Annotated in this window: 81 protein-coding genes and 1 pseudogene; 41 read left to right on the top strand and 41 right to left on the bottom strand. The window is 66.3% G+C overall.

Translation table 11 applies throughout. The features are described from left to right. The 4 genes from ABY44_RS05620 to ABY44_RS05605 form a co-directional block, all read left to right on the top strand. Nucleotides 1-357 (top strand): hypothetical protein (locus ABY44_RS05620; RefSeq protein ID WP_431640937.1); only part of this gene is annotated, 357 nt, incomplete at its 5' end. Beyond that, complete coding sequence (locus ABY44_RS05615) at nt 354-1,505, top strand: porin (protein ID WP_060174203.1); 1,152 nt, start codon at nt 354-356, stop codon at nt 1,503-1,505. The genes ABY44_RS05620 and ABY44_RS05615, both read left to right, overlap by 4 nt. A gap of 325 nt (nt 1,506-1,830) precedes the next feature. Further along, nucleotides 1,831-2,640, top strand: coding sequence for an OXA-1043 family class D beta-lactamase (gene blaOXA / locus ABY44_RS05610; RefSeq protein WP_060174202.1), 810 nt, complete (start codon nt 1,831-1,833; stop codon nt 2,638-2,640). Next, on the top strand, nt 2,637-3,776 hold the full coding sequence (locus tag ABY44_RS05605) for an acyltransferase family protein (protein ID WP_060174201.1): 1,140 nt from the start codon (nt 2,637-2,639) through the stop codon (nt 3,774-3,776). The genes blaOXA and ABY44_RS05605 overlap by 4 nt, the downstream gene beginning before the upstream one ends. 172 nt (nt 3,777-3,948) lie before the next feature. On the opposite strand, the gene ABY44_RS05600 is transcribed toward ABY44_RS05605, so the two are convergent. The 6 genes from ABY44_RS05600 to ABY44_RS05575 all read right to left on the bottom strand — a co-directional run bounded on the left by ABY44_RS05600 (nt 3,949) and on the right by ABY44_RS05575 (nt 11,067). Then, on the bottom strand, nt 3,949-4,692 hold the full coding sequence (locus ABY44_RS05600) for a hypothetical protein (protein ID WP_060174200.1): 744 nt from the start codon (nt 4,690-4,692) through the stop codon (nt 3,949-3,951). Between the two features lie 16 nt (nt 4,693-4,708). Then, nucleotides 4,709-6,100, bottom strand: a complete 1,392-nt coding sequence (locus tag ABY44_RS05595; RefSeq protein ID WP_060174199.1) for an alkaline phosphatase — start codon at nt 6,098-6,100, stop codon at nt 4,709-4,711. Nucleotides 6,101-6,132: 32 nt separating this feature from the next. Further along, nucleotides 6,133-7,572 carry an alkaline phosphatase gene (locus ABY44_RS05590; protein ID WP_060174198.1) on the bottom strand — a complete coding sequence of 480 codons (1,440 nt, stop codon included), beginning with the start codon at nt 7,570-7,572 and terminating at the stop codon, nt 6,133-6,135. Between the two features lie 154 nt (nt 7,573-7,726). Beyond that, nucleotides 7,727-8,317 (bottom strand): class I SAM-dependent methyltransferase, encoded by a 591-nt coding sequence (locus ABY44_RS05585; RefSeq protein WP_059696093.1) that lies wholly within the window; start codon nt 8,315-8,317, stop codon nt 7,727-7,729. Between the two features lie 243 nt (nt 8,318-8,560). After that, entirely contained in the window at nt 8,561-10,282 is a 1,722-nt protein-coding gene (gene poxB / locus ABY44_RS05580; RefSeq protein WP_060174226.1) for a ubiquinone-dependent pyruvate dehydrogenase, read from the bottom strand. Between the two features lie 257 nt (nt 10,283-10,539). After that, nucleotides 10,540-11,067: an Lrp/AsnC family transcriptional regulator gene (locus ABY44_RS05575; protein ID WP_027789923.1), complete on the bottom strand. Its 528-nt coding sequence runs from the start codon at nt 11,065-11,067 to the stop codon at nt 10,540-10,542. A 163-nt stretch (nt 11,068-11,230) separates the two neighbouring features. Between ABY44_RS05575 and mdeB the strand changes: the two genes are divergently transcribed. Next, a complete protein-coding gene (mdeB, locus tag ABY44_RS05570) occupies nt 11,231-13,957 on the top strand; it encodes an alpha-ketoglutarate dehydrogenase (protein ID WP_060174197.1) in 2,727 nt (908 codons plus the stop codon). Between the two features lie 299 nt (nt 13,958-14,256). Here mdeB and ABY44_RS05565 read toward each other — a convergent pair whose 3' ends face one another. Further along, a complete protein-coding gene (locus tag ABY44_RS05565; RefSeq protein ID WP_027789925.1) occupies nt 14,257-14,757 on the bottom strand; it encodes an Lrp/AsnC family transcriptional regulator in 501 nt (166 codons plus the stop codon). A 191-nt stretch (nt 14,758-14,948) separates the two neighbouring features. Here ABY44_RS05565 and ABY44_RS05560 point away from each other — a divergent pair, with 191 nt between their 5' ends. After that, nucleotides 14,949-15,965: a 1-aminocyclopropane-1-carboxylate deaminase gene (locus tag ABY44_RS05560; RefSeq protein WP_060174196.1), complete on the top strand. Its 1,017-nt coding sequence runs from the start codon at nt 14,949-14,951 to the stop codon at nt 15,963-15,965. Nucleotides 15,966-16,332: 367 nt separating this feature from the next. Here the strand turns inward: ABY44_RS05560 and ABY44_RS05555 are convergent, their stop codons facing one another. From ABY44_RS05555 to ABY44_RS05525, 7 genes are all read right to left on the bottom strand, one after another. Next, nucleotides 16,333-19,338, bottom strand: a complete 3,006-nt coding sequence (locus ABY44_RS05555; protein WP_060174195.1) for a hybrid sensor histidine kinase/response regulator — start codon at nt 19,336-19,338, stop codon at nt 16,333-16,335. An 80-nt stretch (nt 19,339-19,418) separates the two neighbouring features. Next, nucleotides 19,419-20,078: a response regulator gene (locus ABY44_RS05550; protein ID WP_059696104.1), complete on the bottom strand. Its 660-nt coding sequence runs from the start codon at nt 20,076-20,078 to the stop codon at nt 19,419-19,421. A gap of 338 nt (nt 20,079-20,416) precedes the next feature. Further along, nucleotides 20,417-20,605: a hypothetical protein gene (locus tag ABY44_RS05545; protein WP_081066157.1), complete on the bottom strand. Its 189-nt coding sequence runs from the start codon at nt 20,603-20,605 to the stop codon at nt 20,417-20,419. Between the two features lie 119 nt (nt 20,606-20,724). After that, nucleotides 20,725-23,802: an ATP-binding protein gene (locus ABY44_RS05540; protein WP_060174194.1), complete on the bottom strand. Its 3,078-nt coding sequence runs from the start codon at nt 23,800-23,802 to the stop codon at nt 20,725-20,727. A gap of 398 nt (nt 23,803-24,200) precedes the next feature. Beyond that, a complete protein-coding gene (locus ABY44_RS05535) occupies nt 24,201-25,235 on the bottom strand; it encodes a hypothetical protein (RefSeq protein ID WP_060174193.1) in 1,035 nt (344 codons plus the stop codon). A gap of 116 nt (nt 25,236-25,351) precedes the next feature. Further along, nucleotides 25,352-26,179, bottom strand: a complete 828-nt coding sequence (locus tag ABY44_RS05530) for a hypothetical protein (RefSeq protein WP_027789930.1) — start codon at nt 26,177-26,179, stop codon at nt 25,352-25,354. Between the two features lie 120 nt (nt 26,180-26,299). After that, on the bottom strand, nt 26,300-26,887 hold the full coding sequence (locus ABY44_RS05525) for a tetratricopeptide repeat protein (RefSeq protein WP_027789931.1): 588 nt from the start codon (nt 26,885-26,887) through the stop codon (nt 26,300-26,302). Nucleotides 26,888-27,245: 358 nt separating this feature from the next. Between ABY44_RS05525 and ABY44_RS05520 the strand changes: the two genes are divergently transcribed. Genes ABY44_RS05520 through atsR form a run of 3 tightly spaced genes read left to right on the top strand, consistent with a single transcriptional unit; the run spans nt 27,246 to nt 30,488 of the window. Continuing rightward, complete coding sequence (locus ABY44_RS05520) at nt 27,246-28,118, top strand: response regulator (protein ID WP_027789932.1); 873 nt, start codon at nt 27,246-27,248, stop codon at nt 28,116-28,118. Nucleotides 28,119-28,167: 49 nt separating this feature from the next. Beyond that, a complete protein-coding gene (locus ABY44_RS05515) occupies nt 28,168-28,671 on the top strand; it encodes a molybdopterin-dependent oxidoreductase (protein WP_027789933.1) in 504 nt (167 codons plus the stop codon). After that, nucleotides 28,668-30,488 (top strand): hybrid sensor histidine kinase/response regulator AtsR, encoded by a 1,821-nt coding sequence (gene atsR / locus ABY44_RS05510; RefSeq protein ID WP_060174192.1) that lies wholly within the window; start codon nt 28,668-28,670, stop codon nt 30,486-30,488. The genes ABY44_RS05515 and atsR overlap by 4 nt, the downstream gene beginning before the upstream one ends. 65 nt (nt 30,489-30,553) lie before the next feature. Here atsR and ABY44_RS05505 read toward each other — a convergent pair whose 3' ends face one another. Together ABY44_RS05505 and ABY44_RS05500 are read right to left on the bottom strand one after the other, a co-directional pair. Further along, complete coding sequence (locus ABY44_RS05505) at nt 30,554-30,973, bottom strand: secondary thiamine-phosphate synthase enzyme YjbQ (protein ID WP_431640934.1); 420 nt, start codon at nt 30,971-30,973, stop codon at nt 30,554-30,556. Between the two features lie 10 nt (nt 30,974-30,983). Further along, nucleotides 30,984-31,310, bottom strand: a complete 327-nt coding sequence (locus ABY44_RS05500) for a thioredoxin family protein (RefSeq protein ID WP_006485487.1) — start codon at nt 31,308-31,310, stop codon at nt 30,984-30,986. Between the two features lie 226 nt (nt 31,311-31,536). Between ABY44_RS05500 and ABY44_RS05495 the strand changes: the two genes are divergently transcribed. Further along, nucleotides 31,537-32,238, top strand: a complete 702-nt coding sequence (locus ABY44_RS05495) for a flavin reductase family protein (protein WP_060174191.1) — start codon at nt 31,537-31,539, stop codon at nt 32,236-32,238. Nucleotides 32,239-32,383: 145 nt separating this feature from the next. On the opposite strand, the gene gcvA is transcribed toward ABY44_RS05495, so the two are convergent. Next, nucleotides 32,384-33,316, bottom strand: coding sequence for a transcriptional regulator GcvA (gcvA, locus tag ABY44_RS05490; RefSeq protein WP_060174190.1), 933 nt, complete (start codon nt 33,314-33,316; stop codon nt 32,384-32,386). A gap of 138 nt (nt 33,317-33,454) precedes the next feature. Between gcvA and ABY44_RS05485 the strand changes: the two genes are divergently transcribed. Together ABY44_RS05485 and ABY44_RS05480 are read left to right on the top strand one after the other, a co-directional pair. Further along, nucleotides 33,455-34,657, top strand: a complete 1,203-nt coding sequence (locus ABY44_RS05485) for an MFS transporter (protein WP_060174225.1) — start codon at nt 33,455-33,457, stop codon at nt 34,655-34,657. Between the two features lie 14 nt (nt 34,658-34,671). Next, nucleotides 34,672-35,568, top strand: a complete 897-nt coding sequence (locus ABY44_RS05480; protein WP_060174189.1) for an oxidoreductase — start codon at nt 34,672-34,674, stop codon at nt 35,566-35,568. 185 nt (nt 35,569-35,753) lie between these two features. On the opposite strand, the gene ABY44_RS05475 is transcribed toward ABY44_RS05480, so the two are convergent. Next, on the bottom strand, nt 35,754-36,326 hold the full coding sequence (locus ABY44_RS05475) for a YbhB/YbcL family Raf kinase inhibitor-like protein (protein WP_059696124.1): 573 nt from the start codon (nt 36,324-36,326) through the stop codon (nt 35,754-35,756). Between the two features lie 472 nt (nt 36,327-36,798). Between ABY44_RS05475 and ABY44_RS05470 the strand changes: the two genes are divergently transcribed. The 8 genes from ABY44_RS05470 to ABY44_RS05435 all read left to right on the top strand — a co-directional run bounded on the left by ABY44_RS05470 (nt 36,799) and on the right by ABY44_RS05435 (nt 45,807). Next, a complete protein-coding gene (locus tag ABY44_RS05470; RefSeq protein WP_059696126.1) occupies nt 36,799-37,131 on the top strand; it encodes a DUF2322 family protein in 333 nt (110 codons plus the stop codon). A 1,358-nt stretch (nt 37,132-38,489) separates the two neighbouring features. Next, nucleotides 38,490-39,089, top strand: a complete 600-nt coding sequence (locus tag ABY44_RS05465; protein WP_059696129.1) for a fimbrial protein — start codon at nt 38,490-38,492, stop codon at nt 39,087-39,089. A gap of 63 nt (nt 39,090-39,152) precedes the next feature. Further along, a complete protein-coding gene (locus ABY44_RS05460; RefSeq protein ID WP_059696131.1) occupies nt 39,153-39,869 on the top strand; it encodes a fimbrial biogenesis chaperone in 717 nt (238 codons plus the stop codon). A 121-nt stretch (nt 39,870-39,990) separates the two neighbouring features. Next, entirely contained in the window at nt 39,991-42,486 is a 2,496-nt protein-coding gene (locus ABY44_RS05455) for a fimbria/pilus outer membrane usher protein (protein WP_059696133.1), read from the top strand. Between the two features lie 83 nt (nt 42,487-42,569). Beyond that, a complete protein-coding gene (locus ABY44_RS05450) occupies nt 42,570-43,577 on the top strand; it encodes a fimbrial protein (RefSeq protein WP_226182801.1) in 1,008 nt (335 codons plus the stop codon). Nucleotides 43,578-43,826: 249 nt separating this feature from the next. After that, complete coding sequence (locus ABY44_RS05445) at nt 43,827-43,988, top strand: hypothetical protein (protein WP_155637989.1); 162 nt, start codon at nt 43,827-43,829, stop codon at nt 43,986-43,988. A gap of 117 nt (nt 43,989-44,105) precedes the next feature. Further along, on the top strand, nt 44,106-44,966 hold the full coding sequence (locus tag ABY44_RS05440) for a PASTA domain-containing protein (protein ID WP_060174187.1): 861 nt from the start codon (nt 44,106-44,108) through the stop codon (nt 44,964-44,966). A gap of 208 nt (nt 44,967-45,174) precedes the next feature. Continuing rightward, on the top strand, nt 45,175-45,807 hold the full coding sequence (locus ABY44_RS05435) for a LysE family translocator (RefSeq protein WP_060174186.1): 633 nt from the start codon (nt 45,175-45,177) through the stop codon (nt 45,805-45,807). Between the two features lie 18 nt (nt 45,808-45,825). Here ABY44_RS05435 and ABY44_RS05430 read toward each other — a convergent pair whose 3' ends face one another. From ABY44_RS05430 to ABY44_RS05420, 3 genes are all read right to left on the bottom strand, one after another. Beyond that, nucleotides 45,826-46,527 (bottom strand): YebB family permuted papain-like enzyme, encoded by a 702-nt coding sequence (locus tag ABY44_RS05430; protein ID WP_060174185.1) that lies wholly within the window; start codon nt 46,525-46,527, stop codon nt 45,826-45,828. Nucleotides 46,528-46,671: 144 nt separating this feature from the next. Further along, a complete protein-coding gene (locus ABY44_RS05425; RefSeq protein WP_060086065.1) occupies nt 46,672-47,241 on the bottom strand; it encodes a hypothetical protein in 570 nt (189 codons plus the stop codon). 228 nt (nt 47,242-47,469) lie between these two features. Continuing rightward, entirely contained in the window at nt 47,470-47,928 is a 459-nt protein-coding gene (locus ABY44_RS05420; protein ID WP_006749370.1) for an Lrp/AsnC family transcriptional regulator, read from the bottom strand. A 125-nt stretch (nt 47,929-48,053) separates the two neighbouring features. Here ABY44_RS05420 and ABY44_RS05415 point away from each other — a divergent pair, with 125 nt between their 5' ends. The 3 genes from ABY44_RS05415 (at nt 48,054) to surE (ending at nt 50,075) form a co-directional block, all read left to right on the top strand. Further along, complete coding sequence (locus ABY44_RS05415; RefSeq protein WP_059696142.1) at nt 48,054-48,788, top strand: AzlC family ABC transporter permease; 735 nt, start codon at nt 48,054-48,056, stop codon at nt 48,786-48,788. Beyond that, nucleotides 48,781-49,089 (top strand): AzlD family protein, encoded by a 309-nt coding sequence (locus tag ABY44_RS05410; protein WP_059523777.1) that lies wholly within the window; start codon nt 48,781-48,783, stop codon nt 49,087-49,089. The genes ABY44_RS05415 and ABY44_RS05410 overlap by 8 nt, the downstream gene beginning before the upstream one ends. A 206-nt stretch (nt 49,090-49,295) precedes the next feature. Beyond that, complete coding sequence (gene surE, locus ABY44_RS05405; RefSeq protein ID WP_060174184.1) at nt 49,296-50,075, top strand: 5'/3'-nucleotidase SurE; 780 nt, start codon at nt 49,296-49,298, stop codon at nt 50,073-50,075. Between the two features lie 169 nt (nt 50,076-50,244). On the opposite strand, the gene ABY44_RS05400 is transcribed toward surE, so the two are convergent. The 8 genes and pseudogenes from ABY44_RS05400 to ABY44_RS05365 all read right to left on the bottom strand — a co-directional run bounded on the left by ABY44_RS05400 (nt 50,245) and on the right by ABY44_RS05365 (nt 60,590). After that, nucleotides 50,245-51,066, bottom strand: coding sequence for an SDR family NAD(P)-dependent oxidoreductase (locus ABY44_RS05400; protein ID WP_060086062.1), 822 nt, complete (start codon nt 51,064-51,066; stop codon nt 50,245-50,247). A gap of 14 nt (nt 51,067-51,080) precedes the next feature. Then, nucleotides 51,081-51,573 (bottom strand): annotated as a pseudogene (locus ABY44_RS05395) (MFS transporter); the annotation flags it as partial. A 55-nt stretch (nt 51,574-51,628) separates the two neighbouring features. Continuing rightward, complete coding sequence (locus ABY44_RS05390) at nt 51,629-54,274, bottom strand: GH92 family glycosyl hydrolase (RefSeq protein WP_060174183.1); 2,646 nt, start codon at nt 54,272-54,274, stop codon at nt 51,629-51,631. Nucleotides 54,275-54,345: 71 nt separating this feature from the next. Continuing rightward, nucleotides 54,346-56,814 carry a GH92 family glycosyl hydrolase gene (locus ABY44_RS05385; protein ID WP_060174182.1) on the bottom strand — a complete coding sequence of 823 codons (2,469 nt, stop codon included), beginning with the start codon at nt 56,812-56,814 and terminating at the stop codon, nt 54,346-54,348. Between the two features lie 328 nt (nt 56,815-57,142). After that, nucleotides 57,143-57,610 (bottom strand): cupin domain-containing protein, encoded by a 468-nt coding sequence (locus ABY44_RS05380; RefSeq protein ID WP_027789984.1) that lies wholly within the window; start codon nt 57,608-57,610, stop codon nt 57,143-57,145. 240 nt (nt 57,611-57,850) lie between these two features. Further along, nucleotides 57,851-59,203, bottom strand: coding sequence for a pyridoxal phosphate-dependent decarboxylase family protein (locus tag ABY44_RS05375; RefSeq protein WP_060174181.1), 1,353 nt, complete (start codon nt 59,201-59,203; stop codon nt 57,851-57,853). Nucleotides 59,204-59,228: 25 nt separating this feature from the next. Beyond that, entirely contained in the window at nt 59,229-59,528 is a 300-nt protein-coding gene (locus ABY44_RS05370; RefSeq protein ID WP_021160594.1) for an ArsR/SmtB family transcription factor, read from the bottom strand. A gap of 174 nt (nt 59,529-59,702) precedes the next feature. Then, a complete protein-coding gene (locus tag ABY44_RS05365) occupies nt 59,703-60,590 on the bottom strand; it encodes a LysR family transcriptional regulator (RefSeq protein ID WP_027789986.1) in 888 nt (295 codons plus the stop codon). 132 nt (nt 60,591-60,722) lie between these two features. Here ABY44_RS05365 and ABY44_RS05360 point away from each other — a divergent pair, with 132 nt between their 5' ends. Further along, a complete protein-coding gene (locus ABY44_RS05360) occupies nt 60,723-61,760 on the top strand; it encodes an aldo/keto reductase (protein ID WP_027789987.1) in 1,038 nt (345 codons plus the stop codon). A 34-nt stretch (nt 61,761-61,794) separates the two neighbouring features. Here ABY44_RS05360 and ABY44_RS05355 read toward each other — a convergent pair whose 3' ends face one another. Beyond that, nucleotides 61,795-63,459 carry an ABC transporter ATP-binding protein gene (locus ABY44_RS05355; protein ID WP_060174180.1) on the bottom strand — a complete coding sequence of 555 codons (1,665 nt, stop codon included), beginning with the start codon at nt 63,457-63,459 and terminating at the stop codon, nt 61,795-61,797. Nucleotides 63,460-63,657: 198 nt separating this feature from the next. On the opposite strand from ABY44_RS05355, the gene ABY44_RS05350 reads away from it, so the two are divergent. From ABY44_RS05350 to ABY44_RS05340, 3 genes are all read left to right on the top strand, one after another. Then, on the top strand, nt 63,658-63,960 hold the full coding sequence (locus ABY44_RS05350; RefSeq protein WP_048021417.1) for an ArsR/SmtB family transcription factor: 303 nt from the start codon (nt 63,658-63,660) through the stop codon (nt 63,958-63,960). A 61-nt stretch (nt 63,961-64,021) separates the two neighbouring features. Continuing rightward, nucleotides 64,022-65,017: a zinc-dependent alcohol dehydrogenase family protein gene (locus ABY44_RS05345; RefSeq protein WP_060174179.1), complete on the top strand. Its 996-nt coding sequence runs from the start codon at nt 64,022-64,024 to the stop codon at nt 65,015-65,017. A 154-nt stretch (nt 65,018-65,171) separates the two neighbouring features. After that, complete coding sequence (locus ABY44_RS05340; protein WP_060174178.1) at nt 65,172-65,648, top strand: GNAT family N-acetyltransferase; 477 nt, start codon at nt 65,172-65,174, stop codon at nt 65,646-65,648. A 186-nt stretch (nt 65,649-65,834) separates the two neighbouring features. Here the strand turns inward: ABY44_RS05340 and ABY44_RS05335 are convergent, their stop codons facing one another. Continuing rightward, a complete protein-coding gene (locus ABY44_RS05335) occupies nt 65,835-66,560 on the bottom strand; it encodes a class I SAM-dependent methyltransferase (RefSeq protein WP_059696165.1) in 726 nt (241 codons plus the stop codon). A gap of 193 nt (nt 66,561-66,753) precedes the next feature. On the opposite strand from ABY44_RS05335, the gene ABY44_RS05330 reads away from it, so the two are divergent. From ABY44_RS05330 to ABY44_RS05310, 5 genes are all read left to right on the top strand, one after another. Beyond that, a complete protein-coding gene (locus ABY44_RS05330) occupies nt 66,754-67,761 on the top strand; it encodes a hypothetical protein (RefSeq protein ID WP_060174177.1) in 1,008 nt (335 codons plus the stop codon). 257 nt (nt 67,762-68,018) lie between these two features. Next, the gene (locus tag ABY44_RS05325) at nt 68,019-68,606 is read left to right on the top strand and encodes a DUF4410 domain-containing protein (RefSeq protein WP_060174176.1); all 588 of its coding nucleotides are present in this window, start codon (nt 68,019-68,021) and stop codon (nt 68,604-68,606) included. A 747-nt stretch (nt 68,607-69,353) separates the two neighbouring features. Continuing rightward, nucleotides 69,354-70,163: a TlpA family protein disulfide reductase gene (locus ABY44_RS05320; RefSeq protein WP_060174223.1), complete on the top strand. Its 810-nt coding sequence runs from the start codon at nt 69,354-69,356 to the stop codon at nt 70,161-70,163. Between the two features lie 526 nt (nt 70,164-70,689). Continuing rightward, a complete protein-coding gene (locus ABY44_RS05315) occupies nt 70,690-71,019 on the top strand; it encodes a SymE family type I addiction module toxin (protein ID WP_027789996.1) in 330 nt (109 codons plus the stop codon). Continuing rightward, nucleotides 71,016-71,336, top strand: a complete 321-nt coding sequence (locus ABY44_RS05310) for a helix-turn-helix domain-containing protein (protein ID WP_027789997.1) — start codon at nt 71,016-71,018, stop codon at nt 71,334-71,336. Before ABY44_RS05315 ends, ABY44_RS05310 begins: the two co-directional genes overlap by 4 nt. Before the next feature lie 80 nt (nt 71,337-71,416). Here the strand turns inward: ABY44_RS05310 and ABY44_RS05305 are convergent, their stop codons facing one another. From ABY44_RS05305 to ABY44_RS05290, 4 genes are all read right to left on the bottom strand, one after another. Further along, nucleotides 71,417-71,821 carry a hypothetical protein gene (locus ABY44_RS05305; RefSeq protein WP_021160608.1) on the bottom strand — a complete coding sequence of 135 codons (405 nt, stop codon included), beginning with the start codon at nt 71,819-71,821 and terminating at the stop codon, nt 71,417-71,419. 260 nt (nt 71,822-72,081) lie between these two features. Then, nucleotides 72,082-73,674 carry a DHA2 family efflux MFS transporter permease subunit gene (locus ABY44_RS05300; protein WP_060174175.1) on the bottom strand — a complete coding sequence of 531 codons (1,593 nt, stop codon included), beginning with the start codon at nt 73,672-73,674 and terminating at the stop codon, nt 72,082-72,084. Next, a complete protein-coding gene (locus ABY44_RS05295; RefSeq protein WP_060174174.1) occupies nt 73,671-74,789 on the bottom strand; it encodes an HlyD family secretion protein in 1,119 nt (372 codons plus the stop codon). Before ABY44_RS05295 ends, ABY44_RS05300 begins: the two co-directional genes overlap by 4 nt. 47 nt (nt 74,790-74,836) lie before the next feature. Next, a complete protein-coding gene (locus ABY44_RS05290; protein ID WP_060174222.1) occupies nt 74,837-76,357 on the bottom strand; it encodes an efflux transporter outer membrane subunit in 1,521 nt (506 codons plus the stop codon). Nucleotides 76,358-76,455: 98 nt separating this feature from the next. Between ABY44_RS05290 and ABY44_RS05285 the strand changes: the two genes are divergently transcribed. Both ABY44_RS05285 and ABY44_RS05280 read left to right on the top strand, forming a co-directional pair. Then, nucleotides 76,456-77,229, top strand: a complete 774-nt coding sequence (locus tag ABY44_RS05285) for an AraC family transcriptional regulator (RefSeq protein WP_027790000.1) — start codon at nt 76,456-76,458, stop codon at nt 77,227-77,229. A gap of 102 nt (nt 77,230-77,331) precedes the next feature. Beyond that, nucleotides 77,332-78,399: a LysR family transcriptional regulator gene (locus ABY44_RS05280; RefSeq protein ID WP_060174173.1), complete on the top strand. Its 1,068-nt coding sequence runs from the start codon at nt 77,332-77,334 to the stop codon at nt 78,397-78,399. Here ABY44_RS05280 and leuA read toward each other — a convergent pair. Then, nucleotides 78,317-80,026, bottom strand: a complete 1,710-nt coding sequence (gene leuA, locus ABY44_RS05275; RefSeq protein ID WP_059696227.1) for a 2-isopropylmalate synthase — start codon at nt 80,024-80,026, stop codon at nt 78,317-78,319. The two genes, ABY44_RS05280 and leuA, sit on opposite strands and share 83 nt — an antisense overlap. A 945-nt stretch (nt 80,027-80,971) precedes the next feature. On the opposite strand from leuA, the gene ABY44_RS05270 reads away from it, so the two are divergent. The 3 genes from ABY44_RS05270 (at nt 80,972) to ABY44_RS05260 (ending at nt 83,306) form a co-directional block, all read left to right on the top strand. Continuing rightward, nucleotides 80,972-81,361 (top strand): fucose-binding lectin II, encoded by a 390-nt coding sequence (locus tag ABY44_RS05270; protein WP_027790003.1) that lies wholly within the window; start codon nt 80,972-80,974, stop codon nt 81,359-81,361. 124 nt (nt 81,362-81,485) lie between these two features. Beyond that, complete coding sequence (locus tag ABY44_RS05265; RefSeq protein ID WP_060174172.1) at nt 81,486-82,307, top strand: fucose-binding lectin II; 822 nt, start codon at nt 81,486-81,488, stop codon at nt 82,305-82,307. A 153-nt stretch (nt 82,308-82,460) separates the two neighbouring features. Beyond that, on the top strand, nt 82,461-83,306 hold the full coding sequence (locus ABY44_RS05260; protein WP_431640932.1) for an AraC family transcriptional regulator: 846 nt from the start codon (nt 82,461-82,463) through the stop codon (nt 83,304-83,306). A gap of 186 nt (nt 83,307-83,492) precedes the next feature. Here the strand turns inward: ABY44_RS05260 and ABY44_RS05255 are convergent, their stop codons facing one another. From ABY44_RS05255 to ABY44_RS05245, 3 genes are all read right to left on the bottom strand, one after another. Then, nucleotides 83,493-83,825 carry a helix-turn-helix domain-containing protein gene (locus ABY44_RS05255; RefSeq protein ID WP_060174140.1) on the bottom strand — a complete coding sequence of 111 codons (333 nt, stop codon included), beginning with the start codon at nt 83,823-83,825 and terminating at the stop codon, nt 83,493-83,495. Further along, on the bottom strand, nt 83,818-84,150 hold the full coding sequence (locus tag ABY44_RS05250) for a type II toxin-antitoxin system RelE/ParE family toxin (protein WP_060174141.1): 333 nt from the start codon (nt 84,148-84,150) through the stop codon (nt 83,818-83,820). The genes ABY44_RS05255 and ABY44_RS05250 overlap by 8 nt, the downstream gene beginning before the upstream one ends. Before the next feature lie 289 nt (nt 84,151-84,439). Further along, nucleotides 84,440-85,813 (bottom strand): M23 family metallopeptidase, encoded by a 1,374-nt coding sequence (locus ABY44_RS05245; protein ID WP_060174139.1) that lies wholly within the window; start codon nt 85,811-85,813, stop codon nt 84,440-84,442. A gap of 340 nt (nt 85,814-86,153) precedes the next feature. On the opposite strand from ABY44_RS05245, the gene ABY44_RS05240 reads away from it, so the two are divergent. Next, nucleotides 86,154-87,023 (top strand): mechanosensitive ion channel family protein, encoded by an 870-nt coding sequence (locus ABY44_RS05240; RefSeq protein WP_059696193.1) that lies wholly within the window; start codon nt 86,154-86,156, stop codon nt 87,021-87,023. 80 nt (nt 87,024-87,103) lie between these two features. Here ABY44_RS05240 and ABY44_RS05235 read toward each other — a convergent pair whose 3' ends face one another. Then, on the bottom strand, nt 87,104-88,246 hold the full coding sequence (locus tag ABY44_RS05235; RefSeq protein WP_060086045.1) for a branched-chain amino acid ABC transporter substrate-binding protein: 1,143 nt from the start codon (nt 88,244-88,246) through the stop codon (nt 87,104-87,106). A gap of 69 nt (nt 88,247-88,315) precedes the next feature. Continuing rightward, nucleotides 88,316-89,353 (bottom strand): histone deacetylase family protein, encoded by a 1,038-nt coding sequence (locus ABY44_RS05230; protein ID WP_060174138.1) that lies wholly within the window; start codon nt 89,351-89,353, stop codon nt 88,316-88,318. 115 nt (nt 89,354-89,468) lie between these two features. On the opposite strand from ABY44_RS05230, the gene ABY44_RS05225 reads away from it, so the two are divergent. The 3 genes from ABY44_RS05225 to mqo all read left to right on the top strand — a co-directional run bounded on the left by ABY44_RS05225 (nt 89,469) and on the right by mqo (nt 92,495). Then, on the top strand, nt 89,469-89,957 hold the full coding sequence (locus tag ABY44_RS05225; protein WP_027790012.1) for an Lrp/AsnC family transcriptional regulator: 489 nt from the start codon (nt 89,469-89,471) through the stop codon (nt 89,955-89,957). A gap of 65 nt (nt 89,958-90,022) precedes the next feature. Beyond that, complete coding sequence (locus ABY44_RS05220) at nt 90,023-90,310, top strand: hypothetical protein (protein ID WP_060174137.1); 288 nt, start codon at nt 90,023-90,025, stop codon at nt 90,308-90,310. Nucleotides 90,311-90,833: 523 nt separating this feature from the next. After that, nucleotides 90,834-92,495, top strand: a complete 1,662-nt coding sequence (mqo, locus tag ABY44_RS05215; protein WP_172535130.1) for a malate dehydrogenase (quinone) — start codon at nt 90,834-90,836, stop codon at nt 92,493-92,495. Nucleotides 92,496-92,643: the final 148 nt, after the last annotated feature.

The following is a 92,643-nucleotide window of genomic DNA, read 5'->3' as shown; positions in this document are numbered from 1 at the left end:
CACGGCCCCGGCCAGGCTGCGTCGCGCCCCCGTCCGGCGAGGGCGCGACCGGCGTTGGCGCGCGGCGCCGCGCACACGGTTTCGACTGTCGAAACGGCCGGCCGCGACCCCATCGGCGAACCCGATCCCATCCATCGAAATTACTCGCTTCCGGTTCCTCTTCGGCTTGGGAAGAATGCGCGGTGTCATCGGAGGAGACACGACCCGGCACAGCCGGTCGCCGCGCCGCCGCGCATCGCGCGTTTCCGGCGCCGCGCGCGCTGCGCCGGAAACGCCCCGGATGACGGGGCGCGCCTCGCCGGTCGCGCCCACGACAACCCATACAAGAAGCTGGATATCCCGGAGATCTCTCAATGAAAAAGACCCTGACGGCGCTCGCCGTAACGGCAACCTTCGCCGCCCCCGTGTTCGCGCAGAGCAGCGTCACGCTGTACGGCGTGATCGACGAAGGCCTGAACTACACGAACAACGTCGGCACCGGCCACGTCTACGAGATGGCAAGCGGCTACGCGCAGGGCAGCCGCTGGGGCCTGAAGGGCAGCGAGGATCTGGGCGGCGGCATGAAGGCGATCTTCCAGCTCGAAAACGGCTTCGACGTGAACTCCGGCCGGCTCAACCAGGGCGGCCGCATGTTCGGCCGCCAGGCGTACGTCGGCCTGAGCCAGACGCAGTACGGCACGCTGACGTTCGGCCGCCAGTACGACTCCGTCGTCGACTATCTCGCGCCGACCACGGCCAACGGCAACTGGGGCGGCTACCTGCTCGCGCACCCGTTCGACAACGACAACACCGACAACTCGTTCCGCCTCGACAACACCGTGAAGTACGCGAGCCCGAACTTCGGCGGCTTCCAGTTCGGCGGCGCATACAGCTTCAGCAACAGCACGAACTTCTCGGACAACCGCGCGTACAGCTTCGGCGCGCAATACCAGAACAACGGCCTGCTGATCGGCGCCGCCTACCTGCAGGCGAACCGCCCGGGCAACGGCTCGGCCGGCGCGATCACCGCGAACGACGCGAGCTACATCGCGGAGCGCATGCGCGTGTTCGGCGCGGGCATCAACTACACGTTCGGGCCCGCGACGCTCGGCTTCGCGTACACGAACTCGAACTACAAGAACCCGACCGGCAACGGCTACCTCGGCACGCCGGGCGCGATCATCGCACCGGGCGCGACGGTCAGCGCGATCAAGTACCAGAACTTCGAGGTCAACGGTTCGTACCAGATCACGCCGGCGTTCATGGTCGGCGCGCAGTACGTGCTGTCGCTCGAGAAGTACGACGCGTCGACCGGCGACGCGAAACCGACGATCCACTCGGTCGGGCTGATGGCCGACTACAACCTGTCGAAACGCACCGACGTGTACGTGCAGGCCGCGTACCAGCACATCGCCGGCGACAAGACGAACTCGATCCTCGACAACGCGTTCATCCCCGGCACCGACGCGCCGTCGTCGACGTCGAACCAGGTGGCCGTGCGTCTCGCGCTGCGCCACAAGTTCTGACGCAACCCGGTTCTCCGTTCTTCACGCGACACCCGCGCCGGTCGGCCCGAGGTGTCTTCGCCCGCCCGCACGCGCCAGCCTGCCGGCGGTTTTTTTCATGCGCGCTGCAACGCGCGTGACCGGCCGATGACGCCGGAACGGGCAACGGGCGCGCAATCGTCCCGTCAACCGTGACAGGTCAACGGACGACGATCCGTCGATACACTATGGGCCTGCGCGACGGCCGCCATCCCCGCCTTCCTCGATGCCGGCCGTCGCCTTCATTACGCACGGCCCGCCGCCTTTCGCCCGCGCCGTGCGCCTGCCGCCCCCCAAGGAGTGTCACTTGAAGCACTGTCGCCGCGCGCTGTTCACCCTCGCCGCCGGCCTTCTGGCCAGCGCGACTTCCGATGCCCGCCCCGTCTGCACCGTCGTCGCCGACGCCGCCACCGGCCAGATGCTCGTGCAGCAAGGCGACTGCGCGACCCGCGTCACGCCCGCGTCGACGTTCAAGATCGCCATCAGCCTGATGGGCTTCGATGCGGGCGTCCTGAAGGACGCGCACACACCGACGCTCGAGTTCCACACCGGCTATCCCGACTGGGGCGGCGCGCCGTGGCGCGAGCCGACCGATCCGGCGCGCTGGATGAAGCTGTCGGTGTTCTGGTACTCGCAGCAGGTCACCCAGGCGCTCGGGCAGGCGCGCTTCCAGCAGTACACGACCGCGTTCGGCTACGGCAACGCGGACGCCACCAGTCAGGTGGGTGAACTGAACGGTGTGATGGGCGCATGGGTCAACGCGTCGCTGCGCATCTCGCCGCTCGAACAGGTCGGCTTCATGCGCAAGATCGCGAACCGGACGCTGCCCGTCAGCGCGCACGCGTACGACATGACCGAGCGCATCACGCTGATCGACACGCAGCCCGGCGGCTGGATCGTGCACGGCAAGACGGGCACCGGGTCGCCGGGGCGCAAGTACGACGCGTCGCATGCGTACGGCTGGTTTGTCGGCTGGGCGGCCAAAGGGCCGCGCACGCTCGCGTTCGCGTACCTGATACAGGACGACGAGCGGCAGACGCCGAACGCCGGCCTGCGCGCACGCGACACGTTCCTGGCGACGCTGCCCGCCCTCGCCGAACCGGGCAGGCCCCAATGAGCGCCGGCCCGCGCAACGCGCGGATCGACCTGCTGCGCGGCGTGTCGATCGTGCTCGTCCTGCTGCATCACTTCAACATCCCCTACTCGCTGCGTGAGACGACGCTCGCGCGCGTATTCGGCTGGGAAACGGTGCATGCGGTGGTGCGCAACGGCAACTACGGCGTGACGATGTTCTTCGCGATCTCGGGCTACCTGATCACGTCGAATGCGCGGCACCGCTGGGGCAACCTCGGCGCGGTCGACGTGCGCGCGTTCTACGTGTCGCGCGTCGCGCGCATCGTCCCGTGCCTGCTCCTGCTGCTCGCGCTCGTCAACGGACTCGCGGCGGCCGGCGTGCCGATCTTCCGGAACCACGCGCCGGAGGGCGTCGCCGTGTCGTTCTGGCTCGTGAATCTCGCGTCGCTGACGTTCTGGATGAACGTGCTGATCGGCGCATACGGGTGGGTCAACTACGCGCTCGGCGTGCTGTGGTCGCTGTCGGTCGAAGAGGTGTTCTACCTGTCGTTTCCGCTGCTGTGCATCGCGCTGCGCCGCGATGCGCGGCTGGTCGCGTTCTGGGTGGCCGTCGCCGCGATCGGGCCCGTGTACCGCTTCACGCACGCCGGCGACGAAGGCGGGTTCCTCTACGCGTACTTCGCGTCGTTCGACGGGATCGCGATCGGCTGCTGCACCGCGTTGCTGGCCGAGCGCAAAAGCTGGCAGCGGCTCGCCGCGCCGCTCGTGCAGGGGCTCGTCGCAGCGGCGATGGCCGCGCTGTATCTGGCCTGGCCGATCGCGGAAAGCCACGTCGCCGGCGTCACCGCGATGGCGCTCGGCACGGCCGTGCTGCTGATCGGCGCGCACGTCAACGGCACGCGCGCGCAGGGCCGCCTGCTCGCGCCGTTGCGCCGGGCCGGCACGCTGAGCTACGAGCTGTACCTGTTTCACCTGATCGTGCTCGGCGGGCTGCGCACGCTCTGGCCGCCGTCGGCCACGCATGGCGACACCCGGCTGCTGTTGCTGATCGCGTATCTGGCGTTGTCGGCGGTGCTGAGCGCGGCGATCGCGCGCGGCTATGCGACACCGCTCGACCGCTTCATCAAGCGGGTCGCGTCGCGGCCGTCAACGCGCGTGCCGGACGGCGCGCGGTTCTAGCGGATCGTCGGCCGCCCCTGCCGGGTGACACGACTTCGGAAAGAGAAGAAAGCGGCCAGCGCCCGGCCGTATCGCGATGGCGATACCGGCCGGCCTGACCGCAAGCCCCGCGTACGCATCGCACGATCGACCGAAGCCGTCGGGTGATCGGTAGCGTGTCGCCGCCCGCCGGTCAATCCAGATAGTCGGCGTATTCCTTGCGCGCGTAGCGGGCGAGCGTCGTCCACGGCGGCGGCTCGCGCCGCGCGGCCGGCGCCGGTGTCAACGTCAGCTTGCGCACGACGCGGCCGTCGGCACTCCGGTATTCGACCGACAGCGGCGCCTGCAGCGTCTCGCTCCACAGGATCCGGTTCACGCCGCGTGCGCCGGGCGTGTCGACCGCCTGCTCGTACCAGAGGGTGCCGGGCGCGTCGCCGCGCTTCGCGACCGCGAGCCGCTTCAGCTGCGACGGCGGCGTGACGTAGTACGCGTTGTCCCATGAGCCGTCGAAGCCCGTGGTTTCGTACTCGGCCGGCGGCACGCTGACGACCGTCCGGTTCGCCGCATCGACGTACTCGATGCGGGCCGTCTTGCCGTCGTAAGTCACATGCCGTGCAGCCGCCTGGAAGTTGAAATGCCTGTGGCCCGCGTGGGCGGCCGCCGGCTGCACGCCGGCGCGGCGGCCCGGGCCTGCATCGTGGTCATGATCGTGATCGTCGCCCTGCCCGCCGCCGGCCGCGGCGGCGGGCAGCACGCGTTCGACCCACACGTGCCCGTCGCGCCGCACCATCCGTTCGCGATACAGCGTCGTGCGCGTCACGCCGTCGGCCGTCACCGTGCGGCTCTCGTGCAGCAGCACGGCGTCGAGATCGGCCGCGGCACACGCCGGCAGTGCAATCATCCCGCAGGCGAGCGCACAGAGGATCCGGCGTTTCATCGTGCCATCACCCGCCTCAGAAACCGAACGCCGAGCGCACGAGACCGAACACCTTCGTGTTGTCGATCGTGCCCTTGAACGCCTTCGCATCGGCGCCGTCGGCGAACAGCATCACGTCGCCGCCGCCGTGCGTTTCCGAACCGGCGCTGCCCATCCGCACGCCGACTTCCTGCAGATACGCATCGTTCGTCGCAGTGGCCGAATCGACCGACGCGCGCACGTTCGGCCGGTTCGCGCCGTTGCCGAACACCAGCGTCGTGTAGGTATTGCCGTCGGCGTCCTTGCTCGGCTGGCCGTCGCGATAGTTGCGGCTGATGTCGAGAATCGGGTTGCCGCGCTTCGAGTAGCCGTTGATCGTCATCGTGTGGTCGTGGTCGGCCGTCACGACGATCAGCGTGTTCGACAGGTCGACCTTCGACAGCGCGACGCGGATCGCTTCGTCGAATGCCGCCGTGTCCTCGAGCGCGCGCTTTGCGTTGGTGCCGTGCAGCGCGTGATCGATCCGGCCGCCTTCGACCATCAGGAAATAGCCGTTCGAATTCTTCGACAGCACGTCGATCGCCTTCGACGTCATCTCGGCAAGGCTCGGCTGCGACGGCCCTTCGCCCTTGCCCGCGACGCGGTCCAGTTCGTACTCGAGATGGCTCGTCGAACTGAACAGGCCGACCAGCTTGCCGTTGCCGGCCTGCGCGAGCTGATCCTTCGTCGCGACGACCGTGTAGCCCTTCGCCTTCATCTCGTTGAGCAGGTTGCGCCCGTCCGCGCGGCCGCGCTTGTTGGCCACCGGATCGAACGGCGTCCAGTGGTTGCGGCCGCCGCCCATCAGCACGTCGACGCCGTCACCGAGCGCCGCGTTGTAGCCCGCGCCGCCCGGCGCCGCCTGCGCGGCGATATCGTATTGCGCGTCGCGATGGCAGATGTGCGAATAGGTCGCGGCAGGCGTCGCGTGCGTGAGTTCGGTCGTCGTGATCGCGCCGACCGCCTTGCCGCGCGCCTTCGCCAGCTCCAGCAGCGTCGCGACCGGCTGGCCGTTGCCCGGCGCGCAGTTGTTGATCGTCTTGTTGCCGTTCGCGTCGCTGCCCGGCGCAACCGCGCGCGTGTCGGACGACATCGACAGCACTTCGTTGTTCATCTTCACGCCGGTCATGTACGCGGCCATCGACGGCGCGCTGTCGGTCGTCTGCGCGTCGTTCGAGAAGGTCTTGATGCGCGCGGTGCGCGCCAGCTTCTCCATCGTAAGTTGTCCCGACTCGCCGACCTTGTAGATCCGGCTCGCCGTCACGGTCGTCGGCCCCATGCCGTCGCCGAGAAAGAAAATCACGTTCTTCGCCTGGCCGGCGGCCTGCGCCGCGCCGCATGCGAAACCCGCGACGGCCAGCGCCGCCGCGATGCACTTGATGGTCGACATCCTGTATTCCCCTGTACCCGTATGGTCGGCGCTCACAGCTGCACCGCGTTGCGCACCAGCTCGAAGACCTTGTTGTTCTCGATCACGCCGTGGAACGCATCCGCGCCGCGGCCGATCGCACCGAGGAACACATCGGTGCCGCCGTGCGTCTCGTTGCCCTTGTCCATTCGCACGACCGCCTCCTGGCGATAGTCGTCGGCGCCCGTCACCGCGTCGGTGAGCGCGGTGCCCGCGCGGCTGCCCTGCACGCGGTTCTCGCCGTTGCCGAAGCCGATGATCGTGTACGGCGCGCCGTCCGCGTCCTTCGCGACCGCGCCCGTCTGGTAGTTGCGCAGCACGCCCAGCACGCCGGCCTTGCCCGCCTCGGTCTTGCCGGTGCGCGCCGCATAACCGTTCAGCACCAGCGTGTGGTCGTGGTCGGCCGTGACGACGATCAGCGTGTTCTTCAGGTCGGGATCGGTCTTGCGCACCTTGTCGAGCGTGGCCTTGATCGCGTTGTCGAACGCGACCGTGTCCTGCAGCGCGCGCTTCGCATTGGTGTCGTGCAGCGCGTGGTCGATCCGGCCGCCTTCGACCATCAGGAAATAACCGTTCGGATTCTTCTGCAGCACGTCGAGCGCACGCGTCGCCATGTCGGTGAGGCTCGGCTCCTTCGTCGCGCCGCGATCGAGGTCGTAGCTCATGTGGCTCGACGAGAACAGGCCGACCAGCTTGCCGCTCTTCGTCGCATCGGCGGCCAGCAGGTCGTCGCGGTTCTGCGCGAACGCATAACCCTTCGCCTTCAGCTCGTTGACGAGGTTGCGGCCGTCGGTGCGCTTGCCGCCGCCGTCCTTCGGCACGAAGAATTGCGTGCCGCCGCCGAGCACGACGTCGACGCCGTCGCCCAGCGCGCCGTTGTAGCCCGCGCCGCCCGGCACGAGCTGCGCCGCGATGTCGTTCTCGGCATCGCGATGGCACACGTGCGCATACGTCGCGGCGGGCGTGGCGTGCGTGACGCGCGTGGTCGTCACGACGCCGGTGGCCATGCCCTTCGCCTTCGCGATCTCGAGCAGCGTCGTCGCCGATTTGCCGTTGTTCGCGCCGCAATTGCCGGTCAGGCTCGCGCTCGGCTCGATCGCCTTCGTGTCGGGCGACATCGAGATCACTTCGTTGTTGGTCTTCACGCCGGTCATGTACGCCGACATCGACGGCGCGCTGTCCGTCACCTGCGCATCGTTCGAATAGGTCTTCACGAACGCGGTTTCCGGCAGCGTATCGATCGTGAGCGCGCCGTCTTCACCGACGCCGTAGATGCGTGCGGCCGTCAGCGTCGTCATCCCCATGCCGTCGCCGAGGAAGAAGATCACGTTGCGCGCGGCCGTCTGAACGGGCGGCCGGGTGGGCGACGTGCTGGTCGGGCCGTCGTCGCTGCCGCATCCGGCGAGCGCAAAGGCGCCCGCGCACAGCAGCGCCGCCGTTTTGATTCGATTCATGGTGCCGGTTCTCCCCGCCGTTGATGCTTTCGAAATGAAAGGCGATGGTAGGAACCGGATGTGACGTCAATGTGAATGGAAACTGGAAGACATCGAATGGATTATGAAAGGCGACGGCGAGGCGCCACGGCCGGGCGCCGCGCGTGCTGCGGCGTCATTCCGCGTGTTCGGCGGCGAGGTTGCGCACGGTCACGATGCGCGCAGGCGGAATGTTCGCCCAGACGATCCGGCTGCCGCAGGCGACAAATGCCGGATCGCCCAGCGGATGCCGCCCGGGCGGCCGCAGGTCGTACGTGAACTGGATCATCACGCCGTCGGCCGACAGCACGCGATGGCACTGGCCGACGATCGCCGTCACATCCTGGCGCGGCAGCGTGCGCAGCGGCAGGCACGACACGATCGCGTCGACGCGCGCGTCGGGCGGCAGCAGGCGTTCGAGCTGCCGCGCGTCGCCCGACACGATCGAGATGCCCGGAAAACGTCGCCGCAGATGCTGGACGAACGCCGGCGAACGCTCGACCACGACGAGCCGCCGTGGCGCGACGCCGCGTTCGAGCAAGGCCGCGGTGATCGCGCCGGTGCCGCCGCCGAGCTCGACGACCAGCCCGTCGCCGTCCGGCACCGCGTCGGCCATCTCGCGCGCCAGCTGCCGCGAACTCGGGCACAACGCCCCCACCGCGGCCGGACGGCCGACCCACTCGCGCACGAACAGTGCCGAGACACGCCACGCGTTCGGCCAGATCATCGGCAGCCCTTGAGCGATTGCGCCGTCGGCAACGACGCGCCGAAGACTTCATGGAACAGGGCTACGGCGACACGGGGCTTCGGCATGCGCATCCTCCTGGACGAATCGGTCCGTCGCGGGAAGCGCGACGATCAAATCGATTCTAGGAAACGCAAACTTAAGGCGACGTGAAGATTGACCCTGATTCCCCTGATCAATTCGTACCGGATCAACGGCCGACGCCCGCCCCGTGCGCGGCCCGTCTCACCGCAGGTTGGTTCTCGCCAGCTCGACGATCTCGTCGCCGCGCCCGCTGAGGATCGCGCGCAGCATGAACAGGCTGAAGCCCTTCGCATGCGCGAGTTCGATCTTCGGCGGCATCGCGAGCTCGTACTTCGACGTGACGACGTCGACGACGGCCGGCCCGTCATGCGCGAACGCCGTGCGCAGCGCTTCCTCGATGTTCTCCGAGTGCTCGACCCGCACGCTGAAGATGCCCGCACCCTTCGCGATCGCCGCGAAATCGGTCGGGCTCAGGTCGACGTTCGTGTCCAGATAGCCGGCCGCCTTCAGCTCCATCGACACGAAGCCGAGCAGGCTGTTGTTGTACACGACGATCTTGACCGGCAGCTTGAGCTGGCGTGCGGTGAGCAGGTCGCCGAGCAGCATCGACAGCCCGCCGTCGCCGGACAGCGATACCACCTGCCGCCCCGGATGCGCGCCCTGCGCACCGAGCGCCTGCGGCATCGCATTCGCCATCGAGCCGTGATTGAACGAACCGTGCAGTTGCCGCTTGCCGTTCATCGTCAGGTAGCGCGCGGCCCACAGCGTCGGCGTGCCGACGTCGGCCGTGAAGATCGCGTCCTCCGCCGCGACTTCGTCGACGATCTTCGTCAGGTATTGCGGATGAATCGCGCGGCCCGGCGGCTCGGCCACCGCGAGATCGTCGAGCCCCTTGCGCGCGGCCGCGTAGTGCTTCAGCGCATTCTCGAGGAAACGCCGCTGCGTCTTGCGCGTCAGGCGCGGCAGCAGCGCCGCGATCGTTTCCTTCACGGTGCCGACGAGGCCGAGCGCGAGCGGCGCACGATGGCCGAGCTGCGAGCCTTTCCAGTCGATCTGCGCGATCTTCGCGTTCGACGGATAGAACGGCCGGTACGGGAAATCCGTGCCGAGCATCAGCAGCGTGTCGCACGATTCCATCGCGTGATAGCCCGAACTGAAGCCGATCAGCCCCGTCATCCCGACGTCGAACGGGTTGTCCCATTCGACGAACTGCTTGCCGCGCAGCGCATGCACGACCGGCGCGCCGAGCGTGTCGGCCAGCGCGACCACCTCGTCGTGCGCGCCCTGCGTGCCGCTGCCGCACAGCAGCGTGACCGCGTCGGACGCGTTGAGCAGCGCCGCGAGCCGGTCGAGATCGGCGTCGGCCGGCAGGATCGACGGCGGCGCCGATTCGCTCCAGGCCGGCGCTTCGTCCGGGCCGTCGCCCAGCGCGATGTCGCCCGGCAGCACGATCACCGCGACGCCGCGCTCGTCGATCGCGGTGCGCATCGCGCGCGCGAGCACGCGCGGGAACTGCGATGCGTTCGTCACGAGTTCCGCGAAATGGCTGCACTCGCGAAACAGCTCCTGCGGATGCGTTTCCTGGAAGTAGCCGAGGCCGATCTCGGTCGACGGGATGTGCGCGGCGATCGCGAGCACCGGCTGATGATTGCGGTGGCAGTCGTAGAGGCCGTTGATCAGGTGCAGGTTGCCGGGGCCGCAACTGCCCGCGCACACCGCGAGCCGGCCGGTCGACGCGGCATCCGCGCCGGCCGCGAACGCGGCGCTTTCCTCGTGCCGCGTATGCATCCAGCGGATCGAGCCGATCTGGCTCAAGCTGAACGACAGGCCGTTCAGGCTGTCGCCCGTCACGCCCCAGATACGCTCGACGCCCGCTGCCGCCAGCGTCTTCGCCAGGTATTCCGCCATCGTCTGTCTAGCCATCATGCCCTCGCTCGTTGATCGGTCGTCACACGATTGATCCGGCAACGGCAGCCGCCGTTGCCGCTGACGGGACGAGCATACGCGATCGTGCCGCGCGGCGTCGTGACGATGCAAGCGCCCTGCACGCCGCCGCGGCAGCGATCCGTCGCGCCGCACGCCGCCCCTTTCGACGGCGTCGGGCAATCGTCGGCGCTTTGTCATGGTTCCGATTGCAGTCGGCAGTCGGAAACCGCGCAGGGGCGCCTGCGGCTCCCCGCTCAGCTCCAGTCGGATGCCGCCTCGTCCGGATCGACGAGCGTCAGTCCGGACGCCGGCAACGGCAGCGCGGTCTTGTAGCGCACCTGCTTCAGCGCGAAGCTCGACCGGATGTTCGATACGCCGGGGATCGTCGTCAGTCGCTCGATGATGAAACGCTCGAGCGTGCGCATGTCGGGCATCACGACGCGCAGCAGGTAGTCGGCGTCGCCCGACATCAGGTAGCACTCCATCACCTCGGGCCGCTGCGAGATCGCTTCCTCGAAGCGCTGCAGCGCGTCCTCGACCTGCTTCTCGAGGCTGACCTGGATGAACACGTTGATCCGCAGCCCGAGCGGCTCGGGGTCGAGCAGCGTGACCTGCTGCCGGAACAGCCCGAGCTTCTCCAGCGCGCGCACGCGGTTGAAGCACGGCGTGGCCGACAGGTTCACCGCACGCGCGAGTTCCGCGTTCGTGATCCGCGCGTTCTGCTGGAGCTGGTTCAGGATGCCGATGTCGATGCGGTCGAGCCGCCGCGGGTTTGAACTCATGGTCGAAATATTCCGGAAGAGTGGCCACAACCGGAATATTTACACTATCGGCGCGCGAAATCCCAATGAAATCAGACGCATATTTTGCGGATCGGCGGGTAGCATGATCCGACCGATTGCCACTGATGCGCGCCGCTCCGAACCGGCGCGCGGGAGACCTGCGATGACGGACCTGTCGAACGGTATCGATGCCACGCGGCGCGCGGGCGCCGCTCACGCCGACGCCGACCCTGAAGAAACCGCCGAATGGCTGGAGGCGCTCGACGCCGTCGTCGCGCACGTCGGCAAGGAGCGCGCCCAGTACCTGCTCGGCCGGCTCGCCGCGCATGCGCACACCCGCGGGCTCGCGGCGCCGCGCGGCCCGGTCACGCCGTACGTGAACACGATCGCCGCGCACGAGCAGCCGCCCTATCCGGGCGACGCCGATCTCGAGGAACGGCTGTCCGCGGCACTGCGCTGGAACGCGCTCGCGATGGTCGTGCGCGCGAACCGGGCGTACGGCGAGCTCGGCGGCCACATCGCGAGCTACGCGTCGGCATCCGACCTGTTCGAAGTCGGCTTCAACCACTTCTTCCGCGCGGCACCGGCCGGTGCGGGCCATGAAAGCGGCCCCGGCGGCGATCTCGTGTACTTCCAGCCGCATTCGTCGCCGGGCGTCTACGCACGTGCGTATCTCGAAGGCTTTCTCGGCGAAGACCATCTCACGCACTATCGCCGTGAAATCGCCGGGCCCGGGCTGTGTTCGTATCCGCACCCGTGGCTGATGCCCGACTTCTGGCAGTTCCCGACCGGCTCGATGGGCATCGGCCCGATCAACGCGATCTACCAGGCGCGCTTCATGCGCTACCTGCAGCATCGCGGGCTCGCGAACACCGCCGGCCGCACCGTGTGGGGTTTCTTCGGCGACGGCGAGATGGACGAGCCCGAATCGCTCGGCGCGCTGTCGCTCGCCGCGCGCGAGGGGCTCGACAACCTCGTGTTCGTGATCAACTGCAACCTGCAGCGGCTCGACGGCCCGGTGCGCGGCAACGGCCGCGTAATCGACGAACTCGAGGCGCTGTTCGCCGGCGCCGGCTGGAACACGATCAAGGTGCTGTGGGGTTCCGACTGGGATCCGCTGTTCGCACGCGATCACGCGGGCGCACTCGCGCGCGCGTTCGCCGATACCGTCGACGGCCAGTTCCAGACCTTCTCCGCGAACGACGGCGCGTACAACCGTGCGCGCTTCTTCAGCCGCGACCCGGCGCTCGAGGCGCTCGCCGCGCAGCTCACCGACGCCGAAATCGACCGCCTGCGCCGCGGCGGCCACGATGCACGCAAGTTGCACGCCGCATATGCGCGCGCACTCGCCCATCGCGGCCAGCCGACCGTGATCCTCGCGAAGACGATGAAGGGTTACGGGATGGGTTCGACCGGCCAGGGCCGGATGACGACCCACCAGCAGAAGAAACTCGACGTCGACGACCTGAAGGCGTTCCGCGATCGCTTCCGGTTGCCGCTGTCGGACGGCGACGTCGAGCAGCTGAAGTTTTACAAGCCAGAGGAAGACAGCCCGGAAATGCGTTACCTGCATGCCCGCCGGGCTGCCCTGGGAGGCTATCTGCCCAGAAGGCGGATGGCGGCATCGAAGGGGCTGACCGTCCCTTCGATGCCGGCCTGGGGTGCGTTCGCGCTGGATGCGGCCGGCCGCGAGATGTCGACGACGATGGCACTCGTGCGCATGCTTGCCGCGTTGATCAAGGATCGCGAGCTCGGCCCGCGCATCGTGCCGATCGTGGCCGACGAAGCACGCACGTTCGGCATGGCGAGCCTGTTCCGGCAGGTCGGCATCTACTCGCCGCTCGGCCAGCGCTACGAACCCGAGGATCTCGGCTCGATGCTCTACTACCGCGAGGACACGCGCGGCCAGATTCTCGAGGAAGGGATTTCGGAAGCCGGCGCGGTGTCGTCGTGGATCGCCGCGGCGACGTCGTACAGCGTGCACGACCTGCCGATGCTGCCGTTCTACATCTACTACTCGATGTTCGGTTTCCAGCGCATCGGCGACCTGATCTGGGCGGCTGCCGACCAGCGCTCGCGCGGCTTCCTCGTCGGCGCGACGTCGGGCCGCACGACGCTCGGCGGCGAGGGCCTGCAGCACCAGGACGGCAGCAGCCATCTCGCGGCGTCGACGATTCCGAACTGCCGCGCGTACGACCCGGCGTTCGCGTACGAAGTCGCCACGATCGTCGATGCCGGCATGCGCGAGATGGTCGAGCAGCAGCGCGACGTGTTCTATTACGTGACCGTCATGAACGAGAACTACGCGCAGCCGTCGATGCCCGGCGACGATCCGGCCGCGCGTCGCGAAGGCATCCTGAAGGGCATGCACCGGCTGCCGGCCGAGTCGAACGCGACCGCGCGCGTGCAGTTGTTCGGCGCGGGCGCGATTCTCGGCGAAGTGCTCGCCGCGCAGCGGATGCTGAAGGACGACTGGGGGATCGATGCGGCCGTCTGGAGCGTCACGAGCTTCAGCGAATTGCAGCGCGACGGGATGGAGGCCGAACGGCTGTCACGGCTCGGCGACGGCCCGGCATCGTCGTATGTCACGCGGATGCTCGAAGGCACGCACGGCCCGGTGGTCGCCGCGACCGACTACGTGCGCGCGGTGCCCGAGCTGATCCGCGCCTACGTGCCGCGCCGCTACGTGACGCTCGGCACCGACGGGTTCGGGCGCAGCGACACGCGCGATGCGCTGCGCGCGTTCTTCGAGGTCGATCGCGCGAGCATCGTGCTCGCCGCGCTGAAGGCGCTGGCCGATGACGGGGAACTCGATGCGGCGGTCGTGCGAGACGCACGCGAGCGTCTCGGCAAGACCGCGCCTCCAGGCGTCGCGCCGTGGCAGCGCTGACCGAGTGACGCGACCGGGCAGCAGCCGACGACGATTCGTCGACCAAAACAATTCTTTGGTCAACCAAACAGGCGGGGATCCGGCACGAACGCTTCTTTGCCGATCACTTTCACACTTGAAGCAAAATCCGCATGCAGCGGGTTCAGCAGCAAGTCGAAATCGGTCGGGCAAACGTGTGGTTGCTGCCATGGCGACTCCCAAATGGGTTGATTCACATTCCCATTTGATACTCCCAATCGGGAGTTTTCAATCGACCAAACGGCATATCCGTCACCAACGGGAATCGACGGCGCTCCGCGCTACACCGGCAACGCGTGCGTCGACAGAATCTCCTTGAGCACCATGAACGAGCGCACCTGCCGCACGCCGGGCAGGTACAGCAACTGTTCGGCATGCAACCGGTTGAAGCTCTCGTTGTCGCGCGTGCGGACCAGCATGAAGTAGTCGAATTCGCCCGTCACCACGTGACACTCGACACACCCCGACACTTTCTGCGCGGCCTTCTCGAATTCGGCGAACGCCTCCGGCGTCGAGCGATCCAGCACGAAGCCGATCACGACCAGCATCCCGGCACCCAGCGGCTTCGGGTCGAGCAACGCGACGATGCCGCGAATCAATCCCATCTCCTTCAACCGCTCGACGCGCCGCAGACACGCCGGCGCGCTCAGCTTCACCTTCGCGGCAAGGCTCACGTTCGAAATCGACGCATCCTGCTGCAACTGCCGCAGGATCGCCCGGTCGATGCGATCGAGCGCCGGCGCGGCGTCGGCCGGGGATGTGCTACCGCGATCTAATTTCATTGCGCCTCCCATCCATTTTGCGAATCAAAATTATCTCGACTATCCATATCTCATCGATAACGTAGGCCCTCACCATTTATTTCGCAAGCTCATTTCGCGCCGTCCTGCCTATCATTTTTCCATCGGGACACGGCGTGCGAGCAGCACCCGACCGATCCGGTTTCCTGCCCACCTTCCCTCGGAGCTTGTCGATGAACCTGCAACGTTTCTCCCGTTATCCGCTCACGTTCGGCCCGACCCCGATCCAGCCGCTCAAGCGCCTGAGCGCGCATCTCGGCGGCAAGGTCGAGCTGTATGCGAAGCGCGAGGACTGCAACAGCGGCCTCGCATTCGGCGGCAACAAGACGCGCAAGCTCGAATACCTCGTTCCCGACGCGCTCTCGCAAGGTGCCGACACGCTCGTGTCGATCGGCGGCGTGCAGTCGAACCAGACGCGCCAGGTCGCGGCCGTCGCCGCGCATCTCGGGATGAAGTGCGTGCTCGTGCAGGAGCACTGGGTCAACTATGAAGACCCCGTGTACGACCGCGTCGGCAACATCCAGCTGTCGCGGATGATGGGTGCCGACGTGCGGCTCGTCGCCGACGGTTTCGACATCGGCATTCGCCGCAGCTGGGAAGAAGCGATGGAAAGCGTGCGGCAGGCGGGCGGCAAGCCGTATCCGATACCGGCCGGGTGTTCCGAGCATCCGCTCGGCGGGCTCGGGTTCGTGGGCTTCGCGGAAGAAGTGCGGGAACAGGAAGCGCAGCTCGGCTTCAAGTTCGATTACATCGTGGTCTGCTCGGTCACGGGCAGCACGCAGGCGGGGATGGTCGTCGGCTTCGCGGCCGACGGACGCGCGGATCGCGTGATCGGCATCGACGCGTCGGCGACGCCCGAGCGCACGCACGAGCAGATCACGCGGATCGCACGGCATACGGCCGAGCTGGTCGGGCTGGGGCGCGATATCGAAACGAAGGACGTGGTGCTCGATACGCGCTATGCCGGGCCGGAATACGGACTCCCGAACGATGGCACGCTGGAGGCGATTCGTCTGTGTGCGCGGCTGGAAGGCATGCTGACCGATCCCGTCTATGAAGGGAAATCGATGCACGGGATGATCGACAAGGTGCGGCGCGGGGAATTCGAGCCGGGGTCGAAGGTGCTGTATGCGCACCTTGGCGGGGTGCCGGCGTTGAGTGCTTACGCGGAGATCTTCCGCAACGGCTGATGGGTATCCGAAGTCGATCCGGCGCGCGATGGGCCAATTCCACGCAATGATGCAGCCGCCTCCGGCATCCGCCGGCGGCGCACTCATGCCGGATAACCGGTTGTCGAGCGCCGTGCCGTTCTGCGCGGCGGCGTGCGGTGTGTCGGTGTGTCGGTGTGTCGGCGTGTCGGTGTGTCGGCGTGTCGGTGTGTCGGACCATCGCCGCACCCATCATGGCGTTCGCGCGTCAATCCATGAATACGATCGACCGGCGAGCGCGTACCTCTCGACGATCCAGTGCGCACGACTGCGCAGCGTTCGCGGTCGTCGGCCGTCCACGTCGCAAGCCTCTCCCGCCGTCGCGCCGGCAAACACGGCGCCGTTCCGTTCAGTCGCCGGGCAATCTCGACAGCGCAGCCTCCACCTCCACGCGCATCGCCGGCCATTCCGGCTTGAGCGCATCGACACCGCCCGCGGCCAGCGCACGCTCGCCTCTCGCGCACGCATCGCTCGCGTCTGCGTCGCCGGCCAGCGCGAAGCCGCCTCGCATCGAATGCAGCTCGCCCTTGAGGCAATCGTCGTCGCCGCGCAGCAATGCGGCGTCGATCGTCGCCAGCGAGCGCAGCGTCGCGGCACGCAATTGTTCGCGCATCTCTTCCGTCATCAGCGACACCTGCCGGTCGTCGCGATCGACCGCGTGCAACGCCGTCGCGCCGCGCCCCCCGTGGCGCCGCAACACCGCATCGAGCGCATCGATCGACAGCGGCTTGAGCACGACCTCCGCGACGCCAACCTGCGCGCACCGCCGACGGTCCTCTTCGGTCGCGTGCGCGGTCATCGCGATCACGGGTACCGTCGCCCCCTGCTCGCGCAGGAAGTTCGCCAGCGCGAAGCCGTCGAGTTCGGGCATGCCGAGATCGGTCAGCACGACATCGAACGACTGCGAAAAGTACGCACGCATCGCCTCGACGCCGTTCGTGACGATCGTCGCATCGTAGCTCAGCGCATCGAGCTGATCCCGCAACAGCACGCGGCTCGCCGGGTGATCTTCCGCGACGAGCACGCGCAGCGGCACGCCGCCGTCCGGGCGCGTCGGCCACGCTGGCGTCGTGGCGGGTTCGTCGTCGAACGCGACGCGCCATCCGGACGGCGCCCTCGCCAGCGGCAGCGATGCGGTGAAGGTCGTCCCCGCACCCGGTTGGCTGTCGACCGTCAGCGCACCGCTCATCAGGCGCGCGAGACGTCCGCAAAGCGGCAGCCCCAGCCCCGTGCCGCCGAAGCGCCGGTAAATCGACGGATCGGTCTGCACGTACACATCGAACAGCGCCGGTAGCGCTTCCGCAGGAATGCCGATGCCCGTGTCGCGCACCGAGATTTCGACGCCGTGCTGCCTGCCGGAAGCGACGGCCGGCAGCGCGTCGATCGTCACGCTGCCATGCTCGGTGAACTTGATCGCATTACTGACAAGGTTCGACACGATCTGGCGCAGGCGGGTCGGATCGCCGACGTAACCGTCGGCCAGCCCCGGCGCGACACGGCATTCGAGTACGAGCCGTTTCGCTTCGGCGAGCGGACGAAAGATCGCCGCGACGTCGAGCAGCACGGCTCGCAGGTCGAACGGCACGGCTTCCAGCACCATCTGGTTGGATTCGGCCTTCGACAGGTCGAGCACGTCGTTGATCACGCGCAGCAGTGCGTCGGACGACGACATGACCGTCTGCAGCCGACGCTGTTCGGTCGATGGCAATGCCGCACGCGCCATCAATTCGAGATTGCCGACGATCGCGTTCAGCGGCGTGCGAATCTCGTGGCTCATCGTCGCCAGGAAGGTCGACTTCGCCTTGTTAGCGTCGTCCGCGGCTTCGCGTGCCTCGCGCAGCTTGTCCTCGGCCTGCTTGCGCGCGGTGATGTCGGTCAGCGTACAGAGCAGTACATCGACGCCGCGATAGCGGGTACGGACGATGTGCGCGGCAAGGTAGGCCGCCCCGCCATCGGCGCGGTCGACCGACAACTCGTGCGTGACGACGCGCGGCTTCCGACCGCCCGCGATACTGTCGCGGTATGCCTGCCAGATGCGCTTGCCGAGCGACGGCGCCATGCCGGTGCCGCCATAAGCCTGTGCGGCCTCGTTGCGCGCCATCGTGTCGCCGTTGGCCAGCGCCAGCAGCATGATGCCGGCCGGCGCCGTGCGAATCAGCGTGCGGTTCAGCGCCTCGCTTTCGATCAGCCGGATCGCGCGGCGGTTGGCAGGGCGCAGCGCGCGCCGGTCGAACATGACGATCGCGAACCACACCGTCCCGATCGCGAGCAACGCGAGACCGGTTGCGATACCCAGGCGGACGGCCACGTCGTCGAACAGGCCGCGCCACGAATACGTCGCGGTCAGCACCTCGCGGAACCCCGGCATGCGGTCGCCGATGACGATACTCGTGCCGACACGGTGTGCGGCGGCCCGCTCGCCACCGGCCGCGCGCGCATAATCGAGCGCGCGGGCGGTCAGCGCGGGGGCAGCCTGCCGGCCGGTCAGGACATTCGTGTTCGAATCGACCAGTGCATAGTCATGGCCGGAGGACGAGGCGCGCAGGATGTCGTCGATCTCCGGCCGCGCGACGACGACAAACCATGCGACCGGCTTGCCCTGGCTGTCCCGCACCGCCTGCGCGAACCGCAGCACGGACCGCCCGAGCAGCGGATCCTGCCGCCGGTCCAGAAAAATCTGCCGATTGCCGGGCGCGGCAGCCGCCGATACAAACTCGGCCGGCGGCTGCAACTGCCGGATCAACGCCTTCACGTCGAAACCGGCCGGCAGCGCGAGCGTCGCCTTCACCAGCGGATACCCGGCCACGATGACGAAGTCGCCGTCCGGATCGATCAGATATCCGCCCATGCCCGGGTCGCCGGGCTGCCTCGGCGGCATGACACCCGTCTTCTCGACCGGCTCGAGAAACGCCGCGAGAAACGGCGCGTAGGCCCCCCCTGGCCGGGGCGACGGATCGGCCGCGAACGCGGCCACCGCCACGCGTCCCGTGTGTCCGAGAACGGCCAGCCTGCCGCGATCGTCGGCAAACCGCTTGAGTGCATCGGACGGCGCGGTCGGCAATTGCCGGGCCATCAACTCGAGGTTTTCGACATAGCGATTCTGGAGCGCCCTGACCACCTCCATCTCCGCGAGCAGGTCGGCCTTGCGTAGCAGGAACTCGGAACGGTCACGCGCAACCGACTCCTGCAGGTCGAGCTGCGCGACCAGTGCCGCGCAGACCAGCACGAACACCGTGATCGCCACACCGCTTCCGTACAGCAACCATTGCTGCTGGCGTCGCACGCGCCCCGGCTCGAACGGCTTGCGGCCCGCGGCCGCGGCATGCGCGATCAGCGTTTTCAGTTTGGTGGGCATAGGTGTCGTCGAAGTCGTCTCGGCACCGGCACCGCGTCGTGCGTTGTCCGGGTCACTCGGTACTGTCCGCCGGGCACCGTTTATGCACCAGCCTCGGGCAAGTCGGGCAGATGGCCCTCGCTCGCGTAGCGAATCAGATCGGCATCGCGAACGATACCGAGCTTCTTCATCGCGCTCGATTTCTGCGAACTGATCGTCTGCTTGCTGCGATGTAGTTGGACTGCGATCTCGCCGACCGTCAGGCCGGCCCCGTAAAGCCTCACGACTTCGATCTCGCGGGCGGTCAGCGTGCGGACACCCGCCGATGGCTGGCAATCCTCCAGCAGCTTCTTGACGAACGGAGACAGATAATTGGCACCGACGAAAGCCGCATGCACCGCGCCGACCAGATGCGAAATCGCATCGGACTTGCTCAGGATGCACCCGACACCCTGCTTCTGGATCGCGAGCAGCACGCTCGGGTTGTCGATCATCGTGATCGTCACGAGGCGAAGTGCCGGGTAGCGACGCTGGAGGAAGGACAGCAGTGAAAGACCGTCGCCATACTTGCCGCCGGGCATGACGTAGTCGACGACGAGCACGTCGCTTTGCTGCTCGTCGAGCATCGCCACGAGATCGGTCGAATTCGAGACAGTGCCGAGCAGCTTGATCGTGCTGCTGCCAGCAAGCGCCTGCGACATTCCGAGTGCGGACGAAGGATGATCGTCCGCCACCATCACTCGCACAAAAAATTCATCCATTTATCTTCTTCTCCCGATACACGCGGCCTGACGTGCCATGTTGTGCGACGCGCCGGGACTTGAATCGATCCCGCAACACGGTCGCGTCACGGCGTTCGGCGAACCCGGCGGTGCGCAGCGTAATTTTAAGATAATAGACGGGTTCCGCGGCGGCTCTGCGCTCCGGTGTGGCGGCCTGTACCCGCCACGATCCGACGCACATGCCATCACGCACGCAGACGCGCCCGGCGTGACGTTACGGGCCGAACCGTCGAGAGTCCGCCGCCCATGCACGTCCGATCGGCGGCGCCCCCACGCCGTCGATCCATCCCGTCCCGCAAGGCGGCCGAAGCCGCGCCCTAATGCTTGACCGCGGTTTTGTCCTGCTCACCAGACCTGTCATCCGCGGCGTGCTGCCACTCGGTGATGGCCCGCCGCTTCTGCGACGGCGACATCATCATGAATTCGTTCAGCTTCGTCAGGAAATCCCGTCGGGATTTCTCCGGCAACGTCGCGAATCCAAGCAGCAGCCCGAACACCTTTCCCATATAGCGCACTGCCTTACCCTTCCTTCTTCAGTCGAATTCACGCGGCATCGAAGCAATGCGGCGTGTCTGCCTTCCCTGTTCTGACGCAGGCGATCTACGTCGCCGATGCGCCACCATTTCTATCGTCCCGGCCAGTGTGCCGCCGCAGCGGCCATTACGCCCGAAGCAGGCCGCCCGTCCGCCGCGCCCGCGGGCAGCACGATCCCGCGCCGCCGCGCGATGCGTACGAGGCCGCGGCGCAGGTCGGCCAGCGTCACCGGCTTGGTCAACACGCACACGACGTTCGATGCCGCGTAGCGCCGGGCATCGTCGGGCGCCAGATGCGATGCCACGATGATCATGTCGCACGGCAAGGCGCGCGCATGTACGGCTTCCGCCAGTTCCCGGGCCGACATGTCGGGCAGGTCGGCACCGAGCAGCAGCACGTCCCACGTGCCGTTCGCGAGCGTGTCGAGCGCCGCGCCGCCGGACGACACGCACCGGACCGTGCAACCGAGCACATCCAGCTGCTCGCGGAAAATCGACCCGTTGACGGCCGCATCGTCGGCCACCAGCACACGCGGCACACGCGCACTGGAAGCCGGCAACAACGGCTGCCAGAAATCGGTCGCGCGCCCCGGCCCGCGCGGCGACTCGGCGGTAGCGACTCGCGCCTGCGCGATCGCCATGCACAGCCCGTTCAGCGAATAACTCGACACGCGGATCGTCCGGCCCGCGACATCCGGCTGCAGCGGGCCGTCCGGCGTAGCCAGCACGACCGGCGTCTCCCCGCCGAGACTGTCGAGCTCCTCGCGCCGCCACTGGTCGGAATCGCCGAAGAGCACGATCGCGTGTGCACGCGCGAGGCACCCGGCGGCAATCCCGATCGGACTCGGATGCATCGCGACGTCGAAACCCCATGCCCGCAGATGGGGAAATGCAAACGCACGCCACGCGTCCTCCGGCGACACGACGATCAGCGTCTGGCCGGCGCCCGCGCCGGCCGGGGATTTCGGCGCAATGCCCGCGCGCAGCGGCAAGCGCACGGTAAACAGGCTGCCGACGCGCGGCGCGCTGTCGACCGAAATCGTGCCGCCCATCGCTGCGACCAGCCGATCGCACAGCGCGAGCCCGAGCCCCGTGCCGCCGTAGCGCCGCGTGATCGATGCGTCGACCTGCGAGAACGGCTTGAACAGCCTGTTCTGCTGCGCGAAGTCGATCCCGATGCCGGTATCCTCGATGCCGATCGCGATCTCGGGCGCACCACGCGCACTCCGCCCGACCGCCACGCGCGCGACGATACGCCCGTCGCTCGTGAACTTGATCGCGTTGCTCAACAGGTTGCCGACCACCTGTGCGAGCCGCGTCGGATCACCACGCATCCGCTGCGCGCCGCTCGCATCGATATCGGCGAACAGCGGCAACCCTTTTGCCTTTGCGACCGGTGCGAAGGCCGCGAGCTCGCGTTCGATCACCGCGATCACGTCGAACTCGATCGACTCGACCGACATCGCGCCAGCTTCGATCTTCGAGAAATCGAGCACGTCGCTGACGATCGCGAGCAGCCCTTCGGCCGACGCGCGCAACGTCCGCACGCGGCTCTGCTGCGATGCGTCGAGCGCCGTGCGCTCGAGCAGCTCGAGGTTGCCGAGGATCACGTTGAGCGGTGTGCGGATCTCATGGCTCGTCGCGGCGAGAAACGACGACTTGGCCGCATTCGCCGAATCGGCCGCGCGCACGGCTTCCTCGAGCTGACGAACGAGGCGGCGCTGCGCGCTCGTGTCGGCGAACGTCGCAATCAGCACGTCCTCGCCCTGATAACGTGCGCTGTGCGCGATGACCTCCAGGTGCAGCGGCGCATCGCCGCGTGCGTCGAGCATGAGTTCGGTCGTCATCGTCCGGCCTGCCCCGCCGTTCGCGACGAACGCGTCGTACTTCTCGAGTACCTGCGCGGACAGCGCATGGTGATCGCCTTCATGCGGCAGCAGCATCTGCGTGAGCGCGTCGCTCGCGAGCATCACGCGCCGGTCGGACAGCGACACGAGGCCGATGCCGACCGGCGCCATCGCGATCACGCTGCGGCACAGCGCCTCGCTGTCGAACACGCGGGCCGAGCGTGCATACACAGGCACAAGCACGCGCCGGTGAAAGCGCACGAGCAGCAACCACATCACGACGATCGCAACGAGGGTCGACGCCGCGAGCGCGCCGGCCTGCACGCCGATGCCGGCCACCACGTCGCCCCACGACAGCGCATAGGCGATCGTCCAGCCGGTTGCCGCGAGCTTGCTGCTGAACACGATCGCGCCGTCGCGAAAGAGCGGCTCGGCGGACACGGCGCCACGATGCGCGACATCGAGGTTCAACAAGCGCTCGGTGAGTGCGTTCGTGCGTTCGACGTCGGGATCGATCGCGATCAGCCGGTTGTCCGCCGACGTGACGAAGAACGTGCCGGCCAGGGCCCGCCCGGGCAGCCATGACAGCAGGTATTCGGGTGCGTATTCGGTGACCAGCACCGCGAACGGCTGGCCGGCGGCGCGCGCCTCGGCGGCAACGCGGATGCGCACCTGCCCGGTGACGGGGTTGACGTAGGGCGGCAGCCAGCGGACATTCGGCCGACCGTCGTTCGAGGCCGGCGGCGAGCCGTCGAAATCGACGCGCAACGCATCGAGCACGTGCGCACGTGCGCCGGCCGACGCCAGCGCGGGATTGTCGCGCGTCAGGTGCGGCACGAGGCCGAAGACGCCCGTGCGCGTGCTGTAGTGGTAACCCTCGAGCGTGCGCCCGCGATTGAGCGAACTCGCCGCGCAGATACGCGACAGCAGGAACGACAACGCGAGATAGCGCGCGACCTCGTCGCGCTGCGCCGTTTGCCCCGGCACGCCGACCACGAGCGACGGATACGGCTTGATCGCAAGCTGCTGGCCGTCGGCGAAGAACGTGTGCACGACGTCGGCCGGCGCCGCGCCGATCTCTCGCCAGATGAGTTGCGTATTCGTGACGCCGTTGCGGAACGACGTCTCGGCCACCTGTATCTCGTCCGAGGCTTCCTCGACACCGTTCAGGAAATTGCGCCGCTCGCCGTCCAGATAGCCGTAGACGATCGACGTGATCCCGAGCCCGCAGGCGATCAGGATCAGGATCGTGACGACGATGCCGCCCCCGAACATCGAAATGCTCTGGTAGCGGCGAATGGACTGAAGCGTGCTGTATGACATGACTCGGCGTGACGGAGCCCTGGGCGCGGACCTGCAGCAGATCCCCTGCGGATGGACGTCACGATGGAAACAATCGGGATAGCGATGTCCCGATCATGCCAAACGACACTGCGAAAATCAGGCGTGCATTATCCTTTTAGTACACGTCCTATTTGTTTGAATGATTGTTTTGAACTTGAACGAAACTCGACGGCGGAATCGTGTGTCGCGCACCTGTCCGTCCGGATAGGTTGCTTCATCGAATCGCGGGAGGCACGCCTGAAATGAAATACCGCCGGCAAGCCGGCGGCAAAAGATGCGTCAACGAATCTCGCGACGCACCGAGGCACCCGATTCGACCCGCGCGGAACGACCCGGCAGGATCGCCCGCGCACCGCCGTTGTGCCGGCAGCGCCCGCTCAGTTCTGCGTGAGCGGATTGAGCGTCGTGCACAGGAAGCCCGTGCAGTTCGTCGGCTTGAAATAGAACGATGCCGTCACGATCGGCGGCGTGGTGCCGAGCGCGATATCGCTCAGGTAAGCGGAGCCTTGCGCACCGAAACCGTTCGCCTGCTGCACGAAGCTCGCGCCGGTCGACTGGATCGCGGCCGACTGGTAGGTGAAGGTCGGCGATTGCGTCTGGTCCTTCACGTAGACCCACGAGATCGTGCTGCCGAACAGCATCCCGCCCTTCGCGCGATAACCCTTCGCGCCTTCGCTGTTGGCCTGCGCGATGAAGTCGCTGACGTTCGTCGTCGGCGCGAGGGCGTCGTACGTGTAGGTCGCGCCCGACGCATTGTTCTTCATGTACACGTTCGCCTGTACCGAGCCGATCACCATCGGGCCCAGGAACCAGTAGCCCGACTGGCCCTGGCCGTTCGCCTGCGTGAGGAACGCGTTCGGGTCGGCAGGCAGGCCGGTCGTCGTGTACGTGTAGGTGGCCGACGAACCGCCATCCTTGCGATACAGGTAGCCGTACGTGAGCGGCCCTTCGTAGCGATAGCCGTTCGTGCCCTGCGTGTTGGCCTGGTTGAGGAACGTCGTCCAGTCGCCCGGCGTGGATTGCAACTGGTACGTGTAGGTCTGCGCGGTGCCGTCGTTCACGAAGATCGAGCGCGAACCGCCGCTGGATGCGTTGTAGTAATAGTCGCCCAGATAGCGGTAGCCCTTTGCGCCTTCACTGTTGAGGAGCGTCAGGAAACTCGCCTGATCCGCCGCGGTCGGCTGCGCGTCGTAGCGCCACGTCATCGTGCCGCCGCCCGAACCGCCCGAACTGCCCGAGCCACCGCTGCCGCCGTTGCCGCCGCTTCCACTACCGCCTGTGCCGCCAGTGCCGCCGGTGCCGCCGTTGTTGCTCGTCCCCGATCCGCCGGACGCGGCGGGCGAGGAATTGTCGTCGCCGCCGCAAGCGGTCAGCGCCAGACAGGTCAATGCGATCAATGCAGCGGCTTTCATCGGGGTCACCTCGAAGCAAAAAAGATGAGCGAAGCCGGTACGCGCGGAATCACGCCACGCGTACGGACAGTCTCGAATCGGAAATCGGCCCGCGGCGCGCCGCGGGCCCGTCAACGTCAGTTGACCTGCAGCTGGCCGCCGCGGCCGAGGCCGCCCTTGACGTCCTGCGCCTTGTAGCTGCGCAGTGCGACGACCATCTTGTTGTACGCGTCGATGAACGCGACGACCGTCGCCTTGCCTTCCGGCGTCGACGAGAAGCCCGCGAGCGCACCGCCCACGCCGCCGCCGAAGCCGCCCAGCGCGGCACCGTAGTTGGTCGCCGTCGAGCTGCCTTCCGATGCCGCGATCTGCACGGCCGAGCGCACGTCGAACAGCGTCAGCGTGACGACCGATGCCTTCGTCTGCAGGTGGCCGGCCACAGCCGCCACCGCGCTGTTGCCGATCAGCCCGCCGATCATGCTGCCGATGCCGCCGATCGGCGAATCGTTGATGACGATCTGCGGTTCCATGTAGTAGTCGGCCGCGACACGCTGGCCCTTCTGCTGCTTCGAGCCCGCGCGGTATTCGCCCGAGTTGCGCTGCAGCTGCGTGATGCGCGACAGGCGCGCGTCGCTCTTCTGGTTGCCGATCGACGTGATCACGAAGCAGTTCGACTGCTGGACGGCCAGGCGCAGCAGCGGGTCGATCGTCGTCATCTTGGTCGCGCTGCCGAACGGGCCCCACCAGTCGGCATTGCGGCCGTCGTCGACCGCGATCGTGCCGAGCGGCGACGCGCAGCGCTGCAGCCCCGTATCGGCGCCGGCGCTCGTGCCGCCCGCGGCGGCACCGGTCACGCCCGCGTTCTGACCGCCGGGCGTCACCATGCCGCCGCAGCCCGCCACGGACGCGCAAAGCGCTGCGACCAGCGCACCTTGAGTGAGACGTTGGGAAAGGTTGGTCTTCATGTCGTTGTCGATCGATTAGAGTCGTTGTTCGGCTTATGTGTTCGTGCGAACTTCGATAAGCCCCCCGGCTGGCGCGCGATGGTGGTCTCCCCGCTGCTGCCCCCGTTGCTTCAGGCCCGGTCAGTAGTACCAGTACGTCTGCTGCCAGACGCCGTAGTACGGATAGCCCGAGTACCAGTAGCCGTAATAGACGTCACGCCACTGCGTGCGCCATTTCCAGTCTTCTTCGTCTTCCTTCTTGGCCTTGCGTGCAAGGTCGAGCAGCTTCTTCGACTCCTTGTCGCCGCGGCCGGCCGCGATCGACAGCCACTTCTCCGCTTCGCGCGCGTCGGAGCCCATTTCCTCGAGGCCGAACAGGTAGAAACTGCCGAGCGCCTTCTGCGCCTGCAGGTCGCCGCGCTCGGCGGCCTCGCGCATCCACTTGAGGGCCTGGTAGCTGTCCTGGCGCACGCCGTCGCCGCGGAAGTAGCGCAGGCCGAGGTCGTACGCGGCCTTCGGCTGGGTCTTCGCGGTTTGCTTCAGCGCGGCGATGCGCGGATCTTCCCGGTCTTCCGAATCGTCCTTTTTCTGATAGGAGACCTGATCTTTCGGGCGGTAAGAACAACCCGTGTCGTCGCAGATCCGCACCGTGTTGCCGGTGACGGACGGATCCTGCGCGCACGCGGCCAACAGCAACAGCAGCCCCGGTGCGAGTAGACGGCGGAACATTGGTACTTTCCTCAAGTTTTATTGGCGCCGCAATTCTTCGAGCCTTTCACCCCCGTGAGCTCGCACCCGGCGGCGCGCGGCGCAACGGATACAATCCGTCGACGCCGACACGCACCCCAAGGCTCTCTCAGGTTCTCTCTTCGAATCGTTCAGTCACCGCTTCATTGTTGTCGCTTTTCGTTGTACCGGCTCCCGCCGGCTGCGATCTCCAAACATGACGCGACAAACAAAGGTGACGTGGTGAGCAATAATAATGGAGAAAAACAGCATGTCAAGGTGATTCGCTTTTTCAAAGTTTGCGTGTCACGTCAGTTTTGATATGCTCTCCCTCGCCAAAACCCCTGGAGACCCCATCGAGATGTCCAACAGCGAGCAGGCCAACGTCGATCTGATCACCGCCAACAAGGTGCGCGACCTACTGAACCGGAACGGCATTCCGCCGCGAAGTCACAACACGACGATCGCGAACGTGCTCGGCCTCAGCTTCTCTGTCGTCACCCGCAAGATGAAGGGCCTGATCCCGTGGAACCTGTCGCAGTTGCAGGACATCGCGACGCATTTCGGCGTGCCGCCCGCGATCCTGCTCGACGACAAGGGCACGCAGCCGGCCGCCGCCGAGATGATCGACGCGACGCTCGTAATCGAGTCGCGGCGCTTTCGCTGCCGCGCCGCGATCTCGACCAAGGCCAGCAGCCAGATCGAGACGGACTTCGTCGCGCTGCAATGGCAGGGCGAGTGGCTCATCACCGAGCGTCAGCACGCGCGCGAGGGCCGCACGTATCCGGTCGACGTGATCGAGCTGCGCTCGTCCCAGCCGAACGTGTATGCGGCGCGGATCGCCGTGGTCGACGATTCGCAGGACGTCGCCGAAACCGTATGTGAATATTTCATCGAAAAAGGCGTGAACGCGATCCCGTACTTCGACGGCGCATCGTTCCGCAAGGCACTCGAGGTAGAGGATTTCGACGGTTACATCCTCGACTGGATGCTCGGCGACCAGACCGCCGCCGAACTCGTGCGCGGCATCCGCTCGAGCGAGAACAGCGGCGCGCCGATCTTCCTGCTGACCGGCAAGATCTCGACCGGTGAAGCGAGCGAAGACGAAATCGCGCACATCGTGTCGCACTACAACGCGCGCTGCGAGGAAAAGCCGGTGCGCCTGCCGATCCTGTTCGCCGAAGTGGCGCGCGAACTGAAGATCACGCTGCCGGCCGCGGCCGCCGCGAACTGAGACCGGAAACACAAGCCGCCACACCACGCGACAAGACCGAGGGAATGACATGCGAATTCCGACCATCTGGACCAAGAGCCTGCTGACGGCCTGCCTGCTCGGCATGGCCGCCGCGGCGTGGGCCGCCTCGTCGTTCACGTTCACCGTCGACGGCAAGATCGACAGGCACAACCAGCCGGGCAAGACGGCCTACGTCTTCTCCGAGCAGGCGCTGATGGCGCTGCCCCAGCACACGATCGTCACGTCGACGAGCTGGACGCCGAAGGCGACCTTCACCGGCCCGCGCCTGTCCGACATCCTGAAGACCGTCGGCGCGCACGGCACGCAGATCGAGTTCCGCTGCATCGACGAGTACACGTTCACGATTCCCGTGTCCGACGCCGATCGCTACGGCGTGATCCTCGCGCGGACGATGAACGGCAAGGTGCTCGACAACGACAACTATGGCCCGCTGTGGATCATGTACCCGCGCGACCAGTATCCCGACGAACTGAAGACGCCGCTCGGCGAAGCCAAGTTCGCGTGGCAGATCATCGGCCTGACGGTGAAATGAAACGCGGGCGATGGAAAAATAGAAAAATCATCCTGGTCCTCGGCTCGCTGTGGATCATGGGGTTCGCCGCGTGGGCGTTCCTGCTGTGGGACCTCCTCGCCACCTCGGTCAACGAGGGCGTACTCGAAGGGCCCCGCGAAGGCGTGTTCTGGACCGCCGCGCAATACCGGAACGTCTATACGCGGTTCGACCGGCAACTGATCCTCTACGCGACGCACGAGGACGACGACTTCAATCACGTCCAGATGCAGCTCGACAGCCTGTCGGTGTCGTTCGGCTTTCTGCAGCGGCCGTCGGAAGTGTCCCAATACTGGCTGCGCATCCCGCGCGCGCGCAACGAGATCGACGCGCTCGGCGAATTCATGACGCGCCTGAAGCGCGACGTACCACCGTTGCGCGATTCGCCGAAGCGCGCACGGCAGGTGATCGACGACGTGAATGCGTACTGGCCGAAGGTCAACGGCCTCGCGAACTATTTCCGCGCGATCGAGATGGCGCAGCGCGACTTCACGTTCCATCAGCTGAAGGAAAAGCAGCGCGCGATCCTGATCCTCGGCATCGTGCTCGGCGTGATCCTCTGCGCGCTGTTCCTGCTGCTGTTCTATACGATGCGCACGCGTGACGACCTGCTCGAACGGCAGGACGCAGCGCTCGACGCGGAACGCAAGGCGTCCGATCGCGCGTTCGAAATGATCGAGGCGAAGAACGCATTCCTCGGGATGGTCAGCCACGAGTTGCGCACGCCGCTGCAGGCGATCTGCGGATCGGTCGAGATCCTGCTCGCGCGCCCGCAGTCGGACGCGAACCTGAAGACGATCCGGCGGCTGCAGAATTCCGCGCTGTCCCTCGAGGCGCTCGTCAAGGACCTGACCGACTACATCAAGCTGCGCTCGACGAAGCGCCTCACCGAGCGGGAAACCGTCGGCATCGCGTCGCTGCTCGCCGAGGTGCTCGACCCGCTGCGCGAGAAGATCGCGGCCAGGCGGATCACGGTCACGCAGCGAGTCGAGCCGCAGCAGCTTGCGATCCGTTCCGATCGCAAGCTGCTGCGTCAGGTGCTGTCGAACCTGATCGAGAACTCGGTCAAGTACACGCTCGGCGGATCGATCGACGTGTCGATCACGCTCGCCGACGCGCCGGCCGGCCAGCAATTGAAGATCGCCGTGCGCGACACGGGCGCCGGCATCGCGAAACAGCACCTGTCGAAGATCTTCGAGCCGTTCTATCGCGCGAACGACGCGGTCGGGCTGCATGTGGACGGAATCGGCATGGGGCTCGCCGTCGTGCGCGAAATCGTGACGACGCTGCGTGGGCATGTGGACGTGCGCAGCACGGTGGGCGAAGGCAGCGAGTTCGTCGTGACGCTGCCGGCCGAAGTGCCCGGCATCGACACCGCCGGCAATGCGGCCGGCGACGCGCCCGCGCTGCCGCACGCGGCCGCGTACCGCGACCGGCGCGCGCTGGTGGTCGACGACGACGACAACGCACGCGAAACGCTCGGCGCGATGCTGTCGGCGCTCGGCATCGACGTCGATCTGTGCAGCACCGGGCAGGAAGGCGTCGCGCGCTTCGGTGCGAGCCGCTACGACATCGTCGTGCTCGATCTCGAGCTTCCGGACCTGAGCGGTTTCGACGTCGCACGGCGCATGCGCGCGGTGGCGCAACCCGACGACGACGGCCGGCATCCGGCGATCCTCGGCGTCAGTGCATATGAATCGGCTGCGCTGGGCGAAAACAAGCGGGTATTCGACGCATTCCTGCCGAAGCCCGTCCACCTGCGAGAACTCGGTGCGCTCGTCGACAAACTGCTCGCGTAAGCTCGCGATGCCGTGTGCGCACCGGCACCGTATTGCGAGCCGCGCGTGACGTCACCCGTCGAGACTCATTCGCCGATCAGATGCAGCACGATGTCGCGCCGGTGCGCGGCGCGGCGATGCTCGAACAGGTAAATGCCCTGCCACGTGCCGAGCACCATGCGCCCGTGCTCGACCGGGATCGACAGCTGTACCTGCGTGAGCGCCGTGCGCAGATGCGCGGGCATGTCGTCGGGCCCTTCGGTGTCGTGCTCGTAGCGCGTGGCGTCCTCCAGTGCGAGCGTCGCGAAGTAGCGTTCGAGATCGCGCTGTACCGATGGATCCGCATTCTCCTGGATCAGCAGCGACGCCGACGTATGGCGGCAGAACACCGTGAGCAGGCCGGTGCGGATCGCCTGCTGGTCGACGAATGCGCGCACCTGCGGCGTGAATTCGACGAGGCCGCTGCCGCGCGTGTCGACGCCGATGTGCGTGAGGGCCTGTTGCATCTCGGCGACCTCAGGCGAGCGCGGCGAAGCCGTCGGCTTCGATCTGCTTCGCGTCGGCCGGACGCACGACGCGCGCGACCTCGACACCGTCGCGCAGGAACACCAGCGTCGGCCACAGCTTGACGCCGAACGAGCGGCCGAGCGGGCGGCCCGGGCCATCCTCGATCTTCAGGTGCCGCACCGCAGGATGCGCGGAGAACGACGCAGTGATCGCGGGCTGCGCGCCTGCGCAGATCCCGCACCAGTTCGCGCCGAATTCGATGACGGTGGCGCCGCCCAGTGCGTCGACTTCCGCGCGCGTCGGTGCATTGGCGGTGTAGCGTTGCTCGGTATCCATCAGGCCCTCGTGTGCGTTGGCGGAACGTGGCCGCGCCCGCGTGCGTGGTGCGGCGGTCGCGGCCTGCGATTTCCTACTCTAGCGGAAAAGCGCGCGTGATGCCGGCCTGCCCATTGCGGCGCCCACGCCGCCTGCGCCCCTCCGGAATGACACGACAAGATTCGGAGCGCCGTGCCGCCGCGACAGGATCAGCATGCGGACTGATTCGTCACCGAGGGCACCCGCCATGAATGCGCCGCATTGCGTCACCGAACCGAACATCCTCTATTTCGGCACGCCCGTCGTGCTGGTCAGCACGCTGAACGAAAACGGCACGCCCAATCTCGCGCCGATCTCGTCCGCGTTCTGGCTCGGCTGGCGCGGCGTGATCGGCATCGCCGCCAGCTCGCAGACCACCCGCAACCTGCTGCGCACCGGCGAATGCGTGCTGAATCTGCCGTCGTCGGCGCAGGCGGACGCGGTCGACCGGATCGCGCGCATGACGGGCACGCATCCGGTGCCCGACGGGAAGCGCGCGAGAGGCTACGTATTCGAGCCCGACAAGTTCGGCACGGCCGGGCTCACCGCAACCGCGTCGCAAACCGTCGCGCCGCCGCGCGCGCTCGAATGCCCGGTGCACATGGAAGCGGTCGTCGCGGCCACGCACGGGATCGGCGACGAGGCGCCGGACCTGCGCGGCCACATCCGCGTGTTCGAGTTGCGCATCCAGCGTGTGCACGTGCATCCCGACCTGCTGATGGAAGGCCACGCAGACCGCATCGATCCGGACAAATGGTCGCCGCTGATCATGAGCTTCCAGAAGTTCTACGGGCTGGAGCCGCGGCAGGTGCATGCGTCGCGGCTCGCGGAGATTCCCGAGCGCGCGTATCGCAGCCCCGATATCGAGCGTTCGCGTGAAGCAGGCATGTTGACCGGCGCCGGAAGGTAACGAAGCGCCCGGCACAATGGCAGTAAACCCGGCGCGTCGTCGTGTCTCCACCGGCGGTATCGATGCGGCTGCGCCGACCCCGCACCGCCTCGTACTGCCGGCCCTGTGCATCGCCGTGCCGATCGCGCGGATCGACACCGCGAGCCTATCCCGCCTCGCGGCCCGCCATGCGTTCCATCCATTGCTCGAACGCGGACACCGCGGCATCGTCGGTACGATCGGCGTTCGTCACCAGCATGTAGTCGTCAGCACGCCATACGGGCGACGCGATCGGACACACGAGGCGCCCCTCGGCGAGATCGCGCCCGATCAGCGGCAGTGATGCCAGGGCCACGCCGAGCCCCTCGATGGCCGCGCCGAGCTGAAGATTCACATGATCGAATTCGACATGACGCGCGGCGCGCAGATCGGAAGCCCCCGCTTCCTGCAACCAGTGCGACCAGGCGGAGCGCGTCGTGGCCGAATGCAGCAGGGTGTGATGGCGCAGGTCGGCCACGCTCTGTATCGGATGCCGGCGCAGCAATGCGGGATTGCAGGCCGGCACGCGCAGGTCGGGCATCAACGGGCGCGATACGACGCTCGCGCCCTGCTCGGGACCGGAACGAACACCGATATCGAAAGCGTCGGCGACATAGCGCAACTTGCGCGATGTCGTCGACACCCTCACGTCGATGTCGGGGTAGCGCGAATGGAAATCGGCGAGCCGCGGCAGCAGCCAGCACAGCGCAAAGCTCATCGGCACATTCACCCGCACGACGCCCGATATCCGGTGCTTGAACGTGTCGTGGCGCAGCCGCCCCACCGCGGTACCGAGGCGCTCGAACACGTGGCTGACGTCATGCAGCAGCGCGGCCCCTTCGTCGGTCAGCACGACACCGCGCGGACGACGGTCGAACAACGGCAGGCCGAACCAGTCCTCCAGCAGCCGGATCTGCTTGCCTACGGCCCAGTGGGTGACATGCAGTTCCACCGCCGCCCCCGCGAAGCTGCCGTGCCGCGCGACCGCATCGAAAGCGCGCAGCGCATTGAGCGGAGGCAACTCGCCCCGATGCTTCGCCGTGTCCTGGTTGTCGTTCATGACGTGACTTTTTCTCTCCGTTGACGCGATTTTAGTTCAATTGAAATGGCCGCTGCGTCACCCATAAAATTGACACATCGAGCGTGAAAACGATGCCACGAGCGGCTTCCACCGACCGCTCGCACGGAGCAAATGACGATGCGCCTGCCGGTTTTTTCCCCTCCCGCGACGCGGGAGACTGCGCCACCCCGACGGCGCGTGCTGTGGCTGTCCTGCATTGCGCACGCAATGCACGATGGCTATACGGACATGATCTACGCGCTGCTACCCGTGTGGCAGTCGGAATTCGGGCTCGACTTTGCGGCCCTGGCCATCCTGCGCGGCATCTATGCCGGCACGATGGCGACGCTGCAGTTGTCCGCGGGGCGCCTCGCGCAACACCTGGGCAGCGGCACGACCCTCGCATTCGGCACACTGCTCGCCGCGCTCGGTTATGCGCTCGCGGGCCTGTCGGGTGGCCTGCTCGGTCTGGGCGTGGCGCTGGCGATTTCGGGCGGCGGATCCAGCACGCAGCATCCGATCGCATCGGGCGCCGTCTCCCGCCTCTACGGACGCGACGCGAGAGGCCCGCTGAGCATCTACAACTTTGCCGGCGATCTGGGGAAATCCGCACTGCCGGCCGCCATTTCGCTGCTCGTGACCATGATGCCGTGGCGTCACGCGCTATGGATCGTCGCCGGATTGGGCTGCGTCGTGGCCGCCGTCATCGCGCTCTGGTTTCCCGCCGTGCCGCGTGGCGCCGGCAAGACGGCGATCAAAGAACAAGCGTCCGCTCAACGCAGCGGCACTGGGGGAAGCGGATTCCCCACCCTGTTTTCCATCGGCGTGCTCGATACGGCGGTACGCATGGGACTGCTGACATTTCTGCCTTTCCTGCTCAAGGCAAAAGGTGTCTCGCCGCAACTGCTGGGAACGGCGCTTGCACTCGTTTTCACAGGCGGTGCGGCCGGCAAATTCATGTGTGGCTGGCTGGGCGCGCGTCTGGGTATGGTCAGGACGGTGCTGCTCACGGAGGGTGGTACAGCCGTGTGCATCGTCGCGGTGATGTATCTCCCTTTGGCACTTGCCATGGTGCTGCTGCCGATTCTGGGTATGATGCTCAACGGCACTTCGTCGGTGCTGTACGGAACCGTTCCGGAGATGTCCGCACCCGAGCGCACCGAGCGCGCATTCGCGATTTTCTACACAGGGACGATCGCATCCGGCGCGATATCGCCTGTTCTCTACGGTTTCCTGGGCGACAGGATCGGTGTGCATGGCGCCACGTATGCGACCGCGCTGACCGCCCTCGCGATTTTTCCGCTCGCCCTCGCACTGCGCCCGCATCTGGCGGATGACTGAACAGGATGAACACCATGACGAACGCTGACTACCCGACCGTCGCCCTCGTCGGTCCGGGCGCAATCGGAACGACCGTCGCCGCGGCCCTTCATGAAGCCGGCCGCACGCCGGTGATTTGCGGCCGCTCGGCGCACGAACAGTTGAAGCTGCGCTTCGACGGCGGCGAGATCGTCGTGCCCGGGCCCGTACTGACCGATCCGCACGCGGTCGAGGAAAAGTTCGATCTCGTGTTCGTTGCGGTCAAGTCGACGCAGATAGCGAGTGCAGCACCCTGGGTCTCCGCGCTATGCGATGCGAATACCGTCGTCTGCGTGCTGCAAAACGGCGTCGAGCAAAAAGCCGCGTTCGCACCGTATGCGTCCGGCGCCACGGTCGTGCCTTCGGTCGTCTGGTTTCCGGCGCAGCGCGAATCGGGCGCATCGGTGTGGCTGCGGGGCAAGCCTCGGCTCACCCTGCCCGATACGCCGGCGAGCAACGTGGTGGTCTCCGCTTTGCACGGCACGCGCTGCGCGCCGGAGGTGGCGGAGGATTTCATCTCGCTCGCCTGGCGCAAGCTCTTGCAGAACGCAGTGGCGGGACTCATGGTGCTGACCGGTCGCCGCGCCGGCATGTACGCGCGAAGCGACATCACCGAACTGTCGCTCGCCTACTTGCGGGAATGTCTCGAGGTCGCGCGGGCGGAGGGCGCGAAGCTGGGCGATGAAGTGCCGCAGGAAATCGTCGATGGATTGCATGGCTTTCCGCCCGATTTAGGTACGTCCATCCTTGCCGACCGACAAAGCAACCATCCGCTCGAATGGGACTGCCGGAACGGCGTCGTGCAGCGCTACGGACGAACGCACGGCATTCCGACGCCGATCAGCGATCTGGTCGTTCCGCTTCTCGCTGCCGCCAGCGATGGTCCGGGCTAGTCGCAAGCAAACCCCAGGGGATACGATCGACGCGAGACTCACCGCCTTACCGGTCATAGAATTCGGCCGCAGGTCACCGGCTCGCGCCGCACTGTTTCTCGTCAGCAGCGACGGGCGTTTCGTCAACGGCGTGAACCTGAGTGTCGACGACGGGAGGTCGCCGCGATGACCTCCCGCCAGGACGCTCACTCTGCCGCCCGGTGATACATCGCAACGTAGCGAGCCCGGGCAATCACTTTTCCGTGCATCTGATATGCCACGAGGGCCGGGCTCGACGTGGCGTTCACGTCGATACTCGGAACAGAGAGCGCCGATGCCGTAACGATGTATCGGTGCGACTCCCCCTGAGGCGGGCAAGGCCCGCCGTATTTCGCCGCGCCGAAGTCGGTCAGCGTTTCGATGGCCCCCGCAGGCATCCGCTTCGGATCGCCGGAGGCGCCCTTTTCGATCGACGTGTCGGATGCCGGAATATTGACGACGCCCCAATGCATCCAGCCCAGTCCGCCCGTCGGGGCATCGGGGTCGTGAATGGTCACGACGACGCTCTTCGTTCCGTGAGGAAGATGGGACCACGAAATGCGTGGCGAGACGTTTCCGCCGTGGCAGCCAAATCCGCCGTAGACCTGTTCGTTCTCGAACCGGCCATGGTTCAGGTCATCGACTTTGACGGAGAACGTTCCCGCGACAGCGATGGTCGGCACGATCGACAAGAGCATCGCGGAGCAGAGGGTCGATCGCGGCAAGAAATTGAATGTCATGGTTGCTCCGTTGAAAAGAACGGCGTTTCCGCAGCAGGCAAGAACGATCCAGCTGGACGAAGCGGACGGGTTGCCGGTTTCGTTGCGGCAGATACGTCGGGTTGGAACATGCAACAAGCGTTGTACAACCCGCGCTCAAACAAATTGTAGATTTGGATTCCCGACGTCAGTAGCGTCGCCAACGCGTTCACCGTGTTGTCTTGATGGCAACAATTGACGACCGGCATGTCTTGAAATTGCGATCGCGACTGTCACGCTGAAGCGGCGGCGGCACGAGAAGCAGGCATGGCAAACCGGCCGACTGCACGTCGCGGAGCATTCCCGCGTGCCCGCAATCGGCCGCCGCGCGCGCCTACGATCGGACAATCAGACTCCGTGCAGATCGCCCGGTTGCGTCGAAAAGTGCATCGCGGCGAATCAGATAACATACAGGCCGCCACCTTTCCACGATCAAACCGACGGAGTGTTTTCAGTGATTCAACCGACCCCTGTATTCAAGGACAACCTCGCGCAATTGCCGGCCATCGACGGCATCGCGCGCATCGATCTCGTCGACGCGAACGGCGACGTGGTCGCGACCATCGAGAACCAGCCCGGCAAACAGGGTTCGCTCGCCGTGTACAACTATCTGCAGCAGGCATTCGGCACGCTCGACGCGAAAGCGGCCGAGCACGGCCTCGCCGTGTTCGCCGAACATACGGCCGACGCACGCAACCGCCCGGGCGCGCACCCGAACGTCGATCGTCTGCTGGCGATCGTCGACGGCGGCGAAGCGCTGCGCATCGACGTCATCGCGAAGGGCTGAGCAAGCGGCGGAGCGACGATACCGGGCATCAAGGCGCGGTACGTTCCTGCATCTCGTCGACCGACGGAGGTGCGTGCGGCATCGTCGTTCCGGCTGTAGCGCCGTCGCGCCCCGTCTTGCCGGCTTGCCGCGCTGATGTCGCCAAGGACACATCTCTTTCGTCGAGCACATGCCACGGCCTGCTGCTTGTCGGCATGCTCGATGAAAGGCGCAATCCCACCCATGTCTCGACGCACGCACGCGCTCGCATTTGCACATGCAATAACGGCGCTGCGCACGGGTCATCGTCATCGCGAATCGCTACTCCGATTCAGTCTCCCGAGAAGATCGCTCGCGATACCGGCGCCGAATCGCCCCGCCATCCCTCTTGGGCGGCAAATTCCTTGCAACACATCACATAGCGCCTGCCGCTGAAGCCGCATGCCGTCCCGGCATCGCGAGATGCTGCCGCCGAGCCTCTACCAGGCAAGGTACAGATGGGTGATGGCCAGTCTTCCTGCTCGTCGCAGAAATAGCGTGGTCGCCCAAGCGAAATATCCGTGGCCCCGGATCGCAGGTCGTCAACACCATTGCTTCCGAAACGACGAGCGCGTAGCCGTCGATTTGATCCATACGGTTCCGGACTGGCGGCACGAGCAACGAGATCACGGCCACGAGGAAGCGCACGGGGCTAGCCGGGCAGTGCTCCCCGGGTTGTGCATGACCGGAGGTGGCGCCCCGTGCTGAGGTCGCGCCAACGTCACCATCAAGAAATTCTTGATCCCGTGTCGCCTCTGCCCGAGGCAGCTCAACGCCGCGGATTGCAGATGCCACACGCACGCGTCGACGCGTCCGCCGGCGAGGATGCGTTGTACGCGTCAAATCGATCGAGGCGGGATTCGCGAGTATCTCATTCAACCGGATACGCAACCAGATCGCGTCCATCTCGAATTCACGGACAAAAAAAACACCGCCCACTTGAATAGGGCTTTATAAAAACAAGTAAAAAGTCTGAGAAAGATGATTTTTCCTCTTCGCCCGACATAAATTTCGGAAAACTCCATCGACGAATTCAAGCCAGTCATATATTCCGGAATACGTCGCCACCGATCGCCCGCCCGTCCTGCCCGTCCTGCCCGTCCTGCCCGTCCTGCCTGCCATCTCCGGCATTCGACCGTCTCAATGTCAAATCCTTCTGACAATTAAAGTAATCCCCCTCAAACCACCCCAAAAAATCTTTTTTCGTACTTGTACTACGAAATAGCAATACAACTTCGGACACATCCAATTCAAATAAACACCCCCTCAACAGTACCATTGCACCAACTCTTCCAAAGAGTTAACACCCTTCCTTTAAATCACGTTGAAACGGAAACATCATGGCTCTCAACAAAAATATTCTCGCTATCGCCGCGGCAGCGGCCACGTTCGCGGCAGCGGGTTCGGCTATGGCCGCCGACGGCACCATCAACTTCACCGGCGCGATCACGACGGCATCGTGCTCGCTGACGGGCGGCGCAGGCGCCAACGTGTCGCCCGGCGCCGGCGGTCAGAGCATCGCAGTCAACCTCGGCACGGTGAGCGCGGATTCGATCGGCAACACCGTTGGCGGCGGCGTCGCTGCAGGCACGCAGATCAACCTGAACCTCGACTGCGGCAACACCGGCACCGGCCTGACCACGGTCAAGATGAAGTTCGATCCGGCCACGGGTACGGGCCTCGACGGCAAGAACAACAAGCTGCTGAAAGTCTCGGGTGACGCGGAAGGCGTCGGCATCGGTCTGTACGACAGCAACAACAAGTTGCTGAACCTGGCTGCCAACGAAACGTTCGACGCCCCGCTCGTGAAGGGCGGCCCGGACGACGCGCCGACCTACACCGCCGCGCTGAATCTGCGTGCCGGCTATGTCGCGAACGGCGCAGCAATCAAGGCCGGTGTGGCAAACGGCACGCTGCCGTTCACGCTGACCTACGAGTAAGCACCTCTTCGGGCGACGCGCCGGGTCACGGTCCCGTCGCCCTTCTCACTTTTCAATTCCATCATGAAACGATCACTCATTGCCGGGCTGGTCGCGGCCAGCTCGCTATTACCCTATTCCGGCGCATCGTTCGCCGGCATCTCGTTGAATGGCACGCGCGTCGTTTACACGGCGCAGAGCAAGGAAGCGTCCGTTCTCGTCAGGAACCCGTCGAAGCAAGACGTGATGATTCAGTCATGGCTGGAATCGGACGACCAGAAAAGCGATCTGCCGTTCGCGATTACGCCTTCGCTGAGTCGCCTTGGCGCCGAAAAGCAGCAAACGCTTCGGATCTTCTACGCCGGCCAGGGTTTGCCGACTGACCGCGAATCCGTGTTCTGGCTCAGCGTGCAGGAAATTCCGCAGAAATCGGATGGCGATAACACGCTGCAAGTCGCGGTGCGCCAGCGCATCAAGCTGTTCTATCGGCCGGCCAACCTCGCCAGCAAGCCCGAGGATGCCGCCAAGCAACTGCAATGGCGCTGGCGCGCGGCGGGTGGCAAGTACGGCATGGAGGTCGTCAACGCCTCCCCATATTACGTATCGCTGGTCAGGGCAACGCTCAATAGCGGCGCGCAAACGCATTCGATCAATACGGAAATGATTCCGCCGCAGTCGACCCGTCAACTCAGCGTCAAGAACTACAACGGCCAATCGCTTGCACCAGGCGCCAAGGTCAACTTCGAGTCGATCAACGACTTCGGCGCGACCGAAGAGAACAACGCAACAGTCTCCAACTGACAACGCATTCCGTCAGCTTCAGCTTCGAGTCGCTCGATAGAAATTCGCATTACTAATTTACTGGAGGCGCGCATTCCTGAAATCAGGGCAGGTAGGAACGGCACGCGATCAAGGTCAAGGCATGGATACCACTGAAAAGAAAATCGATTTGCGGGTAGCGGCATGCCAGGGAGCTACCTGTCTGGTGGCGCTGGGAAGTCTCGTTGCGGCAACGACCGTTCAGGCGGCAGAGTTCAACGAACTCTTCCTCAAGAAAGGGGACGCACCTGTCGAGCTCAAATACCTCGAACAGGGTAGTTCCGTACCGCCCGGCACGTACGACGTCGACGTGTCGCTGAACCAGCAGCCCGGCAAGCGCGAATCGATCGTCTTTCAGGCGAACGGCGGCGAGGTCAAGCCCGTCATCACACTCGGCCTGCTCAAGGCGCTCGGCGTGGACTCGCAGCGGCTCGAGCGGGAAAACAGGATTCCGGCCGGCCTGCAAGACGACGCGGTGCTGAATCTCGCGGAGATCGTCGACGGCGCGTCGGCGGATTTCGACGTCGGCACGTTGTCGCTGAACATCAGCATGCCGCAGGCCTACGTGCCGGGCCGGTCGCGCGGCTACGTGGATCCGTCGAAGTGGGACGACGGCGTAGTAGCGGCCTACAGCAACTATCAGGCCAATTTCAGCCATGACTCCGACTCCGGTTACAACAGCTCCTACTATTACCTCGGCCTGCGCAACGGCTTCAACGTCGGCGGCTGGCGGCTCAGGAACGAATCGGCGCTAACCGGGCGCCGCGGCGCGAAGTCGCAGTTCACGTCGAACCGTACCTACGTGCAGCGCGACCTGCGCGGTATCAGAGGCACGCTGTCGGCAGGCGAACTGTATTCGGCCAGCGAAATCTTCGACAGTTTCCGCTTCGTCGGCGTGCAGGTCGGCTCGGACACCGGCATGCTGCCGGACGACGAGGTCGGTTTCGCGCCGGTCGTGCGCGGCATCGCGCAAACCAACGCGGTCGTCGAGGTGCGTCAGAACGGCTACGTGATCTACTCGACCACGGTCACGCCCGGCGCATTCGAGCTGAAGGACATCTATCCGAGCGGCTCCAACGGCGATCTCGAAATCTCTATCACCGAATCCGACGGCAGCGTCCGGCGTTATACGCAGCCCTATTCGTTCCTGCCCGTGATGATCCGGCGCGGCTCGGTTCGCTATTCGTTTTCCGCAGGGCAGTATCGCGGGGTCGGCGAAGTCCGCCCGAAGTTCGCGCAGGGCACGGTGGTGTATGGCCTGTCCGACAACTTCACCGGCTACGGTGGCCTGATCGGCGCGCAGAACTATGCCGCGATCGCGCTCGGCGTCGGCTTCAACTCGCGGCTCGGCGGCATTTCGTTCGACATCACGCATAGCCAGTCGAACGCGCCGGGCCGAAAAGCGAACGGGCAGAGCTTCCGGTTCCTGTACTCGAAGACGCTGGCGGCCACCGACACCACGTTCACGATGGTCGGCTATCGGTATTCGACCGACGGCTTCCGTACGCTGAGCCAGCACGTCGACGACATGAGCAACCGGCAAGGCGACGGCGTGCGACGCCAGAAGAGCCGTGTCGACCTGAACATCAACCAGTCGCTCGGTCGCAACGGGTCGGTCTATGCGAGCGTCGGCGAAACGAGCTACTGGAACCGCGGCGGCACGAGCCGCAACATCCAGCTCGGCTACAGCGGCTCGCTGAAGAACCTCAGCTACAGCGTCGCGCTCGCGCGCACGCAGGACACGGGGCCGTTCGGGCGCACCGACAACCAGATTTCGGCGACGGTCAGCATTCCGTTCGGCAGCAGCGCACGCGCGCATCGCGCGTACTCGAACGTCACGGCGTCGACGCGCGGCGACGTGAGCGTCCAGGCAGGCGTATCGGGCTTCCTGAACGACAGGAACACGGTCAACTATTCGGTACAGGGCGACTACCAGAAGGGCAACGGCGGCTCCGGCGGCGTGGGTCTCGGCTGGGATACGCCGATGGCGAAACTGACGTCGAACTACACCCAGTCCGGCCACGGCAAGCACGTCGACGTCGGCGCAACCGGGTCGATCGTCGCGCATCGCGGCGGCGTCACGCTCGGCCAGCCGGTCGGCGAGACGTTCGCGATCGTCGAGGTGCCCGGCGTGAAGGGCGCACGCTTCGCTTCGTCGTCGACGGTCAGCACCGATCGTCGCGGTTATGCGGTGCTGCCTTACGCGCAGCCGTACCGGTACAACTGGCTCAACATCGACACGGAAAGCCTCGGCAACGACACCGAGATCACCGAGAACGCAAAAACGATCGTACCGACGCGCGGCGCAATCGTGAAAGCACGCTTCGCCGCGGAAACGGGCCGCCGCATCCAGTTCGACGTGACGACGACCGACGGCAAGAAGGTGCCGCTCGGCGCAACCGCTTACGACCAGAACGACAAGGTGCTCGGCATGGTCGACAACGCATCGCGCGTGCTCGTTTTCGGCGTGAAGGATCAGGGGCGCCTGTCGATTCGCTGGAGCGAAGGCTCGTGTGAAGGCAATTACGCGCTGCCGCAGCAGAACAAGGCGCTCATGTACGAGCGTGTTGCGATGAGCTGCCGCATGGCCGGCCGGTAACGCGAAGCGGTGATCGTGCACAGATGCTCGGTACATCCTGCAAGCCCGGCGCACACGACAACGAACACTTGAAAGGTATACGAATGCGCAACACGATCTTCTCTGTCATTTTGTTTGGCGCTGCGGTCTCGCCGGCCCTTGCCATGTCGGCCTCGGATTGCGAGTGGGGGAACGGAACATCTCTCGCGGGTAATATCGCTATGTACTACGTTAACGGTTACTCCACCCCCGAATTCAATCCATCGGTTCCAATCGGCACCGTACTCGATTCGAGAACAGTCTCCGCATCGGGACTAAGCAATACTCTTTCTTGTAGCCAGATCGCCGATACCATACTCCACGGACGATTATTCGGAACAGCAGAACCCGTATATAACACTTATCCGACTACCATTCCTGGTGTTGGGGTGCGCATTCGCTTTTCGAATAACAAAAATTGGCTCCCATTCACTGTCAACTGGGGTACATCGATGATCAATATAAGCACCTCATCCTTGATCATCGAATTCGTCAAGGTCGGCCCGATCACTGCAGCGGGAACGTTGAAGGGCGAACTCGCTGGAAGTTATGTGAATGGAACGATTCAATACAGGTCGATCCGCATCCAGGGCGGGATCGAGATCAAGCCGAAGGTGCCGACCTGTTCAGTCGCGACCAAGCAGATCGCCGTCAAGATGAGTCCGACCGGCAACGACTTTTCGTCGAAAGACTTCAGCGGCGTCGGTAGCACTACTCCCGAGCGCGACTTCAGCATTCAGTTGAATTGCACGGGCGGTGACCTAGGCACATCGACCAACGCATACGTGACGCTGACCGACAACTCCAATTCAGGCAACCGCTCGAATCGGCTGTCGCTCACACCGAACTCCGAGGCATCGGGTGTCGCAGTCCAGATTCTGAGAAACGGGTCTCCGCTGAATTTTGGTCCGGATTCCAGCGCCCCGTCGAACCCCAATCAGTGGAAAGCCGGAAACATTCCGCAAGGACAGGGGGTATTCACGATTCCGTTGACCGCGCGCTATATCCAGACCGGCACGTTGAAGGGCGGGACGGCAAATGCGGTTGCGACGTTCACGATGAGCTATCAATAGCGGGAAGGCAGCGAACGGCGTGCATGGTGCATGGCACCTGACTGGGCAGGATCGCTCGAAGCGAGCGTTCGATCGCATCCCGCCTGCCGGTTCGCTCATCGCGCCCTCTGCACGGCCAGTCAGCTCAACGCCCGTTCATGCCGCAAACGGCCTGGGTGTGGCTTGCGCTTCGCAGCACCGCTCGATACACGGCGCAACAGCAAACAACAACAACTGGCCCCTCCAGGAATCCCGGCTACCTCATAACCCGTGGAGCCGCACGCGCACACGTGCCCCGCCGGCCAACGTCCGCTCGTCGAACTCGACACGACCGATCATCCGCTGTCGATTGACCTCCACAACGAGATGCCCGCCGAACGCGCGCAGGCGCTGTTCGAGAAGGTGCTGCATCAGGACAGATCGGCGCACTGACGTCGCCGTCTCGCGCATCGCGCGCCACCGAACCGGGCGTACGCGTGCCCCATCGTGACACCGGCGCGGAAACCCGCGATCATCGCGGTTGCCTGTTCTTTCCTGGAGACCATCCACATGCCTCGCATGACTGTCCAGCTATTTGCCCGCCACGTCGCATCGATCGCGGCATTTGCATGCGTGGCGCTCGGCGGCGCTGCGTCGGCCGAGACGCTGCGGACGGCCTCCGATATCGTCGGCGCGTCGCTAGTGCCGCTTGGCGCGCTGCCGCACTCGCCGGAGAACGGCACGCTCGATGCGTTTTGCGCGCGATATCGTGCGAAGACCACCACCGCGGCCGGCCGCGACGTCGCGAGGCTCGGCTGGATCGTGACGTCGGAAGCGCCGCTCGGCCGCTACACGGTCGTCACGTTCGCGAGCGGGTTCAAGCCTGGGACGAGCGCGATCTGTTTTGCGCGCAACGCAAACATCGGCGTCTTCGACGGCACGACGCTCGTCGCGCTCGGCTACACGGCACGCGCGGCCGGCTGGCAACTCGGCTCGGTCGAGTCGCTGGAAAGCGGTGCGCTGCTCGTCTGGGGCGGCGATGGTCCGTCGGCGCCCGTCGGCGAGCTGCGCGAAGAGCATGGCGGCTTGCGGCTGACCGCGGTCGCCGCGGAGCGCACTTATTGTCACGGCCGTGCGGTCGTGCCCAATGTGTACGGCAAACCACTCGACAAGGCGCGCAAGATCCTGATCTCGCACGGCTGGCAGCCGCTGCGGCCGCACGAGAAGCCGGACCCGCTGGACGGCGCGGCGACGCTCGCGAAGCACGGGATCATCGAAGCCGAAGCGTGCTCGGGCACCGGCATGGGGTATTGCGCGCTGCGATACCGGAGCGCGGCCGGCGTGCTCGGCGTGACGACGGCCGGCGGCGAGCCGGACACGCCGTCGGCGAATACCGTGATCGATTATCAGGTGGCGTGCCGAAAGCAGTAAACGTCACGGAGCGGTGCGTCGGTGCGTGTGTCTGATTCACGCGAGACGGCGCGGGATACCTGCATCGTTGCATCGAAATCGGAGCAAATCCGTTGCCGGGCGGCTGCGTCGGCACATCGAATCATCGGCCTTTCGGGCGATTGACCCGCACCGCCCCCCCTCTTAAACTGACCTCCCTTTCACGCCTCCCCGGCACAAAAGGACTTCCATGATCGACCTATCCACGCTCGCGCTGTTCTCCGGCGCATGTCTCGCGCTGACCGCCACGCCCGGCCCCGACATGCTGCTGATCGCGTCGCGCAGCGTGAGCCAGGGGCGGCGCGCGGGGTTCGCCACGCTCGCGGGCATTCAGGCCGGCACCTACTGCCACGCACTCGCGGCCGCGCTGGGCTTGTCGCAGCTCTTCGTCGCAGTGCCGATCGCGTATGACGCCGTGCGCTTCGCAGGCGCCGCGTATTTGCTGTATCTCGCATGGAAGACGTTCCGTTCGGATGCGACCGCGCTGTCGCCCGTCGCGTCGCCACGCCGCCACTCGACCGCGACGATCTTCCGCCAGGGCCTGACGACGAACCTGCTGAACCCGAAGATGGCGCTGTTCGTGCTCGCGCTGTTTCCGCAGTTCGTGCACCCCGAGCACGGTTCGATCGCCGTGCAGATTCTCGTGCTCGCGACGGTGCTGAACCTGATCGGACTCGCCGTGAACGGCGCGGTCATTCTTTCCGCGAGCCGGCTGAGCCAGCGGATCGGCGCGCGCCGCCGGCCGTCGAAGTTGCCTCAGTATCTGCTTGGGTCGGTGTTCGTCGGATTGGCCGCACGGCTTGCGGTGGCGGGGCGGCAGTAGTCGCAGCCGCCGCCCGATTCAGGTGTCACCCGAACGGCCACGTTCAGGCCCGTTCTCGACACACCCGCGCGTATCCGCCACCACCCGCAACGCGTCGCTCCCGAGCAAGCTCGCCGGCGTCACCGTGCGACGCCGCCACGGAATCCGGCCGAGATACCAGATCCTCCAGAAACCGAGCGGATGATCGAGATTCCGGCGCAGCAACGTGTCAAAGGTCTCGACGTCGCCGAGCACGATCTGCGTCGCATCGCGTACGACTTCGCGCACGAACCGCGAGCAGAACTGCCGGCGCGACGCGAGATTGAAACCCGTGTCGTACACCACACCGGTCCGGCGCATCGCCGCGTCGACGAGCCGCCGCCGCTGCTCTGCATCGAGCGGCTGCTTCAGCCGCGCGATCACGCACGCGCCGCGATCGGAGCGCGCAAGAAATCGCGACATCGTCGTCACGCGCGATAGCGGGAACGTGCTCTCGGCAACGAGCGGTTCCCCGTCGCGCTCGCCGACGACAATGCCCACGTGATTCGTCCATGAACGCGTCGCGTTCGCCACTTCGAGAAACGGCCGCACGGTCACGCGGATGAAGACGATGTCGCCGATCTCCGGCTCGGCCGGCAACGGCCGTTCATTGCGACGGGAAGCGCCGACGGAGAAGAAACGCCGCCAGTCCGCTCCGGGCGAGCGGATCATGAGCGGCTGGCAGCCGGTGTCGACAACCATACTGACCTCGCGCGAGTGATGATGGCGCGAGCATGTCAGCCGCGGCCGGGCTCCGCATCCGCTTCGTGTGCGAGGCCAGGTATTCGCGCCGCCCGGTGGCGGATTTCGATACCGGCGTGAATCAGCGCGCGGGCGCGGCTGCCTTCAGCGCGTCGCGCCCAGCGCCACGCGCAGCCGTTCCATCAACTGCGTGTAGTGGCGCAGCACGTCGTCCCTCGGCACGACATTCGCCGTCGCGAAACGGTCGGACCACGCTGGTTTCCACTCATACGAGCCGTGCACGCTGCGGTCCCCATCGGGCGCCTGGATCAGCGAGCGGATCCGCGCATCGCGGCCCGGGCCCGTATGCATGTCGAACAGCGCGTGGATATACGTGTGATACGCGTCGTACACGTCGTCGTCGAACAGGTAGCGGTAGATGTGGAACGTACGGTCGAGCTCGCGCTTCGCGCGGATCACGTCGTCCGGCGAGATGTCCTTCCAGTAGCCGATCCACGTGTAGAAGCACAGCAGCGCATTGAGCTGCGGCGCGACCGCGTCGTACAACGCGAGCCGCTTCTCGATCAATCGCTGGTTGGTCCATTGCACCAGTTCAAGGCGCTTCAGCCGGCGCGCGACGAGCCAGCCGAGACACGCGACCGACAACGGCGTCAGCACGCCCAGCACGAGCTTGACGATTTCCAGCGAATTCCACGGATTGTTGATTGGCTGCATGAATGGCCCGACAAGAAGAAACGCATCCGCGCCGGCGCATGTCCCGGCGCGCAGCGCCGCCCGCCCATTTGCGTCGACATTGACCGTTAGTTGCTTGCGCATCGAACGTCGCGCGACAACACGGGCGACATGCCCGAAGCGGCGCGATGCGTCAGTCTATCGGGCGATTGTCACCGAGCCGTGACCGTTCGTCGACCCGTCGTCGTGAGTCGCCGCGCCCGCGTCGCGTTACGTCGGCAGCGCCGACGTCAGCTTGACCTTCTGCATCGGAATGTCCGTCTTCACGCTCAGCACGCCCGGGATGCGCGTGAGGGTTTCCATCTGGAAGCGCCGGTAGTCGTCGATATCGGCCGCGACGACGCGCAGCAGGAAATCGCAGTCGCCCGCCATCAGGTGGCATTCGACGACTTCCGGCATCTGCTGGACGGCGTCGGCGAAGCGGTTCACCGATTCCGCGTCCTGCCCCTTCAGCCACACGCGCGTGAAGATCGTCAGGCCCTTGCCGACTTTCGCGGGATTCAGCACGGCCACGTATTTCTCGATCACGCCGGCTTCCTCGAGGAGCCGCACGCGCCGCAGGCACGGCGACGGCGACAGTCCGACCTCGTGCGCGAGCTCCACGTTCTGCATGCGGCCGTCGCGCTGGAGCGCGCTCAGGATCCGGCGGTCGATGGCGTCAAGTTTCATTTGGCATCCGATTCCAAGAAATTCCCAAATCCTTCGTTCGATGCCAAATTCTCCGAAAATCATGGCCACAACGCAACCCGATTCGAGTCAAAAAAGCAGACAATTCCTCCCCCGAAGGAGGAGTAATGAGCAGTAGCGTTTCAACGTCGTCAGGGCTTCGCGACAAGCCCGCCTATGTCGCCGAGATGGGTCGCGGATTGCGCGCGGCGCTGCCCGTCATGCTGGGTTTCGTGCCGTTCGCGCTGGTGCTGGGCGCGCAGGCCGCGCAGAAAGGGCTGAGCCTGTTCGAAGTGCCGATGATGACCGGCATGAACTTCGGCGGCGGCTCGGAATTCGCGGCGATCCATCTGTGGACGTCGCCGCCGCACATCGCGCTGATCGTCGCGATGTCGTTCCTCGTGAATTCGCGCCACATCCTGATGGGCGCTGCATTCGAGCCGTATATCCGCCGCCTGCCCCGCCGCCGCGCGTTCTTCGCCCTGTTCTTCATGTGCGACGAAAGCTGGGCGATGTCGCTCGCCGACGCCCGGGCGCGCTCGGCCACGCACATCAGCGTGCCCTATTACGCGGGCATCTGCGTGGGGCTCTACCTGACGTGGATCTCGATGACCACGCTCGGCGCGGCGGTCGGCCCGACGATCGGCAACGTCGAGCAGTACGGCTTCGACATGGCGTTCACGGCCGTCTTCCTGGTGCTGCTGCGCGGGATGTGGAAAGGAATGCGCGCGAGCCGCCCGTGGTTCGTGAGCCTCGTCGTCGCGGCGGCCACGCACCTGGCCGTGCCCGGCGCGTGGTACGTTGCGGCCGGCGCCTGCGCGGGGCTGATCGCCGCGCTGCTGTGGGAGCCGCGCGATGCCTGATTTCCCGGATGTCAGCACGGTCGCGACGATCGTGCTGATGGCGTCGACGACTTACCTGTCGCGCATCCTCGGCTACGTGCTGCTGCGCAATCGCACGCTGAGCCCGCGCATGGCATCGGTGATGGAGAACGTGCCCGGCTGCGTGCTGATCTCGGTGATCGCGCCGGCCTTCGTGTCGACGCGCCCGGCCGACCTGCTCGCGCTGGCCATTACGCTGATTGCGGCGACACGCCTGTCGATCCTGCCGACAGTCATCGTCGGCGTCGTGTCGGCCGGCCTGCTGCGGTACCTGCTCGGATAAACGCGGGTAGCGCGGGTAACGCGGCCCCGACCCGCCGTATGGCCGGTCTGTCGAACCCGAGAACGGGCGCACGATGCGCCCGTTTTCGCATGCGCGCACGGTGCAAGGCACCGCGTGGCACGGCAGGCGTCGCGACGGGATGCTAGCCTTGCGGGTGTACCCGCGATGCCCTCTCCCCTCATTGCCTACCTGCGAGGATCGTCCCGATGCAAGAAACCCGCCCGCTGTTCGATCGTGTCCTGCTCACCAACGACGACGGATTCGACGCCCCCGGCCTTGAAGTGCTCGAACAGGTCGCCACGCAACTGGCGCGCGAAGTGTGGATCGTCGCGCCGGCGGAAGACCAGAGCGGCACGTCGCATTCGCTGAGCCTGCACGAACCGCTGCGCGTGCATCGCAAGGGCGAGCGCCGCTTCGCGGTGCGCGGCACGCCCGGTGATTGCGTCGCGATCGCGATCAGCCACCTGATGAAGGATGCGCGGCCCGACGTCGTGTTGTCCGGCGTGAATCGCGGCGCGAACCTCGGCACCGAAACGGTGTTCTCCGGCACGGTCGGCGCCGCGATGACGAGCATGCTGGTCGGCGTGCCGGCCATCGCGCTGAGCCAGGCCTTCACCGATCGCAATGCGGTGCCGTGGGGCACCGCGCTTGCGCTCGCGCCGGACGTCATTCGCCGGCTCGTCGCCGCCGGCTGGGACAGCGACGCGTGCCTCAACGTGAATTTCCCGGCACGGCCGGCCGACGACGTGCGCGGCCTGAAGGTGACGAACCAGGGGGCCGGTACGCTGCAGGGCGTCGAGATCGTGTCGGGCCGCGATCCGCGCGAGATCGACTATCACTGGCTGAAGCTGGCCCGCGCGCCGCGCGAGGACGACCCGGATTCGGAAACGGTCGCACTCGGCGAAGGGTATGTCGCCGTCACGCCGCTGAAGTTCGAGCGCACGCACGACCAGGCGCTCGCGCAACTGCGGTCGCGACTCGGCTGATCCGCGTACGCGGGCAGAAACGCGGTCGCGGCAATCGCGTGCATGATTCTCGCGCGCGGCTGTCCGGCCGCGACATTGCATCACGACATCACCGCATCGCCACAACACCGCGGCGCTGTATCCCCACATCACTTGCATCACTGCATCACCGCATCACCGCATCACCGCATCACGTCAGGTTCATCCCCCCGTCGAGCATCACGATCTCGCCCGTCACGTAATCGGACGCGACGAGCATCGCGACCGTCTGCGCGATGTCATCCGGCGCCGCCGCCCGCCGCATCGGCGCGCGCTCGCGCCAGAGCTGCTGCGCGTCCGTCCAGTCGGCCGTGAGCGGCGTATCGACGAGCCCCGGCGCGACCGCATTGACGCGAATCGCCGGCGCGAGCGTGCGCGCGAGCAGCCGCGTCGTGTGATTGAGCGCCGCCTTCGCCGCCGCATAGGGAATCGACGCGCCCTTCGGCCGCACGCCCGCATGCGAACTGACGTTCACGACGCACCCGGCCCGCCCGTGCGACGCCGCCTCGCGCAGCGCGGCCTCCGCTTCGGCGACGAGCCGGAATGGCGCGATCACGTTGATCTCGTGCATCTCGCGCCACACGTCGGGCGTCGCCGCGGCAAGGTCGTCATGCGGAATCACGCGGCTGACGCCCGCATTGTTGACGAGGACGTCGAGCCGCCCGTGCACGGCCAGTGCGTCGCGGATCAGCCGCACGCGTTCGGCATCGTCGGCGAGATCGGCCTGCACGTAGGCCGCGCCGAGTTCGCGCGCCATTGCGCGCCCCACGTCGGCCGAACTGCGCGAATGCAGGATCACCGCATAACCGTCCGCCGCCAGGCGGCGCGCGATCGCCGCGCCGATTCCCGACGTCGATCCGGTGACGAGCGCGACCGGCCGATGCAGCCGCGACGCGCGCGGCTCGGCGAGGGTTTCGGTTTCAGGTTCCGTTTCGGGAATCGGGGCAGAAATCGGCGGAAGCGGCGCGTCCATGTCGGGGAACCCTGTCAGTGGCGTTCCCGCATCATAAGCGCGACGACGTCTCCCAGACGCGAAAGTCACCGCGGCCACCACGAGGGTCGCTCCGGCGAAGCCGAATCGGCCGGCCATCCAGCCGGCCGGCAACGCGCGGATTGCACAGCCGAGATCGCATCAGAACCGGTACACGCTCGGCGAGCGAGCGCGCCCGCCTGCCGGGCTCGGCCGCATCGGACGCATCGGACACGGCGGCAATCAGGCCCGGACAGACCATCGCCGTGCCGAGACCGGGCAACACGCTCGCCACGAGCCGCCAGCCATCAGCCATCAGCCATCAGCCGCCAGCGCAACCGCCCCGTCAGCGCGGTCGGCGCACGCCTTGCCGCCCGCACCCGCATCCCGGCGACGATCAGCCCATTGCTGCCCCAGCAGTCGCTCAGCGGCCCGGTGACGATCCGGCAACTGCCCCACACGGCCAGATAAGACGGCCACAAGGATGCCGATCCGCTCGGAACCGGCGCCGCCGGATGAAGCCATTCGGCCCGCGTCGCGGCGGGCCGCTTGCTGTTGCCTGCTGCTACTTCCCTGCCAACGCCAGCGAAGGTGCGAGCGCGCTGTTCGGATCCTGACCGTTCCACTGGCTGACCCAACCATCGTTCGGCGTCGCCCCCATCACGAAATCGAGCGTGCCGCCGGCCTTCATCTCGTCGTACGTGATGTACGGCCGATGCAGCGGCACGCCGTTCAGGCTCACCGACTGCACATAGCGATTGACCGACGACGGCGCGCCGCCGCCGGCCGTGTGCGCCGTCACGGTGAAGCGCCGCGACTTGCCGAACTTCAACGCACCGCCGTCCCCGCCGCCCGATGCAACCGGGATGTCGATCGTCGCTTCCTCGAACAGCGGCGTGCCAAGGTAGAACACGCCGCCCACCGGATTCAGCGAATAGATGCCGAGCGCGGACAGCACGTACCACGCGGACAGCTGCCCGCAGTCGTCATTGCCGGGAATGGCCGAATCGCGCACGCGGCGTGGGTCGGCCAGCGCGGCCTTCAGGCTGTCGCCGCTCAGCAGCGCGCGATCGCCGGCCGTCAGCGTCAGCGAGTACATGTCGTCCATCACCGTGCGCACGCGGTCCTGTGTCTTCGACGGCATGCCCGCGACGTCGTACAGGTACGGCAGATGGTTCGCCGGCTCGTTCCCGGCGAAGAACTGGCCGCTGCGGCCGGTCAGGTCCGGAAAGCCCTGGTTGCCGAGGAAGGTCAGCAGGTTCGCCGGATCGAACGTGCGATCGAGCTGCGCGATGAACTGGCTTTTCCCGCCGAGCAACGCAACGAGCCCCGGGAAGTCGTGGAAGATGTTCCACGTATCGATCCACGCATTCGATTCGGAGAAGTCCGTCTTCTCCGCCGCCGTCGGGTCGAAGCCCGCCACCCAGTTGCCCTGCGCATCCTTCGGCTGCGAGAACTTCCAGCCGTTGTTCAGCGTCGGGTTGAACACGTTCCGGTAATTCTGGCTGCGCTGCAGGTAGGGCCGGTAGTCGGCCGTGCTCTTGCCCGCCGCCTTGCCGACCGCGGCCGTCGCCCAGTCGTCGAACGCATAGTCCTGCGTCGTCGACACCGATGCGTTGTCGCCCGCGACCACGTAGCCGCGCTGGCGGTACTGGTCGAAACCGTGCGCGCTCGCGCCCTGCGTGGTGGTCAACGCGGTCCAGATGTCGTCGATGCCCGCGCTCGTCAGGTGCTTCAGGTACGCATCGGCGATCAACGGGATCGACGGGTGGCCGGCCATCGTGAAGGTTTCCGTTTGCGCGAGCGGCCACACCGGCAGCTCGCCCTTGCCGTTCTGCCTGAACTGCGTGAGCAGCGACTTGACCCAGCCGTCGACGCGCTCGGGCTGCACCAGCGTCATCAACGGCGACTCGGCACGGAAGGTGTCCCACAGCGAGAACGTCGACGAATAGTCGAAGCCCGGATTCGCGTGCTTGCTCGTCGTCGGCGGCGACGTCGTGCCGTCGTTGGTCGAATCGGTGCCGACGTAGCTGCCGTCCGCGTTGTTGTAGACGGTCGGCGCGAGCATCGTGCGATACAGCGACGTATAGAACATCGTCCGCTGGTCGGCGCTGCCGCCCTTGATCCTGATCCGTCCGAGCGCGTCGGCCCACACGCGTTCGGCCGCGCCGCGCACCTGGTCGAACGACTTCGCCCCGACTTCCGCGGCGAGATTGGCCTGTGCATCCGCGATGCTCGACGGCGAGATGCCGACCTTCACCGTAACCGCGCCGCTGTCGTTACCGTCGGCGAACGTCAGGTAGGCCTTGAAGCCGTCGGCGCTGAACGCGACGTGTTTCGTATCGAACGGCTTCGAGAAACGCGCGACGAAATACGTCGGCTTGTTGTTCGCCCAGTTGTTCGTGATCTCCCAGCCGGCGATCGTCTGCGCGTCGATGACCTGGATCTTGCCGCTCGCAGTCGAGCCGCCGATCGGGTTGTCGATGCTGACGATCATGCTGCGCTTCTGCGCAGCCGCGCTCGGGAAATACGTGTAGCGATGCACGCCCGCGTGCGCGGTGGCCGTCATCTCCGCGAGAATCTTCGCGCCCTTCACGTTCCACGGCGTGTTGCCGCTGCCGACCGGCGCCATCTTCACGCGGTAGTAGCCGGGGCTCGCGGTTTCGTCGTCGTGGCTGAACGACGCGTTGTACGTGATCGACGCATCGGCGGCCACCTTGGCCAGCGTCGCGGTGTCGACCGGCGCCAGCGTCGGTAGGAACCGCACTTCGCCGCCCGAGCCGATACCGGTTCCCGACAGGTGCGTGTGCGTGAAGCCGGTGATGAGCGGATCGTCGTACTGATAGCCGGACGTGCGATCCCAGTTCCACGGCAGCGTGTGGGCGCCGCCGGTCGTGTCCGGCCCGAGCTGCACCATGCCGAACGGCACGGTCGCGCCCGGATACACGTGGCCGTGGCCGCGCACGCCGCTGCCCCAGTCCGCGTTGATGTCGAGGTTCGCGGTGCCGATCATCGGATCGACGCTGCGCAGCAGCGATCGCTTGCCCGCGCCGCCGCTCTCGCCCTGGTCGTTCTGATCGCCCTGGTCGTTCCGGTTGCCCTGCGCGTTCGACATCTGCGCGAGCACGCTCGCATCCGTCGAAGCCTGATCGCCCCCGCACCCCGACAACACGGCAAGGCATCCGATACCCACCACATGACGTAGCTTCATCCGTTCGTCCCTCCCTCTCTCTCTCTGCGTCGATCCTGTCGGCAAGAACCGCTCGTTGATCTTCTCGACCGTTACGGCGCGCCGGCCGCCTGCGGGAACGACGGCATCGCGGATGCGTCGGTGCCCCACGTCGCCGTGCTCGCGTCGGCCGTCATCGAATACGACAGCTTTCCGCCCTTCGCGATGTGCTCGAACGGCAGCCACGCGGTCGGGTAAGGTGCGCCGTTCAGCTTCAGCGACTTCACGTAGAACGACGCGGCATCGCCCGAACCCGCCCCCGGCGCGACGATGTGCAGCAGGCGGTAGCTGCCGTCCTGCTGCCCGACGCGCACGACGATCTTCTCGAACTGCGGGCTCGACAGCGCGACGCCGCTCACGCCCGGCACGACCGGGTAGAGACCGAGCGCGGCCCACACGTACCAGCCCGAGATCGCGCCGAGATCGTCGTTGCCGGGCAGCCCGGCCGCACCGGTGCCGAACTCGTTCGCGAGCGACGCGTGCAGCACACGCTGCGTATGCGACGGCGCGCCCGCCCATGCATAGACCCACGGCACGGCCATCGTCACTTCGTTGCCGACGTAGAAATACGGCTGCACGGTGCCGATGTTCAGGTGCGTGAAGAACGCGTCGAGCCGCTTGACGACCGGTGCGGCGCCGCCGGCCTGCGCGATCACGCCGCCGAGATCGTGCGGCACGTACCACGTGTACTGCTCCGAGTTGCCTTCCATGAAGCCGGTGCCGTCGGTGACCCACGCGCCCGCCGCCGCCTTCGGCTGGATCGCGTTCCTGTCGAACAGGTTCTGCCAGTTGCCGCTCGACTTCAGCAGCGTGCCGGCCGTCGCCGTATCGCCGAGCGCCGTCGCGAAGCGCGACACCGCGAAGTCGCGCACCGCATATTCGAGCGTGTTCGACGCCGTCTGGTTGTCGCCCGGGCCCGACGACGGCACGTAGCCGAGCCGGTCGTAATCCGCGCGGCTGCCCATCACCGGCGTGCCGGCGCATGCGGCGCCCGGTGTCGTGCTGCGCTTCATGATCGACAGCGCGGCCTGCGTGTCGAAGTTCGTCGCGCCGAACGCATGCGCGTTCGCGACGATGATCGAGCCCGCATCGCCGGGCATCACGGCTGTCTCGGTATTGAAGTACGCCCAGCGCGGGAACGCGCCGCACGCTTTTGCATCGAGCACGAGCGACTGCACGATGTCGCTGGTCCGCACCGGATCGAGCAATGCCTGAAGCTGCATGAACGAGCGGTCGATGTCCCAGCCGGAGAAGTTCGCGTACATCGTGCGGCCTTTCTCGACCTGACGGGTCGGCGCGGCCGATGCGCCGTTCGACGCGTAGAAGTCCGGATACTGGCCGTTCACGTCGTTGAACACGTTCGGGTGCAGCGACGCGTGATACAGCGCGGTGTAGAACTTCGTCTTGTCCGCGTCGCTGCCGCCCGTGACCTGGATCGCGTTCAGGCGCGCGTTCCACGCGGCGCTCGCCGCGCGGCGTACCTTGTCGAAACGCCAGTTCCGGTTGCCCTGCGCATCGGTGCCCGGATTCTCGGCGAGCAGGTTCGCCTTCGCATTCGCTTCGCTGACGAACGAAATGCCGAGCTTCATCATCACGTCCGGGTGCTTGCGGTCGACATTGAACGTCAACGCCACGGGGCTGTCGTTCGACAGCGCCGGCTTCACCGCGAACGGCTGGCTGAATTCCGCGTAGTAGTAGACGGGCACCGCATGCCCGGCCCAGCAGAATCCGCCGCCCGCGATCGTGCCCGACAACGCGCGGTCGCCGACCTGGCTGATCGTGTCGCCCGTCGAGCCTTGCGCGCGGTTGTTCAGCACGGTCGGATCGATCGCGATCGTCGCCTGCTGGCCCTGCGCGAGTGCCGGATACGTGAAGCGCGCGAAGCCGGTGCGCAGCGTCGTCGTCAGTTCCGCCTTGATGCCGTTGCCGAGCGTGACGCCGTAATAGCCGGCCTGCGCGGTTTCGTTCGCGTGGCTGAAGCTGGCGGGGGTGCCGGCGCCGCCGGGCGCGAGCTGCGGCATCACGTTCAGGTAGCCGCCGTTCGCCCAGCAGCCGGTGCCGCTCAGGTGCAGGATGCTGAATGCGTTGATCGACGTGTCTCCGTACCAGTAGCCGCCGGAGAAGCCGGAGCCGTCGCCTTTGCGGCTGTCGTACTGGGCGGTGGGCGTCATCGGGCTCCACTGCATCATCCCGAACGGGACCGTCGGCCCCGGGAACGTGCCGCCGCCCAGACCCGAGCCGACCGGGTCGGCCGGCTGGTCGATCGCGTAGTCGGTGCCGATCAGCGGATTGACGTACTGAACGACGCGAATGTCGGCGTTCTTTTTCGATGCTGCGTTGCCGTTGTCGTTTCCATTGCCGTTGCCACCGTTGCCGCCGTTGCCGTCTTCGTTGTCTTGCGACTGCGCCGCGGCCGACAGATTCGAAGCGGCTGCCGACGGCGAATCGCCATCGCCCCCGCACGAAGCCAAGCCAACACAAAGCGCCAGCAGCGCCGCTCCCAACCCCCAGTTCCTCGACATCGCCTGTCTCCGTTTCGTTCTTGAATCAAGCTGCTGGTTCGAACTACTGAGCTTTAAATCAGGAATCTTTTCGTGACTTGTCGCGTACGCGGTCAATCGGTCGAAACTGCCGGACGCGTGTATTTATTTCCGTACCCGGATGCCCGAAAAAGACGCGCCGGCAGGTCGAAATGCCGGCACCCGGGAATGGACAATGCGCACAAGCGTGCCCAAATAAACGTGGTTTCTCTACCCCGTATTTTTACGAATTTTTATTTTGTTTATCTAAACAATAGGTAATTGATTCGGTTTTTTATACGGAATTCGACATTGCGAATGCGATCGGCAATCAGGGCTGTTTCGGCAGCTCGACATAGTCTTCAAGCTCGCCGGCGATATAAAGCCGCTTGCCGATACGCGGGTATTCGCAGACATCGTGTTCGAGCCGCTGCCCGCCGACGAGCAGCTCCAGCGGCGCATCGCCGGTGTTCTGCACCGTGTGCGCCTCACCGCCGCGCGGAAAGCCGATGAAGTCGCCGGGCCCGATTTCACTCACGCGTTCGCCGATCGTGACCGAGCCCGTGCCGGACAGCACGTAGACGAATTCTTCTTCGTACAGGTGACGGTGATACTCGGCCGATTCGTGACCGGGCATCAGCGTGAGCAGGTGGATACCGAATTGCGTCAGGCCGGTCAGGTCGCTGAGTTGTCGTTTGAGCCGGACGGCATTGGGATTCAGCGAATGCACCGCGCGCGTCGGTTCCATCTTCGCGATATCGGCGGCCTTCAGCAGTTCCCGGGGAAAGGGAGTCGACATTGGGATCTCGCAAGCGTGAATGCATCGGTTGAACGCTGCGCCGGCGCGGCGCGCGCAGCGGCTATTGTCCGACATTTTCACGCTGGCAGCCGTGGCATCCGCACCGCCGTCGCACGCGGCTCACACGCCCCCGTTCGTCGTGCGAGCGCGTCGATGCGAATGGTGCGCGCCGCGCTGCACGTCATCGAATGCACGAAGCTTGCGCCCGCCACCGTGACGGGCGCGGACGCCGCAGGACGCTCAGCGCACGTGCACGCCGCGCAACGCCGTCAGCAACGCGACGAGCCGATCGATGTGCGCATCTTCCGTGCGCCACGACGACACGCTGATCCGGAACGCCGGCCGCCCCTGCCACACGGTCGCGCCGAACCACACGTCGCCCGATGCCTGTGCGGCTTCGAGGATCGCCGCGGTTTCGTCGTCGGTGCCGGCCCGCGCGAGCACCTGGTTCAGCACGACGCGGTTCAGCACCTCGTAGCCGGCCGCACGCAGGCCGTCCGCAACCCGCGCCGCCTGCGCGCAATGCCGCTCGACCATCGTCGCCACGCCGGCGCGGCCGAGCGCACGCAACGCAGCCCACACGGGAACGCCGCGCGCGCGCCGCGAGAATTCGAGGTTCAGGTTCTTCTGCGCATCCTGCGCGCCGCTCAGGTAGACGGCATCGCTGTTCATCGCGGTGGCGAGCGCCGCCGCGTCGCGGCAGATCACCATCGCGCCGTCGTACGGCGTGTTGAGCCACTTGTGGCCGTCGGTCGTCCAGCTGTCCGCGCCGTCGATGCCGTCCGTCAGCGCGCGCTTCGACGATGCGCGTGCCCACAGGCCGAACGCGCCGTCCACGTGCACCCATGCGCCGGCCGCCTTCGCGGGCGGAATCAGCGCCGCGAACGGATCGAATTCGCCGGTGTTCACTTCGCCGGCCTGCACGCAGAGGATCGTCATGTCGTCGAGCGGCGGCAACTGGGCGGGGTCGATGCGGCCGTGCGCATCGACCGGCGCGACGACGATGCGCTTCATCCCGAAGCCGAGCACGCGCAGCGCCTTCTTCACCGTGATGTGCGCGAGCGCGGAAATCACGACCTTCACTTCGGGCGCGCCGATCAGCCCGTCCTCGTCGATATCCCAGCCCTTGCGTGCGAGCAGCGCGCGCCGCGCGGCCACCAGCGCGACGAGCGTGCAGGCTGTCGCGCTCGTACCGAACCCGACCGCGCTGCCTTCGGGCAACGCAAGCGCATCGACCACCCATCGTGCGGCCTGGCGTTCGATCGTCGCCGCGACCGGCGAATTCGCGTACGACGACGCGCACTGATCCCACGCGAGCATCAGTCGCTCGGCCGCGGCAGCAGCCGGGAGCGCCGCGCCGATCACGAAGCCGAAGTAGTTCGGGCCGTTCGACGCGACCGTCGCGGGGGTGCCGTGCTCGTCGAGCAGGCGCAGCACGTCGTCGGCCGGGCGGCCCGCGTCGGGCAGCGGCTCGTCGAAGGCGGCGAGGCCGGCCAGTGCGGCCGCGTCGGGAAACGCGCGTCGCTCGCCGGTTGCGGCCAGATACGCGTGCGCGCGCCGGTCGGCGTCGGCCAGCAGTGCAAGTTCGTCCATGTCGGTTGCCTCGGGGGAAATGGAATCAGAGTTGCGAGAGATCTTGGCCGAGCTGCTGCAGCGCGCCGTCGATCCGCTTGTAGTACGTGAACTTGCCGACGCGGGTCGCCCGCACGAGCCCGGCATCCGCGAGGATGCGCATGTGGCGCGTGGTCGTGGCCGGCGCGATGCCGAGCTTCTCGGTGATGTACGTGCAGCACACGCCGAGCTCGTCGAAGTCGCCGTGCGGCTGCGGCGGGAAATGCTTGCGCGGCTGCTTGAGCCAGCGCATCACGGCCAGACGGCTTTCGTTGGCCAGGGCGCTGATGCGGGTAACGTCGTCCATGGGATGCGGTTTCGTTTGACGTTTCGAATATTAGCTAAATGACAAAATGTGGGCAATCGGTTTGAAGGACGATTGCTGCTGGCGATGTGGTGTGCACGGGCGTTGCATCGACACGCGACGCAAAAGCAGCGGGATCGCTGCCTCAACGTTTCGCGACAGCCCGTGTAATCTGCGTCACGCCGCAGTCAGTGCCTGCGCCAGCCGGTCGATCAGCGCACGCACGCGCGTCGGCTGCGCGGCACGGCCCGGATACACGATCTGCAAGTCGACGTCGCCCGGCGAAAAGTCGCGCAGGATCTCGACGAGCGCGCCGGACGCCAGATCCTGCTCGACGTCGACCAGCGACTTCAGCGCGACGCCATGCCCCGCGATGCACCACGCCCGCACGAGCGCGCCGTCGTTGGCCACGCGCCGGCCGCGTACCATCACGCGCTTCGGTTCGCCGTCGATGCTGAACGGCCATTCGGCATACAGGTCCGGCCCGAAACGCATCACGAGGCAGTCATGAGAAACGAGATCGTCCGGATGCGTTGGCGTGCCGTGCGCGGCGAGATACGCAGGCGACGCACATACCACGCGCCGCGCGCGGCCGAGCGAGCGGCTGCGCAGCGAACTGTCCGCGAGCGTGCCGCGGCGAATCGCGAAATCGAGCCCCTGCCCGACGAGATCGACGTAACCGTCGCCGAGATGCAGGTCGACCGTCACACCTGGATGCTCGGCCAGAAACGCATCGACAACGGGCACCACGCGCTCGCGACCGAGATCGGCCGGTGCGCTCAGCCGCACGGGCCCCGACAATGTCTGCACGCCCAGCCGCACGCGGCTTTCGAGTTCGTCGGCTTCGGCCAGCAGGCGCCGCGCGCCGTCGACGAGCGTGCGGCCCTCGTCGGTCAGGCTGATCGCGCGCGTCGTGCGCGTGAGCAGCGCCGCGCCGTAGTGACGCTCGAGCGCCGTCAGTCGCTCGGACACCGTGGCCGGCGACAGCCCGACCTCGCGGCCCGCCGCAGCCAGCCCGCCCTTCTCCACGATGCGCAGGAACAGCGCGAGATTGTCGAGCAGCATTGTTCGCTCCTTCCGAAGGATATTTTCGAAGCCTGCCCGATTATCCGAAATGTCCGCAAGCGATACAGTGCGGCAACGCTCGATGTCACCGCCGTCCGCCCCAGCGCTTCGATCATCCACAGGAAACCCGCCATGGAATACCGCACCCTCGGCCGCTCCGGCCTCAAGGTTCCCGTCCTGAGCTTCGGCGCCGGCACATTCGGCGGCACCGGCCCGCTGTTCAGCGCATGGGGCAACACGGGCGTCGACGAAGCGCGCCGCCTGATCGACATCTGCCTCGAAGCCGGGGTGAACCTGTTCGACACGGCCGACGTGTATTCGGACGGTGAATCCGAGCGCGTGCTCGGCGCCGCGATCAAGGGACGTCGCGACCAGGTGCTGATCTCGACGAAGACGGGCCTGCCGACCGGCGACGGCCCGAACGACGCGGGCACGTCGCGCGCGCGACTGATCCGCGCGGTCGACCACGCGCTGCGCCGCCTCGACACCGACTACATCGACCTGCTGCAACTTCATGCGTTCGACGCGGGCACGCCGGTCGAGGAAGTGATGTCGACGCTCGACGATCTCGTGCGCGCGGGCAAGCTGCGCTACATCGGTGTGTCGAACTTCGCGGGGTGGCAGATCATGAAGTCGCTGGCGGTGGCGGATCGGCACGGCTGGTCGCGTTACGTCGCGAACCAGGTCTACTACTCGCTCGTCGGCCGCGACTACGAGTGGGACCTGATGCCGCTCGGCGCCGACCAGGGCCTCGGCGCACTCGTGTGGAGCCCGCTCGGCTGGGGCCGGCTCACCGGCAAGATCCGGCGCAACGCGCCGCTGCCCGAAGGCAGCCGCCTGCATGAAACGGCGAGCTACGGGCCGCCGGTCGACGAAGCGCGCCTGTACGACGTGGTCGATGTGCTCGACGCGATCGCGGAGGAAACCGGCAAGACGGTGCCGCAGATCGCGCTGAACTGGCTGCTGCAACGGCCGACCGTGTCGTCGGTCATCATCGGCGCGCGCAACGAGGAACAGTTGCGCCAGAACCTCGGCGCGGCAGGCTGGGCGCTGACCGATGCGCAGGTCGCGAAGCTCGATGCGGCAAGTGCCGTCGAAGCGCCTTATCCGTACTTCCCGTATCGCCGGCAGGCGGCGTTCGCGCGGTTGAACCCGCCGATGCGCGGGTAAGGGACGGTAGCGGCGACGCGGTTGCGTGCCTGTGTCAGGCCGGCACGCCTGCCCGGCCGAGCCGCACGACCTTGTCGGCCGCGCCGATGACCGAGCGCCGGTGGGTGATCGCGATCACCGTGACATCGCGGGCGAGCAGTCGCACGTGTTCCATGATGTCGCGCTCCGTCGCTTCATCCAGCGCGGAACTCGCCTCGTCGAGAAACAGTACGGTCGGGTTGCCGTACAGCGCCCGGGCGATCGCGATGCGCTGGCGCTCGCCGCCGGACAGCTTCAGCCCGCGCTCGCCCACCGTCGTGCGGAAGCCGTCCGGCAGGCCGTCGATGAACGTCAGGATCGCGGCCCTCGCAGCGGCTTCCCGCAAACGCCGAGCATCGTGCGGCCGGCCGAGCAGAATGTTGTCCTCCAGGCTTTCGTTCAGCAGCACTACGTCCTGCGGCACGACGGCGACCGCACCGTACCAGTCGGCGCGGTCGATGTCCGCGAGATCGACGCCGTCGACGAGAATGCGCCCGCCGGTCGGTTCGATCGACTTCAGCGCCAGCTTGAAGATCGTCGATTTCCCCGCCCCCGTTTCGCCGACGATGAACGTGACGGCCCCGCGCTCGGCGACGAAATCGACATCGGTCACGCCGCGCCCGTTGCCGTACGCGTAGCCGACATGATCGAACACCACGCGCCCTTCGCGCGGCACGAACGCCGATGCGTGCGACACCTGCCGCTCCTCGGGTGCCGTCCAGAGCGCCGCGAACGGCACGAGGGCCGCGCGGGAGCGCGCACTCTCGTCGATCGAGCGCGCGAGCATTTCGAACGGCAGGTTCAGTTGCAACAGCAACGTGTTGAACAGCACGATGTCGCCGATCGACAGCGCACCGGCTTCATGGCGCGGCAGCAGCAACCAGAACGTCACCGAGAACTGGACCGCGAGGCAGAGACCCAGCAGCGCGAGATAGCCGACGTGCTGCAGCACGTATGCGCGCCAGCTGTCGCGCTCGACGCGCGCTTTCTCGGAGAAACGTTCGCTCATCCACCGATGGCTGCCGAAATGCCGAAGCGTCTCCATCGCATTGATCGCGCCGCCGACGAAACGCGCATTCTCCTGCCCGGCTCCGATGGCGCGGTCGAGAAACGCGCGCGAGCGCCGCGCGGCAACGATCGCGATCGTCACTGCGACCGCGCCGTAGGCGGCCGTGATGGCCACGACCTCGAAATTGATCAGCGCGCCGAGCGTGGCGAGCGCCAGCACGATCTGAAGCGTGCCGGGGATCAGGTCCATCAGCGCGAGTTGCACGAGCACCGACAGTGCGCGGCTGCCGCGTTCGTTCGCACTCTGGATTTCAGCCGGATTGTGTTCGACGAAGAAGGCCGTGGTCTTCTTCAGGATGCGCTCGAAGAAGCGCGTGCCGGTGATGAATCCGAGATTCTTGGAACTCGTGAAGGACAGGTACTGCACCACGCGTTGCAGCGCGCTGGACAGGCCCAGCAACACCGCATAGAGCACAAAGCCCGGGATCAGCGCATGGAGCACGCCGCGATGCGACAGCGCGTCGATCAGGCGCGAGAACAGATAAGGCGCGGCGACGGCGCTCGCACTCGACAGCACGACGACCGCCGCGACCGTCAGCAGCATCCAGCGATCGGCCTTCCAGTAGGCTCGCAGCACCTCGACAATCGGATTCGGCGCGTGGTGTTCGTTCATGACGCGAAAAACCGGGGGCGACCCGGATGGCGACAGACGGCCGAAAAGTCTAACAGACCGAAAGCAAAGACACGGCGGCGTTCGGGCGGCATGGCGGCAGCAACGCGGGGCCTTCGAAGACCGGTTAGCCCTGGACACTACCAAACGGCGGATGCCCCTCACATTGACATATCGGTAAATCTCGATATACTCCGCGCCATGGAATTGCTCGACATTTTCAAGGCCCTCTCGAACCGGACTCGTCTCGAGATCCTGCAAGGCTTGAAGGATCCCGTGAAAAACTTCCCTCCGCAGGACGAAGGGGACGTGCTCACGGTGGGCGTTTGCGTCAGCAGCATTCAGGAGGGTGTCGGGCTGTCGCAGTCGACAGTGTCCGATTATCTTGCCACGCTGCAACGCGCCGGCCTGGTCGAGGTCAGGCGCATCGGCCAGTGGACCTACTACAAGCGCAACGAAGCAGCCATCAGTGCGCTTGCCAAGGCCATTGGCAAGGAGCTGTAATTTTTTGCCGCATCATATCGATAATTCCCGATATCCCTTTTTGTCGAAACAAGGAGTTCCAATGAAAGCGCTCATGCTCAAATCATTTGGCGGCCCGGAATCGTTCGAACTGCGTGACGTACCCAAGCCCGTGCCGCACGCGGGACAAGTTCTGGTCCGCATCCATGCGACGTCCATCAACCCGCTGGACTATCAGGTCCGGCGTGGCGACTATCCCGACCTGGTGCCGCTGCCGGCCATTACCGGGCATGACGTCTCCGGCGTGGTCGAAGCAGTCGGGCCGGGTGTGACGGCCTTCTCTCCGGGAGACGAAGTCTGGTACACCCCGCAAATCTTCGACGGGCCGGGCAGTTATGCCGAGTACCACGTTGCCGCCGAAAACATCGTCGGGAAGAAGCCGCCGTCACTGAGCCATCTCGAAGCGGCAAGCCTGACCCTGGTCGGCGGGACGGCATGGGAAGCACTGGTCGTGCGCGCGGCGCTGCGCGTGGGCGAAAGCATCCTGGTACACGGTGGCGCGGGAGGCGTCGGCCATGTGGCGATCCAGCTCGCCAAAGCCATCGGCGCGAGGGTGTTCACGACCGTGCGCGCAGCCAACGTCGAATTCACCCGAAGTCTGGGGGCCGATGAGGTCATCGACTACGAAAAGGACGATTACGTCGACGCCGTCATGCGGACCACGGGTGGCCGCGGAGTCGACGTCGTGTTCGACACCATCGGCGGCAACACCTTGTCGCGCAGCCCCGACGCGCTCGCACAGCTTGGCCGCGTCGTCACGATCGTGGACATCGCACAGCCGCAAAACGTCATTCAGGCCTGGGGCAAGAACGCGAGCTATCACTTCGTTTTCACGAGGCAAAACCGCGGCAAGCTGGACGAGTTGAGCGCGTTGGTTGCGCGCGGACAGCTGCGGCCACACGTCGGCGCCGTCTATTCCCTTGCCGATATTCCGCTCGCCCATGCCCGGCTGGAAAGTCCCCGCCACGGTGTTCGAGGAAAGATCGCTATCGCGGTCGAGCCGTCGACTCATCTCGACCGTGTTGCCGCGTCTTCATGAGCCTGTTGCGCGGATGCTCGACCGCTGGCCGTGGCACCATGAAATGTAGTCGTCATGGGCCTACCGATGGTGCCGCGAACGTCCTATCGTAGAGACCTGCGACGCGCCGGCCGGATCGGAGGCGCGCGCCCTTCTCATCGAAAGGTCCGCCAACATGAACACCAACGAAACAGGACTGACCGTACGCGCGGTCACGGAAAACGACTACGACCGGTGGCTGCCGCTGTGGGACGGCTATAACCGCTTCTACGGCCGCTTCGACGATACGGCCCTGCCGATGCGCATCACGCAGCTCACGTGGTCGCGCTTCTTCGACGGCTACGAGCCCGTCCATGCTTTCGTCGCGGAACGCGACGGCAAGCTCGTCGGGCTCGTGCATTTCCTGTATCACCGCAGCACGACGCACGCCGGGCCGGTCTGCTACCTGCAGGACCTGTTCACGCTCGACAGCGAGCGCGGCAAGGGCGTCGGCCGCGCGCTGATCGAAGCCGTGTACGACACCGCGCGTGCGCATCGCGCCGAACGCGTGTCCTGGCAAACACACGAATCGAACCACACGGCGATGCGGCTCTACGACACCGTCGCGGAAAAACCCGGGGCCGTGCTCTACCGGAAGGAGCTGTTGCGCTGAAACGGATGAAAACGGGAGTCGGAATGCTGGCCGTCTCACGTCGACAGGCCACAGTAGCCCAGGGGACACAAGATCCGTCATTCCGTCGGTTGCTGTATCCCCACGGCTACCAATTCAACGCGTCAATTTGTGTTCTCTTCCGTACAGGCGAACCCATCGTCGTCGCCCGACATTGACCGCCCGCGCTCACCCCACCGGCCGCGCCTTGATCCACAGAAACAGCGGCACGCGCGCCCACTGCTTCAGTTGATCCGTATCGGCGTGATCGGGCGGCGGCTCGCGCAGCGACACGATCGCGAACCCGGCCGCTTCCAGTGCGTCCATATACGCCTGCAGCGGCAGCGACCAGCCCGCGAAATGCATCGACAGCCCGTCGCGCGTTTCCACGCCGTCGAAGTGCTCGCGCCCGAAATAGCTGCCCTTCAGCACGAACGGCGCATCGGGTTGCGGCCCCGCGAAGCCGCCGCGATCGCGAAACGGATGCACGAGCGAGATGAACAGCAGCCCGCCCGGCTTCAGCACGCGGCGCGCCTCGTTCAACGCGCGCTGCATGTCGTCGAGATCCATCAGCACGTTGTATGCCATCACGAGATCGAAGCTGGCCGCGTCGAACGGCAGCGACGCCGCGTCGGCCAGCTCGTAGCGATGCGCGGAATCCGCATGACGGGCGGCGTCGAGCATCGCGGGCACCACGTCGGTCGCGGTCACGTCGTAGCCGAGCGCCTTCAGTTCGCGGCTCACGCGGCCTTCGCCGCAGCCGATCTCCAGCGCGCGGCCGGTGTCGCGGCCGATATAGGCCGCGAGCCCCGCGCGGTATTTCCAGAACGCATCGTGCCCGGGCTTGCCGGCCCAGCCGATCCATTGGTCGGCGACCTGTGTCCAGTGTTCGGTGATGGCTTTCGTGTCGGTCATGCGCGCTCCCGCCCGGTGTGCATCGTTGGCTCAGGATGCGCATGGTAAGCCGATGCGGCGGAACGCGCGACCAGGCTGTGCCGCGCGGCCGGTTTCCGTTTCCGGCGGCGACGTTCTACAGTGACATAAAACAATCCGCGCCGCCGCGCGTCGCCCCCGCCCGGCGATGCGCACCCGATTCCGAGGACATCCCATGCCGAGCATTCTGGCCGCGCCCGCCAATCTCCCCCCGAGCCCCGTCGCGGCGGAAACGCGCATGGTGCACGACGTCGCGACGCTGAAGCCGTCCGACTACCGTTCGGCGGACGGCATGTCGTGGGTCATCTCCACCATCACGCCGGCCGCGGACAGCGGATCGAACGTGACCGGCACGACGTACTTCGACACCGCGAAAGGCCGGACCGTCCCGGTGCCCGACGCGCGGCGTCGCTACGCGAATCGCGGCACATGGCAGGTCGTCGCGAGCTCGAGCCCTGCCGTGCCCGCTACCGGCCGCTACGACTGGCTGACGCTCGCCTGGCTGCCGATCAACCGGCGGCCGCTGCCGCAAACGCCCGAACACCTGTATTCGCCGTTCATTCGCGGCGGCACGATCGTGTATCGATGGAATCCGGCGGCGGAAGGCGGCGAGCAGTTCGGCAACGTGCGGATGATCTTTCCGGAATGGACGCAGCAGGTGGCCGATGCGTTGCGGTCTGCGCCGGCAGCGTCGCCGGACGGCGCCAGCACGTCGGCCGCACCGTCGGCGCTCGATCGCCTGACAGCGGACACGAACCCGATGACCGCCGTGCTCGACTTCGGCGACGCACTGCGCGACGAGCCGGTCGAGCGAATCGTCGCGCGGCTGCCGGCGCTGCTGCGCGTGAAGGACCTGCACGAACTGTCGGCGATCGTGTTCCTGTGCCTGTCCGGATCGCGCGCCGAAGACCGGCCGCGCCTCGCCGAAGCGATCAACGGATCGATCGCGTCGACCGACGACAGCGCACGCCTGCTCGCGATTGCATATGGCGCGTTCGCGGCCGGCCGGGCACGGCCCCATCCGTTCAACGATGCGGGGCAGGCCGCGCGTATCAACGACGTGTTCGGCGCGTTGAAGCGGCGGACCGCGGCGCTCGACGTGCCGGTCGCGGAAGGGTCGCCGTGGTACGAGTTCTTCACGGCATATCGGCTCGGCGGGGCGGCGCCGGGTAACAACCCGTGACGATACGCACGTAGCCCGTGCGGCCACGGCGGAAGCCGGCCTCCCGCTTGCGCGTGGAACCGGTCGCTCTTGCGAGCCGCGCGCCGTCATCGCCCGTCACGTGAGCGGCGCAGGTTTGCATCGGCACCGAAGGCGCGACGAATCCGGATCAAATGGCATGTTCGATCTATTCGACCATTTGAACCGGATCGCCCTGTGCTAGATTCCCGCCCGGCCATAGAGCCATCTCAAATAACCCGAACTAAAAAGACCAAATCATGAAATCTGTATTCCGTCATGCCGCTCTGGCATTGGTGACGATCGGCTTCCTGTCGGGCTGCGCCAGCAGCGTGACACGCGACGCCAGCGATCAGGCGGGGGCCGCCGTGACCGCGTCGACGATGAAATTCGGCACGAAACCCGTGGTCGTGAAGGTCACGCTCGACAATACCGCGCAGGAAGCGTTGAAAGACAACCTGAAGTTCGACGCGAAGAAACTGCAGGAAAAAATCGAAAGCGCACTGGACGCACGCAAGCTGCTGGCAAAAGCGGATTCGACCGATGCAATGCACCTGAACGTCGAAGTCAACGGCATTCGCGTGCGCTCGAGCTTCTCGGCCGTCATGTTCGGCTTCATGGCGGGCAACGATCACGTCGACGGTACCGTGACGCTCGTCGACGCCGACAATCATCAGATCGACCGCTTCAAGGTATCGGCTTCGTACGCGCTCGGCGGCATCGCCGGCGGCATGGACGATACGCGCATGAACTGGCTGTACGAGAAGTTCACCGAGCAGACGCTGACGACGCTCGAACCGGCGGCCGGCGCGCAACAGGCGAACGCCACGCATACGAAGACGCAGTAATGCCCGACGCCCGGACGGCCGCGAATACGCGGCCCGCCGGGCGGCAGCGGTCGCGCTCATCCGCCGGCGACGATGCGGATGTCGCACGCAACGATCGTCGCCGACCGGGGCCTTTCAGCCTGCCCGCCAGTCACCGGGCATGTCCCGCCTCTCACCGCGCGCCCGCGCGCGGCATGACAGCATCGCCGAATTCCTCAATACGGTCGCAAGCCTCGCTTGCACAAATGCTCAGCCATCAGTCGGCCGATCAGCAACGACGGTTCATATGTGTTGCCCTCATCGGAACCCTGTGCCAGCCACCAACCTGGCGCCACGCGGTGCGCGAGTGACTGCCCGGTGCCCGTATCCGGCCACGATCCCGTTCCATCGAATCAGCCGGCATGAATCGGATCGCGGCCGAGCCCATCCGCCGCCACAACGCATTCACGATTGCATGTGAAACGACGGGAATGCAGCCGCTCGGGGGAACCGACCGTCAAGCAGAGATCCCTTTCGAGACACCGGCGGACACCACGCCGGACCGGCGACCGCATTGTCGACGCGCGATTCGCAACCGATCATCAGACCAGCCTGAACGACCGCGCACCGACCGAACAATGATGGCATCCCGAATATGCGCACGCCGCGCCGGGAACCCGCACGCATCGGGCCATGTCGAATCGCATCACGACCGTTGACCGCATCGCGTTCATCGGCCGATCATCGTCCTCCTGCCCCCCGCTCGATCAAGTCGCCCCTTTCCTGCTCATGTTAAGCATCGGTCCCTTCTCGATCCGCGTCGTCGCGGTGGCCGTCGCCGCGCTGCTCGCGTGGCTCGTCGCCCGTTTCATCCAGCGCCGCCCGCCGGACGGCCAGCACAAGACCGCATCGAGCCTGATCCTCGATACCTTGCTGCTCGGGCTAATCGCCGCGCGCATCGGCTACGTCGCGCAGTGGTGGCACGAGTACGCCGCCGCGCCGCGCGCGATCGTCGCGCTCGGCGACGGCGGCTTCGACTGGCGCATCGGCCTCGCGGCCGGAATCGTGTTCGCGGGCTGGCGCCTGCGCCGCCTGCCCGCGCTGCGTCGCCCGGTGATGGCCGGCATGCTCGCGGGCCTCGCCGCGTGGGGCATCGCGCAGGGCACGCTCGCAACGTTGCAGCACGGCGCGCCACCGCTTGCCGCGTTGCGGCTCGAAGCGCTCGACGCCACGCCGGTGCCTGCGCAACGCTTCGCGGGCAAGCCGGTCGTCGTGAACCTGTGGGCCACGTGGTGCCCGCCGTGTCAGCGCGAAATGCCGATCCTCGCGCAAGCGCAGCAGGATCATCCGGGGATGACGGTGCTGATGGTCAACCAGGGCGAAGACGCGCAAGCTGTGCGCGCGTTCCTCGAACAGAAAGGGCTGCGATTCGATCACGTGCTGCTCGATCGCACGCTGCACGCGATGCAGGCCTATGGTTCGCGCGGGTTGCCGACGACGCTCTTCTTCGATGCGAAAGGCAATCTCGTCGAATCGCACATGGGCGAGATCACCGCCGCGCGGCTGAAGGACGCCGTCGCGGACCGCTTCGGCCAGTAACGCGCGTCGGCGAAGGGCTAAGGCATCGCTGCGTCACATCCGCGCCTCGACCGCGGCGAGCGCGCGCCGGCAGATGGACGCGCTGCACGCATGATTCGCTGCCGCCGTGACGGAAAGCACGGCGGCTTCCCGCGCAAGTTCGGGCGGCCCTGCACGACGCCCATGACATCCTCGTGCGACGTGTGGCGGGCAAATCGGAGCATTCGACCGACACGCTTTCTGACATATCGTCAATAAAGTGACGACGCGGCCCGCCGGCGCAATCGCCGGGGAATCGTTTCGCAGCAAGCCTGCAAGACATCGGGGCATCCATCAGTGCAGACGAAGACGCTCCGGACCGACACCTGATGCCGGCCGATCTCGGCTAGAGTGATTGCACGTTTTCGCCTGGAATGCCATTTCATTTCGCCATGCCAACCATATGACGGGATGCCGATCGAAATCCACTGCGTAAACGAGCGCGGCCCGCGCGTGCACTACCACGCGCGGGCCGCTGACCACAACCCACTCTGTACAGGAGTCAGTCATGGCTGACGGGAATCATAACGCACCGGTTCGCTTTCACGATTGTTCCATGCCCGCTCGCACGTCTTTTCAGACTCGCCGCATCGTTCCACATCTCAGGCTCGCCGACACGGCACCGCCGGCCCTCCATCTGTGGATGAAGCTGTCCGGCCGCTGGATCGACGCAGCGGGTTTCGAACCCGGGCAGCGCTTGCGGATCGAGGTGATGCACAAGCGGCTGGTGGTCACGCCGATCGAAGAAGCGCCCGGCGACGATATCGGCCAGGATGCCGATCGCTCGACAGGCCAGCCGCGGCCGACGTTCTCGGTAATCACGGGAGGCGCGCAATGAATCGCAACGACTCGCGACAACGTGCCGGCACCTTGCCGGCCGACTTCGGCCTCGATGACGCAGGCGCACTGTCGGCCAAATCCGCGCTCGTCCTGAAGATCAACGCACTGACCGTCTCGCGCGGCCTGAGCGAAGACGAGGCTGCGGCGCTCGCGGAGATGGCCCGGCCGGTCGTCACGCCCGAGCAACGCGAAAGACTCCGGAACGTCTCGCTGGAACTGCTGATGCAGACGCTGGCGTCGCTGGGCCAGCAGGTGGAAATCGTGGTGCGGCCTGCGGGGCCGCCGCATTCGGCAGGCATCACGGTTTCAGTCTGACCGTCGGCAAAAGGAACGAAGGGGGCGTAGGGGCCGCGCCCCGGCCGCCCCGCGCTCCGACGATGCGCCGGACCTGACGGTCAGGGGCGCGACAACACCATCACACGACCCGACACGCGCTGCAGCTTCAGCCAGCCCGTGTCGGCCGTAAATTGAAGCTGCTGCAGCGGAAAATCGAACTCCGCGCGCTGCGCGGCGCTGATCACCGCATCGGCGATCCAGCGGATCAGTTCCTTGCCTTCGTCGGTCGTCTGGTGGCCGTTCTGGACACCATAGAAATAGCGGTTCCCGGCGTTGACCTCGTTCTGAACCTGCATCCAGTGCCCCGGCAGGCCCCGCTGCGTCCTGAACAGGTCGGCCACCCGCTGCGTCGTCAGTCCGCGCGCCCACAATGCGCCGTTCACGGCGGGGCGCGCCAGGTTGTGGCGATCGGCTTCCTGGGCTTGCTCTTTGATGTCGCCTTTCAGGGAATCGGGTTTCGTCATGACGCTTTCCTCGCGATGGGCCCGACAAAGGGCCGGTTGAATGGACAAGGACCACGGAGAGGAGGGGCCTGAAGCGCGGATCTGCGCGACCCTGGCGTCCGTGGCCACCACGAACGACAGGCCGGCGACATGCGCCGGCCTGCCTCACGATATCGGCCGCAGGCCGGTCGTCCCGCCTGCGCCGGGTGAACGATACGCCCATTGCAGGAATTCTTCGCCTGTCAGGTATGTCAGGCTTCGATATCGGGCGTCCGTCCCCATCACGCTGTCCTTTTCCCCTTCAACAGGAACGCCGCCGCCGTACATCCCGCCATCGCAACACCCGCGATCAGGAACGTATCGCTGTACGCCATCAACAGCGCCTCACGCATCACGCGCTGGTTCACGAGCGCGAGCGCCAGCTCGTGCACGCCGCCGGTCGCCGAACCCGGCAACGCATCGGCACGCGGCACATGCACGCGCGACAGCAGCCGCACCAGCATCGCCATGCGTTCCTGAAACGCTTCCGAGAACGGCGTCACGGCCTCGCCGATCCGCATCGCATGCAGCTTCTGCCGCTCGACGACGATCTGGCTCGCCACCGCGATGCCGATCGCACCGCCGACGTTGCGCACCATGTTGAACACGCCGGACGCCGAACCGAGCTGCGCCTTCTCGATCCCGTCGACGGCCATCACCGACAGCGCGATCACGACGAGCGACTGCCCGATCCCGCGCACGACGAGCGACGGCACGATCACGTTCGACGCGGCGTCGGCGGTCAGGTGGATGTTCATCAGGCAGCCGGCCGCGACGAGCGCGAAGCCGAGCACGATCGTCGCGCGCGGGCTCGTGCGGCGCATCAGCGGCGGCGTCAGGAACGACATCACGAACTGCACGAGCCCGTACGGGATCATCGCGAGGCCGATGTCGCGCGCGCTGTAGCCGTGCAGCTCGGCGAAGTAGTTCGGCACGAGGAACACGACGCCGAACACCACCGCGCCGAACAGGAACTGCATCAGGCTCGCGATCCCGAAGTTGTAGCGGCCGAGCAGCCGCAGGTTGATGAACGGCGCCTCGCGCCGCAGCTCGATCGCGACGAACGCGACGAGCCCCGCCACCGCGACGATCGACAGCTCGACGATCAGGTCGGACGCGAACCAGTCCTTGCGCCCGCCCTCCTCCAGCACGATCTGCAGCGCGCTCAAGCCGATCGCCATCGTCGCGATCCCGAACCAGTCGGCCTGCCGCAGCTTCGCCAACTGCACGGGCACCGGGCGGATCGCCCACGCGATCGCCGCGATCAGCGCGATCGCGGGCGGAATCTGCAGATAGAAGATCCAGCGCCACGAATACATGTCGGTGAGCCAGCCGCCGAGCGACGGCCCGGCCGCCTGCGCGACGTTGTTCGCGACCGCGAACAGCGCCATCCCGAGCGGATGCTTCGACGGTGGCAGCTCGGTGACGATCAGCTGGAACGACAGCGGAATCAGCACGCCGCCGAACGCGCCCTGCAGCGCGCGCGCGACGATCATCGTCGAAATGGTCGGCGCGACCGAGCACGCAATCGAGAACGCGAGGAACCCCGTTGCGCCGACGAGCAGCACGCGGCGCGCGGAGAACACCTGCACGAGCCAGCCGGTGAGCGGAATCACGACGATCTCGGCAACGAGGTACGCGGTCGAGATCCACGAGCCTTCCTCGAAGCTCGCGCCCAGCGACCCGCGGATGTCGGGCAGCGACGCGTTCGTCACGTGCACGTTCATCCCCGCCATGAAGCAGCCGAACACGCCGCCGAGCACCGCGACCCACGCGCGCAGCGAGACGGTTTCGTCGTGCGCGGCCTGCGCGCCCCGTGATGCCGCGGCCGTCACGATCCGGCTCCCGGTGTGCCGCGCGTATCGACGCGCGCGATCACCGACATGCCGGGCCTCAGCACGAGGCCCGGCGGCGGCGCATCGAGGCGGATCTTCACGGGTACGCGCTGCACGATTTTCGTGAAGTTGCCGGTCGCATTGTCGGGCGGCAGCAGCGCGAATTCGGCGCCCGAGCCCGGGGCGAGCCCGAGCACGCGGCCGTGCAGCGTGCAGCCCGAGTAGGTATCGACGTCGATCTCGACCGGCTGCCCGTCGCGCATCGCGCCGAGCTGCGTCTCCTTGAAGTTCGCGACGACGTACACGTCGCGCAGCGGCACGACCGCGAGCAACGGCATCCCGACCTCGACGTACTGGCCCGCGCGCACCGCCCGCTGGCCGATCGCGCCGTCGCGGGTCGCGCGGATCACCGTGTGCTCGAGATCGAGTTGCGCCAGCGCGAGCTTCGCGCGGGACGCCGCGAGCCGCGCACGCGCCTGCTCGATCGCGGCCGTGCTTTGCGCACGGCGCCGGCGCAACACCGTCTGCTGGTCGTCCTGCGCGCGCACGGCCGCGCCGGCGCGCGCCAGTTCCGCGCGCGCCTTCAGCGCATCGGCGTGCGCCTGCTCCCAGCGCTGCCCGCTGGCGGCCGATTCGGCGAGCAACTGCTTGTAGCGCGCCGCATCCGCGTCGCGTCGCGTCGCCTCGGCACGCGCGGCGGCCGCGTCGGCCTGCGCCTGCTCGATCACGCTGCGCTGCTGGCCGACCTGCGCGTCGAGCGTCGCGGCCGCGGCTTCCTCGGCCTGCAACGTCGCATCGGCGGCGGCAACGGCCGCCTGCGCGTCGTCGAGCTTCGCGCGATAGTCGCGATCGTCGAGCACGACGAGCACGTCGCCGCGCTTCACGGGCTGATTGTCGTCGACGGCCACGCGTGCGACATAACCGGCCACCCGCGGGCTGACGGTCACGATGTCGGCGCGCACGTAGGCATCGTCGGTGTGCTCGATGAAGCGGCCGACCGTCCACCAGCGCCAGCCGAACCCGGCCAGCACGATGACGGTGATGAAGGCGCCGGCGGCGATCCAGTGGCGCCGCGCGAAACGGGCGGATTTCTCGGGTACGGCTGTGGTGCTCATGATCGGAATCGGAAGGGTTGAGTGCGTGCGGATTCACGAACGGCCGGTCACGGCCCGTTCACGTCAATAACGGGCTTGCGCTGGCCCTGACGCTGCCAGCCGCCCCCCAGTGCCTTGAAGACGGCAACCTGATCGAGTGCGACCTGCTGCGTCGACGCGGCCAGCGCCGCATCGACCGCGACGAGGCTGCGCTGCGCGTCGAGCACGCCGAGAAAATCCAGCGCGCCCGCGTCGTAGTTCAGTTCCGCGAGCCGGAAAGCGCGCGCGTGCTCGGCGCGCGCGGTTTCGAGCGCGGCCTTGTGACGCCACTCGGCGCCGTATCGCGCGAGCGCCTGTTCGGTTTCCTTCAGCGCGCGCAGCACCTGCGCGTCGAACGACGCGCGAGCGGCGGCATCGTCCGCGCGTGCCTGCGCGAGCTGCGCGCGGCTCGCCGCGAGATTCGGAAAGCGCCAGGTAATCAGCGGCCCGACGCCCCACGCGATCGCGTACTTGTCGCCGAGCGACGACGGATCGCCGGTCGTCGACAGCCAGTTCACCGACCCACCGAGCACGATCGACGGATACAGCTCGGCCGCGACGGCACCGATCCGCGCGTTCGACGCGGCGAGCCGGCGCTCGCTTTCGCGCAGGTCGGGCCGGCGCCGGAGCAGCGCGGCGCCATCGCCGACCGGAAACGGCCGCGCCAGCGCCGGCGTCGCATGGCAGCGCGCGGCCGCATCGGGAATCGCGCCGGGCGCGTGCCCGGTCAGCACCGCCAGCTCATACAACGCGGCGCGGCGCGCGCCAGTCAGCGCCGGCAGTTCGGCACGCGTATCGTCGGCGAACGCGCGCGATCGCGCGACTTCCAGATCGGACACGAGACCGTGCGTGCGCTGCCGTGCGGTCAGCGCGGCGAGGCGGTCGGCGATCGCGACCGAACGCTCGGCCACGTCGATCCGCTCGCCGTACGCGCACGCCTGCGCGTAGGCGGCTGTCGTCTCGGCGGCCACCGTGACGCGCATCGCATCCGATGCCGCCTGCACGGCCTCCGAATCGTCGCGCGCGGCATCGACGAGATGACCGACACGCCCCCACAGATCGACTTCCCACGACAGCGCGAATGACGGCGCGAATCCCCGGCGCGTACGTGCATCGGTGCCCTTCGCGCTCGCGACGATCTGGTCGGGCGCGTGCTTGCCGTAGTCGACGCCGAAGCCGGCCGTCGTATCGGGCAATCGCGCGGCGCCCGCTTCGTCGAGCACGGCGCGCGCCCGCTCGACGCGTGCCGCGGCCACCGCGAGATCGCGGTTTTGCGCGAGCGCTTCGCGCACGAGTGCGTCCAGCGCCGGATCGTCGAACAGTTGCCACCAGCGATCGGGCAACGCGCCGCCCGGCGCGACGGGCGCATCGGCCGCGGCATCGAACGGCGCGCGATGTGCCGCATCGATCGACGGCGGGCGATACGGCTCGCCGACGGAGCATGCGCCCAGCATCGCCGCGCTCAGCAGCGTGGCGGCGATGCGCGGCGCGCAAGACGAGGCGGCAACGGGTAAATCGAAGGAAAGCGAAGCAAGGAAGGAGGCGCGCATCGTGCGGTGGCAGTCGAACAAACGATGGGCCTATGGTAATTTCGGCACATTCAGTCGATCTCGCGCGCAAAGCGCATTCGTCGTCGAGAAAAGGACAAGTGGACCCATTTTTCAGCGCGCTCGAGCGCAAGGACAAGCACAAGCAGATCGCGGTCGCCGTGTCCGACGCGGCGTCCGGCGTCCTGTATCCGCCGCATTCGCACCGGCACGGCCAGCTGATTCACGCGATCTCCGGCGTGATGCTCGTACATGCGGATGCCGGCAGCTGGGTCGTACCGACAGGGCGCGCGGTGTGGGTGCCGGCCGGCACGCAGCACGAGATCCGGATGGCCGGCGACGTGCAGATGCGCTCGGTGTTCGTCGCGCGCGAAGTGCGGCCGAGCCTGCCGGGCGAGTGCCGCGTGATCGAGGTCGGCACGTTGCTGCGCGAACTGATCGTGACCGCGTGCGAACTGCCGGCCGACTACGACCTTTCGCATCGCGCGGGACGCGTGCTCGCGTTGATCCTCGACGAAATCGAAATCGCGCCGCTGCTGTCGCTGCATGTGCCGATGCCGCGCCACCCCGCACTCGCCGCGCTGTGCACGCAGCTGGTCAACGACCCGTCGTTGGCCGTCACGCTGCAGTCGTGGGCGCGCGATGCGCACATGAACGAGCGCACGCTCGCACGCACGTTCAAGCGCGAGACGGGCATGACGCACGGCGCATGGTGCCGCCATGCGCGATTGCTGCTGAGCCTGCCGCGCCTCGCGGCCGGCACGCCGATCCTCGAACTCGCGCTCGAGCACGGCTACGACAGCCCGAGCGCGTTCGCGGCAATGTTCCGCAAGGCGCTCGGCGTGCCGCCGAGCGAATACTTCCGGCGGCGATAAACAGCGCTGTCCGTTTCGCGACGATCGAGCGCTGCCGCGCGTGCGCGGCGCAACGTGTGGCCCGCTACAGTGGCGGCATCGCACGACACTCGCGCTCCGCCGATGGATCTGATTCAACGCATGCAGGTTTTCGTCACGCTCGCCGACGCGGGAACCTTCACCGAAACCGGCAAGCGGCTCAACCTCACGACCGCGTATGTCAGCCGCGCGATCGCGTCGCTCGAAACGCATCTCGGCATCCGGCTGCTGAATCGCACGACGCGCTCGATGTGCCTGACCGAAGCCGGTGAACGCTATCTGGCCCGCGCACGCGACATCACGCTCGCAGTGGACGCAAGCGAACGCGAAGCGCGCGGCGCGCGGCTGCATCCATACGGACGACTGCGCGCGCACTGCAGCGCCAGCATCGCGAACCGTTTCGTGATTCCGCTGGTCGCGCGCTTCCAGGCGCGTTATCCGGAAGTCAGCGTCGATTTGACGCTCGCGCCGCACGTGCCCGACCTGATCCGCGACAGCTACGACGTCGCCATCATCGCAATGCCGAACCTGCCGAGCTCCGATCAGGTCGCGATCGATGTCGGGCGAATCGGCAGCGTGCTGTGCGCGGCGCCCGCGTATGTCGCGGATCACGGCATGCCGGATACGCCGCGCGCGCTCGTGCGGCATCGCTGCCTGCAGCTGGTCGCACCGGCCTACCCGGCGGGTGAATGGACACTGACGCGCGGTGCGGATGCGGAAACGGTCGCGATCGAGCCGGCGATGACGGCCGACGTCGCGGCATCGCTCGCGATCGCGGTGCGGGAAGGAGCGGGAATCGGCCTGCTGCCGGAATTCGTCGCGGCGGACGATCTGCGTTCAGGCGCGCTGATGCGCGTGCTGCCCGATTACCGGGCGGAGGACGTGGGCGTGTTTCTGGTGCACCCGTCACGCCGGCACATCGACGCGAAGACGCGCGCGTGGGTGGATTTCATGAAGGTGGAACTGCGCGATGCGCTTGCCGGGCCGCGCAGCGGCCACCGAGAGGGCCACCAAGGCGGCGGCGACGCGACCGCGCCGGACACCGCCGGCGCAGCCGCCACGACGCCGCTTACGCGACAGCCTTCACCGCGGAATGCGCGCCAAAAAACGTCGCCTGCACCGCTTCGTCCGCACGCGCATACGCGCGGTTGACACCGCTGATCACCGCGCGGATCGACGCGGTCGTCAGGTTCGCGTCGATACCGACGCCGAACGCACTGCCGCGCACGCCCGTGCCGGCCAGTTCGGCGATCGCGATCGCCTTCGCATCGGCGCCTTGCGACAGGGCGCGCTCCTCGTAGTGCTGGATGCGCAGCGGCGTACGCAGCGCGTGCATCAGCGCGTCGAGCGGGCCGTTGCCTTCACCGCGCAGCACGCGGCGCTCGCCGTGCACGTCGGCGGTCAGCACGATCGTCTCGCGGCCGTCGCGTTCGCTCAGCTCATGGCCGACATAACGCAGCGGCGCATCGCCTTCCACGTATTCCTGCTGGAACAGCGACCAGATCTGCGCGCTCGTCACCTCGAGCCCGCTGTCGTCGGTCAGGCGCTGCACGGCCGCGCTGAAGTCGACCTGCAGGCGGCGCGGCAGCGCGACGCCATAACTCTGCTCGAGCAGGTACGCGATACCGCCCTTGCCCGACTGGCTGTTCACGCGAATGATCGAGTCGTACGTGCGGCCGACATCGCTCGGATCGATCGGCAGATACGGCATTTCCCATACGGCGTCGGGTTTCTGTACCGCGAAGCCTTTCTTGATGGCGTCCTGATGCGAGCCGGAGAACGCGGTGAACACGAGGTCGCCGACATACGGATGGCGCGGGTGGATCGGCAACTGCGTGCATTCCTCGGACGTGCGCGCGACTTCGTTGATCTGCGAGAAATCGAGGCCCGGATCGACGCCCTGCGAGTAGAGGTTCAGCGCGAGCGTGACGAGATCGACGTTACCGGTGCGCTCGCCGTTGCCGAACAGGCAGCCCTCGATCCGGTCCGCGCCGGCCATCACCGCGAGCTCGGCCGCCGCGACCGCGGTGCCGCGGTCGTTGTGCGGATGCACGGACACGATCAGCGCGTCGCGGCGCGCGAGGTTGCGGTGCATCCATTCGATCTGGTCCGCGTAGAAGTTCGGCGTGCCGACTTCGACCGTGGCGGGCAGGTTCACGATCGCCTTGTGCTCCGGCGTCGGCTGCCAGACGTCGAACACGGCGTCGCAGACTTCCTTCGCGAAATCCAGCTCGGTCGCCGTGAAGGTTTCCGGGCTGTATTGCAGCGTGAAATGCGTGTCGGTCGCGGCGTCGGCGAAGCGCTTGATCGTGCGCGCCGCGTTCACCGCGAGTGCCTTCACGCCGTCGCGGTCGAGGCCGAACACGATCTTGCGGAATTCCGGCGCGGTCGCGTTGTACAGGTGAACGATCGCGCGCTTCGCGCCGCGCAGCGAGTCGAAGGTACGCTCGATCAGGTCGTCGCGGGCCTGCGTGAGCACCTCGATCGTCACGTCGTCGGGAATGTGGCCGCCTTCGATCAGTTCGCGCACGAAGTTGAAGTCGGTCTCCGACGCCGACGGAAACGCGACCTCGATCTCCTTGAAGCCGATCGCGACCAGCATCTTGAACATCCGCATCTTGCGCGCCGCGTCCATCGGCTCGAACAGCGACTGGTTGCCGTCGCGCAGGTCGGTGCTCATCCAGATCGGCGCTTGCGTGATCGTGCGCGTCGGCCACATGCGGTTCGGCAGGTTGACGGGCGTGAACGGTCGGTACTTCGTCGCGGGGTTCTTCAGCATCATGATGTTCGGTCCTCGGTCGGTGGGTCGGGAAACCGCGGCGCGCTGGCCATCAGTCGTGGTGGCAGGCTGCGCGCACAGCGGTGAAAACGGTGGAAAGCGGCACAACGGCAAAGCGGTACGGCGAACGACAGCCTTGGCGGTTGAGCGACCGGGACGGAGCGGAACGATTCGGAAGAAAGACGAACTCAGGCGCCGGTCGACAACCGGGGCCAGGTCGATGATGCGGGGGAAATCTGGCGCTTCAGGAAAGAAGCAGATGGAAAGCGCGCAGCCGCAGACCCAGCCCGGAGAAACGGGCTAGTAGTCGTAGCGAGAAGAGGGGCTGGGCGGCTTGCATGGCCGGAATCAAATCACAGGGTGACGGGGGCTGTCAACGGGCCGGGCGCAAATGACGCCGAATTTGATCGCTCAGAATCAGTCCTGTCCGATAGGCGTCGCGCAGCCCCGTCGATATGCTTCATGGGTGCGGCGCCGGTGGAGCCCTGTTCACGTTCGGAGTGAGTGGGTCAATCCACTTCGCCGGTTGCCGCACCCCATTTCCATCGCGATCGGGTTTCGGCGCGGGCGTTCGGTGGTGGCCGGTGGGCGCGGCCATGACCGAGATGCTGATGTTGAAACGAACGCTGCCATATGCGAACGCCGAACGTCCGCGCCCAAGCCCGATTGCTGTCGCCTCCCCTGCCTCCCCGCCGGCGTTATCGCGCATCGTTCAGAAAAGCGATATGGGCGCCGATATAGTTTCCCGAATATCTGCAAATAGCGCCAATTAAACACGTTTCATTAAATCGATTAACCTCGGTTTTCGATTTACTGAACAATAGCCATTCCCCGGAGAATATTTTCTGATTTATTTTTCGGCATGCTCGATGCGTCGCATTTCAAACGGCAAACGTTTGCGCGACACAGCTCCAAGCCTTACCCATCATTCCTCAGGAGGAGAGCATGGCCGATTCTCAAACGTCTTCCAATCGCGCCGGCGAGTTTTCGATTCCGCCGAATACCGATTTCCGCGCGATTTTCTTCGCGAATGCCGCCGAGCAACAGCACATCAAGCTGTTCATCGGCGACAGCAAGGAACCCGCCGCGTATCACAAGCTGACGACGCGCGACGGCCCGCGTGAAGCGACGCTGAATTCCGGCAACGGCAAGATCCGCTTCGAAGTGTCGGTGAACGGCAAGCCGTCAGCCACCGACGCGCGCCTCGCGCCGATCAACGGCAAGAAATCGGACGGCTCGCCGTACACGGTCAACTTCGGGATCGTCGTGTCGGAAGACGGCCACGACAGCGACTACAACGACGGCATCGTCGTGCTCCAGTGGCCGATCGGCTGACCTGACGCACGGCCGACGACCGACCACCGCCGGCCGCCTCCGGGCCGGCCGGCGGTCGGGCACCGCATTCAGCGGCGCCTCGCGCCGCACTCCACAGAAACCCGTCCTACCAACGGAGACATCCATGCCCCTCCTTTCGGCTTCGATCATCAGTGCACCCGTGGCGACCTCGGAGACCTACGTCGACATCCCGGGCCTGTACATCGACATCGCCAAGGCAGAGATTCGAAACGGGAAACTGCAGGTCATCCTCAACGTGCCGACGCCGTACGCGACCGGCAACAACTTCCCCGGCATCTATTTCGCGATCGCGACCGACAAGGGCGTCGTCGCGGACGGCTGCTTCACCTATTCGTCGAAGGTGCCCGAAAGCACCGGGCGCATGCCGTTCACGCTCGTCGCGACGATCGACGTCGGCACCGGCGTCACGTTCGTGAAGGGCCAGTGGAAAAGCGTGCGCGGCAGCGCGATGCATATCGACTCGTACGCGAGCCTGTCCGCGATCGGGGAAACGGCGGCATCATCGTCGTCGCCCGCCGGCGGCGGCAGCGAAACCGGTACGGACAGCGGCAGCGGTGCCGGCAGCATCGGCGGCGGCGAGCGCGACGGCACGTTCAACCTGCCGCCGAACATCAAGTTCGGCGTCACCGCGCTCACCAACGCGGCGAACGACCAGACGATCGACATCTACGTCGACGACAACCCGAAACCGGCCGCCACGTTCAAGGGTGCCGGCGCGCAGGACCAGAACCTCGGCACCAAGGTGCTCGATTCCGGCAAGGGACGCGTGCGCGTGATCGTGATGGCGAACGGCAAGCCGTCGCGGCTCGGCTCGCGGCAGGTCGATATCTTCAAGAAGTCGTATTTCGGGATCGTCGGCTCGGAAGACGGCGCCGACGACGACTACAACGACGGCATCGTGTTCCTGAACTGGCCGCTGGGCTGAGTCGCACCGCCCTGCCCGCCGTCGCCACGCCGCCCGGCGTGGCGATCCGCTCCAGTGCGTCAGCCGGCGCACGCCCCGCCCACGCCGCAAGAACGATCAAATGCCCCCGGCGCCGATACCATATAGTCCGCCCGACACACTCATTGGCACGCCATGAATCAGGTAGGACAAGCACTCTGGTTTATCGAAACCACGCTAGACACGGAACTGACGCTCGACAGGATCTCCGCCAGTTGCGACATGTCGCGCTTCGGCTTCTCGCGCCTGTTCTCGATGAACACCGGCTGGCCGGTGATGCGCTATGTCCGGTCGAGGCGGCTCACGCGCGCGGCACGTGCGTTGGCGCAAGGCGCGCCGGACATCCTGCACGTGGCGCTCGATGCCGGCTATGGCTCCCATGAGGCGTTCACGCGCGCCTTCCGCGATCTCTTCGGCGTCACGCCCGAGGACGTGCGGGCACGGCGCACCCTCGACGGATTGTCTCTCGTGGAGCCGCTGCGCATGAAAGAACTGAAGATCATCGACGTGAGGCCGTCGCGCTTCGAAACCGCCGGCAAACGGTTGATCGCGGGCATGAGCGACCGTTATACGTTTGACACCAACGAAGGGATTCCGGCGCTCTGGCAAGCGTTCATCCCATACATCGGTACCCTTCCCGGCCAGGTCGGCGACGTGACGTACGGCGTGTGCTGCAACCCCGATGCGGACGGCAGCTTCGAATACATCGCGGGCGTGGAAGTCACGAGCCGCGACCGGCTGCCCGCGCCGTTTCGCTGGGTCGAACTGGCGCCACAGCGGTACGCGGTGTTCGAACACGCCGGGCATGTCTCGACGTTGCACCAGACCTTCTACAGCATCTGGAACGGCTGGCTGCCGACGTCGGGATTCAAGGCCGTGGACGCACCCGAGTTCGAGCGCTACAGCGACGACTACGATCCGGTGACGGGCGCCGGCGTGCTGGAAATCTGGTTGCCGGTCGAACCGGTGGCGTTAACGTGAACGAACGTGACAAACAATCGGACCACGCTGATTCTGCAGCCGATGTGTTCGACTACGAAGTGCCCACACGATGAACCGGACGGGCTGCAGTTTCTCGAGGTGCGGGATTCACAGTCAGGATCGTGGCCGCGTATGCGGTCTCCCGACGAAGTTCGTTTGCGAAATCAGCGCCTGACGCCAGCGTGTTCACGCGAACGAAATGACGAGCTTCTTGCCGCACGCTGCGGCGTACTTGCGCAGCGTCGCAAACGACGGCGAGTGCTTCTCGCTCGAAAACGAAGCTTCGAGCCTCGATACGGCCGACGTCGTGGTGCCCATTCGTTCGGCAACCTGAGCCTGAGTCAGGCCCGCATCCTTGCGCGCGTCGAGCAACGCACGAAGCGCGGTGAACTCCTCTTCCAGTGCATCGTATTCCGCCTTGATGGCCGGATCGGTGAGCAGACGTGCGGTGTCTTCGGCAGAGTGTCGAACCGGTGCATACCGCTCCTCGCTTGTATGTGCGGGGCGAGCCTTAGCCATTGTTACGTACCTCCTTCATTCGCCTGCGGGCGATTTGCAACTCGTCGTTGGGTGTTTCCTGCGTCTTCTTGACGAAGGAATGCAGGACAACGAGTTCATATCCCACCCGGATGCAATAGCACACACGCCCGATGCCTTCACGGCCTCGCGGGCGCAATTCAAACAATCCTTCCCCCATCGCGCGCGAATACGGCATCGGCAGATCCGCACCGTGTTCTTCCATCGCCTCGATCAGTCGGAGGTAGCCAGCCAGAATACCCTTGGGCAAAGCGAACACCTCACGCTTTACCCGTTCGTCGTAGTACAGGATCGTCCACTTCTTCATCGCGATATTAGCAAATTTGCTAACTCCCATCAAACCTGTCGAGTCCTTCCGGTCGGCGCGCTCCGGGCACGTGACCATCCGCATGTATTGCGACTCCTGCGACAAAGCGACATGCCCGCTGCCGGCCACGCGCCCCGATCAGGTACCTCTCGTCAGGCCAGGTGAACCGGGTATCCGGCTTCCGTTTGTCAATTCGCCTTCTACATGCTTCCTTCAGACTCTAAGGCGACGTCTTTGCGATTCGTCAGTTAACCAAACGATCTAATTCCCACATTGCAAGTCCGCGGGGTCAACCATCGTGCGACGGGGAAAGCGTCGACATCGCGACCGACCGCAGCCAGTCGGCAGACGCGAGCTGCGTGCGCGCATCGAGCGCCACCTGGTTGAACGCCACGCGCCGCTCGCCCTTCAGCTTCGCCGCGTCGCCCGCCTGTACCAGCGCGACCGGGTCGACGAGACGGTCATGCCTGCGCACCTCGAAATGCAGATGCGGCCCTGTGGCCGTCCCCGTGCTGCCGACCGCGCCGACACGCTGGCCGCGCGCGACCCGCATGCCGGTTCGCAGCGTCGGCTCGAACGCCGACAGGTGCGCGTAGTACGACGCATAACCGCCGTCATGGCGAATCACCACGTACTTGCCATAGCCGCGCGGCTCGGTGCCGATGAACGTCACGACCCCACGTTCCGACGCATGAACCGCGCGCCCGGCCGGTGCCGCGAGATCGACGCCGGAATGCACATGACGCGCGCCGGTCACCGGATGCACGCGCGCCCCGAAATGCGAGCTGATCCGCGTTGCGTTGACCGGCATCGCAAACCGCGAACCGGCGAGCGGCACGCCGTCGAAGTCGTAATAGTCCCCCGACGCGCCGTCAGCGGGCGCAAACCACACGCCCGCGACGTACTGGCCGCGAAAGCGAAGCTCGAGCGCCGTCACGCGCGTGCCGCCCGGCTGCATCGCGCTGTCGTCGGGTTCGTACGCGACGCGGAAGGTGTCGCCGAGTGCGCCGTGCTGTTTCAGGTCGATGCGCCCGGCGAGCATGCGGATGACGTGCTCGGCAACGCCGGCCGGCAGATCGGCGCGCGCCAGCGACGCCCGAAGGCTGCCGACGATCGCGCCGCCACGCGCGCCGCGCTCGGCCTCTTCGAGCACGAACGGTTCAGCGGCGGTGAGATCGACGGGACGCCGTTCGTACGCGGCCTGTTCACCCATCGCTGGCAACGCCGATGCAAGACCGTAATCGAACCTCGACGCGTACGCGCGTTCGACCGCACCGCGCGCCGCATCGCACAGCACGCGGTAGGCCACACATGCACCGAAGCGCGCAACGGCGCCATCGCGTTCATGCACGCTCGGCACGGTCGACGCAGGCGACGCAGGCGACGCGTAGGCAACGTCGAGCGGTGCTGCCGACGATGCATGCAAGCCGCCCCACGTCGTTCGCGCGGCATCGAAAAAGGGCACGTCGACAAGGTCGGCCGTCACGGGCGAAAACGGCGCGGTGTCGTGGGACACATGCGCCGACGCACCCGGTGCACCCGCCACACAGGCGGCCGCGACGACACCGCGCAGCAGCGCGCGGCGCATCGGGAAACCGCAAGCGCCGCGGAGCGCGGATAGACCTTGTTCGCGTGCGAGACGGAAACGCAGGTCTAACCGCATGACGTCGTCACTCGCTGTCTGTCAATGAAAAATCGGGAAAGAACCGGGTATCGCGGAGGAACGATCGTCGCGACCCGGCAACGTGAAGACGAGTGTATCGGCGCGATCGAAGCAGCTGAATAGGACAAGTCTCAGTTACTGGAAAAGTCGCTTCGTACTAGATCGAAATCGCGATGTCGTGCACCGACGGCACGGCTGTGCGGCATTTGACCCCACCCACGCGAGCGAACCATCGTGCCGCAGGTACAGTCGAACGCTGCCGGCGCGTGAGCGCGAGCGTCCCCGACCACGGCACGTTCGCGTCGCATCGCACACGGCTTCCTCAACCCGGAATCCCTTCATGTTTCTCGACCAACTACACCCGGAACGCTGGACGTTCCTGTGGAACGCACTGTCCACCCTCTCCATCAAGCTATGTGCCGGCCTGGCGCTGCTCGTCGTCGGCTGGTGGCTGTCGAAACGCATCGGCAACTGGCTGAACCGCCTGCTCTCGAACAAGGAGCGCGTCGACGACACGCTGCGGCCGATCCTCTGCGACGTGGCCGTGTGGGGCATCCGCATCGTCGCGATCGTCGGTGCGCTGTCGCAGCTCGGCATCGAAACCGCGAGCATCGTCGCGGTGCTCGGCGCCGCAGGCCTCGCGATCGGCCTCGCGCTGCAAGGCACGATGCAGAACATCGCGGCCGGCATCATGCTCCTGCTGCTGCGGCCGTTCAAGGTCGGCGACTATATCGACGGCGGCACGGGCGTCGCGGGCACCGTCGACGAGGTCGGGCTCTTCATGACGCGGCTGACGAAACCGGACGGCATCTGCGAGTACGTGCCGAACAGCGCGCTGTGGGGCAGCTCGATTCGCAACTACACGCGCAATCCGACGCGCCGCCTCGATCTCGAAGTGGAAGTATCGGTACACGACGACATCGACCGTGCGCTCGATGCGCTGCGCAAGCTGGCGCTCGCCGATCCCGACGTGCTCCGCGAGCCGGAACCGGACGTGATGGTGATGCGCTTCGACGACAGCACGGCGGTCGCGAACATGCGCGTGTGGACGCACACCGACAAGTTCTGGGCGATGCGCTGGCGCCTCGCGCGCCAGGTGCGCAAGGCGCTTGCCGATGCGGATTGCGTGCTGCCGATCCGCGCACGCGAGCTGCACATCGTGCACGACGCGGAGCGCCGCGGCGACAGCACGCGAGTGCGCGCGCTGTAAACGGCGAAGGCCGCGAAGCCTGTTCCGCTTCGCGGCCCCCGCGACATCAGACGCGACATCAACGCAACATCACCGCCGCGTCACATCTTCACGATATCGAGCAGCGCCTTCTTGCCGCTCTTGTAAGTGAACACCGAGATCGCGCCGTGCTTCAGGTCGCCCTGCGGCGTGAAGCTCGTTTCGCCGATCACGCCGCGATAGTCGGTGGCCGGCATCGCGGCCAGCACCTTCGCCGGATCGGTCGAGTTCGCGCGTTTCATCGCGTCGACGATGATGTGGACAGCGTCGTACGAGAACGGCGCATACACCTGCATCGGCTGGTGGTAACGCGCTTCGTAGCGCTTCGCGAACGCCGCGCCGCCCGGCATCTTCTCGAGCGCGATGCCGGCTTCGGAGCACACGACGTTGTCGGAGGCCGGGCCTGCGAGCTTCGGCAGGTCGGTCGAGCACACGCCGTCGCCGGCGAGGATCTTCGCCCGCATGCCGAGCTGGCGCGCCTGCTTCGCGAGCGGGCCGCCCGTCGCGTCCATGCCGCCGTACATGATCGCGTCCGGGTTCGCGCCCTTGATCTTCGTGAGGATCGCGCGGAAGTCGATCGCCTTGTCGTTGGTCGCGTCGCGCGACACGACCTTCATGCCGGCCGCCTTCGCGGCTTTCTCGAACTCGGTCGCGAGGCCCTGCCCGTACGCGGTCGAATCGTCGACCACGGCCACCGTCCTGATGCCCATGTTCTTCGCCGCATACATCGCGAGCGCGGGCCCCTGCTGCGCGTCGGTCGCGACGACGCGATAGGTCGTCTTGAAGCCCTGCTGCGTGTAGGTCGGGTTGGTCGCGGCCTGCGAGATCTGCACGACGCCGCCGTCGCGATAGACGCGCGACGCCGGAATCGACGTGCCCGAGTTGTGATGGCCGACGACCCCGATCACCTTGTCGTCGACGAGCCGCTGCGCGACCTGCGTCGCGGTGCGCGGATCGCCCGCGTCGTCCTGCGCGTCGAGCTGCAGCGTGACCTTCTTGCCGCCGATCGTCAGGCCCTTCGCGTTGATTTCCTCGACCGCGAGCCGCGCGCCGTTCTCGCTGTCCTTGCCGAGATGCGCGATCGCGCCGGTCAGCGGCGCGACGTGGCCGATGCGCACGATCTCGTCCGCGTGCGCGGGCCATGCGGCCAGCGCGCACGTCAATGCGGCCGCGGTGGCGAGTGCCGTCTTGTGATGCCGGTTCATGCCTGTCTCCTCCTTTGTCGCACTTCGTTCGTGTTCGGATTCGTCGTTCGTCGAAGGCCGCGCATGCGCTCACGCGCGCCCTTCGAATCCCAGCAGTACGTTCACCGCGTTGATGCCGATCTCGTCGACCATGTAGCCGCCTTCCATCACGAACAGCGTCGGCAGGTTCAGGCGCGCGAGCGCCGCGCCGATGCGCAGGTAGTCGGGCGAGCGCAGCCGGAAATGGCTGATCGGGTCGTGCTCGAAGGTATCGACGCCGAGCGAGACGACGAGCGCGTCGGGCGCATGCGCGGCGATCGCGGTTGCCGCCTGGTCGAGCGCCGCCGAATAGGTGTCCCACAGCGTGCCCTTCGGCAGCGGCAGGTTCAGGTTGAAGCCTTCGCCCGCGCCGATGCCGCGCTCCTCCGCGTAGCCGGAGAAGTATGGGTACGACACCGGCGCCTCGCCGTGGATCGATGCGAACAGCACGTCCGCACGGTCGTAGAAGATGTCCTGCGTGCCGTTGCCGTGGTGGAAATCGACGTCGAGCACCGCGACGCGCGCGGCGCCCTGCGCGATGCAGTGCTGCGCGGCGATCGCCGCGTTGTTCAGGTAGCAATAGCCGCCCATGTACTCGCGGCCCGCGTGATGGCCGGGCGGGCGGCACAGCGCGAACGCCGCGCGCGCCGCGCCGCTCGACAGCAGGTCGGCGCCGGTGAGCGCCGAGTTCGCGCTCGCGCTCACGGCATCCCACGTGCCCGCGTTGATCGGCGCGCCGGCGTCCATCGCGTAGAAGCCGAGCTTGCCGTCGATGAACGCGGGCGGCGTCGCGGCGGCCGGCATCGCGCGCACCGGCCACACGAGCGGCAGCGCCTGGCAGGTGCGGCCCGTCGCGGCCCACTCGCCCCACGCGCCGGCGAGGAAATCGACGTAGTGCGCGCTGTGCGCGGCCGCGTAGTGCGCGCGGTCGAACGGTTTCGGCGCGATGACGTCGCCAAGTCGTGCGGCACGCACCTGCGCGAGCACCGTCTCTGCGCGAAGGGGGTTTTCGAACGAATCGGTGATCGCGCCGTCCTTCAGTTCGACGCCGCGATGCAATTGGTGATCGCTGCTGTAGACCGTGAGCATGGTTGACTGTTGCGGTGAGGGTGGCAACAGTTTATTGACCGCAGGCGGCAATAACTTTGCTTTCGACGCGCGCCTTTCGTACAATTTTGAGAAAACCGCCTACGGAATCCCGCAAATGAGCAAAATTCGCGCTTCGGTCGAACTAGATGGCGTGGACCGCGCCATGCTGCGCCTGCTGCAGGACGACGGCGCGCTGTCGAACGCGACGCTCGGCGAGAAGCTGTCGCTGAGCGTCACGCCCTGCTGGCGCCGCCGCAAGCGGCTCGAGGACGAAGGCGTCATCACCGGCTACCAGGCGAATCTCGACCGGCGCGCGCTCGGCATGAACGTGTTCGCGTTCGTGCAGGTGACGTTCAACATGCATTCCGACGAGGATTCCGATCACTTCGAGGAGGTGATGCGACGGCACGACGAAGTGACGTCGTGCCACAAGATCACCGGCGCGGCCGACTACATCCTGCAGGTCGTCGCGGCCGATCTCGATGCGTACGCCGAATTCGTCGAGCGCGTGCTGCGCAAGCAGGCCGGGGTTTCGTCGATCCAGTCGAGCCTCGCGTTGCGCGAAGTGAAGTTCTCGTCGCGCGTGCCGGTGCCGGGCGCCTGAACGACGCGGCGAACGCAGGGGCCGTCAGCCGATTCTCCGAATACTCATCCCATGGAGCACCACCCATGAAGCGTTTCGTCCCTTCCCTGTCGCTGGCCGCCACGCTGGCCTGCGCGTTCGCACTGAGCGCCTGTGCCGCACCATCCACGCCGCCGGCCCAATCGTCGGTGCCGCCCGCCCCGCCGATGGTCGGCAGCGATCGCGACGCGCACGGCTGCATCGGCTCGGCCGGCTATTCGTGGTGCGAAACGACGCAACGATGCGAGCGCCCGTGGGAACTCGCGAAGCAGAAGGGCTTCGCGAATTCGGCGCAAGCGTACGACCAGTTCTGCCGGAACGGTGCCGCCAAGTAAAGTGACGTGACGTCGCGCGATCGTGTCGCGGCACGCTGCCGCGACACGACGAGACACGAGCAAGACGCTCCTGAAAACCCCTCGCGATCCCGCGCAGTTATCCACATGTTTCCCGGTTCCGCCGACCGTCATTCCGGAAACCCGGACACGCAAAAAACCCCACAAAAACAACGGTATTTTTCGTTTGTGACACAGCAAACGAGTTCGGTTACATTACGCGCCCCTTGCCACCCCGCCCCCCCGCAAAACGCGTCGCGCGCGGCCTCTTTCCACGCAGCCTGAAGCGCCTTCCGCCGAGGCTTGCCGCAAGGGCCCGGGCGCGTCGTGCGCCACTGTGACGCAGGCGCTTGCCTGCCCGCGGGAAGCCGATCCGAAGGTGTCCTTCCCGACGGTTTCGCGTGCGCAAATGCAACGCGGCGCGGCGTCGATCCGGAATTCCGGATTCGCGATCCGGATCTCCGGATCCGCGTTTCACCGCGGTCGACACGTGCGCCGGGCGGCTTGGCAAACCGATGCATCCAAGTTGAAAAAGGGATCTGCTGTGATCAAAACGTTACGGGTAATACTGTCGGCGCTCGCGCTGTGCGTCGCCGCGTCGTCCGCGCACGCCGCCGATACGAAGAAGGTCGACGTCCTGCTGGTGGGCGGCGGCATCATGAGCTCGACGCTCGGCGTCTGGCTGCACGAGCTCCAACCTGACTGGTCGATGACAATGGTCGAGCGCCTCGACGGCGTCGCGCTGGAAAGCTCGAACGGCTGGAACAACGCCGGCACCGGCCACTCGGCGCTCGCCGAACTCAACTACACGCCGGAGAAGGCGGACGGCAAGGTCGACATCTCGAAGGCCATCGAGATCAACGAGTCGTTCCAGATCTCGCGCCAGTTCTGGGCGTGGCAGGTCAAGCAGGGCGTGCTGAAGAACCCGCACTCGTTCATCAACTCGACGCCGCACATGAGCTTCGTGTGGGGCGACGACAACGTGCGCTTCCTGAAGAAGCGCTACGAGGCGCTGCAAGCCAGCCCGCTGTTCCGCGGCATGCAGTATTCGGAAGACTACGACCAGATCAAGCAGTGGGTGCCGCTGATGATGGAAGGCCGCGACCGCAACCAGAAGGTCGCGGCGACGTGGACGCCGATCGGCACCGACGTGAACTTCGGCGAGATCACGCGCCAGTTCGTCGGCTACCTGAAGACGCAGCCGAACTTCACGCTGTCGCTGTCGAGCGAAGTGCGCGAGATCACGCGCAATGCCGACGGCACGTGGCACGTGACGTGGGTCAAGCTGCACTCGGATGAACCGGCGCAGTCGGTCGACGCGAAGTTCGTGTTCATCGGCGCCGGCGGCGGTGCGCTGCACCTGCTGCAGGCGTCGGGCATCCCCGAGGCGAAGGACTACGGCGCGTTCCCGGTCGGCGGCTCGTTCCTCGTGACGGACAACCCCGAGGTCGTGAAGCAGCATCTCGCGAAGGCGTACGGCAAGGCGTCGGTCGGCTCGCCGCCGATGTCGGTGCCGCACCTCGACACGCGGATCATCGACGGCAAGAAGATCATTCTGTTCGGGCCGTTCGCGACGTTCTCGACCAAGTTCCTGAAGAACGGTTCGTACTTCGACCTGCTCAAGAGCACCAACACGCACAACGTCGCGCCGATGATGCGCGTGGGCGTCGACGAATTCCCGCTGGTCCAGTACCTCGCCGGCCAGCTGATGCTGTCGGACGACGACCGCTTCAACGCGCTGAAGGAATACTTCCCGAACGCGAAGAAGGAAGACTGGCGCCTGTGGCAGGCCGGCCAGCGCGTGCAGATCATCAAGCGCGACCCGGTGAAGGGTGGCGTGCTGAAGCTCGGCACCGAGATCGTCAGCTCGCAGGACGGCAGCATCGCGGGCCTGCTCGGCGCGTCGCCGGGCGCATCGACGGCCGCGCCGATCATGCTGAACCTGATGAAGAAGGTGTTCAAGGACAAGGTCGCGACGCCCGAGTGGCAGCAGAAGATCCGCCAGATCGTGCCGAGCTACGGCACGAAGCTGAACGACAGCCCGGCGAAGGTCGTCGAGGAATGGACCTACACGAGCGACGTGCTGCAACTGGCGCCGCCGCCGAAGATCGACATGGCGACGCCGTCGCAGGCGACGGGCACGGCCCCGGCACGCCCCGCGAAGGCGTCGGCCGACATGGCGCTGTAACGCGTCCGGCCCCGATTCGCCGCACCGCACGGCCACCCTCCGGGGTGGCCGTTTTGCATGGCGGATGCGGATGCCGTGGCGTGCTTCGTCCTGCGGAGGCTTCGCCGGCTGCCATGCCGCCCGCCGCGCCGCTGCCGATCGTCCGCTG

Source organism: Burkholderia sp. ZZQ-2 (assembly GCF_050768715.1).
GTDB classification, from domain to species: Bacteria; Pseudomonadota; Gammaproteobacteria; order Burkholderiales; family Burkholderiaceae; genus Burkholderia; species Burkholderia cepacia.
This window is presented reverse-complemented; position numbering and strand designations above follow the sequence as displayed.

What these genes read in the sequence shown, in the direction of transcription:
- ABY44_RS05615 (WP_060174203.1), top strand. Translation starts at nt 354, where the DNA reads ATGAAAAAGACCCTGACGGCGCTCGCCGTAACGGCAACCTTCGCCGCC.
- ABY44_RS05605 (WP_060174201.1), top strand. Translation starts at nt 2,637, where the DNA reads ATGAGCGCCGGCCCGCGCAACGCGCGGATCGACCTGCTGCGCGGCGTG.
- ABY44_RS05600 (WP_060174200.1), bottom strand. Translation starts at nt 4,692, where the DNA reads ATGAAACGCCGGATCCTCTGTGCGCTCGCCTGCGGGATGATTGCACTG.
- ABY44_RS05595 (WP_060174199.1), bottom strand. Translation starts at nt 6,100, where the DNA reads ATGTCGACCATCAAGTGCATCGCGGCGGCGCTGGCCGTCGCGGGTTTC.
- ABY44_RS05590 (WP_060174198.1), bottom strand. Translation starts at nt 7,572, where the DNA reads ATGAATCGAATCAAAACGGCGGCGCTGCTGTGCGCGGGCGCCTTTGCG.
- ABY44_RS05585 (WP_059696093.1), bottom strand. Translation starts at nt 8,317, where the DNA reads ATGATCTGGCCGAACGCGTGGCGTGTCTCGGCACTGTTCGTGCGCGAG.
- poxB (WP_060174226.1), bottom strand. Translation starts at nt 10,282, where the DNA reads ATGGCTAGACAGACGATGGCGGAATACCTGGCGAAGACGCTGGCGGCA.
- ABY44_RS05575 (WP_027789923.1), bottom strand. Translation starts at nt 11,067, where the DNA reads ATGAGTTCAAACCCGCGGCGGCTCGACCGCATCGACATCGGCATCCTG.
- mdeB (WP_060174197.1), top strand. Translation starts at nt 11,231, where the DNA reads ATGACGGACCTGTCGAACGGTATCGATGCCACGCGGCGCGCGGGCGCC.
- ABY44_RS05565 (WP_027789925.1), bottom strand. Translation starts at nt 14,757, where the DNA reads ATGAAATTAGATCGCGGTAGCACATCCCCGGCCGACGCCGCGCCGGCG.
- ABY44_RS05560 (WP_060174196.1), top strand. Translation starts at nt 14,949, where the DNA reads ATGAACCTGCAACGTTTCTCCCGTTATCCGCTCACGTTCGGCCCGACC.
- ABY44_RS05555 (WP_060174195.1), bottom strand. Translation starts at nt 19,338, where the DNA reads ATGCCCACCAAACTGAAAACGCTGATCGCGCATGCCGCGGCCGCGGGC.
- ABY44_RS05550 (WP_059696104.1), bottom strand. Translation starts at nt 20,078, where the DNA reads ATGGATGAATTTTTTGTGCGAGTGATGGTGGCGGACGATCATCCTTCG.
- ABY44_RS05545 (WP_081066157.1), bottom strand. Translation starts at nt 20,605, where the DNA reads ATGGGAAAGGTGTTCGGGCTGCTGCTTGGATTCGCGACGTTGCCGGAG.
- ABY44_RS05540 (WP_060174194.1), bottom strand. Translation starts at nt 23,802, where the DNA reads ATGTCATACAGCACGCTTCAGTCCATTCGCCGCTACCAGAGCATTTCG.
- ABY44_RS05535 (WP_060174193.1), bottom strand. Translation starts at nt 25,235, where the DNA reads ATGAAAGCCGCTGCATTGATCGCATTGACCTGTCTGGCGCTGACCGCT.
- ABY44_RS05530 (WP_027789930.1), bottom strand. Translation starts at nt 26,179, where the DNA reads ATGAAGACCAACCTTTCCCAACGTCTCACTCAAGGTGCGCTGGTCGCA.
- ABY44_RS05525 (WP_027789931.1), bottom strand. Translation starts at nt 26,887, where the DNA reads ATGTTCCGCCGTCTACTCGCACCGGGGCTGCTGTTGCTGTTGGCCGCG.
- ABY44_RS05520 (WP_027789932.1), top strand. Translation starts at nt 27,246, where the DNA reads ATGTCCAACAGCGAGCAGGCCAACGTCGATCTGATCACCGCCAACAAG.
- ABY44_RS05515 (WP_027789933.1), top strand. Translation starts at nt 28,168, where the DNA reads ATGCGAATTCCGACCATCTGGACCAAGAGCCTGCTGACGGCCTGCCTG.
- atsR (WP_060174192.1), top strand. Translation starts at nt 28,668, where the DNA reads ATGAAACGCGGGCGATGGAAAAATAGAAAAATCATCCTGGTCCTCGGC.
- ABY44_RS05505 (WP_431640934.1), bottom strand. Translation starts at nt 30,973, where the DNA reads ATGCAACAGGCCCTCACGCACATCGGCGTCGACACGCGCGGCAGCGGC.
- ABY44_RS05500 (WP_006485487.1), bottom strand. Translation starts at nt 31,310, where the DNA reads ATGGATACCGAGCAACGCTACACCGCCAATGCACCGACGCGCGCGGAA.
- ABY44_RS05495 (WP_060174191.1), top strand. Translation starts at nt 31,537, where the DNA reads ATGAATGCGCCGCATTGCGTCACCGAACCGAACATCCTCTATTTCGGC.
- gcvA (WP_060174190.1), bottom strand. Translation starts at nt 33,316, where the DNA reads ATGAACGACAACCAGGACACGGCGAAGCATCGGGGCGAGTTGCCTCCG.
- ABY44_RS05485 (WP_060174225.1), top strand. Translation starts at nt 33,455, where the DNA reads ATGCGCCTGCCGGTTTTTTCCCCTCCCGCGACGCGGGAGACTGCGCCA.
- ABY44_RS05480 (WP_060174189.1), top strand. Translation starts at nt 34,672, where the DNA reads ATGACGAACGCTGACTACCCGACCGTCGCCCTCGTCGGTCCGGGCGCA.
- ABY44_RS05475 (WP_059696124.1), bottom strand. Translation starts at nt 36,326, where the DNA reads ATGACATTCAATTTCTTGCCGCGATCGACCCTCTGCTCCGCGATGCTC.
- ABY44_RS05465 (WP_059696129.1), top strand. Translation starts at nt 38,490, where the DNA reads ATGGCTCTCAACAAAAATATTCTCGCTATCGCCGCGGCAGCGGCCACG.
- ABY44_RS05460 (WP_059696131.1), top strand. Translation starts at nt 39,153, where the DNA reads ATGAAACGATCACTCATTGCCGGGCTGGTCGCGGCCAGCTCGCTATTA.
- ABY44_RS05455 (WP_059696133.1), top strand. Translation starts at nt 39,991, where the DNA reads ATGGATACCACTGAAAAGAAAATCGATTTGCGGGTAGCGGCATGCCAG.
- ABY44_RS05450 (WP_226182801.1), top strand. Translation starts at nt 42,570, where the DNA reads ATGCGCAACACGATCTTCTCTGTCATTTTGTTTGGCGCTGCGGTCTCG.
- ABY44_RS05440 (WP_060174187.1), top strand. Translation starts at nt 44,106, where the DNA reads ATGCCTCGCATGACTGTCCAGCTATTTGCCCGCCACGTCGCATCGATC.
- ABY44_RS05435 (WP_060174186.1), top strand. Translation starts at nt 45,175, where the DNA reads ATGATCGACCTATCCACGCTCGCGCTGTTCTCCGGCGCATGTCTCGCG.
- ABY44_RS05430 (WP_060174185.1), bottom strand. Translation starts at nt 46,527, where the DNA reads ATGGTTGTCGACACCGGCTGCCAGCCGCTCATGATCCGCTCGCCCGGA.
- ABY44_RS05425 (WP_060086065.1), bottom strand. Translation starts at nt 47,241, where the DNA reads ATGCAGCCAATCAACAATCCGTGGAATTCGCTGGAAATCGTCAAGCTC.
- ABY44_RS05420 (WP_006749370.1), bottom strand. Translation starts at nt 47,928, where the DNA reads ATGAAACTTGACGCCATCGACCGCCGGATCCTGAGCGCGCTCCAGCGC.
- ABY44_RS05415 (WP_059696142.1), top strand. Translation starts at nt 48,054, where the DNA reads ATGAGCAGTAGCGTTTCAACGTCGTCAGGGCTTCGCGACAAGCCCGCC.
- ABY44_RS05410 (WP_059523777.1), top strand. Translation starts at nt 48,781, where the DNA reads ATGCCTGATTTCCCGGATGTCAGCACGGTCGCGACGATCGTGCTGATG.
- surE (WP_060174184.1), top strand. Translation starts at nt 49,296, where the DNA reads ATGCAAGAAACCCGCCCGCTGTTCGATCGTGTCCTGCTCACCAACGAC.
- ABY44_RS05400 (WP_060086062.1), bottom strand. Translation starts at nt 51,066, where the DNA reads ATGGACGCGCCGCTTCCGCCGATTTCTGCCCCGATTCCCGAAACGGAA.
- ABY44_RS05390 (WP_060174183.1), bottom strand. Translation starts at nt 54,274, where the DNA reads ATGAAGCTACGTCATGTGGTGGGTATCGGATGCCTTGCCGTGTTGTCG.
- ABY44_RS05385 (WP_060174182.1), bottom strand. Translation starts at nt 56,814, where the DNA reads ATGTCGAGGAACTGGGGGTTGGGAGCGGCGCTGCTGGCGCTTTGTGTT.
- ABY44_RS05380 (WP_027789984.1), bottom strand. Translation starts at nt 57,610, where the DNA reads ATGTCGACTCCCTTTCCCCGGGAACTGCTGAAGGCCGCCGATATCGCG.
- ABY44_RS05375 (WP_060174181.1), bottom strand. Translation starts at nt 59,203, where the DNA reads ATGGACGAACTTGCACTGCTGGCCGACGCCGACCGGCGCGCGCACGCG.
- ABY44_RS05370 (WP_021160594.1), bottom strand. Translation starts at nt 59,528, where the DNA reads ATGGACGACGTTACCCGCATCAGCGCCCTGGCCAACGAAAGCCGTCTG.
- ABY44_RS05365 (WP_027789986.1), bottom strand. Translation starts at nt 60,590, where the DNA reads ATGCTGCTCGACAATCTCGCGCTGTTCCTGCGCATCGTGGAGAAGGGC.
- ABY44_RS05360 (WP_027789987.1), top strand. Translation starts at nt 60,723, where the DNA reads ATGGAATACCGCACCCTCGGCCGCTCCGGCCTCAAGGTTCCCGTCCTG.
- ABY44_RS05355 (WP_060174180.1), bottom strand. Translation starts at nt 63,459, where the DNA reads ATGAACGAACACCACGCGCCGAATCCGATTGTCGAGGTGCTGCGAGCC.
- ABY44_RS05350 (WP_048021417.1), top strand. Translation starts at nt 63,658, where the DNA reads ATGGAATTGCTCGACATTTTCAAGGCCCTCTCGAACCGGACTCGTCTC.
- ABY44_RS05345 (WP_060174179.1), top strand. Translation starts at nt 64,022, where the DNA reads ATGAAAGCGCTCATGCTCAAATCATTTGGCGGCCCGGAATCGTTCGAA.
- ABY44_RS05340 (WP_060174178.1), top strand. Translation starts at nt 65,172, where the DNA reads ATGAACACCAACGAAACAGGACTGACCGTACGCGCGGTCACGGAAAAC.
- ABY44_RS05335 (WP_059696165.1), bottom strand. Translation starts at nt 66,560, where the DNA reads ATGACCGACACGAAAGCCATCACCGAACACTGGACACAGGTCGCCGAC.
- ABY44_RS05330 (WP_060174177.1), top strand. Translation starts at nt 66,754, where the DNA reads ATGCCGAGCATTCTGGCCGCGCCCGCCAATCTCCCCCCGAGCCCCGTC.
- ABY44_RS05325 (WP_060174176.1), top strand. Translation starts at nt 68,019, where the DNA reads ATGAAATCTGTATTCCGTCATGCCGCTCTGGCATTGGTGACGATCGGC.
- ABY44_RS05320 (WP_060174223.1), top strand. Translation starts at nt 69,354, where the DNA reads ATGTTAAGCATCGGTCCCTTCTCGATCCGCGTCGTCGCGGTGGCCGTC.
- ABY44_RS05315 (WP_027789996.1), top strand. Translation starts at nt 70,690, where the DNA reads ATGGCTGACGGGAATCATAACGCACCGGTTCGCTTTCACGATTGTTCC.
- ABY44_RS05310 (WP_027789997.1), top strand. Translation starts at nt 71,016, where the DNA reads ATGAATCGCAACGACTCGCGACAACGTGCCGGCACCTTGCCGGCCGAC.
- ABY44_RS05305 (WP_021160608.1), bottom strand. Translation starts at nt 71,821, where the DNA reads ATGACGAAACCCGATTCCCTGAAAGGCGACATCAAAGAGCAAGCCCAG.
- ABY44_RS05295 (WP_060174174.1), bottom strand. Translation starts at nt 74,789, where the DNA reads ATGAGCACCACAGCCGTACCCGAGAAATCCGCCCGTTTCGCGCGGCGC.
- ABY44_RS05290 (WP_060174222.1), bottom strand. Translation starts at nt 76,357, where the DNA reads ATGCGCGCCTCCTTCCTTGCTTCGCTTTCCTTCGATTTACCCGTTGCC.
- ABY44_RS05280 (WP_060174173.1), top strand. Translation starts at nt 77,332, where the DNA reads ATGGATCTGATTCAACGCATGCAGGTTTTCGTCACGCTCGCCGACGCG.
- leuA (WP_059696227.1), bottom strand. Translation starts at nt 80,026, where the DNA reads ATGCTGAAGAACCCCGCGACGAAGTACCGACCGTTCACGCCCGTCAAC.
- ABY44_RS05270 (WP_027790003.1), top strand. Translation starts at nt 80,972, where the DNA reads ATGGCCGATTCTCAAACGTCTTCCAATCGCGCCGGCGAGTTTTCGATT.
- ABY44_RS05265 (WP_060174172.1), top strand. Translation starts at nt 81,486, where the DNA reads ATGCCCCTCCTTTCGGCTTCGATCATCAGTGCACCCGTGGCGACCTCG.
- ABY44_RS05260 (WP_431640932.1), top strand. Translation starts at nt 82,461, where the DNA reads ATGAATCAGGTAGGACAAGCACTCTGGTTTATCGAAACCACGCTAGAC.
- ABY44_RS05255 (WP_060174140.1), bottom strand. Translation starts at nt 83,825, where the DNA reads ATGGCTAAGGCTCGCCCCGCACATACAAGCGAGGAGCGGTATGCACCG.
- ABY44_RS05250 (WP_060174141.1), bottom strand. Translation starts at nt 84,150, where the DNA reads ATGAAGAAGTGGACGATCCTGTACTACGACGAACGGGTAAAGCGTGAG.
- ABY44_RS05245 (WP_060174139.1), bottom strand. Translation starts at nt 85,813, where the DNA reads ATGCGGTTAGACCTGCGTTTCCGTCTCGCACGCGAACAAGGTCTATCC.
- ABY44_RS05240 (WP_059696193.1), top strand. Translation starts at nt 86,154, where the DNA reads ATGTTTCTCGACCAACTACACCCGGAACGCTGGACGTTCCTGTGGAAC.
- ABY44_RS05235 (WP_060086045.1), bottom strand. Translation starts at nt 88,246, where the DNA reads ATGAACCGGCATCACAAGACGGCACTCGCCACCGCGGCCGCATTGACG.
- ABY44_RS05230 (WP_060174138.1), bottom strand. Translation starts at nt 89,353, where the DNA reads ATGCTCACGGTCTACAGCAGCGATCACCAATTGCATCGCGGCGTCGAA.
- ABY44_RS05225 (WP_027790012.1), top strand. Translation starts at nt 89,469, where the DNA reads ATGAGCAAAATTCGCGCTTCGGTCGAACTAGATGGCGTGGACCGCGCC.
- ABY44_RS05220 (WP_060174137.1), top strand. Translation starts at nt 90,023, where the DNA reads ATGAAGCGTTTCGTCCCTTCCCTGTCGCTGGCCGCCACGCTGGCCTGC.